This window comes from Synechococcus sp. W60.1, assembly GCF_047461575.1.
GTDB lineage: Bacteria > Cyanobacteriota > Cyanobacteriia > Thermostichales > Thermostichaceae > Thermostichus.
On the sequence record NZ_JANSHL010000005.1, the window covers coordinates 57,672 to 168,402 of the forward strand.

The window sequence follows — 110,731 nt, forward strand, 5'->3', positions numbered from 1 at the left end:
TCCCACCTATGCCGAGTTTGAGGAGTTCTACACCCGCCCGCGCAACACCCTCGAGGATTACCTGGAGCTGCACACGCTGGTGGAACAGGTGCAGACCCTGGAAACCCTGCCCTATTTTATCTACCGCCTGCTGCGGGGAGCCTACGTCTTTGAGGATCTGGCCTACCTGGAGATTCGCTACACCCCCTACCTACGCACGGATCCCAGCCTGGATGAGGGGGAGCGCCTCAAGCAGATGCGCCAGGTGATCGAGACGGTAGGACAAGCCAGTCAACAGCGAGAGTATCCCATCGTCACCACCCAGATCGTCTGTTTGCATTCACGCCTGCCCAGCCACATCAACCGGGCTATGGTGGAAGCTGCCGCTGAGTCGGAGTATGTGTGTGCCATCGACCTGGCCGGGGGAGACAAGCCCTACGGCGAACGGATGGACGAGTGGATTGAGCTGTTCAAGTATGCGCTGGCCCGCGGCCTGAAAACCACTGCCCACCTGTACGAAACTTTGGATGGCTGCTACCCGCAGTTACTGCCCTATGTCTCGCGGATCGGCCACGGCATTCAGATCCCCCTCCACTATCCAGAATTGCTGCCGGAGCTGGCACGGCGAGGACAATGCCTAGAAGTTTGTCCCACCACCTATCTAAAAACGGGAACCCTGCCCAGTTTGGAGCCCCTCAAGATTGTCTTTGACCGCTGCTTTGACGCGGGGGTGGATATTGCCATCTGCACTGACAACGCCGGCTTGCACAATGTACGCCTGCCGTTTGAGTACGAAAACCTGCTAACCCACGACATTATCGATTTCGAGCAGCTCAAACACTGCCAGGAAGCAGCCTTTCGTCACGCTTTTGCCTGGCCCTACAAGGGGCGTCCGGCCTCATTGTTGTCGGAGTTGCAGCAGGGGGTATCTGCTTCTTTGGTGGCTCTCTGACCGCCTCAGCGGGATGGAGTCCTTGTTTTTCATCCCGACTTCTCGAAAACAGGGAAGGGATCCACAGCAGAGCCGGGGGCAATTTTCGCAAGGGAAATAACGGCTTGGATCCCTTGCCCAGAGCGATGCTGAGCGGCATCCGAGGGTGGATGAAGCCCAACAGAATCCAATGCTGAGTCTACTGAGCCAAGCATGAAGGTCTATATCAGTGCCGATATTGAAGGGATCGCCGGCATCAGCCATTGGGATGAGGCCACCATCGGCCAGCCGGGTTACGAGGCATTCCGAGAGCAGATGACCCGAGCAGTGATCGCGGCTTGTGAGGGATCCCTGGCTGCCGGAGCCACGCAGATCACAGTCAAAGATGCCCATGACTCCGGGCGGAACCTCATCCCCGAACGGTTGCCGGAGCCGGTGCAACTCATCCGCGGCTGGAGCGGCCACCCCTACTGTATGGTGCAAGAGCTGGATCGCAGTTACAATGCCCTGATCTTGATCGGCTATCATGCCCGCGCCGGTTCTGCTGCCAACCCCCTCGCCCACACCTACACCACCGAAGTTAGCCAAATCCGGCTGAACGGCCAGGCCATCGCCGAGTTTCACCTGGTCAGCCTCACGGCTGCCTATGAGGGAGTCCCAGTTGTGTTTGTAGCCGGAGATGCGGAGGTGTGTGCCGCAGCGAAAGCTTATGACGCCCACATCGAGACGGTGGTCACCCACAAAGGGATAGGCCAGTCGGTCATTACGCCACATCCGCAGCAGGTTCTACAGGCCATCCGCCAAGGTGTAGAGGGATCCCTGAGGCGGCTGTCGGCCTACCGTCCTCGCCCACTGCCGGATCACTTTCAATTGGAAGTGGACTACAAGAATCCCGCTCGGGCCTACCGCAAGTCTTTTTATCCCGGCTGCCAGTGGATTGCCGATTCCACGGTTCGGCTGGAAGTTTCCGAGTGGTTTGAGGTGTTGCGGGCTTTGGAGTTTATCGTGCTCACCTAGCCAGGGATCCAAGCGGCATCTGGATGAGGCGAGCAGCAGCTTCCCTGAGGCTGGTCTCGGAAAGGTCAGACAGCTCAATCCGGGCCCGAAGGCGATTGAAGTTTTGCTGCAGCCCGTGTCGATAGGTGGGGTCGTAGTGCTGCTCCAGCAACTCCTGCACAAACTGCGGCCAGTCTTGGGCGTCGATCAGCTCAAACCAACGCTGCAGGCGGGCCTGGCCAAGACGGGACTTCAGAGGCAGCAATTTCCCCTTTAGCGCTTGGGGGTGAGCAATCCAGTGGGGATAGTGGGCGATTAACCCCTTCACCCGCTCCTCTAGAGGCAACTGCACTTCGACACAGTCGGCTTGGGTAAGGGCTTGCCAAAGGGCAGGCGGCAGATGGAGCTGGCCCACTTTGGCACTCTCAGCCTCCACCCAGACTGGCTTGGCGGGATCCCACTGGAGAAAAACCTGCACCAGTTGACTTTCAAAGCTCTTCTGGCTGGGCTGCGGCACCCCCCACTCGGCCCCCAGGAGGGATCCCCGGTGACAGGCCAGCTTTTCCAGATCGAGAACTTGGGATCCCTGTTGGCGCAGATAGTCAAGCAACTGGGTTTTGCCACTCCCTGTTGACCCGCAGAGCACTCGGTAGGTAAATTCCTGGGGCAAGATCTGCAGCTGTCGGCGCACCCAGGCCCGGTAGGTTTTGTAGCCACCTTGCAAAACCGTAACCTGCCAGCCCACCTGGGACAACACCAATGCCAAGCTGGCAGAGCGCTGCCCTCCCCGCCAGCAGTAGATTAGGGGTCGGTAATCGCGATCTTTATCGGCAAAATGGGTTTGCAAGTGGCGACTGATGTTCTGGGCCACCAAGCTTGCCCCTCGTTTGCGGGCTGTAAAGGGATCCACCTGCTTGTAGAGCGTGCCCACCTCCGCCCGTTCTGTATCGTAGAGTACAGGCAAGTTGATGGCTCCCGGCCAATGATCCTCTGCGAACTCTGCCGGAGAGCGCACATCGATAATTTCGCTGTAGGTGTGCAGCCAGGGCTCTGCAGTGAAGTGAATCGGAGGAGACACAAACCTGTGGATGGAAATGGCAAGCTAGCGCAATCTTGAACAGTTTCTAGCTTAGCCAACGCTGCTGCTCAAGGAAGCCCAGGGCTAACCCTAGCCTATCCCCTCGCAGGTGGACTTCTCGCTTTTCCAGAAGTTTAGGCAAGGTCTCTGGAACATGCAGGATGCCATTTGCCGCTCTCAAAAAAGTTATAGAGGTTTTCAGGCTCTCCAGGTGCCACCTCAGATAGAAAGGTGAGCTCGGACTTTTTCTTCGTCCATTTGGTCAGTCGGCCCCTCCATGATAAGGGATCCATTTTCCATAAGATAAAAGTAATCGGCCAGACTTTGGGCAAACTCAAAATACTGCTCCACCAGCAACACCGAAACGCCCCGCTCCTTTTGAATACGGGTGATGGCTTCTTCAATCTCGATGATGATGGAGGGTTGGATCCCTTCTGTAGGCTCATCCAGGAGCAAAAGTTTGGGCTCTGCCACCAAAGCTCTGGCGATGGCCAGTTGCTGCTGCTGCCCACCGCTCAAATCCCCACCCAGCCGTTTAAGAAAAGAACGCAGAATTGGGAATAGGTCATAGACAAACTCAGGTATGATCCGTTCTCTGTCCGGTGCCGCTTCTAGCCCCACCAGCAGGTTTTCCTCAACCGTTAGGCGGGGAAATATCTCTCGACCTTGGGGCACATAGCCGATACCGGCACGGGCTCGCCAATTGGGAGGGTAATGGTTGATAGGACGGCCCTCAAAAGCAATTTTGCCTGTGCAGTCTTTCAGAAGCCCCATCAGGGCTTTAAGCGTGGTGGTTTTGCCCATGCCATTGCGGCCCAGAAGGCAGACCGCTTGGCCGGGAAAGATCTTAAAAGAGAGATCCTTTACAATTAAACTCTGACCATAGTAAACCCTCAAGTTGGAGACCTCCAGGAGAGGCCCGGATCCATCTCGGGATAAGTTTTGTGTTGCGGTCGCGTTTTCCGTATTCATAGGCCTGCGCATGAGTCGACTAGATACAGAACTATAGCCTCTTTGCTTAGTTTTTCCCCTTGTGGGATCCGAGATAGACCTCAATCACTCGCGGGTCGTTTTTCACATCCTCAAAGGTACCTTCGCACAGCACCGAGCCTTGGTGTAAAACGGTAACCTTGCGGGCAATTTGTCGGACAAACACCATGTCATGTTCGATCACCAAAATGGTGTGGCTTTGGGCTAAGGATTGAATTAACTCTCCTGTAGCTTCTGTTTCTTTGTCCGTCATCCCGGCCACGCATTCATCCAGCAGCAGCAAATCCGGATCTTGAGCAATCACCATGCCGATCTCCAGCCATTGCTTTTCTCCGTGGGAAAGCAGCCCTGCCGGAACCCGATCCTTACGGCTGAGGCCAATGGTTTCCAAAAGAGCATCCGTTTCTTGTCGCAGATGCTTTTTGCCAAGTAGGGTGGAAAAAACCCTTTTGTCAGGGTTGAGGGATAGCTCCAAGTTTTCTCGCACGCTCAAGTTTTGATAGACCCGCGGCGTCTGAAACTTGCGCCCAACACCCAAAATCGAGATCTCGTGTTCCTTGAGCTTGGCCAGATCCTTTCCTTTGAACAGCACCCATCCTCGAGTAGGCTTAACCTTGCCCGTCAGCACATCGAGAAACGTAGTCTTGCCTGCCCCATTGGGGCCGATGACCACCCGCAGCTCCCCTTCCTCCAGAGAGAAGTTCAGCCTGTCCAAAGCCTTGAAGCCATCAAAGCTGACGGTGAGATCCTGAGTTTGTAAAATTTGTCGGGTGGCGGTGGGAGCTGCAGTGAGCATAGGGATCACATCCAAGAACGGAAAGGCCAAAGGTCAAACCGGATTCTCAACCCATCAAATAAACCCATCAAATAGGAGAGGAAACTTGGCATCGCTGGCTCACCCATGGGATCCTCTTACCTTAAACTTATATCTTGCACATAACTGACATCCTCAAGAGAAAGCCAGATTTAGGCTGGAGAAGTATTTGCCAAACGCCTGCGCCAAAGCTGGACAGTGACCCAAAGCTGCCTGCCTTGGGTGCGCACCCAACCCACCAGTCCATCCGGCAACACCAGCACCACCAGCAGGAACAATCCCCCTTGGAAAAACAACCAAATTTCGGGAAAATTTTCGCTCAGCAAGCTCTTGGCAAAGTTAACCAACAGAGCCCCCAGCACCGCCCCCACCAAACTGGCCCGACCGCCCACCGCCACCCAGATTACCATCTCAATGGAAAAGGGAACGGCCATCGCATTGGGAGAGATGATCCCAGTTTGCAAGGTAAACAAAGCTCCGGCAACACCCGCCAGGGCAGCAGACACGGCAAACACCAGAACTTTAAAGCCGGTGGGATCGTAGCCGGAAAAACGAACCCGTGGCTCGTCATCTCGAATGGCTACCAGGATCCGACCGAATAAGCCGCTGGTGAGCCAACGACAGAGAAGGTAAGCCAAAACCACCGCCAGAACTGTAGTGACATAGACAGCAAAGCGCATTTCGGACGAGTTGACATCTAGGCCAAACAAAGTCTGGAAGTTGGTCAGGCCGTTGGTGCCGTTGATTAAGCGCTGTTGGCCGTTGAAGAAGTTAAAGAAAATAATCGTGGTGGCCTGAGTTAGAATGGAGAAATAAACCCCTCGAATGCGATTTCTCACCACCAAATATCCCAGGGCTGCTGCCACCAAAGCCGGGATCAAGACAACAGCAACAACCGTGAACGGAAAAGAATAAAAGGGGTACCAAAACCAGGGCAATTCCGTTACCCCATAGAGGCTGAAAAACTCCGGTATCTGACCTTCCGGCAATTGCAACTTCAGGTGCATCCCCAGAGCGTAGCCCCCCAAGGCAAAGAACACCCCATGTCCCAGGCTAAGCATGCCGGTATAGCCCCAGATGAGGTCGATCCCCAAAGCCACAATGCTGAGAGCCAGAAACCGTCCCAGTAGGTTTAACCGAAAGCTGGACAATACAGTGGGGACTCCAAAGATCAAGGTCAGGGCTACGAGAAGAAGGATCCCTGCTTCCCACAAGAGCTTGCGAGAAGGATTGGGATCCCGACCGGCAGCGGGAACGGCCACTTCATGGTCAGCACGGGGGGGATGAACCAGTTTCATGGGCTGTGTGAGGGAGTAGAAGATGGGGGATCTAACCAGAAAGATTCGCTCAAGAGAGCCGATAGCGTCAGTTCCACAGGCAACTGGCTAGGGATCCTTGAGTCAGGGTATTCCAACTGAACCGTCTCCGCCGTCTCTTGCAACAGTTCTGGCAGGTTTTCCAACAGCACTTGGCTCAAACTGGGGGAGTCTCGCAGGTTACGCTGGAGCTGCCGCCATTGCTCGCGAACGATCAATTCCCATCCTCGATAGTTCTCGGGCTGGGGTGGATAGCATCGCTTGAGCAGGTGCTGCAGCAGAATCTCTGCTCGGTTGAGGATCTCTCGTTTTTCGGAGCGGCCCAAGCTCTCTACCTCGTCAATGAGATGGTTCAGATCCAGATGGTCAAAGTCTCGCTTCTTGAGACGCTCTGCCGTATCCAGGATCCAGAGGTAGAAATCCCGATCGTAAAGACCGATGGCGGGGTCTGACTCCAGGGCTTGAGACATGGGATCCCTCAGCAAACGAAACGGCTTCCTTAGGCATCCACCATACGACCTTTTTCGGGGAAAAGGCCACGGGGTCGCACCTGCAGAAAGGCCACGATCAAAGCAAAGACCATTACTTTGGCCATGCTGGTGGTGGCAAAAAAGTTGAGGGTATCGGTCAGGATGGGTACGTTGGGAAAGATCAAAGCCAGCGTCCCTGAACCGATGACAAAGTTGGCAACTCCGATCCCAAGTGCTGCCACAATGCTGCCCAAGAGCTTACCAACACCCCCCACGACGACCACCATAAAGGTATCCACGATGTAGTTCTGGCCGGTGTTCGGCCCCACGGATCCCAGCAGGCTGACCGCCACGCCGGCTACTCCCGCCAGACCCGAACCGATGGCAAAGGTAAGGGCATCCACCTTTTGCGTGGGGATCCCTACACAGGCGCTCATGGCCCGATTTTGGGTAACCGCCCGGATGCGCAGCCCCCAGCGGGTGCGTTGCAAGAAGAAGTACAGCCCCAGGATGCAGAGGATGGTGAGGGCGATGATAAACAGGCGGGTATTGGGCAAAAACAGGTTGCCCACCGGGATCCCACCCCCCAGCCACCGGGGAGCCGTCACGTCTTTGTTCTGGGCGCCGAACCAAGGCTGGGTAACCGCCAAAGCATAGGTTTGCGCCAGCACCCGCCCCCCCACCGATGCAATGGCCGTGGAGAGCACCAACAGCAGCGCCAGCGTCCACCCCTTGAGACGCGGCCAATCCGCCCGCCTGGACAAAAGCCACCAGCCGCCGAAAAAGAGCACCGCGAAGGCCCCCAAGCGGAAAGCCAGCACCCAATTGACGCTGCGCACAAACTGCTGCAGGATCAGGCTCACGCCCCAGGTGGCCAGAAGGGTTTCCAGCGGTCGGCCATACAAAAAGCGGATCACCCCCCGCTCCAAGGCCAGCCCTACCAGAGCAGTGACGGCAAAGGCTGCCACCAAAGCCGGGAAGATATACAGATCCCGCCAGGGATCCCCCAGTGGCCGGAAAGCATTTTGCACGACGAAGGTGGTGTAGGCCCCCAACATCATCAGCTCCCCATGGGCCATGTTGATGACCCCCATGAGGCCGAAAACAATAGCCAAGCCCAGAGCGGCTATCAGCAAGACGGTGCCGATGCTAAGGCCGTTAAACAAGCTATCCAAGAGCAAGGTCATCGGCAGGGGATCCTCCTTCCAACTAAACTAGGGAGGCTAACCGAGCATCTAGGCGGGATCCCCGACCCTATCCAAACGGCAAGGGATCCCAGCTCTGGCCAGGACTAGCTGACTTTGTAGCGACCGCCCTTGGCCGGATCTGACCAATCGCAGGCAAAGCCCTTGGTCTCTGCCACAAACTGGTTCCAGGGCTGTGGTTCCACGGCATCCGTAGAAAAGATGACATCAAACAAGCCATCGGAGCGCACCTGGCCGATCCGCACATATTTGGTCAGGTGGTGGTTGGTGTTCATGGTTACCAAGCCTTCAGGGGCATCGAAGGTCTGGCCGTAGGCTGCCTGCCGCACGGCGTCGATCTCCACCGTTCCCGCTTTTTCTGCCGCCTGCTTCCAGATGTAAACCATGATGTAGGCGGCTTCCATCGGGTCGTTGGTGACGCGGTTTTGGCCGTATTCTGCCTTGAAAGCTTCCACAAACTTCTTGTTGGCAGGCGTATCCACCGTCATAAAGTAGTTCCAGGCGGCGAAGTGCCCTTCCAAGAATTCGGGGCCGATGGCCTGTACCTCTTCTTCAGCAATGCTGACGGACATGGAAGGATAGCGATCTGGCCCCAGCCCTGCCCCTTTCAACTGTTTGAAAAAGGCCACGTTGCTGTCGCCGTTCAAGCTGTTGTAGATCACACCGCCATTGGGAAGAGCGGCCCGGATCTTGCTGATGATGGGGGTAACTTCTGTGTTGCCCAAAGGCAGATAGTCTTCACCCACCACTTTGCCCCCCAGGGCTTCCAACTGGGCCTTGATGATGGTGTTGGCCGTGCGGGGGAACACATAGTCGGATCCCACCAGGAAGAACTCTTTGCCCTTGTTCTTGAGCAGCCATTCCACCGAAGGCTCGATCTGCTGGTTGGGGGCAGCGCCGGTGTAGAAGATGTTTTTGGAGCACTCTTGTCCTTCGTACTGCACGGGATACCAGAGCAGGTGCTGCTTGGATTCAAACACCGGCAACACGGCTTTGCGACTGGCCGAAGTCCAGCAGCCGAATACCGTTGCCACCTTGTCCACATCGATCAATTTGGTGGCTTTCTCCGCAAAGGTTGGCCAATCGGAAGCGCCATCCTCGATAATCGGCTCGATCTGCTTGCCCAAAACCCCACCGGCGGCATTGATCTCTTTGATGGCCAGCTTTTCCGCATCCACCACGCTGGTTTCCGAAATGGCCATGGTGCCGCTGAGGGAGTGCAAAATGCCAACGCGAATGGTCTCTCCCTGGGCGTAGGCGGGCACAGACCGCTTCACCCAGATCTGCGGCCCCAGGGCCGCCCCGGCTCCAGCCAGAGCGCCCATTTTCAGCACTTGACGACGATTAAATTGAGCCATCGGTGATCTCCGAAACGAAGTGAGTGCAAAGGGTGTTAAGAAGTACAGTTGCAGCAGCCCGGCCAACAGAGGGAAGCACTTAGCTCATCACCTCGCCCATGTGTTAAATTTGCCCAACTGCAGTCGGCTGAGGCTTTCACCGAATGCCTTCCCAACATCAACAGAGGAAAAGGATAATCCTGCAGTCGAGAAAGCGTCGTGCGTCCCTGTTGCCTTAACGTGTTCCATCAAACCCATTCGGCCCGGAGAGAATTGTATCGCGGGATACCTTTTCCCAGAATCCGAGCCCTTTCCCCGCAGGCTGCAGGCAGAGGCAGGGATCCCTTGCTCCCGGCATAATAGGGGTTCTGGGGTGGAGAATTAACAGCCTATGGTGCAGCAGGCCGGCTATGGATCTTGGCGATCCCCGATTACCGCTGACCTAGTGGTGACGGGATCCCTGCGCTTGGGACAGATGGTTTGGGATCAGGGGGATCTCTACTGGACGGAGGGCCGCCCGCAAGAAAAAGGGCGCAATGTGTTGATGCGGCGCTCTGCCGACGGGATCCTGGTGGAGCTGACACCGGCACCTTTCAATGTGCGGACACGGGTGCATGAGTATGGGGGTGGAGCTTATTGGGTGTCGGCAGGGGTAGTGTATTTTTGCAACTTCGCTGACCAACGGCTCTACCGCCTGCTGCCGGGTTCAGATCCCCAGCCCCTGACGGAAGCAGGCCCCTATCGCTACGCCGACGGGGTGGTGGATCGGGCGCGTGGACGCATCCTCTGTGTGCGGGAGGATCACAGCCGCCAGGGAGAGCCGGAAAACAGCCTTGTCTCGATTGACTTAGCAAGTGGATCCCAGCAGATTTTGGCTTCTGGGCACGACTTCTACGCCAGCCCGCGCCTCAGTCCAGACGGCCAGACCTTGGTATGGCTGACCTGGGATCACCCCCAAATGCCCTGGGACGGCACAGAGCTGTGGCGGTCTGAGGTGAACCCTGACGGCAGCTTGGGAGAACCTCAAAAGCTAGCCGGTGGCCCTGCCGAGTCGATCTTCCAGCCCCAGTGGTCACCGGAGGGGGATCTCTACTTTGTTTCCGATTGCAGCGGCTGGTGGAACCTCTATCGCTGGGATCCCCAGGGCCCCATTCCCCTCTGCCCTATGGAAGCGGAGTTTGGAGAGCCGCAGTGGGTGTTTGGCCTGAGCACCTACGGCTTCTGTGGCGATGGGCGCATCCTGGCCTGTTATGAACAAGACGGGCTGTCTCATCTGGCTTATCTGGATCTCCATTCAGGACAGTTGGCAGGGATCCCCTTGCCCTACACCCAGATCAGCGGTTTGCAGGTGAGTGGGGAAAAAGCCGCTTTCCTGGCCGGATCCCCGACGGAAGCCACTGCCTTGGTCTGCCTAGACTTACCCTCCAGCCAAGTGGAGGTGGTGGCCCGTTCCAGCAGCGTGGCGGTGGATCCCGACTATCTGTCGATCCCAGAGCCCATTGTTTTTCCCACCGGTGGCGGCAAGGAAGTGGCCTACGCCTTCTTCTATCCCCCCAAAAACCGAGACTTTGTTGCCCCTGCTGGCGAAAAGCCACCCCTGCTGGTGAAAAGCCACGGCGGGCCCACCGGGGCGACGGCAGCCGTGCTCAACCTGGGGATCCAATACTGGACCAGTCGGGGGATTGCCGTTTTGGATGTGAACTACCGGGGCAGCAGCGGCTACGGACGTGCCTATCGGGATGCTCTCAAAGGCCGGTGGGGCCTGGTAGATGTGGAAGATTGCATCGCCGGATCCCAATTTTTGGCAGAACAGGGCAAGGTGGATGGGGAACGGCTGCTCATTCAAGGGGGCAGCGCTGGCGGCTATACCACGTTGGCGGCCTTGACCTTCCACGCCGTCTTCCGAGCAGGTGCCAGCTACTACGGGGTGAGCGATCTAGAAGCCCTGGCCCAGGAGACCCACAAGTTCGAGTCTCGCTACTTGGACAGCCTCATTGGCCCCTACCCAGAGCGGCGGGATCTCTACCGGGAGCGTTCCCCCATTCATCACCTGGAGGGCCTCAATTGTCCGGTTATCTTCTTCCAAGGGTTGGAAGACGCCATCGTGCCCCCCAATCAGGCGGAGAGGATGGTGGCAGCCCTACGGGCCAAAGGGATCCCGGTGGCCTATGTGCCCTTCGAGGGAGAGCAACACGGCTTTCGCCAGGCGGCCAACATCAAACGGGCTTTGGAGGCAGAGCTTTACTTTTATGCCCAGGTGTTGGGGTTTCCGCTGGCAGAACCTCTTGAGCCGGTTCGGATCGAAAACCTAGACACCTGATGATGACTGCTCAATGGGTCGAATTAATGGCTGTGGGCCAACAGGTTGGGCTCGAAGACAGCCATCTCCAACCGAAACGGGATCCCCATGTGGGCCAGCCAGTCCTGCAGCGGATCATCGGCCAGCGCCAGGATCTGCCCTTGGGGGGAAACGTGGGCCGGACGGTGCCAGTTGCCCAGTTGATGAATCACTTGGCCCATCTGGATGGGGTTTTCAGGTTGAATCAAGAGCACCGGTTCGGGTTGGGCTCTGACCCGAATGTGTCGCTGCGCATCCGCATAGAGCAGATCCCCATCGTGAAGATGGGTGCCGCGGGGCAGCATCAGCTGGATCTCGGTGCCCCAGTCGCTCACCAGCCGTTGCCGGGATCGCTGGCGGTCGTGCCAAGTGAGGGCAACCACTTCCAAGTGGCCGGGGATCCCCTCTGGCGGCTCGTCCAGCAGTTGCGTCACCGTAATGGCCGCGGGATCCTCTCCTGCAGCATGGGGATCTTCGCTCATGCCAGAGACTCCAGATATTGGCTGAGGTCTTCTTGAAGGCGAGAGAACTCCACTTCGGTGGAAAGGCGCAGCACCTTGGTTTTCAGAGTCACCAGCACCTTGGCTGCGTGGGGGCCAGCCCAGATGTTGGGGTTGCAGAACATCTCCAAGCTGAAATCTTCAGTAGGGTAACGAAACTCAACCGGCTCCTGAGGCTGCTGTCGGGAACGGATCTTGAGTCGCTCCAAGAGGATTTGCAGAGCCTTGTGCCATTGTTGTGCCGCCTCAGGCGAAAGGGAGAAACTGGCCGAGCCGGTTGCGAAGTTGAGGGCAAACTGAGGAAAATGGGTAGTCATGGAGGCCCGTACCGTTCGCGAAGCGTCCTTTGGAGGGCAGCATTGGACAACAACAGTATCTTACGTCAGCTCTTGCTAATGGGCGTGGGCACAACCACTCTGCTGGCAGAACAGTTGAGAAAGGCTGCCGACGACTTGGTGCAGAAGGGGCAGCTCAACCCAGAAGAGGCATCCAATGTCATCAACAACCTGCTCAACCAGGTGAAGGCCGAGCAGAGTAACTTTGAATCCTACGTTCAGCGGCAGGTGCGCAACGTCCTGCAGGATCTGGGCGTGCCCCGCCAATCGGAAATGGACGAGCTGCGCGGGCGGCTGGATCGGCTGGAGCGGCAGGTGCGCAATTTGGAAAATCAGGTTTACCGTCGGTAGCCGAGCTGAGCCTTCCCCTTTTGCCGGCTTTCCTTTGCCGTTGGGCAGGGTTTTGCCGAACGTTGCGATACCCTGAAGTCCTCTCTGGGAGAATTCATCAAGTTCCCATGTCAAGCGAAGTTTTGACCGTCACAGGCCGAGGGATCCCCCTGCTGGGCAACGACATCGACACCGATCGGATTATCCCGGCCCGCTTTTTGAAGTGCGTCACCTTCGACGGCTTGGGCCAGCACGTGTTTGCCGACGACCGCGCCCAGGATCCCGGCCAACACCCCTTCGATCAACCCCAGTACCAGGGAGCCCAGATCCTCGTGGTCAATGCCAATTTTGGCTGTGGCTCCAGCCGGGAGCATGCCCCCCAAGCGCTGGCCAAATGGGGGATCCGCGCCCTCATTGGCGAAAGCTTTGCCGAGATCTTCTTCGGCAACTGCTTGGCTCTAGGGATCCCTTGTGTTACGGCACCCCCGGCTGTGATTCAAGCCCTGCAGAAGGCGGTGGCGGAAAATCCCCAGCTCCAGTTGACGCTGGATCTGCCCAACAAACAGGTGCGCTGGGAGGCAAATACCGCTGCTGTGGAGATCCCCCAGGGAGCCTGGCAAATGCTGGTGCAGGGCACCTGGGACGCCACAGGACAACTGCTGGCCGCCCAAGCCCAGATTCAGCAAGTAGCCGCTTCTTTACCCTACGTGCGTTGGCAGCGAGCCCGTTGAGCAATCCTCTCCCCCCTGATACCCATACATGGCTGGGCAGTGCTGACCCAGATTTTCTGGATTTGGCGATCCGGGAGATAGAAGCTGCGGATCCAGAGGCTGCCGTGCAGCGGCTAAAGGAAGCACCTGGCTTGGTATGGGTGTGCAGCCAACGCTCATTTGCCGACCTGGCTGGGGCTTGGCAAGCTGACCCGCCCATTTTTTTGCGCCACATCTGCCCCATTCACCAAGAACGGCGGCTATCTGGGGGATCCCCAGTTGAATTGCGCCTTGATGGGGAAATGTTGGCAGCCATTGACCCCACCCTCAGCTTTTCGGTTCAGACGCGCCTGTTTGGAGGGCCGGCTCTCAAGCCCTTCCAGGTCAATGAAACCTTGGCCGAACAGGTGATGGCAGCGGTGGGATCCCCCCTGGAGGTCAAAGACCCACAGCAGGTGATCTCGGTGGTGATCCTGGCTCAACCGATGGGCATTCGCGCTTGGCTGGGCCTATCCTTGGCTGCCCAGAACCTCTCCAACTGGGCCGGTGGGATCCATCGCTTTCGGCGGGATCCAGAGCAAATCAGCCGCTCCGAGTTTAAGCTGCTGGAGGCCATCCAGGTGTTTCAGATTCCCTTGGTGCCAGGGGGACAGGCTCTGGATCTGGGGGCAGCACCGGGGGGATGGTCGCGCATTTTGCGCCTATATGGCCAGCAGGTCACAGCAGTGGATCCGGGGGACTTGCACGAGCGCCTCAGCCAAGATCCGGGGATCTGCCACCATCGCCTCAGCGCCCAAGCCTACCTGGCCCGTGGCCCAGGCCGGTTTCACCTCATCCTCAACGACATGCGCATGGATGGCCCGGCTTCCGCCCACCTGATGGTGGCTTTTGCTCCCCATCTGGAGCCACAGGGGAGAGCTGTGATGACCCTGAAGCTACCCCACCAACACCGCCTGCGGGTGCTGCGGCAAAGTCTGGAGATTTTGGGTAGTGCCTTCCCCCTGGTGAGAGCCCGCCACCTGTTTCACAATCGCAGCGAAGTCACCCTCTACTTGCAACAGGGGATCCCTGCCCCTCAATCTGCCGTTTCCACCACCTGAATCTCCCGACGGAGCACCATTTCGCGAATGGACTCCAGCAAGCCCATCTCCTCAGGGGAGATTTTGCCGTCGGCCCGGATGGCGCTGACGATTTGATCCACCTCTGTGCGGGTGAGCTTTTTGTCTTCCAGCGCTCGATCCACCAGCGCTTGCAATTGCGAAAACTCCATAAGGCTCCTCTGCGCTTGAACAGGTCTTGTCGCCTCATCTCCTCATCCAAGCTACCCGCCCTGACCCAAATCTCCTGCAAGCGCAAGATTCTCTTCAGGTATCCTAAAGAAAACGTGAAACCCACCGAGAGGAAGACATCATGGCTGGCCCGGATCCCAGGAGCACTGCGCACGATTGCGCCACCCTCTGTCGAGATGGCTGTGTCTTGGGAGAGGACTGCCCCCACCGAGAGGCGGCTCGCCAAGCCGTGGCCTTTGTCATGAGCACCGACTGGGAGACCTTGATGCGGATTGCCGAATCCAAGAACCTACCCAAAAGCTCCCCTCAGGAAGAGATGGATCCCCTGCAGTTTTTGGAGAATTACCGCTTGGGCGGGTAAGCCCCAACCAGTCTCCCTAAGGACAAGGGATCCCTGCTGAGGATCCAGGGGTTTTGAGCCATACTGAGTTAGGTGGGATCCCTGGATTCTATGGTTTGGCCTTGGATCATCATCGGGTTAGTCCTAATTTCTGCCGAATTGTTTTTGCCAGAATTGGTTGCCGGCTCGGTGGGGCTGGCGGCGCTCTTGGCGGGGCTTTTGGCTTATTTGGGGCTGCCGATCTGGGTACAATTTGCCAGCTGGATTGGGGCATCGGTGGTGTTGATTATCCTCAGCCGCCGTCTGGTGCCCCATGGATCGGTTCAGGTAGAGGAATCTCGCGAGGCGCGGGCAATCACCCCCATTCCCCCAGGCGAACGGGGGCGGGTTTCTTATCTGGGTTCCACCTGGAACGCCAAGTGCAGCATTCCCAACCTGGAAATCCAAGCCGGGCAGGAGCTCTACGTGGTGGAGCGACAGGGGAATACCCTCATTGTCATGCCGGCCAAGATGCTCAAGTCCTGACCTGGACAAATGTTTGTTTCCCTTGTTGCCTTGAGGGAGGGATCCCTGCTTGGGTGTGCATCAGAGGCGGGGATCTGGCATAATCACAAAAGCTAAGCCGGGATGTAGCGCAGCTTGGTAGCGCATCTGCTTTGGGAGCAGAGGGCCGCAGGTTCAAATCCTGTCATCCCGATCCTGACTGCGACGGGAATTGAGCCGTTTACGCTATTGACCGAGAGTTTCCCACCTATCCAGAGCCCCGCAGCCAAAACCCGCATCTATCGGCAGGGGTGCAGTCTTTGTCTTGAAGGCGCAAGAAGCAAACTCTTCGATTCTTCGATGCCATGAAAGAAATGGGCGGATCAGGCAGCCAAGCGGGATCCCTCGTAGCCAGGCCAAGGAGAAGCAAGCACAAAAAAGGCAGGGTTAACTTGCCCCTGCCGAGAAGATCGAGAGTTGAGAGCTTGCTCTCGTTGTCGTAATCGTTGCATCAAGGCGCGGTTCCGTTTGTCCAGTTGGCGCTTGCGTGCCGATCCCCCACGACCGCGACGGTTTCTGCCCTGATGGCGAGGAGATTCATGAGATTTCAACAGCATGGGATTCCCCTGATAAACTAAACAGTCCTGCCTGATTCTAAACGAAACCTCAGCAACTGGCCACAAGACTGGCGGCGCAAGCTGCGGCATTTGCGGCTGGGGATAGGCCGTCTTTGTCAATTTATTCGCATCATTCGGCATGGAGGACTCCTTGGGACAGCCAGTCTTTTAGGCGGTGGGTAGCCCGGCAGTCATCCTCGTTGTAGATAAGCGAGTGCTCCAAATATCTGCGCTCCCGAGTTTCCAGCCATTGACTATACCAATAAATGGACTGGGCGCCATTGGCATCCGGCAGACGCCACTGAAACCCCAACCAGCGGGCGATGTTTTTCAGGGAATAGCTCTCGATCGGCAGCACCACCGAGCGTTGCACCCAGGCCTGTAAATCCACAAAGCGCTGCAACAACTGGCGCACTTGTCGGGGATCCGTGCGGTACTGCTCCCCCAGCCGTCGGCAGGTCTGCACTTCAAAGCCGTGAAAGTGGTAGATGGGAGCGTCAGGATAGCGTTGTGCCAGTTGCAAGAATTGCTCCCAAGCTTGCCTTTCTTCCTGCGGGTCGGCGGCCAGGCAACTGTGATAGCTTGTAACCTTTTTCCCCTCGGCTTGCTCCACCACCAGCAGGCCCAGCAGATAGGCGACGTTGTGGCGGGGATCCGCCTCGATATCGAAGTACAGCTCTACAGGTGTGGTGGGCAGGGTTTGCGGGGGGGATTGAATCCAGAGGGGCTGCCGGCTGAGGGTGGCACGGGCTTGCAGCTGCAGTTGCAGGGCCACGCCGGATCCCAACTTGGGAATGGCTTGCAACCTATCCAACTGAGCGTTGGCCAGGGCTTCAATCGAGTGGATCCCCGCCTCTTGCAAAAGGGGATAGCGGGATCCCGTTACGCCCGGCAGCAGGCTGAGGGGTTGAGCGGCGGCGTTCAACTGGCGACAATGCTCCCGCCAGTGGCAAAGATGACAGCGGCTGCGGGCCATGAACACCTGCGGTGGTTCCGGCTGGTTGAGGGAGTGCAGATACTCCTGCAGCAATTGCCGCACCTGTGCTCGTCGGCGGCTCAGGTGGACGGGGTGCCACTTCCCATCTTTCAGGATCAAAATGCCCCGCTTGGGAACGTTTCCCTGCAGGGATCCGAGCAACTCTGCCTGCAAAGCCAGCAACAATTCGTATTCCGGTTTGGGGCGTTTGCCGATACGAATATGAACCGGCAGGTAAGAGGATCGGGCGGCGTGGCGACTTCTGCCAACGAGAGCGGGATCCCGAATCAGCAGATCCAGGGAGCTGCTCACCCAAACTGAACGTCTCTCTGGAACAGCTTCAGGCGGCAACGCAAGAGCGGGCACCATCTCGCAGTCTTCTGGGGCAGGGATGGGATCCCTTGGAGAGGAGGAGTGAGGGACAGGTTCAGAAGCAAGCTGCAACAGCTCTGCCTCAGCAGTACAGTTGAGATCTTCCTGCGGTTGCCAAAACAGCTCTGCGGCAATCCGTCCGCCGTAGATCCGCTCCGCCCCGTCGGCCATGGCTGCCAAGAGAGCTTCATTGCCCGGCGCAACCCGTTCTCCGGGGAATTGCTCAAACACAGCGGCTGCCAGGGCTTGGCGATCCCGCCGCCATTGCTCCAGCAGGTTGTCCGGCGGCAGCTTGGCCTCTTGAGGGCCAAAGCGATCCAGGTAAGGCAAGCGTCGGCAGCGAAAAAAAGCAAGCAGCTCCTCAGCCTCAACAGAACCCTGTCCTGCTGCTGCAACCTGGCACTCCAACGGTGGAAAACCTCAGCTCTGCTGCCATTGTGGCACGCCCCCAGGTTGCCCTCTGATCCTTCAAGACTTGGGATCCTGAGTGGGCAGGAGATGGGCAATAATGCGCTCAATCGTCTCAGATTGGCGACGAGCTGTATCGGCTTGCTGTTGACATATTGCCTTTAACTCTCCCAGCCAAGTGCTCTGCTCCTGGGATATCAGCACCTGTTGTTGAACAACAGCTTTCAAATGGGTTAGGTCATCCTTGACGAAGCTGACGGTCTCGGCCAGGGTCAACACAGCCCCAACCAGGCGATCCAGCCGGAAGTCAATTTGGTCGAACCGGTCTTTGCTCTGCATTTTCCTTACATTGGTTAGTAGAGGTTATCGGTAGGCGCTGAAGGGAAGTCACTTCACCAAGAAAAAGCCCCAAGCCGAACAGTCAGCCCGCTCAAGCTTGTGTCTTTATTGTTACCCATACGTACAGATACAGCACTAGCTATTTAGTGCGACTTCCCCTATCTGCTGTTACGATCATGCCCTGCCCTGCGGACGTAACTCACCCTTCAGGTGCAATGTATACTATTTTGCAGAGCTTGGAGAAAAACCACAGGGAACGAGATCACAGCCACGGAAGACTTGAAGGGATAGCATAAACTACTGCCAAGGGCAGGGATCCCTGATAAGACCTGCAGCTTGCTGACACGGCTGGCGTATGCTGGAGAATAAAGATTTCTTTACACTTTACCGGAGCGGACTGTGACAGCTCTTTCGACGGCCCCAACCTTGCCCCAAACCAAGACGGTGGCGGTGGAAATGCAGGGGGTGTGGAAGCGCTTTGGGCAGCAGGTTGCCGTTCAAGATTTGAGCCTGCAGATCCCCCAGGGGGAAGTGTTTGCCCTGTTGGGGCCCAACGGCGCCGGCAAATCCACCACCATCCGCATGCTTACTAGCCTTACCCGACCCAGCCAGGGATCCATCCAGGTGGGGGGCTACGATGTGGTGCGGGATCCCGTGTCGGTGCGGCGGCAGATTGGGGTAGTGTTGCAGCCCATCACCCTAGAGGCAGAGCTGACCGTTTGGGAAAGCCTGGAGTTTCATGCCCGCATGCACCACATTTCCAACCCAGAGCGGCAACGGCGCATCGATGAATGGCTGGAGTATGTGCGGCTGGCGGATCGCCGGCAAGACAAAGTGAAAACCCTCTCAGGGGGAATGAAACGACGCTTGCAGGTGGCCAGGGCGTTACTGCATCGCCCCCAGATTTTGTTTTTGGACGAGCCCACCGTCGGGTTGGATCCCCAGGCGCGGCGGCTGTTGTGGGAGATCTTGCGGGATCTCAATCGGCAGGGCATGACCTTGCTGATTACCACCCACTACATGGAGGAGGCAGAAGAGCTGTGCGACCGCATCGGCATCATGGATGGGGGAAGGTTGATCGAGTTGGGCAGCACCGAGCAATTGCGGGCCAAGTATGGAGAGGCCCTGCTGGTGCGATCCTGTCCTGGCCGGGAGGTGGAGTACACCTTTTTCCCCAGCTTGGCGGAAGCTCAGCGGCAGTTGGAAGCTGAACCTGACAAAACCGGCCTCATGGTGCGCCCGGCCAACTTAGAAGACATTTTTGTGCGTTTGACAGGCCGCCGCTTGGATTAACGGGCCCTCACCCCTGGCCCCTCTCCCAACGTGAAGAGGGGAGAGTTATTTGGGGGTTAAGGTTTTTCCTCTCCCCATCCCTCCTTCGGAGCGGGGGGCTCAAACTTGTAGCCAACTCCACGCACAGTGCGGATCAACTCCGGTTGGCTGGTATCAGTCTCTAGTTTCTTGCGAATTTGGCCAATGTGGACATCGACCACCCGTTCATCTCCCTCGTGGTTAAAATCCCACACCTCTTGAATCAGCTCAGCCCGTCGCCAAACCCGCCCCGGATGTCGAGCCATAGCATAGAGCAAATCGAACTCCAGTGCTGTTAAGTTGATCAGGCGCTGCTCGCGGATGACTGCTCGGGTTTCCGGGTCGATTACCAAAGAGGCAAAGGTCAAGACCGGTGCGCTGGCAACTTCGGTCTTCATGCGTTGCCGCCGCAGAATGGCTTGCACTCGCGCCTGTAACTCCGGCAGGCTGAAGGGCTTGGTCAGGTAATCATCTGCCCCCAACTGGAATCCGTGCAACTTATCAGCAGGGCTGACGCGGCTGGTCAACATCAACACGTACACGCCGGTCTCTTTTTGCATTTGCTGGCAGAGATCGTAGCCGCTCACATCCGGCAAGTTCAGATCCAAAATTACCAAGGCCGGCTGAAAAGCGCGCAACTGCTGTAAGCCCTCGGCCCCCGTCATCGCCACCTCAACCGAATACCCCTGCCGCTGCAAGTACCGCTGCAGTAGAGCACAAATGCTGGGATCATCATCGATGATGAGGATGCGTGACATGGCAGCTTGGCACTCTCGAAGTCAGCAGGAGACAAGGTTGCAGGGCGTTGGGGTGTGGGGATCCCTTCGGCAGTCCATAGGCAACCATCACATAGAAGCAATAGGCCCTCAGCTCGCCAGGTGGGAGGGGAAAAAGAGCCTTATCAACAGGGCAGGCTTGACCCCAACCTCGGCTGGAAAGGGCAACAAACGCAGGTGATTCATGAGTTATTGAACACCTAAATCTTATTTCAAGTCTTTACGTGTGGGGTCGCGCGGGGAGTTTATCCTTGCCGAGGCCGCCCTCCTGTGCGTAAATCAACGGAGGCTTATCCAAGAATCTTGGGCATTATCTTACTGAGTTGCCTGAATGGCAGAGGAAATCCGTCAAGCAGATCCTTGCACCTGGAGTTAATCTGGAAGCCGTGGCGCTTCCGTTCCTGTCTCGAGGTCTGGCCTTAGTGTGGGCGGTTTATCCTGGAGGCCTATGTACACCAATCCCGATGAAGTCTTCCGCAAAGATGTCTGGTTGGCCCTCTTCACGTGGGGGATCCTGGAGCTGGCTTGTTTCGTGATTATCCCATTCACCGGAGCCTACGCATTCTCGCAAGTGGCGGCTTGGCTGTGGCCCTCTTTGGTTTTGGGGCCGGTGGGGGCGGTGGTGGTGGCTTTTTGTTCTAAAGTGGTGCTGGCTGCCAACAACATCCCGGATCCCAGGAGAAAACAAGCCCAGCGGCAAGTGGCTCAGGTGGTCAGTCTTTTTGGCTTTCTGGGCTTGGCATTGCCCCTCCTTCTGGCAGGATGGGTATTTGGCCGAGAGATTTTGACGACCGACTGGCAGAATAAGTTCACCAACACCAATAAGTAGAAGCTAATCTCCGACGCCCTTGCCCTCTGGGGTCGCGTCGCCCCGTCAGCGTTGCGGTTCCTCTGCACAGGCCTAGCAAGAGCGCTGCGGAACACGATACATTGGGATGCAATCACGTCAGCGTTGCGCAGCAGTCGTGCTCTGGCTTTCGTAAATCCCCGGTTTTGACGGGGATCCCATCTTCTCTGCGGATTCTTGCCTGCAGCATTGCGGGAAGGTATTTCGGATGGCTAACTACCCGATGCGAGGCCGTTCTTCTCCTGCTTCTGGCGGTTTTCCCTTGGGCACCTTGGTGGTGGTGAGTGTCTCGGTTGGGGCTCTGGCCGCCTTGGCTTGGCAGTTGTGGCAGCTCGTCGCCCCCATGTTGGCCCCCCCTGCCCCGCCTCAATTTCCGCAGGCGGTGCGCTTGGATCCCTTGCCCAGCCCGGCAAGTTTTCCCTCTCCCTTGCCTGGCCCTGCTGCAGGCACTGTTGACCCTGAGGGATTTCCCCCCGGCAGCCGTGGGCGGGTGATCGAGCCCATTGGCCTGGCCATCCGCAGCCAGCCCTCTGTTGATGGAGCCTACCAAGGGGGAATTGTAGTGGGGGAAACGGTGACGGTGTTGGAGTACAGCGCCGATGGCCGTTGGCAGCGGGTGCGGCGGGAGCTGAACGGACAAGAGGGCTGGGTGCGCGCCGGCAATTTGGGCCCTGTGGATGGTGTTTCAGCCTCAACTTCTCCAGCTCCCACGGTTGAACCCAACCCTGAATCAACTCCTTTGCCGACTCGACCCCCCACGGCAGCAGTGGTTTCCCCAGGTGAGCGGGGACGGGTGATCGAGCCCATTGGCCTGGCGCTGCGGGCCACTCCAGAGCGGGAGGGAACCTACATTGGTGGTGTGCCCATGAACGAGGTGGTGACGGTGCTGGGCCTCAGCGAAGATGGTCGTTGGCAGCGCATTCGCCGTCAGAATGGGCAGGAAGGTTGGGTGCGGGCGGGGAATCTGGCGCAGGAGTAGCCCTTGCCATAGGCATAGCCCTACAGATGCCCTGGTGGGGGATTGTAACACCAGGGAAGCCTGTGTTTCGCTAGAGCAGTGCCGTTTGCGTCATCGGGACCGAGTCCTTGGCAGGGGAACTGGTGAAACACACTCCATTTCGGCTTGGTGCTTCAACAAGGGATCCCTGGGGCAAGGGGTTAGCTTTACCCTTTCTGGCCCTTGGGTTGGCCTTCTCTCTAGGCGCCTGCCGACCGGCTTCTAACGCTGGAGCGGAAAAGGTCAGGCAGGAAGCACCCCTAGCCCAAGCAAAGGCAGAGATGGGTACTCTGGAGTTTTGGGCCAACGGCGAGGACTTCATTCGGGAGGGGTTTGTCTCCAAAGACGGCTGGGAACTGAGCTTTGAGCACGTGTACGTGACGCTGGCGGACATAACCGCCTACCAAACCGATCCGCCCTTTGATCCGGAAGGAAATGCAGATTTGCTGGCACGGGCATTGGTCAGCCTCTCCGGCCCCATCACGGTTGATTTGATCACGGCTCCCCCGGCGGAGCGGGCCTTACTGGGATCCCTAGAGGCACCCCCTGGCCACTACAACGCCCTGGGGTGGCGGCTGGTGCCAGCACTGGAGGGGCCGGCAAAGGGCTATTCCCTCTGGATCGAAGGCCAAGCCCGACCGACAAAGGAAGGGGCTGGGGAGATGCCGTTTGTGCTCAAGTTCAGCCCTGAGGTGGCCTTCACCTGCGGAGAGTATGTGGGGGAGGAGCGCAAAGGCTTTGTGCGCGTCGGCCAGGTGGCAGATCTGGAGGTCACCTTCCATTTCGACCACCTGTTTGGAGATGGAAGCTTGCCCCCCAACGACAGCCTCAATCAAGCAGCTCTGGGGTTTGCCCCTTTGGTGAAGTTGGATCCTGTCTCCCTGGAGCAGCGGCTGGCCGCGTCAGCGGCGCGGAGCACTGGGGGGGGATCCGACCTTCTGGAAGTGGACTGGGGGGATCTGCAGGAGGGATCCCCTGCGGCTAAGGCCGTATTGGAGATCCTGCACCACTTGGGCCATGTGGGGGAAGGCCACTGCCGCGCTGCCTCTGGCCCTGCCCAGACAGAGTCTTCGCCCTGAAGTCTTGGCTTTTCTAAGACCGGTCGCCTGCAGAGCGTAGAGATTGTCGTCTGTCCTCAGCTAACCAATGAACCGAGTCTGGCCAAAACTTTGGATCCCTTCCTGCCGACTGAGCCTGATTGCGGCGTCGCGTCAGCGATGCGGAGCACGGTTGAGCTTGCTGGCTTTCGGCCTGCTCCTGTCTGCTCCCGCTTGGGGCCACGGGGTGGAGGCCTCTTGGCGGGCAGTTCCCGCTTTTGAGATCCAGGCCCGCTACGATTCTGGCGAACCGATGCGTTCTGCGCAGGTAACGGTATTTGCGCCAACGGATCCCACTACCCCTTGGCAGGAGGGACAGACGGATGCGCGGGGACGATTTCTGCTGCAGCCGGATCCCAACCTGACGGGCCTCTGGCAGGTGCGGATTCGCCAGGCGGGGCATGGGGTGTTGGTCAACGTGCCGGTGGGTGAGGAGTTCCCTCAGACAGAAGGGATCCCCAGCGCTTCCCCACCCTTTGGGCCTTTGCAGCGGGGGGTTATGGCCGCCTGTGTCATTTGGGGCTGTCTGGGCACAGCTCTGTTCTTCTCCAGGCCCCGTCAATCTGGTTACGCAGCGGTGGAGAGCCCACCGGTTTCGGGATCTCCAGGGTCAGGAATCTCAGGCTCCCAGGCTGGCTCCTCTGCTCTGGAGTAGGGCTGACCATGCACATCAGCGATGGCATTTTGCCAGCACCGCTTTGGCTAGGGGGTTATGGCATCACCGTCCTGATCACCAGCTACAGCTTGCGGCTTCTCCGTCGCGCCGGCGTTGCCGAGCAATGTCCTTGGTGGGAACGGGATCCCCGCCATCAGTTGCCCAAAGCGGCTTTGCTCACGGCTGTCTTTTTTGTGGCCTCTTCGATTCACCTGCCCTTTCCCCCGGCCAGCCTGCATCTGGTGCTGAACGGGTTGATGGGTCTGATGTTGGGGGCTTTGGCCTATCCGGCGATTGTAGTGGGCTTGTTTTTTCAGGCGGTGGCCTTTGGCCATGGGGGCCTGACCACATTGGGCATCAACGCCGCCATTATGGGGATCCCGGCGCTCCTGGCCGGTGGGATTTTTCGGGCAGGCCGTCGGGTGATGGGGGCCGGAGTGTCTGCCTTCTTGGCGGGAGCGGTTGGGGTGGGTCTAGCAGTGCTGTTGTTTTACGGGGTGGTCATGGCTGCTGTGGTTGACGCTGGCAGCGGGATCCTCTCCACAGAAGCCGGTCGCCTGGCTCTTGGGAGCTTGGTGGTGGCCCACATCCCCCTGATGGTGGTGGAGGGGTTGTTCGCCAGTTGGGTGGTGCTGTTTTTGCAGCGGGTACAACCGGCGCTGCTGGGAGAGTATGGCAAGAGATGAAGCCGGCTCAGGGATCCCTTGCTGCTGGCGCGGTCAACAATCCCATCCTCACCCCTCCAAACCCCTTTCCTGGCTGCACCGGTGGCAACCTCTGCCCAAGGTGCTGGGCCTGATGGCGCTGATGGCGGCTTTCGCCTCGGTGAGGTGCCTGGCCCTCTTGCCGCTCATCTGGGCGCTGGTGGCTGGACTGTGGAGCCTGTCGGGATTGCCTTGGAGCCTCGGGCTGAGGCGGCTGGCAGCCCCAGGGCTGTTGGTGGCAGGGTTGATGGGGATCCTACCCTTCTGGGCGGGGGAAACCATCCTGTGGCGCTGGGGATCCCTGGCTTTGCGCTGGGAGGGGCTGGAGATGGCGCTCCGCATGGGGGGGAGGGGGCTGGCCCTGTTCGCTCTCACCATGCTGCTGCTGGAGACCACTCCCACGTCGGAACTGTTGGCAGCGTTGCGGCAACTGGGGATCCCAGATCTGCTTTTGGAACTGGCCTGGCTCACCCAGCGCTATCTGCAAGAGATGGCTGCTCAGTGGGAGCAGATGCAACGGGCAGCCCGGTTGAGGGGTTGGCGACCGCGGGGATCCCTGTGGCGTCCTGGGCCGTCTCTAAGACAAGATCTGCCCTTTCTGGCCGCTTCGGTGGGCACCCTGTTGGTTCGCAGCTACGAGCGCTCGCAGAGGGTTTATCAGGCTTTGCGCCTGCGGGGCTATGGACAAGCGCCTCTGTTTCCGACGGCGGCTGGCGGGGATCCCTACAGTTGGGCGGCCACCGCGTTGGCCGTGGCTACGGCTCTATTGCTCCGCAACGCTGATGCGGCCCTCAACTAGAATAGATAAGCCTCTGGCAAGCTGCCCCCTTTTTGATGCTCAGTCCATGAATGGGTTAGAAGCGACCGTCTCCAGTTTCCCATCCGTTTCAGCGGTGCAGCGTACAAAGGCGTCGGTTGCCGTTTTACACCTGGGCTGCGAGAAAAACCGGGTGGACACCGAGCACATGCTGGGCCTGCTGGCCCAAGCGGGCTACCGGGTGGATGGGGACGAAGAGAGCGCTAACTATGTGATTGTCAACACCTGTAGCTTCATCGAGGCAGCGCGACGGGAGTCGGTCAGCACCCTGATGGAGTTGGCAGTACAGGGCAAGAAAATCGTTATTGCCGGCTGCTTGGCGCAACACTTCCAAGAGGAGCTGCTGCAGGAGATCCCAGAGGCCGTGGCCTTGGTAGGTACCGGCGACTACCACCAGATCGTCCAGGTGATCGAGCGGGTGGAGCGGGGAGAGCGGGTCAATGCCGTTACTTCCAGCTTGGATTACATTGCCGACGAGACCGTACCTCGCTATCGCACCACCCATGCGCCTGTGGCCTACTTACGGGTAGCCGAGGGCTGTAACTACCGCTGCTCCTTCTGCATCATTCCCCACTTGCGGGGCAACCAACGCTCCCGCTCCATCGAGTCGATCCTACGGGAAGCAGAACAACTGGCCGAAGAGGGGGTGCAGGAGCTGATTTTAATTTCCCAGATCACCACCCACTACGGGATCGATCTCTACGGGGAGCCGCGGCTGGCAGATCTCATTCGCGCCCTGGGCAAGATCCCCATCCCCTGGATCCGCATGCTCTACGCCTACCCCACCGGCATCACGCCTGCAGTGGTGGAGGCCATCCAAGAAACTCCCAATTTCTTGCCTTACCTGGATTTGCCCCTACAGCACAGCCATCCTGAGATCCTCAAGGCCATGAATCGCCCCTGGCAAGGGCAGGTCAACGACCGGGTGATCGAGCGGCTGCGCCAGGCGTTGCCCAATGCCGTGCTGCGCACCAGCTTTATCGTCGGCTTTCCTGGGGAGACGGAGGAGCACTTCCAGCATCTACTAGACTTTGTCCAGCGCCATCAGTTTGACCATGTGGGGGTGTTTACCTTTTCTCCCGAAGAGGGCACCCCTGCCTACCACCTCCCCCATCAGGTTCCAGAGGCTGTCAAACAAGAGCGCCGCGCCCGTCTAATGCAACTGCAGCAAGGCATTGCCTTCCGCCGCAACCGCGAGCAGGTGGGCCGAGTGGTACCTGTACTTTTGGAGCAGGAAAACCCCAGAACCGGCGAGTGGATTGGCCGCTCCCCTCGCTTTGCCCCCGAAGTGGACGGGGTGGTGTACGTGCGTGGGGAGGGCTCTCTGGGATCCCTGGTGCCGGTGCAGATCACCCACGCCGAGCCCTATGATCTCTTCGGTCGGGTGGTGGCAGCGCCGGAGGGTTTTAGCTGGAGCGGGCGGTAGCGGTGCAAAGCACTTTGGTAGGATCTTCATCCACGGGAGAGGAGCTGGGAATGACTACCCTTGGCGGCAGCGGGACCAAGTCTTTAGATGAGCTGAAACAGGCGGCAGCCCGGGCTGCAGTTCAAAAGGTGCAGTCGGGAATGGTGGTGGGGCTGGGCACGGGATCCACAGCCGCCTTTGCTGTCAGCGCCCTAGCAGAGCGGATGCAAAGCGAGGGTCTGCAGATCCTCGGTGTGCCCACCTCCGAGCGCACGGCTGAACAGGCCCGCTCCCTGGGGATCCCGCTGGCTACCCTAGAAGAGCAGCCGCGCCTGGATCTGGCCATCGATGGGGCCGACGAGATTGAAGTGGGATCCCTGAACCTGATCAAAGGGGCAGGAGGGGCCCTGTTGCGGGAAAAATTGGTGGAGGCCAGCGCTGCCGAGCTGATCATCATCGCCGATGCCTCTAAAAAAGTCCCGCAGTTGGGCATTCGCTTCCCGGTGCCGGTAGAGGTGGTGCGCTTTGGCTGGAAAACCACCTTGGCGCGGGTAGAGGCTCTGGGGTGCACAGCCACCTTACGGCGGAATGCCAACGGGGATCCCTACCTGACGGATGAGCAGCACTACATCCTCGATTGCCAATTCGGCCCTATGGCGGATCCCGCTAAGATTGCCGATCAACTCAAGGGGACGGTGGGGGTTGTGGAGCATGGCCTGTTCATCGGTATGGCCAAAGAGGCAATCATCGCCCTCCCGACTGGGATCGAAACGCTGCAACCCAGCTGACAACTTCCTATACCCAGTCGTGTATTGGCGTTGCCCAGGAACTGGGTTTACAGCTTTTTCCGACTTCATGGGAGTTCCGTAGCCAAGCGGGAGCCTTCCCACGCAAGAGATTGATTGACACTGGCTGTGGTAAACAACGCTGAAAAAAGCTGTACAGCTATCCCCAACTCCCCTCTCCCCCTGGGAGAGGGGCTGGGGGTGAGGGGGAGCGCTTGGGAAATGTCTCAATCGGGTCTGAAATGACCATAGACGAAGAGGCTGTAGGCGAATTGGAGTTTCTGCCCGATGCTGACCTTACGAACTGTGGCTGACCTGCTGCAAACTCCCCTGCAGGGGGATCCCCATTTGTTGGGTCTTCCCGTCCAAGCCATTTGCACCGACAGCCGCCAACTCCAGCCAGGCTCAGTCTTCGTGGCGCTGCGGGGGGAACGGTTTGATGGACACGACTTCATTCCGCAAGCTTTGGCCGGAGGGGCCATTGCCGTCATCAGCCAGCGTCCGGTGGCCGGGCCCCATTTTCAAGTCTCAGATACCCTAGCTGCCTACCAGCGCATCGCCAGAGGCTGGCGGGAGCAGTTTCCCCCCCCCATACTGGCCATCACGGGCTCAGCAGGCAAAACCACCACCAAGGAAATGTTGGCGGCTGCCCTATCCCGCTACGGCACAGTTCTCAAAACTGAAGCCAACCACAACAACGACATCGGGGTTGCTCAAACACTGCTCCAGATGCAACCGGAGCATCAGTTTGTGGTTCTGGAAATGGCCATGCGAGGCCCCGGAGAAATTCGCCGCCTGGCTCAGATGGCTCAGCCCACCCACGCCTTGATCACCCATATCGGCACCGCCCACATCGGCAGACTGGGATCCCGCGCGGCCATTGCTGCTGCCAAGTGCGAGCTGCTGCAGGAGCTAGGGCAGGGGGTGGCTCTGCTGAATGGAGAAGATCCCTTGCTGTTGTCTACCGCCGCCAGCCTGTGGTCGGGACAAACCCTTACCTATGGTCTGGATCGGGGGGACTTACGGGGAGAATGGGATCCCCAAGCCCAAACGGTAACTGTGGAGGGCCTAACGCTGCCGGTGCCCTTGCCGGGAAGACACCATGCCCTCAACTGGATGGGAGTGCTGGCTGCTCTGTGCAGCTTGGGGCTGGATTGGGAGCGGCTCCGAGAACCCATTGCTTTGCCTACCTCTCTGGAGGGGCGCAACCGCCATCTCAAGCTGGCAGGAGATGTGGAAATCTGGGACGAAACCTACAACGCCTCGCCGGAAGCGATGATCGCGGCTCTGCACCTATTGGCTCAAACCCCGGGGAAACGGCGCTGGGCCATTCTCGGCCCGATGCGGGAGTTGGGAGAGCATGCGCCTCAGCTCTATGCAGAGGTGGGTCGGGCGGCTGCCCCTCTGGGGCTGGATCGGATCTTGCTCTTGGATCCGGAAGGGGAGATGCAACCGCTGCTCGACCAAAAACCGGCAGCCCAGGCAGAACGCTGCGAGGAGGTATCCGAACTGCTGGAAGTCTTGCTGCATCAGGTACAAGCCGGGGATCGGCTGCTGTTCAAGGCAGCGCGAGCTGTTGAGCTGGATCGGGTGCTGCGCCGCTTTTTGCAGGAGTGGCAGGCATAGGCTAAACTGAGGGATATATCGATGGAAAGCCCGCGTCCCTCGGTTGAGAGGAGATCAATCCAAGCCGAGCTCATTCCTCGTCGATAACTGCCCTTTTTCCGTACGGCATGTACTACCACAATCCCTCTCTGCGCGAAGAGCCCCGCGATCAGCCGCCAACGGTGGTGCCCTCTCCTAGCAGCCTCTCCATTCTTGACTGGTTGCGCAAAGAGGGCCGGTTGATCGAGCAGCCCATTGAGGTCCCTGAGATGATTTTGGAAGAAGACATCGACGATATCGACGATTTGATCGGGGACGACTACGACGAAGACTTCGAGCCGGAAGAAGAGTAAGCACAACTGCCAGGATTATTACGAGCTCGTTAACTCATTTATCCCTTTGCTCGGCACCGTGAGGGTGTTATTTTTTGTGCTGCCGCTGGATAGACAGCTCGAGCAAACAAAACAGTACAGTCGTTTCAGGTTAGAGTGAGACGCCTGAGCTACCAAGAAAAGTCTTCCAGCCCCGCGCATTCAACGCTTCAGGTGTGGGTGCAGCGTTTTAGTTTGAATCAGAATGACTATAGATGCAGACAAACGTAACTGATCCCTCAGCCTCAAGGGATCCTTTTTCAGCCTGTTTTGGATTGCTCACCACCACCCTGCGATGATTGTTGCAAATCTAACCTTAGTGGAAGATACCCCCGCAGCCTTTGTAAGAAAGCATCTTGGGGCAGTAGAAACATCTTTTTCGGGGACTTTTTTCGATTTCTCACTTACCATGCAGTGCCCGGCAAAGTTCTCTCTACCTCTTTGGAAGCTGGGGAAGTGGTTACGGTCGAAGGATCTCCTGTGGAAATCTCTTTGGCTGATGGTGTCAAGGTCAACGATGCTAATGTGTGACAGCCGACATTGAAGCTTCCAACGGTGTCATCCACGTGATCGACAAGGTGATCTTGCCTCCACAAGGGTGACCTACCAACGCCATGGATTCTAGGCCCTTCAGGGTCTAGCCCTCTGGCAGCCCCTGCTCTGGTGGCGGGGGTTTTGTATTGGGATCCCCAGCTATTCCGTTCTTTGGGCAAGGGATCCCCAATTTCATAGGTCGATGCCAACGCTGGAAGCGTAGATTGCCTCCACCGATACAGCGGACACCCGTTGAGGACGCACGATCATGTACTCATTGTCCATTTGCTTGGGCAAGGTGATGAACTCTTCGCCGCCCACCATGAGGTTGTTGATCAGCTCGGTGTATTCTCTGGCTTCTTTGACCCGTACCTGCATGGTTTGTCCACCTTCCAGCATGATGTGGACAAGATATCCGTCAGGTTTTCTGGCCATGGATGCTCCTGCTGGGTGAACCGAAGGGTATTCCTACGAACATTATTCCCCCTTTCGAGACCCCTAACCAACCCCTGACTCTTCCGTGAAATCTGGAATTGAGCTGCGCCAAACCGAATTCCAAGCCGTAGCATAGTGAAAGTGAAATGTGCCCATTTTAATCTTCCTCGCGCTCCATGCCCCATTTGCCTGATGTTTCTGCCGCCCACCGTGAGCTGGAGTGGAACGGAGTTCCTTCCACGCCGACAAACGACGCCCAACCCCTAAGCCGCCCTACTGTGAAGGATCCCATCACCGCCCGTTCCGACATCATCGCCGTCGGGGGAGCAGAGGACAAGGAAAATGAGCGCCACATCCTTTGGGAATTCTTCCGCCGAGCGGGGGGAAAGTCTGCCCACATCACCATCGTGCCCGCGGCTTCTGGGATCCCGGCGGTGCTGGGGGAGATCTACGCCAACATTTTTCAGCAGATGGGGGCAGCCAGCCTCCAAGTTCTGGATATCCGCAGCCCGATGGAGGCGAGGGATCCCGATAACGTCGAGAAAATTCGCTTCTCCACCGGCATCTACTTCACGGGTGGGGATCAGGAGCGGCTGGCAGAGGTGCTGGCCCACAGCGAGCTGATGGAGGCCATTCGACAGCAGTGGCAGCGGGGGCAGACGGTAATTGCCGGAACCAGCGCCGGAGCTTCTGCGTTGGGGCAGCAGATGATCTCCCGCGGCTACAGCGGAGAACCGCCCACGCCGGCAATTGTAACGGTGAAGACAGGCCTGGGCCTTTTGCCTCGCGTCATCATCGATCAACATTTCCATCAGCGCAATCGCCTGGTGCGGCTGGTCACGGCGGTGGCCCACTATCCCCAATGTTTGGGTATCGGCATTGATGAGAATACGGCGGTGGTGATCCAGGCCAACGATGTGATGGAGGTGATCGGCTTGGGGACGGTGACGATTGTGGACGGGACGCAACTGTACTCGACCGTTCAGGAGGCGGCGGCGGATGAGTATTTTCGGCTGCACAATGCCCGCATTCACTTTTTGCCGCCGGGATCCCGATTCGATCTCAACACCTTGTCTCCACTCTGACTGCTGAAATGTGACTGCTGAAAACTTTGTCCTGCCAAGGCGGCTGGACTGGCGCAACCTCAACACCCTCTGGGGATCCCTGTTGGCCGAAACCTTGAGTCGGCTGGGTTGCCGTTTGGCGGTGGTGTGTCCGGGATCCCGCTCAGCCCCTCTTACCTACGCCCTGGCCCAGCACCCCGACATCGAGGCAATTCCCGTGCTGGATGAGCGGTCGGCAGCCTTTTTTGCTCTGGGGTTGGCCCAGCAAACCCGGCAGCCCATCCCCCTGGTGTGTACTTCTGGCAGTGCTGGCGCTCACTTTTTCCCAGCTCTCATCGAGGCGGCAGAAAGTGGCTGGCCGCTTTTGGTTTTGACGGCGGATCGGCCCCCGGAGCTGCGCCACTGCCGCGCCGGCCAAGCGATTGACCAGGTGAAGCTCTACGGCCATTACCCCAACTGGCAGGCGGAGTTGGCCCTGCCCAGCGCGGATCCAGAAGCCCTGGCCTACCTGCGCCAGACCCTGGTTCACGCCTGGGAGCGCACCCTTTACCCTTTTCCCGGCCCGGTGCATTTAAATGTGCCTTTCCGGGATCCCTTGGCTCCCATTGCCGATGGCAGCACTGCGCCGCTGCTCCATCTACAGGAAGATCCGGAGTTCGAGAAGACCTTTTTTCGTGGGGTTGCTCCTCCATGCACCGGCTCTTCCTTGCAGGCGGTGCGGAGCCCTTTTCAGACGGAGACGGTTTCTTTTTGGCAGGAGTGGCGCAGCTGTGAGCGGGGGGTGATCTTGGCGGGGCCGGCTCAACCGCTGGATCCCCAGCGTTATGTGGAGGCAGTGGCCCGTTTGGCGACAGCTTTGGGCTGGCCGGTGCTGGCGGAGGGGCTTTCTCCCCTGCGCAACTACGCTTCCCTCAACCCCTATCTCATCACCACCTACGACCTCATCCTGCAGCGGGATCGGCCCCAGCTTTGGCCGCAGCAAGTCATCCAACTGGGATCCCTGCCCACCAGCAAAGCGCTGCGGCAAACCCTGGCCAAGGTTGCTCCCCGCGTTTGGCGGTTGGATCCCCGTCCCGACAATGGGGATCCCCTGCACAACCCCACCACCCATTTGCCTTTTGCCGTAGAGGAGTGGGTCGCCGGGATCCCAGAAGCACCGGCCAAGCAAACAACTTTTCTGCAGGGCTGGCTGACAGCGGAAGCGCAAATCCGGACCGCCTTAGACCAGGCTATGGCTGACCTGCCGGAGTGGTTTGAGGGTAGGATAGCCTGGTGGCTGGCCCGCCACCTGCCGCCAGAGACGCCGCTATTCATTGCCAACAGCACGCCGGTGCGGGATGTGGAGTGGTTTTGGCCCCCCAACGACCGCCGCATCCGTCCCTACTTCAATCGCGGCACCAACGGCATCGATGGCCTTCTCTCTACCGCCTTCGGGGTGGCCCACCGGCAGCGCCCGACGGTGTTGCTAACCGGGGATCTGGCCTTTTTGCACGACTGCGGCGGCCTGCGGCTTGGCCCTCACCTGCAGGGATCCCTGACCATTCTCCTCATCAACAACCAGGGGGGTGGGATTTTCGAGCTGCTGCCCATTGCTGAAGTGGGCCGTCAAGGGCCAGATCCGCCCTTTGAGCCCTACTTTGCTACTCCCCAGTCGGTGGATCTTGCCCTCCTCTGCCAAGCCCACGGCATTCCCCACCGGCGGGTGGAAAGCTGGCAGGAGCTGGCCCAAGCTTTGGATCCCTTGCCTGCCCAAGGGGTGCGGGTGTTGGAGATCCTTACGGATCGCAAGGCCGATGCTCGGCGGCGGCGGCAGTGGTTTCAGCAGGGGTCTGAGCGGTCATCCAGGCGGTAACCCGATCCCAGATCTGCTCCGGCAGATCCTCGACCTCGCAGTCCAGCCACTGGATCCCTGGCAGGGCCCGGAACCAGGTCATCTGCCGCTTGGCAAATTGGCGGGTGCGCCGCACAATCAGGGGCTGCAGCTCGGCTTCCGGGATCCGCCCCTCCAGGTAAGCGCCGATCTCCGCATAGCCCAAGGTCTGCAAGAGGGGTAAGTCTGGCCCGTAGCGCTCCCGCAGGGTTTTCACCTCCTCGATCCACCCCCGCTCCATCATCTCCGCCGTGCGCCGGGCAATGCGTTGTTCCAAACGGGGCATTGGGCAGCGCAGCCCCAGGATCAAGATGGGGTAATGGGGGGGATGAGCCCGCCTTAGGCTGGAAGCCGGCTTCCCAGTGGCGTAAACGATCTCCAAAGCCCTCAGCGTGCGCACCGCGTCATGGGGATGAATGTGCTGGGCGGCAACGGGATCCAACTGCTGCAGCCAGGCGTAGCGGATCTCAGGGGGCCAAGTTTCCAGTTGTCTTCTCAGTTGGGGCTGCGGAGGTACCGCAGGGATCCCCAGGCCGGAGGTTACCGACTGGATGTAGAGACCGGTGCCCCCCACCAAGATGGGAGTCTGTCCCTGCCGATGGGCCTCGGCGATGCGGGCTTGGGCCGCCTGCTGAAACTCGGCCACCGTGTAGGTGTGGCGGGGATCCACAAAGTCAATCAGCTCGTGGGGCCAGAGAGCCCGCTCAGCAGGGGTGGGCTTGGCCGTGCCGATGTCAAACTCGCGGTAGACCTGGCGGGAGTCCGCATTCAACAACGGGGATCCCAGCCGTTGGGCCAAAAGCAGTGCCTGTCGAGATTTCCCGGTGGCCGTGGGGCCGGCAATGACGATCACTCCCGGCCATCCTGGCCGGTCGGAAGCTGCTGCAGCGGGAATGCCATTCTCGAGGGTAATGCGCATTCGCTACCCAAACCATCGGCAGGGCAGACTGGCAAGCAACTTTCCTCAGAGACCAGATTAAGATTCTCGAAGAACCTTGTCTCTTTGGGTTAGGATCGGCTACTTACTACCCTGCTTTTTTGCTGTGCTGATCTCATCCTACATTCCTGCTTCGACGGTTTTGAGGGGCAATGGGCCACAGCCGCAGCCAGTGGCGCAGTTTTTACCTCTCCGGCTAGAGCTGTTCGCAAGGCGCGGCCTCAGCCAGATTGGACGGGCAATTGGAACAGGGTTGCTGATGGCTATGCTCATAGGTGTCCCTTGCCCGGCGCTGGGGGAAACCTTGGTGCTCAAGCAGGGAGAAGTGCGCACTCTGCCCCTGCTGCAAACCCGGGCCCGGCTGCCCTTGCAAATGGAAATGCTCTATCTGGGCATGGTCGAGGAGCGCTTCTTGAGCTACGCCCGCGCCAACAATTGGGAGACCATTTCCAGCGACCGGGAGGATCCCCGCTGGAGCCGCTGGCAACTGCGTCCTGGGGGGGAGGCTCTTTATCTGCCCGATTCTCCCCCGTCCCAGAATTCCTCGGAGCCGCCCATCTACGCCCGTGGGTTTTATGTGCAAGCCTATTTTGTCGGCGGGCGCCTGGCGGGGATGCACCTGATTCGCAACCCTGAAGAGCCGGGCTTCAACTTGACAGCCCTGCAAAGGGTGATCCGCGCCTGGTTTCCCGATAATCGCCTGATGTTGTATTACCAAGTGTTGCCAGAGGATCCCGAGCAGCAGGTGCTGGGCGCCTATCTGGGCACCATTCCTCCCCCCTACCTTGCCGATATTCGGCGCAACCGCGTGCCTTTTTGTCAGACTTTTCTCAGCCCCACTTCGCCGCAGCCGATCATCCCACCCTCCGTCGATGGGCCTCCCCATTGCCTGGGCACAACTGCCGTCAACAGCGGGACGGGGCCTTACGCTGCCCAGAAAGAGGCTGCTGCTTTGCGCTAAAGGCACGTGAGGAGTTGGCTCAGCGCAGCGCTGGGGTCAAGCCGGATTTCAGTAAGGGAGCAGTTTCCTTCAAAATGAACTGTCACCTTAAACTGTCACCAGCTCGGGACGGCGGCTGTTGCGAATGCTGCGAATGGCTTCTGCATAGTCTTTGGCCTTGAACACTGCCGAACCGGCCACAATGGCATTGGCTCCTGCTTCAATCACCTGCCAAGCGTTGCTGGCTTTGATGCCGCCATCCACCTCGATCCAGGGATCCAGGCCGCGCTCATCACACATGGCCCGTAACTGGCGAATTTTGGGCACCACTGCTGGAATAAAGCTCTGGCCGCCAAAGCCGGGGTTGACACTCATGATCAACACCAGATCCACCAGATCCAGCACGTATTGGATCAGCTCCAAAGGGCTGGCCGGATTGAGCACCACGCCCGCTTGCTTGCCCAGATCCTTGATTTGGCTGAGGGTGCGGTGCAGGTGAATGGTGGAGCTGGACTCTGCGTGCACGGAAATAATGTCGGCCCCTGCCTTGGCAAAATCCGCCACATAGTTCTCCGGCTCTACAATCATCAGGTGGACGTCCAGGGGCTTGGCCGTCACCGGGCGCAGGGCTTCCACCACCAACGGGCCGATGGTGATGTTGGGCACAAAGCGGCCATCCATCACATCCACATGGATCCAGTCGGCCCCCGCCTCATCCACTGCCCGTACTTCCTCCCCCAACCGGCTGAAATCGGCTGAAAGGATGGAAGGGGCGATCACAATCGGCTTTTGCCCAGAGGTCGCTGACGGCTGCACCATGGTGAGTCCTGGGGATTGAAAACAGAGAAACGGAGAAACCTGCTCCTCTATGGTACGGGGTTTGATCCCCTTTGCAAAGCGTCATATCCCCTCTCAGCTTGGCACTCAAGGCTCCAGGGGGGACGTGGACTCTGGCGACAGGATCCCGTTCGCGTTGGCGGAACGGAGTCCTTTCAAGCTCGCATCGCCGGGCCACAGACCCTGCAAGACTTGGGCAACACGGTGCCAGGGATCTAGCCGTTCCGTTCGCGTTGGCGGGACGGAGCCCTTGCTGCTTTGAGGCTCTGGAGAAGACTGCTCAGAGGGGGCGGGATCCCTTTCCTCCAGCCTCAGGGAAAGCTGCTGCAACTGCATGTAGATGCTGTTCACGGCCAGCATGGCCAAGACCGTGCCAAAAAACTTGGTGCGGGATCCCATGGGCCAACCCCTGTGCGAAAACAAAGATACGGTTGTCGCGGGTGCGCTAGCTCCACCTTAGCTTACGGGTTTGGCTTGCCGTTCGGAGAAAATATTGATGTTCGCGTCGGCCTTGCAAAGCCCCACGGTCAAGATTTCCCAACAAGACAATGACTGCCCCCCAAAAGCCAACCTATCATCACCTGCACACCGCCCTTTGGGTGAGCGATCTGGCCAGAGCCGAACATTTTTACGGAACGGTGCTTGGGATCCCCAAGGTGGAACGGTTGCCGTTTGACTTTCCCGGCGCTTGGTATCAAGTGGGTTCCTCCCAAATTCATTTAATCGTGGCCGAGGAGCCGATGGATCCACGGCAGCGAAGCGGAACGGGATCCTCAAAGTGGGGGCGTAATCCCCATGTGGCGCTGGGGGTAGATGACTTGGAAGCGGTGAAGGCTCGCCTGCGGCAGGAAGGGTATGAGGTGCAACCGAGCGCTTCCGGGCGAGCGGCAGTGTTCGTCCGGGATCCCGACGGGAATGTGATAGAGCTCAGCTCCATTAGCCCAACCTAGCCATGAGCCCTCTCCCCCCAGCAATACCGCCCGTTGCCACCGCGCTGCCTACCGATAGGGATCCCTGTTGCCGGTTCGACCCGGCCATCAGCTTGGTTAGTTCCGCGCAGATGCAGCGCCTTGAGGGGCAGATCTTCTCTGCCGGCATGCCCGTTGCCGCTCTGATGGAGAAGGTGGGGCTGGCCGTTGTTGCTCAGTTGCAGAAGGATTTTCCGCAAGCCCAGCGCATTGGCATCCTCTGCGGGACAGGGCACAACGGTGGCGATGGGTTGGTGGTCGGGCGGGAGCTATGGCTGGCCCAAAAGTCGGTGAAGGTGTGGCTGGGCAAGCCAGAACTCAAGCCCCTAACGACAGACCACGCCCGCTATCTCAAGGCGCTGGGGGCAGAGTTTGTGGAGAGTCTTGAAGAGCTGGCCGATTGCGATTTGCTCATCGATGCCCTGTTTGGGATCGGTCTGAACCGGCCTTTGGGGGAGCCTTGGGCGGGGGCGGTGGGGTGGGCCAATGGCAGTGGGATCCCCATCCTCAGCCTGGATTTGCCGTCTGGCCTCAACGACCAAACCGGGGAAGTCTGGGGCTGCTGCATTCGCGCCAGCCATACCTATACCCTTGGCCTTTGGAAACGGGGGTTGTGGCAGGAAGCGGCTCTGCCTTGGGTGGGACGGCTGCGCCGCATCGAGTTCGGGATCCCCCCTTGGGCCTACCCAGAGGTGGAGGTTCCCCGGTTGTTGCTGCGGCCTTGGCAGCACTTTCCCGCGGATCCCCCTTTGGATACCCACAAATACCGCCAGGGATCCCTGCTAGGGGTGGCAGGCTCGGCGGCCTATGCCGGGGCGGCCCTGTTGGCGGGGCTGGGATCCCGCGCCAGTGGGGTGGGTATGGTGACGATGGCGGTGCCGGCGGAGTTGAAAGGAGTGATCCACAGCGCCCTGCCGGAAGTCTTGGTCTATGCCTGGGAGGGGATCCCCGCTTTGCCCCAGGTGGCCGAGAAACCCTTTCAGGCGGTGGCCGTGGGGCCGGGCTTGGGAGAAACCCGCTTACCGCTGCTGGAACTCCTGCTGCGGGATTGGGCCGGGATCCCCTGGGTTATCGATGCCGATGGCCTCAATGCTCTGGCGGAGATGGGGGTAGAGCGCCTGCCAGAAAACGGGATCCAAGCCATTCTCACCCCCCACCTGGGGGAATTTCGGCGGCTCTTTCCAGGGATCCCGCTTGGGGATCGCATCGAGGCAGCCCAAAGGGCGGCAGCCCAGAGTGGAGCAGTGGTGGTTTTGAAAGGGGCGCGGACGGTGATCGCCTCTCCGACTGGGGAATGCTGGGTGAACCCGGAGAGCACACCGGCTTTGGCCCGCGGTGGCAGCGGCGATGTCTTGACTGGCCTGATTGGTGGCCTGGTGGCCCGCCGAACGGCCCAAGTGGGTCGGCCCTTGGAGATTGCTGAGCTGCTCAGTTGCGCCTGTGCCGGGGTGTGGTGGCATGCCCAAGCGGCTATCCAGCTGGCGCGGGAACGCGGTCTAACAGGGGTGGATCCGGCCCACCTGGCGGAGCACCTGCCCAAGGCGCTGCAGAGCCTGCGGGAGCAAGGGTGAAGGAAGGAGCTGCAAAACCCAGCCTAGGGTTTCAGGAACCCCAGGGCCAACCCCAAGAAAATGAACAGGCCAAAGCCAATCCGATAGACGATGAACAGCCAGGTGCTGCTGCGCTGCAAAAACTGAATCAGCCAATCGATAGAGAGATAGGAAAAGACAAAAGCAGAAAGAGTGCCCAACCCCTGCGACAGCAGCGCCTCTGCCCTGAACTCAGAGATCAACTCTTCTACCCCCGCCAAAAAGAGCGCCGGGATCCCCAGCAAGAAGGAGTAGCGAGCGGCAGCCGGGCGTTGCAAATGGAGAAACAGCCCTGCCGTCAGCGTCGAGCCGGAGCGCGACACCCCAGGGATCAGGGACAAAGCTTGGGCCAGCCCCACCCAGATCCCATCCCCAATGCCCAAGCTGTGAAGGTCTCGCTGGCGTTTGCCCGTTTGCTCTGCCCAGCCCAACAACAAAGCCAAGCCAATGGCTGCAGTGGCGATCACCCACAACTGGCGGGGTGGGGATCCCCAAATGGCCTTGATGGCCCACCCCACTACCACAATCGGCACCGTTCCCACCAAGATCCCGACCGACAGCCGCCAAGGCTCCTGCTGGAAATCTCGTTCTCGCCAGGCTTTCCAGGAGCCCAGGAGCAACTGGCGCAGGTCAGAGGCAAAGTAGATCAGCACCGCCCCCAAACTGCCCAACTGGATCACCGCCGTAAACGAAGCTCCCGCATCCGGCCACCCCACCAAAGCCGGAAACACCCGCAGATGGGCCGTGCTGCTAATGGGCAGAAATTCGGTGATCCCTTGCACCATGCCCAAAATTAGAGCCTGCCACCAATTGGGATACCAAGTGTCAGCAAGCAACAAGGTAAACACTCCCCCACCCAAACTTGCCGGATTTGCACAATCCCCATTCTTAGAAAAACTCAGAACTCCGGCTTTTTCCAGCAGCCCATACCACGGCGAACAAACACTTGCAGAGGGATCCCACCCCAACTGGCCGGGAACTTGGGTGTCGCTGTCCCAGACCCGCAAAAGGGCTGTGCCTATAGGATCGCCGCAAAGATCAACAGTAGGTCAGATCATCGGGTCAATAGATCAGAAGCCAATCCGCTCTGGGTCTTCAATGGTAATCAGCCAGTTGCCCACATTCCGGAAGAGGGGGTTGGGTTCCGTACCCCGTACCCGCGCCTCCACACGGTAGATACCGGCAGATGAAGGGTTGCGCACGTTGGAGAGCACCAGACGGATCTCCTGACCGGCAGCAATGGGTTGACGGGCCACCACCTCTAGAGAGCGAAACTCCTCGTTCCAGTACACTTGATCCAGCTCTACAGGCCGGCCTTCTACCTCCAGGCGGACACTTTCCGGATCGATGCGGCCATCGAAATTCCTGTCCCCGTTGATCTGCACTTCTGCCACCGCCACATTCTGGGGGGGAATGGTCAGGCGATAGCGATCCAAACGACTGCGAACCCCGCCAAAATCGAGCCGGTAGCTAAGAACAGGCACCCCCTCACTGCCGGTGATCACCAAACCCGACTGCGCCTCTGCAGAATGGGGCACCATCAGGGATCCCAGGCTCCCCATCACCAGAACCGCCAAGGCCAGCCTCATGCCTCGCCGGGCAAGGCCAAGTTCCTGCGAACATTTCCCTGCTCTCATCACTGCTCTCAACACCCAAACCTCCGCTGGTTGAAACACCTCAGCACCTTCAAAGCTCACTAGCGCGGCCTGTAGACAGCCTGACCGATGGCAAGCAAGGCCGACGCCTCGCCGTCCATTGTAGAGGATGGGATCCCCTCTACCGAGAGAGCTTAAGGCTTATCGAGGTGCGGAAGTGCGTAGTTCGTCCAGGATCCCAGACAAAAACTTTGGGCCGCCACACCCACGGTGCAGCTCCCACGCAACGCTGATTGCGACCACAAGGTGACCTTCGGTGGATTGGCCCTCGCCCTTCTACGGCTTCACTTGAGGAAACTCAGCACCCCCACCCCGATCACCATCAGCACCCAGAGCAGGGATCCCACCAAAATCACATTCTTGGCCCGGCTCCAGTCGCTGGCTGAGCTGTAGAGCACTGGCACCGCCACCACCAAGAGCAAGCTGTAAAGCACCAACACCAACAAAGCAATTTGGAAAACGAGCATCATCTTGCGGATCCCTCACAAAAGTCTTGTCTTGGATAAAAGCTCCCGGTAACACCGGATGGCAGCAGGATAAATAGGATGACGCTCTGACTATACCAAAATAGGATCCCTCCCAAGGCCAGATCCGTTGAGGCGGCTGATGGATTCATCTAGACACAGGCTGGAGGCGGAAGGGGTTAAAGTCGGTTGCCACATCGAAGTAGTCTTCTTGTTCTTGCTGCTTTAGCCAGCCGGTAATGGCATAGGTCAGGGGCGTGAACGCCGCCTCAACGGCACACTTGAACACATAGTTGGAGAGTATTAAGCTGCCCAGGCCAGGGAACACCCCCCAGAAGGCCAAGGTGACAAACAGTCCAGTATCCACCGCTTGGCCCACCAGGGTAGAGCCGATGGTGCGTGTCCACAGCCACCGTCCCCGCGTCCACACCTTCATGCGGGCCAGTACATAGGCGTTGGCAAAGCTGCCTCCCCAATAGGCGATTAAGCTGGCCAGCACAAGGCGGGGCGTCAGGCCCAGAATCTGGTCGTAGGCTTCTTGATAGGGCCAGTCGGGGGCGGCCGGCAGGGATCCCACGATCATGAATGTCACCGACATGAGGGCCGCCGAGAGAAATCCCAGCCAGATCACCCGTCGCGAGCGGGCATAGCCATAGACTTCGGTGAGGATGTCGCCAAAGATATAGCTGAGGGGGAAGAGAATGGTGCCCCCGTCAAAGGTAAAGGGCCCCAGAAGAACGATCTTGGTCGAGGCAATGTTGGAAATCAGCAGCACGGCCACAAATAGAGCCGTCACCGCATCTAGGTGTCGATAAGCTCGCTCAAAAACCCTCTCAGACATCAGGATCCTCCTAGAAGTTTACGGATCTGTCGCAGCTCCTTGACGATCAAGGCCAAACCCTGGGCATGTCGCTCCACTTCGCCGGCGAGCTTGCTGATCTGGGCCTCCAGATTGCTGCTGCGGGATTCCTGACGCGCCAGGCATTGGTTGATCCCAGAAAGCCGCGCCACCACCTCCCGCTGGATCAAGTTTTCCGTACCTTGAATCAGCAGCGTCTCGATGGCGGTGAGCCGGTTCAGAATCAGTTGGGTGTTGGTTTCGGATCCCGGCTCCGGTGCAGCGGCAGGGGCAACCTGGAGGACCTTTTGGATAAGAGCCAAAAGGGCATCTGCCTCAAACGGTTTCTCGATGAAATCAAAATCGACAAAGGGCTCAGGAATGCGGGCAGTCACCTGTTCCTTCAGCCCCGACATCATGATGATAGGAGTATTTTTCAGACTGTCTTCGCGGCGGATGGCCTGCAAGGTGTCGTAGCCATCCATCTTGGGCATGACAAAATCCAGCAGGATCAGGTCGGGGTGATGTTTTTTGGCCGCTTCCAAACCTGTCAAGCCGTCTTTGGCCTCCAGCACTTGGAACTGATCGGCCAAGATGCTGGCCACCATCTTGCGAATCATGATGCTATCGTCAATGACCAACACCGTCTTGGTTGTCATGCTGAGGCGCTCCCTCTTCCCATTATCAAATCAACCTGATCAGCCCCTTCCTCCAGCTCATAGGGCAATCGGGGACATCCTTTTGAGGACACCACTAGAGTACTCCCCTGCTTGGCCAGATGGGGTGTGCTCAGGGATCCAATTCCGCCAGGTTTTCCCCGCGCCCAGCGGCTGCCGGCCCGGCGTGGCCGCCTTGCTATAATTAAGTGTAAACAAACGTTAAGCCTTCATTCTTCATTCGCACCTTGCAGGGTTATGAGCCTACAACTAAGTCCTGAGCTGTCGCTGCCGATCCCATCTCCAGTCGGAGAAGCTGCCTACCGCGCTTTTCAGTGGGGCAAAAACATCTTCGGCTTTGCCCACAAAGCGCTCTCCACCCAAGCTTCAGATCTGATGCTCTCCGTGCTCAGGGATCTGCAAAGCTTCTCCTCCGGGAGGACCCCGCCGCCGCGGGCCAAGGTGCGGGTGAGCGCTGACACGCTACAGGTGTTGCGGGCCCGTTACGAACAACTCCTGCAAGCGGACTGGCAAGATGCTGAGGCAGGGTACTACCCTCACGCGCTCCTGTTCGACAACCCCTGGCTGGACTTTGCCCGCTATTACCCACAGGTGTGGTTGGATTTGCCGCAAATTACTCGGCGGGTTCACAGCAAGCGTTACCAAGAGTTTTCTCAAGACATCTCCACCGAGGGCTATCCGAAATACTACCTGCAAAATTTCCATTACCAAACCAACGGCTACCTGAGCGACAGCTCGGCTGAGCTTTATGACCTGCAGGTGGAGCTGCTGTTTGGGGGCACAGCGGACGCGATGCGCCGTCGGGTGATTCGCCTGCTCAAAGATGCCTTGGATCCCACCTTGGTCAGCCCCCACATCCTCGATGTAGCTTGTGGCACGGGGCGGATGCTGCGCCTACTGCGGGGATCCCTGCCCAAAGCAGCTTTGTATGGCCTGGATCTTTCTCCTGCCTATCTGCGCAAGGCCAACCGACTCTTGCAGGAGCTGCCGGGGGAACTGCCCCAGCTTATCCGCGCCAACGCCGAGGCCATGCCCTATGCCGACGCCACCTTCGATGCCGTTATCAGCGTTTTTCTCTTTCACGAGCTGCCCGGCCCAGCTCGGCAGAACGTTATCCACGAGATAAGTCGGGTGGTGAAGCCAGGGGGCGTGGTGGTCATCTGCGACTCAGTGCAACTGCTGGATTCGCCAGAGCTGAAGGAGACGATGGAAGCCTTTATGCAAACCTTCCACGAACCCTACTACCGCGACTATATCCACGACGATTTGGGGGCGCGCCTGCAGCAGGCAGGCTGTGCGGTGTTGCGCCGAGAAACTCACTATGTCAGCACCTACACCCTAGCCCGTAAAGGTTGAGCGCCCCTTCCACAAGCTTAAGAGAAGGAGTAAGTCGGCGGCCACTTGTCCAGAGGGTGTATAGTAGTTTTAGACACGAAACCTTGGATAAGAAGACGGGTCACTAACTGGATAACCCTTGGGTGCAAGTCCGTCTAAGATCTTTTTCTTGTGCTTAGGCTCATGTCTCACCCTCATGGATCCCTCCGCGCCGGCATTACTGCTCTCAAGCAGGAGCGCTACCTGGAGGCGATCAACCTTCTCGAGTCGTTCTGCTACTGCTGTTCCATCCAAGAGAGACAGGAGCACCGCCTGAGCGAGCGCAATGGCTCGAGGGCAAATCCGGAAGAATGCGTTTTGGCTCGTGTGGCTCTGATTATGGCTTATCAGGGCAGCGGCGACTTGGAGCGGTCAACCGCCCTCTGCCAAGAGCTGTTGGAGCAGAAGGAAACTCCTGAGTCCGCTCCTTGGGCTCGGGAATGGGCAGCTCAGGCTCTACCGACCCTCAAGCAGGCTTTAGAACACTCCATGCCCCCTGAGGAAGTGATGGCGCGGCTGCCCGTTCTCCAGCAGTTGGAAGACTGTCAGCCCCTGTGTAGCTCCCGCGATCCGGCCCCGCACCTGCTCAAATCTGCCCATCTCTAAAGGATAGAGCCAGAGCTCGCAGCGGAAGCCGTGGACGCCCGACTCTGGCCTTTACTCTTGCATAGTTTCACAGCTTGATAGTTTCACAGCGACCTAGCGATCTTAGTCTTATGTCTGCAGCCGAACTGGCCACCTATCATTTTGTCGTTGCCAGCCTGTCCTTCTTGCGTTCTGAGCCCCTGGAAGAGGTGTTGGAGGAGCGTCGTCGATACTGCGAGGAGCACCATCACCCTGTCGATTTCTTCTGGGTGCCGCAGCCGGCCTTCATGGAGGCTCCAGAGTTAAAGCCCCTGCGGGACAAGTTGAAGGAGCCCCTGGGGGCAGTGGTATCCACCAACGCGGATTTTATTCGTTGGCTGAGCCTGCGCTTAACCTTTGTAGAGAAGGGCAGCTTTGTGGCTCCCAGCGAGTCGATCCCGGATCCCTTGCGCTCTCTATCTGCCGCAGAAGGATAAGCCTGCCGATTCCCAAGATTTGAATGGGTGGATTCGAGGACAGGCCAAGATAAGATCGGGGCACCTTGTTTCTGCTTTCGTCTGCTGACGTCCGTTGGGGCATCGACGTCGGGGAAATGGGCAGGTCACCTGGGGAGCATCATGACTTGGGAGCAACGATGGGATTGGCCACAAGGAGGGGCAGGGATCTGCCACCCCAGTTCCCCTCTCTGGGATCTACCTGCATCAACGCCAAGTTGGGGACTGAAGTCAGAAGCTCTCTCGCCTGAGCCGACAGCAAGCTCCACCCTCAGCTTGCTGGAGCCTTCTTCCGGGGATCCCTTGCCAGAGCCACCCCCTGAGGATCCCGAAAAGGGGCAAAAAGCAGAGAAGGAAGATCAAGGTCTGTCTGAGCCGGGCCTGAGCAACTTTGTAACCGTGCTGCGCCGGCGCAATTTCCTGCTGCTGTGGATGGGGCAGGTGTGTTCGCAGTTGGCGGACAAGGTGTTGTTGGTGCTGCTGATTGGGTTGGTTGCCCGCGAATTTCAGCCGGAAGGGGCTTCCATCAGCGGTCAGGTTTCGGCCATCATGCTGGCTTTTACGCTGCCGGCGATGCTACTGGGCAGCCTGGCGGGGGTGTTTGTGGATCGCTGGCTAAAAAAAGGAGTGTTGGTGCTCTCCAACCTGGCGCGTGGGATCCTAGTGCTGCTGTTGCCGCCGCTGCTCTGGCTCACTGCCGGGCGCGACCTTTGGCCGGGGATCCCCTTGGGGTTTGCGGGGCTGTTGCTGGTGAGCTTTGCCGTCTCGGTTCTGACCCAGTTTTTTGCTCCTGCCGAGCAGGCGACTTTGCCCCTGATCCTGCCGAAGCGAGAGCTGCTGGCGGCCAACTCCCTGTACACCACCACGATGATGGCTTCGCTGATCGTCGGGTTTGCCGTGGGGGAGCCGCTGTTAACCCTGGCAGATCGTTGGGTACGCTATTGGTTGCCGGGCTGGGAAGTGGGGCCGGAGCTGTTGGTGGGGGGAGCCTACCTCTTGGCGGGATCCCTGCTGTTGCTGCTACAACCCCATGAGAAGCTAGAGCCCCGGCGTTGGAAAGTCCCCCACCTCTGGGAAGATCTCCGCTTGGGCCTGCAATATGTCAGCCAGATGCCCCTGATCCGAGCTGCCTTGGTGCAGGTGGTGGTGCTCTACTCGCTGTTTGCGGCGCTGGCAGTGTTGGCGGTGCGCATGGCCGAAGTGATGGCAGAGCTGAAGCCGGATCAGTTCGGGGTGTTGTTGGCCGCTGCTGGCCTAGGCATGGGGATCGGCGCCTTTTGGGTGGGCCATACGGGCCGACGGGTGAGCCGCCGCGCCTGGGTTGGCCTGGGATCCCTGCTGCTCTGTGGGGCTCTGGCAGCCCTCTCCTGGACGACCCACTGGTTGCTGCCCAGCTTGGGCTGGATTGCCCTGTTGGGCTGTGGCGGGGCTTTGGTGGCGGTGCCGATGCAAACCTTGATCCAAGAGGAAACGCCTGACCATCTGCGAGGCAAGATCTTTGGGCTCCAGAACAACGCCGCCAACATTGCCCTCAGTTTGCCGCTGGTGTTCACGGGATTGGCAGAAGCCCGCCTTGGCCTTCCCTGGATGTTTGTGGCCCTGTCTGTTCTGGCGGGGCTGGCGGGGCTGTACACCTGGAGCCTATTGGGCAGAGAGGTCTCGTAAATCCTGCCGCAGCGCGAGGTTGGATATCCTCTTCCGAGGGGACGGGCCAAGGCAGGAGCTAACTCTGCTACTCTTGTAGAGGCTTGAGCATCGAGACTCCCTTTGCAGCTCAGCGTTTCAGCTCCGCGGGGATCCGCCCATGCACATCGCCTGGATAGGCAAAAAGACACCTTTCTGTGGCAACGTCACCTATAGCCGCGAGATGACCAACGGCCTTTTGGATCGAGGGCATCAAGTGAGCTTTTTTCACTTCACCAACGAGGGCCAACCGCCCGCCCTGGATCCTGGAGGTGAAGGCTGGAGGGCGGAGCTGGATCGTCGAGACGTTTCCCTCCCCTGTCTGTACAAGTCGCAGATTTACACGATCCCGGCCCCCAACGCCAAGCGGTTGCTCACCCAGGCCCTCAAGGAATTGCAGCCGGATCTGGTGCATGCCTCCTTGACCATTTCTCCCATCGACTTTGTGTTGCCGGAGATCTGCGCTGAGCTCAACCAGCCGCTGGTGGCTACTTTCCACCCTGCCTTCGACCGACGGCGGCGCAACATCGCCTCTCGCACCCAATACTTGGCCTACCAGCTCTACGCACCGTGTTTGGCCAACTATCACCGCACCATCGTCTTCTCGGAAACGCAGCGGGAGATCTTGGTCAAGCTGGGGGTGCGCCCCCAACAGGTGGTGGTCATTCCCAATGGTGTGGATGTGGACAAGTATGCGCCTGGGCCCTCCACCCTCAAACAGCGGTTGGGACTGGAGCGGATCTTCGTCTATCAGGGGCGGGTTTCGCCGGAGAAAAACCTGGAGGCCCTGCTCAAGGCTTGGAAACACTCCCAAATGGGGGAGAAGTGTGGTCTGCTGATCGTGGGGGATGGGCCGCTGCTCAACACCCTCAAGCCCTTCTACACCCTTCAACATGGGATCCACTGGCTGGGCTATATTGCCGACGAGCAGCAGCGCATCGAGATCTTGCGAGGAGCCGATGTGTTTATTTTGCCCTCTTTAATCGAGGGGCTCTCTTTGTCCCTGTTGGAGGCGATGGCCTGTGGGCTGGCAGCAGTGGCCACCGATGTGGGTGCCGATGGCGAGGTTTTGGCCGATGGAGCCGGGATCCTGCTGGATCCGACACGGGTGACGGCGGAGCTGCAAACGCTGTTGCCTTTGCTGCGGGATCAACGGGAGTTTACCCAACTGCTGGGGATGAAGGCCCGCCAGCGGGTGCTGGAGCGCTATACCCTCAGCCACAACCTCAGCCAGGTGGAACAGCTCTACCGAGAGCTGTGCCAGGGATCCCGTCAGCATCGCTGGGTGTGAGGGATAAGTGTGATGAAGCTTGTGATATTTTTGCTAAGCTGTTTCGTTACGTTTCCAAGGGATTAACGCCAGTCTTCCCGATGGATGATCACAGCCCCCAAAAGGCCGTTTTAGGGCAGCCCCCTGCCGGGCTGTCAGATTCTTTGTGGTCAGAGTCCTTGCTGGCCCAGGATTCGGGCAAAAATCCCCTCCCCCCCAATGCTCCGTCGCTGTCGCCCACGGACAATTCGGGGGACTTGCGCTCAGCTCAGACCGGCCAGGATGAGGATCCCACCTCTTCAGGTGCCGTTGCGTCCGATGATAGAGAGCTGCCGGAGGTCAAGCCGGCCATTGTGCCTGCCCCTGCAATGCCGGATCGGGTGGCAGAACTGGAGAGAGAACACCATCGGATGCAGTATCTGCTGGCGTGGCTGGCTTTTGCTCTGCGCTCTTTTAACAACTTGAACCAGATCCTGGAGCTGACGGCTTTTGTGGCCAGCCAACTGACCGATGCCGAAGGCGGAGCCCTGGTTTTGTTCAATCCCAACGGCACCATCCAGTTGGATCAACTGCATTGCTCTGATCTCAATCACCGCGAGCAGATTCGGGCTGAGATGGAGCAAATTACCCAGACCCTCTCGGCTCAAGAGCCCATTCTCAAAACGGAGGGATCCCTGTCTGTTAAGATCCCTGCCCTTGAACACCTCTTGGACGAACGGTTCCGCCAGAGCTTGGGGCCGGATGTACGCCTTTTCGGCACGCCGCTGCTGATTCGCAACTCTGTCCAGGGTCGCTTGTACGTCTTCAGCCGTCAGCCTGGCTACCACTGGGATGAACGTCGCCAACAACTGTTGCGCTTGGTCGCCGATCAGGCAGGGGTGGCCATCGAAAATGACCGCTTGACGGCAGCCTTGCGCCGCAAGATGGCCCTGGAAAAAGAAATGGAGATTGGCTCTTACATCCAGACCCAACTGCTACCTCGGGAGTGCCCTCAAGTCAAGGGGATTCGCTTGGCAGCCCGTTGCCGGGTGGCCAGCAAAGTGGGGGGCGACTACTATGACTTCATCAAGATTCCCGGCGAACGCCTGGAAACATCCGACTCATCTGAAGAAACGGCAGGCTTTCGCTTGGCCATCGTCATTGGGGATGTGATGGGCAAAGGGGTGCCCGCCGGCCTGTTGATGACCATGACCCGCGCCATGGTGCGGGCGGAGGCCCTCAACTGCCATTCGCCGGCCCGTGTTCTGCAACATCTGAACCGGGCCATGTACAGTGACCTGGAAAACTCCAATCGCTTCATCAGCCTGTTTTATTCGGAGTACGATCCCCGCTCCCATCGCCTCTGCTTCAGCAACGCGGCCCACAACCCCACCCTGTGGTGGCAGGCCCGCACCCGAGAAATTCAACCCCTGGACACAGAGGGGGCGCTGATCGGCTTGGAAGAAAACAGCCACTACTCGGAAAGCTGCGTGCAACTGCAACCCGGGGATGTGGTGGTGTACTACACCGATGGCTACACGGAGACAGCCAACACCCGCGGCGAGCGCTTGGAAACCTCTGGGCTGATGGACGCCATCCAGTATGCTGCCTGTCGCTACGACTCCCCCGAAGACATCTTGGAGAGCTTGTTTGAGCAGATGGATGCCTTCCGAGGCCGCCGGGGATCCCATCCTCTTCCCCTGTGGCTGCCTGCGGATCCAGAGCTCCTGTTGCAGGATGAAATTTCCCTGCGGCCTGAGCCCGTGGACGATACAACGCTGGTGGTGTTGAAGGTGTTGCCGGACTCTGAGCCAGCCTAGCCACAGAAGGCTTAAACTCAGGGTAAGCTCTAGCTAGTGGAGCTACAGGGTTGGCTGCACTCTTTCCCGATTATCTGCACTTGAGGCGTAACCATGAACTTCTCTTCTTCTGGGTCTGAGACCGCTTCGGTTTACTTGCCGGCCCCCACGGCTTTCCAGACGGAAATGATTGTCGGGCAGGTGTTCCGACAGGATGTGCTGGGCGATATCCGCAAGGGTTGGAATGGCTTTGTGGAATCGGGCCAAATTTGGGCGCTTTTGATAGGGATCGTGGCGGGCTACATGCTCAAGAGCATCACCAGCTCCCACTAGAGCCTTGTCGCCATTGCTCTAGCTGGATCCAGTTGGCCTGAGCCGGCGGGGTTTTGGCCGTCGGTATTTGGTTTTTGTGCTTTTTCTTCTGCAGCGGGGTCTTTCTTCCCATTCTCCCAGTTCCCAGCCGATGTCTGAGCCGACGGTAACTTCCACCCCTCGCCCCTGGAGCCAACGCTTCGAGGGATCCCTGCACCCTGCCATTGCCCGCTTCAACGCCAGTATCGGCTTCGACATCCGCCTGCTGCCCTACGATGTGGCCGGATCCCTGGCTCATGTGCAGATGTTGGCCGCTTGTGGCATCCTGACCCAGCAAGAGGCCGACCAGATCCGGTGGGGATTGGAGCAGATCCAACAGGAAGCGGCTGCCGGCACCTTCCGGCCCGATCCAGAGGCAGAGGATGTCCACTACGCCGTCGAGCGTCGTTTGGTGGCTTTGGTGGGGGAAGTGGGAAAAAAACTGCATACCGGGCGCTCCCGCAACGACCAAGTGGCCACCAATCTGCGCCTCTATCTGCGAGATCAGATCGATCACCTTCGTCAAGCCCTCTGGGAGCTGCGCGGAGTTTTGTTGGACTTGGCCGAGCGGCATCTGGAGACAATCCTGCCCGGCTACACCCATCTGCAACGGGCTCAGCCGATTAGCTTAGCCCACCACCTCTTGGCCTATGAAGAAATGCTCTGGCGAGACTGGCAACGGCTGGGGCGGGTGCGGGAAGAGGCGAATGTCTGTCCTCTCGGATCCGGAGCTTTGGCCGGCACTTCCCTGCCCATCGATCGGCAGCTCACCGCCCATCTGTTGGGATTTGAGCGGATCAGCGCCAACAGCTTGGATGCCGTCAGCGACCGGGACTACCTGGTGGAGTTCCACGCTGCCGCCAGCTTGATTTTGGTGCATCTCAGCCGCCTCTCGGAAGAGATGATCCTCTGGGCTTCCCAGGAGTTCGGCTTTGTCACCCTCACCGATGCCTGTGCCACCGGCTCCAGCCTCATGCCCCAGAAGAAAAATCCCGATGTGCCGGAGCTGGTGCGCGGCAAGGCGGGGCGGGTGTTTGGCCATCTCCAGGCTTTGTTGGTCACCTTGAAGGGGCTGCCGCTGGCCTACAACAAAGATCTCCAAGAAGACAAAGAGGGACTATTCGACACGGTCGATACCCTGAAAGCCTGCCTAGAGGCGATGACCCTTCTGCTGCGGGAAGGGATCCAATTTCAACCTGAGCGCATGGCGGCTGCTGTGCAGGAAGATTTCTCCAACGCCACCGATGTGGCCGACTACTTGGTGCGCAAAGGGATCCCCTTTCGCACAGCCCATGATTTGGTGGGGCAGATTGTGCGCATTTGTTTGGCAGAGGGGATCCTGCTGCGAGATCTGCCCTTGGAGCGCTGGAAAACCTTCCACCCGGCCTTTGAGGCGGACATTTTGACGGCCATTGAGCCCCGCCAGGTGGTGGCCACGCGGCTCAGCGCCGGGGGAACGGGCTTTGCTGTGGTGCGAGAAGCCCTGCAACGGGCCCAGGCCCGCCACCAGCAGCCAGAGCCATCGGAAGAAACTCCACAAACTTAAACTGAACTCAAGGAGAGTTTGCAATTCTTGGGTTCTTCTCGCCAGTGTGTGCCATCCTGAGGTTCTCAGCCATCCAACGCAACTCCCAGCCTGTTGGCCTCTTCCCTGGGTATCGTTCCATGTTGGATAACCTCACCGCCCACGTCCTCGAAAATGCGGCCAAGCGTCGCTGGCGGGAACGCGCCTACAGCCGATTTTTGCAAGATTGGCGACGGCAAGTGGTGCTGCTGCGCCGTCAACGGGCCGGCGAATTTGGCCCACCCCTGGGGGATCCCTCTTGTGTTTTCAGTGCCCACTCGGCTTGGTTGCGCTGTGCCGTCCATCCCCAAGGGCCGTGCCAGGGTTGCCCCCACTATGCCCCCGTCACCCCTCCAAAGCCAGAGCCACCTCTGGGTTCACTCGATGGACGGGTCTGACCGCGCCACACTGGTGGCCGAACATTTTCAGCAGCGGCGGCCTCTGCGGAACGGCCTGCCCGTTGCGCCCCAATGGCATCCGCTGTAGCTAAGTTGAGGGATCCCCGGCCAATTTGTGCCAGAATAAAAGGACGGTAATTCCATCGGCAAAGGCGAGATTCATGGCCCTCTACCTCTCGGCAGACCACCTTCACAGCATCCGCCAGCACGGCGAACAAGCCTTTCCCCACGAGAGCTGCGGCATTTTAATTGGGGAAATCCGGGGATCCGACAAGATCATCCACGAGCTTTGGTCGGTGACCAACACCTGGGATCAAGCGGAAAACCCTCTGGCAGACGGGGAATCCAGCCGCCGCCGCTTTTTGATCGATCCGGCGGATTTCAAGCGGGCCAACGACCATGCGGTGCGCAAAGGGCTGGGGATCCTGGGCACCTATCATTCCCATCCCAACCATGCGGCCATTCCCTCCGAGTTTGATCGGCAGCATGCTTTTCCTTGGGGCTTTTCCTGTGTGATCGTCAGTGTGCGCGAGGGCAAGGCAGAAGAGGTGGTGAGCTGGGTTTTGGATGAGCAGGAGCAGCCCCAACGGGAGCCGATGCAGATGCTGGAAGACATTCGCATCCCCCCGCTCCCAGCTTTGGCAAGCTAGAGTCGTTTGGGCTTTGCCGCTGTTTGAGGCTGAAGTTCACGGCTAAGTTCAGTTGGGATCCTTGAAAGCTGGGATGGGTACCACCGGAAAAAGCGGTAGTCTAGTGCTGAACCTTGTCTGTAACATAGCTGAATCCTCAAAGTCAGTAGACAGCCCCAGCAAGATCGACAAACGGATAGGTCAGCCCAGATCCTCTGGATCCTCAAAAGTCTCCAGTAGATACCCAAGATCTCTCCCCGAACTCCCATGGCAACCAAAGTTCTGATCCCCTCTCCCCTGCGCCCCTACACCGACAACCTGGAAGCTGTCGAGATCGAGGGCAGCAATGTTGGCGAAGTGATGGGCAACCTCATCGCCCGCTATGGCGAGCTGAAGCGCCACCTCTACACCGAGGATGGGAAGCTGCGCAATTTTGTCAATGTCTACCTCAACGACGAGGATGTGCGCACATTGCCCCAAGGCAACAACACCCCCGTGGGAGAACAAGCCGTCATCAGCATCGTTCCCGCTATTGCTGGAGGGTTGTGAGCATGTTGAACCTGGATACCAGCCAAGTCAGCCTCTCCCGCGAAGAGATGGAGCGGTTTTCTCGGCATTTGATCCTGCCCGAGGTGGGCCTAGAAGGACAGAAGCGGCTGAAAGCCGGAAAGGTGCTGTGCATTGGCACAGGCGGCCTTGGCTCGCCCCTGTTGCTGTACTTGGCGGCAGCCGGCGTGGGGCGGATCGGCATTGTCGATTTTGACGTGGTGGATGTGTCCAACCTGCAGCGGCAGGTGATCCACGGCACCTCCTGGGTGGGCAAGCCGAAGGTGGAATCGGCCAAGAACCGCATCCTGGAGATCAACCCCCACTGTCAAGTGGATGTTTACAACACCGCCCTGAAGGCCCACAACGCACTGGAGCTGTTTGCCAACTATGACGTGATTGTGGATGGCACCGATAACTTCCCCACCCGTTACCTGGTGAACGATGCCTGTGTGTTGACGGGCAAGCCCAATGTCTACGGCTCGATCTTCCGCTTCGAGGGACAAGCGACGGTCTTCAACTACGAAGATGGGCCCAACTACCGGGATCTCTACCCCGAGCCGCCCCCACCAGGACTGGTGCCCTCCTGCGCCGAAGGGGGAGTGTTGGGGATCCTCCCCGGCATCATCGGTGTTATTCAAGCTACCGAAACCGTGAAGATCCTGCTGGGCGTGGGCACAACCCTAAGTGGGCGGCTGCTGCTTTACGATGCCCTGAACATGAGCTTCCGGGAGCTGAAGCTGCGCAAAAACCCCGCCACTCCTCCCATCACCCAGCTTATCGACTATGAGCAGTTCTGCGGGATCCCGCCAGCCCAAGCCACAGAACAAGCTGGCCAGACAGAGATCCCCGAGATCACTGTGGCCGAGCTGAAAGCGCGGATGGATGCTCACCAAGACTTTGTGTTGGTCGATGTGCGCAACCCAAATGAGTGGGAGATAGGCCGGATCCCTGGTGCTCACCTGATCCCCCTGCCCCAAATTGAAAACGGCGACGGGGTGGAGCAGGTGCGTCGCCTCCTTAACGGCTCAGAGCTGATCGTCCACTGCAAGAGTGGGGCACGCTCGGCCAAAGCCCTGAAGATCCTACAAGCTGCTGGGATCCAAGGAAAAAACCTGCGCGGGGGGATCCTCGCCTGGGCAGAGGCTTACGATCCCTCGATTCCCAAGTACTGACCCTGTCTCAGGATCCCTAGCTGTTGCCCAGTTTGCTTTAGCTAGACCGCCGGGAAGCCCCGCCCTCTATTAGTGGATAGTGGTTAGTAGCTAGTGACTAGCCGGGGTGAGGGTCGGGAGGAGAGGCGGGAGCATGGTGTTTTGTCCTCATTGGTGCTGTAATCAAGGTGGCAGGGTTTTATGCACTGCCGCTATAAACATCAAGTACAGAGCGGTGGGGCATCCCGTCCTTTTCGCGCCAGCGGGACGGAGTCCTTAAGCTCAGGAAATGTCCTTAACTGGAGTCACTGTTCGCGTCAGCGGGACGGAGTCCTTGAAGCCCGCACCCTCTCGCTTTAGCGGCACGGATTGCTTCGCGTAGCATGAGTGCGGGAGTATGTCACCATAGATCCGGTAGATCCGGTGCGCAGGGCCGGTTGCGCCAGATTCTCCCTTTTTCCATGAGTGCCATCCCGCAGGCCGAGACAGAAACGATCTTCCACTCCATCCCCGAAGCCCTCGAAGACCTCAAGTGTGGTCGCATGGTCATCGTGGTCGATGACGAAAACCGAGAAAACGAAGGGGATCTGGTCTGTGCTGCCCAGTTTGCCACGCCCCAAGCTATCAACTTCATGGCCACCTACGGGCGGGGCCTTATCTGCCTGGCCATGCAGGGATCCCGCCTCGATGAGCTGAAGATCCCGCTGATGGTGGGGCAGAACACCGACAGCAACCAAACTGCCTTCACCGTCAGCATTGATGCTGGGCCAGAGGCTGGAGTTTCCACCGGCATTTCCGCTGCCGATCGCTCTCGCACCATTCAGGCGGCCATTCACCCGCACACGCGACCGGAAGATCTGCGCCGGCCTGGGCATGTCTTTCCGCTGCGGGCACGGGAGGGCGGAGTACTCAAACGGGCTGGCCATACGGAAGCAGCGGTGGATCTGGCGATGTTGGCCGGGCTGTATCCGGCAGGGGTGATTTGCGAGATCCAAAACCCGGATGGCTCCATGGCCCGCCTGCCCCAGTTGATCGAATATGCCCGTCAGCACGATTTGAAGATCATCACCATCGCCCACCTCATCGAGTACCGCTTGCGCACCGAACAACTGGTTCACCGAGAGGCTGCCGCCACCCTGCCAACGGAGTTTGGCCAGTTTCGGGTTTACGGCTACCGCGATAGCCTCAACCAAGTCGAGCACCTGGCCCTGGTGAAAGGGGATCCGACCCAATTTGCCGCTGAGCCCGTCCTGGTGCGCGTCCATGTGGAGTGTCCCCTAGGGGATGCGCTGGGATCCCTGCGCTGCGATTGTCGCCGCCAATTGACAGCGGCCCTGAAGATGATCGGCCACCAGGGCAAGGGGGTGCTGGTGTACCTGCGCCGGCAAGAGCAGGAGCTGAGTCTCATCGAGCAAATCAAGTCCTACGCCCGGCAAGATCTGGGACTTTCTGAAACCGCGCCACCGGTGGCGATGGACTTGCGCGATTACGGCATCGGCGCCCAGATCCTACGGGATGTAGGGGTGCGCAAAATGCGCCTGATCAGCAACACCTCTCGCCACATCAGCGGCTTGAAAGGATTTGGCCTGGAAGTGGCCGAGCGCGTGCCCCTGCTGGTGGAAGAGCCGGATCTCAATTTGCATGTGGAGCCGTCCTGTTCCCTGAAACTGTTGCTGCACGACGCTGGCGCAACCGATTCCGGCTCAAGCCTGTAGCGCGTTGTAGGGCCGAGGGCTATGGTGGAACAAAGACTGGGGTGCAGCCGGCTCGCCATCCACCACATAAGCCTTGGATCCCCAGCCCCAGAAAGACCAGAAAGGACGTTCGGGCCCCGATGGAGCCGTCATTGCTATGCGACGCTTCCGCGCTGGTGACAGGGGTGCGGAGCACTGGCGCGCTGGCGAGACGGAGTCCCTGGCTGTGGGGCTCAACAGTTGCTTCGGCAAGACGGGAATGTCGGATCCCACCTGCGACCACACTTCATAGCCCTGAGGGCGCACCACCACCAGGCTGATCAGGGATCCGTGATCCATGTCGTAGCGGCAACTGGCGATGGCCTCTTGCAGCTGAGAAAAGCCCCGGTTGAAGACGTAAAAATGGTCTTGGAAGCGGATGGCCTCCCAGAAACCTTCCCGTGTAACCGCCACATAGTCGTGATTGGCGGAGGCGTAGTCGAGGATCACCATGCGTGTAAAGACTGATCAGCGATGAATCAAAATGAGAGAGCTTTTACCGTATTTTCACTTAAGCACGATCTTGGGCAGCCTGTCATCCGCAAAATGGCTCACCTGCAACAAGGCTTAATGCGTTTCTTTACTCTGCAAACCGCTGCCGCCCGCCTCTCTATCCCCTCCGGCTCCAGGGATCCCACCCAATTCCCGTCTCAGCTCGGCCATAGCCGCTTCTCCGATGTGAGGGGCGGCACAGACCAAGTTGGGTGTACGGATCAAGTCGGCTCGGGCTTGGCGCACCAAGGCGCGCAGGGTAGGGTAGCTGGCCTCATCGCAGATGAGGGTATGGGCGCGGCGGATCACAGCTCCCACCCGTTCAGCATCGAAAATCACTGCCGTCAGCACCAGCAGGTCTCCCCGCAAACTGTGGACGATCACCTCGGCAACCTCCAGCAGGGCAGTGCTGATGCTCACCAGCCCCAGACAGGCGTGGGAAGGCAACTGGCGGATCAGGGCAATTTCACGGGCGTAGTCAGACACCTCCACCGTCAGAACACGGGCCCCTCGCGGCTGGGCAATGGCCTCGACGGCGCTGAGAAAATAGTGCAGCGTCACCACAGTGCCGGAATGGATCTGATCCAGAACGGTGGCCAGCTCCTCCAGGGGCACCAACTGGACCCGGATGCCCAAAGTCTGCTGGATTTGCTGGGCCATCAGTTGTCCTGTACCCAAATCCCGGTTGGGCACACACACCAGCACTTGGGCACTGCAGCGCAATCGCCAATCGATCTCCGCTAGCAGCAGATCCCGCACCTGCTCCAAAGAAAACCCCTGCTGCAGCAGCTGGTCGATGCCCTGGCGCACCTGCTCCAGGACCTGTCGGGATCGATCCAGGTTTTCCCCCAGGCCGCGAGAGTAGTTAACCACCTGGCGGGCGGAGCGGCTCACGTAAATGCCAGATCCAGCGCGGGTTTCCACCAGGCCCATAGCCTCGAGTTGGTGGTAAACCTTGTGGATGGTATTGCGGTGCAGGCCTGTTTGCATAGCCAATTGACGGGTGCTGGGCAGGCGGCAGCCGGGAGGAAACTGCCCACAGGCAATGGCGAAGCAGAGCAAATTAAAGAGCTGCACGGAGCCAGGGATCCCACTCTCCGGCTGGATGGAAATGCGCATCATGGCCCGTTTTTCTCCCTTTGACAACGCCGTTGCGAGCCCGTTTCTGGGCTACGTAAGAATCCCTCGACTTCAGCTAGAAATCGCAGGAGCCCCGCACTGTACCCGTAGGGTCAGTGCCGGGAGGAATGCGGAAGTTATGATAGAACCATGACCCAAGTCCTGACCGTCCCCTGCAAGCTCAAGGTGTCCCAGTCGCAAGCCGCCAAATTGGACGCGACTTTGGAGGCTTTTGGCCAAGCCTTGAATTGGGTCAACCAGAACACGCCGGAGAAAGTCGCCAACGCCGTTAAGCTCCAGTCTCTGTGCTACCGCGAAATCCGCGCCCGGTTCGACTTGTCCAGTAACTTGGCAAGGACTACGTCCCGCTTACGCGATCAGCAGGTCTGCAGACGGCTGGCCGGCGCCCGTAAAGTTGCTCAACAGAAAAACCGCCCCGTCAAAGCGTTCAAAGGGGGCTTCGCTACCTACGACGCTCGTATCTTTTCGTTCCGCGAGAAAGACTGGTCGGTGTCGCTGACCACGGTGGAGGGTCGGGAGCGCTTTGAGCTGGCGATTGGCCGCTACCAGAGAGAACGGCTGGCGGGCTCCAATCCCAAATCTGCCACTCTGGTCAAGCGTAAAGACGGCTCCTACTCCATTCAAATCTGTGTGGAAGCGGAGCCATCCCCACCGCAACGCACGGGTAGAGTGCTGGGGGTGGACTTGGGAAGGACAGATATTGCCCATACGTCAGAGGGTGATAACTGGAATGGACAGCAGTTGAACCGAATCCGAGACCACTACTCCAAGCTGAGGGCGGCACTCCAACGTAAAGCCAGTAAGGGCACACGCAGTTCGCGGCGCAGATGCCGTCAACTGCTGCAACGGCTGTCTGGCAAGGAGAGGCGCTTTCAAGTGTGGGTCAATCATCGCATCTCCAAAGCCATTGTCTCTAGGGCAAAAGCTACCAACAGCGCTATCGCCCTGGAAGACCTGACAGGGATCCGGGAAAGAGTCAATCAACAACCCCGCAGCAAAGCCGAACGGCGCAGGGCCAACAGTTGGGCGTTTTATCAACTCCGTCAATTTTTGGAGTACAAGGCGAGGGTTGCAGGGGTTTCTCTGATTCTTGTGCCGCCCGCCTACACGTCGCAGGCCTGCCACAAGTGTTTACACATCCATCCCGATCCTGCGCAATCCTACCGCAGTGGAAAGAAGTTTAAGTGTGGACACTGTGGATGGGAAGGGGATGCGGATTTGAATGGTGCGAATGTGATTGCGCTTTTGGGGGCTGCCGTAAACCAGCCTAGAGGTTCGGGCCTGTTTTGTTCTCTGGTAGAGCAGAGCAGGCTCAGGGCTACTGAAAGCCCGCTCCGTACCGCTTTAGCGGTCGGAGTCGGGTAGTTTACATAAGTCAATCCGAATGTGCTCCGGGCGCAAAGCAAACAGGGCCGCTTCTCCCACGCATCGTTCCGCCAGGGATCCCTCGATCAAGTTGGTTTGGCCGATAAAACCGGCTACAAACCGGGTGGCAGGTCGCTCGTAGAGCTCTGCCGGGGATCCCACCTGTTCGATGCGCCCGCGATTGAACACGGCAATACGATCGCTCATGGTCAGGGCCTCTTCTTGGTCGTGGGTGACGTACAAAAAGGTGAGACCAAGGCGGTGTTGTAGGGCCTTGAGTTCAAACTGCATCTGTTGGCGCAACTTCAAATCCAGCGCCCCCAAAGGTTCATCCAGCAAGAGCACCTGCGGTCGGCCAACCAAAGCCCGCACCAAGGCCACCCGTTGCCGTTGTCCCCCTGAAAGTTGGCTGGGTTTACGGGATCCCAGATCGGGCAGTTGTACCAGCTCTAGCGCCTCTTGCACTCGCTTTTGGCGCTCCTTCGGCGGTATGCCGCAGATCATCAAGCTGTAGCCAACGTTCTCCGCCACCGTCATGTGGGGGAAGAGAGCATAGTCCTGAAACACCGTGTTCACAGACCGTCGGTAGGGCGGCAGACCCAAAACATTCTGGCCGTTCAATTCGATCTGCCCCTCATCCGGACGCTCAAAGCCCGCGATCATCCGCAAACAGGTGGTTTTGCCCGAACCCGACGGCCCCAACAACGTAAAAAACTCCCCCTGCTGCACCTCCAAATCCACCCCGTCCACCGCTTGGATCCCGGAAAAGTTGCGGCTGACCCTCCGCAAACGAATGGCAGGTGGGGATCCCTCCTCTCTCCCGGCTTGGGATTTGGCGGAGCTGACATCAGAGGCGAGGACAGATTCGGCAATCATAGCGACAGGGTCAGCCAATGAACCCATTATGAGGGATCCATTTACAGAGGTTGACAGGTCTCAGCAAGGCAGGAAAGGTTCCAGGCCAAGAGCAGAGGTGGTGTGCGAGGGTGAAAGCTCGCCGGAAACCCACCCGACCGGTCGCGAAAGCGGGCCGGAGGCCTTTCGCGAAAGCGGGCCGGAGACCTTGTTTCTGGATGGGATCCCTTGACCACTGGGGATCTGAGTCCCACCCTTGTTACAGAAATTTAGAATCGTTACAATAAGTTAGAATCTTTGCTCATCTTTGCATTGCAGGTTTTATCCTATGGCACTCACTCAGCAGTTTCCCGTGCTGCTTGCCTCGGCTTTGCGTCACGACAGCGTGGCCCCGCGCTGGTCTCAGGTGGCGTGGACCGTTTTGCGGGTGGTGGCAGGGCTATTCATGATTCACAACGGCCTTGACAAACTGGCAGATATCGAAGGATTTGCGACGGCTTATGTAGAAGTGATCGGGTTGCCCTTCCCGATCTTTTTTGCTTATGTAGCCGCCTATACCGAGCTGATTGCAGCCCCCATGGTGGCGCTGGGTTTGTTGACCCGCGGGGCAGCGTTGGGTTTGTTCGCCACGATGGCAGTGGCCATGTTCCATCACATTAAGGTGGCCGGCTTTAGCGTTCCCTATCTGGAGCTATCCGCCATCTACGCAGCGATCTTCCTGGCCTTTGCGGTGAATGGGGGGGGCTGGTTCTCTGTGGATCAGCTCTTGGTGAATGCAATCGAGTCGTGGCTGAACCGCGCCAGCCGGGAAAAGTTGGAGAGCTTGCAGTCTTCGCTGCAGGCCACGGAACGGGTAATTGCGCTGGGCGAGGAAGAGGCCGAGGCCGCCAAGACCACCGGATCCTGAGCTTTGGTGGCCATTCCCGATAGCGGCGAGGCTGCTCCTCTCTCCCTCTGAGAGAGAGGTTAGCAGTGAGAGTCATCCTGCTAAATGCGGCTGGCGGCCCGCTCCATCAGGCGTTGGTGGGTGGAGCGCACAGGCTCTCCTGGCTTGGGTTGCCGCTGCACGTAGGTGCCATCAGGGCGCAACTCCCAGGCTTGACGGTTGTCCGTCAGGCAGATGTCCAAGATCGCCTTGAGCTCCCGCTGCAACGCGGGATCCTCCACAGGGGTAACCACCTCAACGCGCCGATCCAGGTTGCGGGTCATGTAGTCGGCACTGCCGATGAAGTACTCTTCCTGGCCGTTGTTATAGAAGTAAAAGATGCGCGAGTGTTCGAGAAAGCGCCCGATGATGCTGATGACGCGGATGCGTTCGCTTAGGCCGGGGATCCCCGGCTTGAGGCAGCACATGCCGCGCACAATGAGGTCGATCTCCACCCCGGCTTGGCTGGCCTCGTAGAGCAGCCGGATCATTTCCGGGTCGGTGAGAGAGTTGATCTTGACGATGATACGCCCCTGGCCCCCCGCTTGGGCATGGCGCATCTCGCGGCGGATCAGGGCTTCCATGCCTTGGCGTAGGGTTCTGGGGGCCACCAAGAGCTTGCGGAATTGCCGTTGCCGTGAGTAGCCCGTCAGTAGGTTGAACAATTCCGTAACATCGTTGCAGAGGGTCTCATCGCAAGTGAACAGCCCTAGGTCGGTATAGATACGGGCGGTTTTGGGGTTGTAGTTGCCGGTACCGATGTGGACGTAGCGGCGCAGGGATCCCTCCTCTTCCCGCACCACCAAAGCCAGTTTGCAGTGGATTTTCAGCCCCGGCAGGCCGTAGGCCACGTGGACCCCGGCTTTCTCCAGCTTTTTGGCCCAGAGGATGTTGTTTTCTTCGTCGAAACGGGCTTTGAGCTCCACCAGAGCGGCCACCTGCTTGCCGTTTTCGGCGGCATGAATGAGGGATTTCACCACCGTCGAGTCGCCGGAGGTGCGGTAGAGGGTTTGCTTAATGGTGAGCACTTGGGGATCGTTGGCGGCCTCCTCCAAAAACCGTTCCACGCTGGCGGCAAAAGAATCGTAGGGGTGATGCACCAACAGATCCCCTTCCCGGATGACGGCAAAGATATCCACCGGCTCATCGCTGACCGAGGCAGTGCGCAGGCGGGGCGGGGTGACCGGCCCCCAAGGGGGATCCTTCAAATCGGGCCGATTCAGGCTGAGAAACGCCATCCCCCCCCCCATACTCAAGAGGCCATCCACTTCGTACACCGAGTCACTGCTGAGGCGCATCTCTTCGCTGAGCCGTTGTCGGATGGCTGCCGGAGTTTGGCTGGCAATCTCCATGCGCACCACTGAGCCGAAGCGGCGCTTGCGCAGCTCTTCTTGAATGGCAGCCAGCAGATCGTCGGCCTCGTCCTCTTGGATTTCCAGATCGGCATCCCGGGTGATGCGGAAGGGGTAGTACTCCAGCACCTGCATGCCGACAAACAGCGCTTCCAGATGGTGGGCAATCACCTGATCCAGCGGCACAAAGCTCACCCCATCCCGCAGCGGCACAAAGCGGGGCAAGGTATTGGGCACCTTCACGCGGGCAAAGTGTTCCTTGCCAGTCTCTGGATCCCGCACCACCACCGCCAAGCTGAGGCTGAGGTTGGAGATGTAGGGAAAAGGATGGCCTGGATCCACCGCCAAGGGGGTGAGCACTGGAAACAAACGCCTCTCAAAGTAGTCCCGCAGCTCCTGTCGTTCCGACTCGGCCAGCTCGGAAAAATCGCGGATGTGAATGCCCTGTTCCGCCAGCTTGGGCACCAGTTCCTGCCGGAAGCAAGTGTGCAATTTTCGAATCAGGGGGCGCAGGTGGCTCGAGATCTGCTGCAACTGCTGCTGCGGTGTAAGGCCATCCGGGGTTAGCACCAACACGCCCGTTTCCAACTGACGACGGATCACCGCCACCCGCACCATGAAAAATTCGTCCAGGTTGCTCTCAAAGATGGCCAGAAACTTCAGCCGCTCCAGCAGAGGTGTGCGCTCATCCAGGGCCTCGTGCAAAACCCGGGCATTGAATTCAATCCAGCTCAGCTCCCGGTTGAAATACTGCTCCGGCAGAGCATAGCCCTCTTGGATGGGTGTAGTCCGGATCCCTGGTTGTCCGGCATCAGGGGGGCAGCCCGTCGTGTCGGGGTTGCAGGGTGGCCAGGAAGGGTCAGTTTCCTTGGGACGCGGAGTCATGACGACAGAGGGCTGGGTTATCTCAAACACGTCAACAACAGCTGGAGCCGACCCAATCCTATCCTGCGGGGTTCTGCTTGGGCGAAGGAGAAGTGCCCAAGACGGGCTTGGGCGGACGTTCAGGCAACAATCCTTGAGAGCGCGTCAGAAGAATGACCTGGAGCAGGATCCCGATCAACAAAATGCGCAAAGGGCCAGCCCGGGTGGCCCACTGGGGCGGCAAACGGTTGGTGAGCCACTCGCTGCCCGACCACACCCCCCAAATTACCAGCGCTCCCAGCAAGGCGCCGCGATTGTTGCCACTGCCCCCCGCGATCAGCATTACCCAAACGATAAAGGTGGCAAACTCCGGTTGAAAGGCTTCTGGGCTGATGAAATTGACAAAATGGGCGTAGAGGGCCCCCGCCAACCCCATGAGCATGGATCCCAGCACAAACGCTTGCAGGCGAAACTGGAGCACATCTTTGCCGGCAGCCAGGGTTGCCGGTTCATCCTCGCGAATGGCCCGCAACACCCGCCCCCAAGGGGAGCGATAGGCCCGCTCCGTGGCCCAGTAGACCGCCGCCAAGATCAACAGCACCAAGCCCAAGTAGAGAAGAGTATCCTGACCTGGGATCCAGCCGCGAAAGGGTCGTGGAATGCGGGTAATTCCCCGTACGCCATTGGTCAGCCAGCCCTCATTTCTCAGGATTTGGCTGATGATCTCAGCAATGCCGATGGTGGCGATGGCCAAGTAGTCGGAACGCAGCTTCAGGGTAATCAACCCGATCAAAAAGGCAATCGCCCCGGCGACAGCCACAGCTATGGCAAAACCCACCCAAAAGGGCAGATTGAAGCCGCCCAAATGCTCGGCGCTTGGGGGTGTGGTTACAATGGCGCTGGCATAGGCTCCCACGGCAAAAAAAGCCCCCACCCCGATGTTGAACATGCCGGCGTAGCCCCACTGGATATTGAGGCCCAGCACCAGCACGCCGTAGATCCCCACCAAAATCAAAAAGAAAATGCCGTAGCTCAACATCAGACATCCCCCCCACCCGGGGATCCCAGCAATCCCGTGGGTCGGAAGATCAGCAGCAGTACCAAAATGGCGAAGGCCACCCCGGTTTTATAGGCAGGGTTGATCACCAAGGTCGAGAATTCTTCCGCCAGGCCGATCACCACTCCTCCGGCAATAGCCCCGTAAGGGCGACCGATGCCGCCGAGAATGGCCGCTGCAAAAATGGGCAACAATAGCCGCCAGCCCATGGTGGGGTGCAGCCGGGTATCCATACCCAGGAACACACCTGCTGCACAGGCCAAAGCTGCGCCGATGGCCCAAGTCCAGAGAACGATTCGCTCCGTATCAATGCCGGTAACCTTGGCCAGCTCAAAATTGTCGGCCATGGCCCGCATCGCTTTGCCCACCCGCGTGCGTTGTAAGAAGAGATGCAGGGTCACCACCAACAGGGCTGTTCCCACCAGGATCACTGCCCAATCGGGCTTGATGCGCAGCTCTCCAAGCCGCCACGGCAACTGGATCCCGCTGCGGTACACCTGATTGTTGGGCCCCCAGATGATCTGCACCAGGCTGCGCAGAATCAGGGCGGTGCCAAAAGAAGAAATGAGCAAGATCACCGGGGCCTCCCGGCGCAGGCGGCGATAGATGAGCTGGTCGATCCCAACTGCACAAAGTACCGTGGCCAAGGCTGCCGGGAGCAGGCTGACCCCAACTGGCCAACCCAACCCAACAAATGTCAGGCCGAAGTAGGCCCCCAGGGTCATCAGATCCCCGTGGGCAAAGTTGGCAAAGCGCAAAATGCCAAAGGTCAGCGACACCCCAATTGCTCCCAGGGCGTAGATGCTGCCCAAGACGAGGCCGTAAATGAAAAGTTGCAACAGTTGGGTCACGCTTGCCCCCGAAAACCCCTTGCCCTGATAATGCCACGGGTTTGCCGAGAGCGGGATCCGGCTCAGCGCAGCGGAAGGATACGGCTGATCGCGCCAGCGGGACGGAGTCCTAAGAAAGCTAGGGTAGGGGAGAGCGCCCACAAGGAAGAAGATCCATGCAGTCCAGGTCTTTGTCTGTCCTCCGTTTCCTGGCCGTTTTGGCCCTGCTGAGCGCGGGCTGTGGCGGGCCGGAGTGGGATCCCGATGCGCCTTCCGAGCCCATCTCCACCCCCCAGTTGATCTACGAAGACATCACCCTCACCCAAGCCAGGCCCGACGGCGGCATTCTTTGGCGCTTACAGGCTCGCCTGGCCGAATACGAGCCCCCCTCCGAAGGCAGCGCCACTCCTGTGCAGTTGGGATCCGCCCATTTGCAGGCCGTTGAGGGAGAATTTTTCGACGAAGACAACCGCGCCATCCGCACCCGCGCCGAGCAAGGCTCTGCCTACCCCGGCGAACGACGTCTGGAATTGAGGGGTCAAGTCGAGGTGGAATCGGAGCGGGATAATCTGCGTCTGCAGGCCCAGCGGGTGGAATGGCTGCCGGAACAGCGCCTCCTCCAAGCTGAGGGCCAGGTGAAAGTGGAGCTGTTGGAGGGCCAGGGATCCCTGTGGGGGGATCGGCTGCTCGTTGATTTTGGCCAAGCCCAGATGCAGTTGGAGAACCTGGATCCCACTCAGCCTGTGCGGGCAGAGTACCGGGATCCGGATCTGGAGCTGGCCGCCAGCCGTTTTCTGTGGCAATTTGGCGTCGGGGAAGTGCAGGCAGTAGGGGCTGTAGAGGTGTATGCCCCCCTACAAGCCTTGCGCCTCAGCGGTGGTCAGTTGCGTGCTCCCCTGCCCTTTGCCGAGCTGCGCTTGCTGGACAATGTGAAGGCCAAAGCCGAGCAGACAGGGCAAGAGCTGGAAGCCCAAGAGATTCGCTGGCGCATCGGCTCCACCCAGTTGCAAGCCCGAGGCAACGTGCGCTACCGCCAGCCCGGCCAGGCTCTGACCGTTAGGGGCAACCAAGGGATCCTGGATTGGCAGGCCAACACCGCTCGGATCCAGGGCAACAGCCAAACCCAGCTCACTTTGCCCTAAGGGGGGCTGGGGGGAAGCAGAAAGCTGGCCGAGAGCATGGCAGGATAGGGATACTTTAAGAAACGTATCAGGTGGGTTGTGGTGAGTTTTAAGGACTCCGTCTCGCTGACGCAAACAGGATGTTTCCCCGCTAGGGCTGGCGCTGCTGCAGAACGCCCCAACATCCTGCTGATCGTGCTGGATACCCAGCGGGCAGATCGTCTCTCCTGCTACTGGTCGGAAGCGGAGCGTGCCCGCCAACTGCCCACCAGCCCCAACCTGGATCGGCTGGCTGCCGAATCCACCCTCTTCGAGCGGGCCATCGCCCCTGCCCAATGGACCATCCCCTCCCACGCTTCCCTCTTTACGGGGGAATATCCCAGCACCCACCAGACTGTCCAAGCAGATCTGGAGCTGAGCCCCGCCCTGCCCACCCTGGCAGAGCTGTTGCAGCTGAGCGGCTATACCACTGTGGGCTTTTGCAACAACCCTCTGGTAGGGATCCTGAAAAACGGCCTGCGGCGCGGCTTCGAAACCTTTTACAACTACGGCGGCGCTCTGCCCACCCGCCCCCCCGAGGGCAACCCCTTGCCTGCCCCCCTAAACCGCTGGCTGGCCGCCTACACCCAATTTTGGCGGCGGCTCTCCTATCCGGTGCAAAACGCCTTTGCCCGCTCCGACGCCCTCTTCCAGCTGGCGCTGCACCCCTGGTTTGCCTCCCTCTGGACCCGCTTGGTGAACTTCAAGGGCAACACCGCCGCCTCGATTGCGGACTTAAATCGCTACTTGCACCAGATGGCCCGCCGCCGGTCGGATCCCGGAGCACGGCCCTTCTTTTGCTTTGTCAACCTGATGGAGCCCCACCTGCCCTACTGGCCGCCGGAGCCCTTTGTGCAGACATTTGCCCCCTATTTCAAAAGCAATCGCGAGGCCCGCGACTTTCTGCGCCAATACAACGCCCAACCCTACCGCTGGATGGCGCCCCTGCCGGAACCCCTCTCCCCGCTGCAAGCGCAGGTGCTTCGGGATATCTACGATGCAGAGGTGGCCTACCAAGATCATCTGCTGGGATCCGTCTTCGACACCCTGCGCCACACCGGCCTGGAGCAGAATACGCTGGTGGCCATCGTCGCCGATCACGGCGAAGGCCTGGGAGAACACGACTTCGTCGGCCACGCCTTTGTGGTCTACGAAGAGCTGATCCGCGTGCCCCTCATCCTGCGCTATCCCGGCCACTTCCCGGCAGGAAAACGCATTGCCACCCCCGTTTCCACCCGCCGCCTCTTCCATACCCTCCTGGAAGCTGCCGGCTTTAGCCCCAACCTTTCCCCCAACGGTGCCCCCTGTGTCAGCCTCAAGCTCCGCCGCGAGGTCGCCCGCCTCAGCTTGGCCCGCACCTTGGCAGGGGAAGATCCCGAGCAGGGAACAGTGCTCAGCGAAGCCTTCCCGCCCCACCTCCTCATTCGGGCTATGGAAAGCCGTAACGACAGCCTGCTGCGGGCGCGTGCCTGTTACGACATCCGCCGTGCCTTCTATGAGGGGATGACCAAGCTCATCCAAACGGGGGATCGTCCCAGCCTCTACAACTTGGAGCAGGATCCGGCGGAGCTGCGGGATCTGCTCTGGGTCGGCGACGGGGATCCTGTCTCCTCTCTCCCTGATGCTGATCCGCAACGCTGTCACGACGGATCGGCGGGGGAAGCCGGCTGGGGATCCCTTTCCCCCCAGGCTTGGCTGGCTCGCCTGCAGCAGGGGCTGAGAACGTGGGTGAGCTGGGCAGAGTCCCGGCGGCCTAGCACGGCTCCTCGCAAGGTGAATGTGGAAAGCGATGCCGACTTGGTGCGGCAGATGCAAGAGCTGGGCTACTTGGAGTAGGCAGGGATCCCGCTATTCCAGCCCTCCTTCCTCCTCCCTGTGATCCCGCACATAGCCGTTTAGATCGTAGTCATCCATGTCATCCATCTCCTCCGGATCCGCCGTTGGCCAATCCTCATTTTGCCCGCCGATAATCACGCGGCTGAGGCCAATGTATTCCAGGCTGAGGGTGCGCAGGGCGTTGATCAACACATCCAGCGCCATCGCATCGGCGGTGCCCAGATCAAACCAGCAGCGGGCCCAGTTGTCCTTCTCTTCCAGGGATCCCATGTTGTGCATTAGGGAAGGCAAGGGCTCCGATTCGTTGGGATACTCCAGATAGCTCAGATCCACCTCGGCCTCTTGGGCCACCAGACGCTCGGCGTTAAATCCGCCCAGCTTGCCCAACACGTACCACGACTCCAGCACCTCGTTGAGGTACTCCAGCTCAGCTTCGACCGGCGGCTCGGCAAACTCAAACCAGATCCACAGATTTCCCGGATCGCACTCGCGAAACTCCACTTGCATGGACAGTTCCTCTGCAAGGCCTACGGCCCGCTGACGCGATGGGGCCCAGCTTCTGATCTTAATCTGGCTCTGCTCACCCATTGGTGCAACGCCCAAAGCTCCTGCACTTTTGTGCCATGCGAATCCCTCCAGCAACAAATCTTGCCGTCAGGGTGGCCGCTTGGAACCACGGGATCCCTCCTGCCGAGGCCATCGGCGGTTAGGACGGACATGGCGCAGGCGGTTGCCGGGAAGTCCGTGGCAGCCAGACGGCCCCAAAGCATCCTATACTGTTGCGGCTGTCCTAATCACGCTGTCCGAATCACGAGGAACCTGCCGCTTATGTCTGAGCTTCTCCCTTTGCCTTCCCTCCAAGACCGGGTGGCTGTGGTCACCGGAGCCAGCCGGGGCATTGGCCGGGCGATTGCCCTGCACCTGGGGGCCATTGGAGCAAAAGTGGCGATCAACTACGCCCGCTCCGCTGCCGAAGCCGAGTCCCTGGTGGAGGAGATCGCGGCCCTGGGGGGAGAAGGGATCCCTGTGGCCGCCGATGTGTCTTGCCCAGAGGCGGTGGAGAGCCTGTTTGCCCAGGTGATGGAGCGGTGGGGTCGGGTGGATGTGCTGGTGAACAATGCCGGCATGGCCCGCGACACCCTGCTGCTGCGCATGAAGCCAGAAGATTGGCAGGCGGTGCTGGATCTCAACCTGACGGGGGTCTTTCTCTGCCTGAAGGCAGCCGCCAAGATCATGGTGAAGCAGCGCCAGGGGCGCATCATCAACATCACCTCGGTGGTGGGCTTGGTGGGCAATGCCGGCCAGGCCAACTACAGCGCCGCCAAAGCAGGGGTGGTGGGCCTCACCAAGACAGCAGCTCGCGAGCTGGCCAGCCGCAACATCACCGTCAACGCCGTGGCACCGGGGTTCATCACCACCCAAATGACCGAAAAACTGGATCCTGGCCCGATTTTGGCGCAGATCCCCCTGGGGCGACTGGGATCCCCGGCAGAAGTGGCGGGGCTGGTGCGTTTTTTGGCGGCAGATCCGGCGGCGGCCTACATCACGGGACAGGTTTTTGCCATCGATGGTGGCATGGTGATGAGCTAGGCACTCTACCACGCCAGGGCTAGGCCATCGGCACGGGGTTCGGAAGCCGCAATGAAGTGATCCCCATCCCGCAAGAGGATCTGTCCCCGGCCAAAAAGACCGCAATCCTCTTCTGCGTCCACCACCTGCACTGCATGGCCGCGGGCGGAGAGTTCGCGCACCACCTGGGGCGGCACCGTGCTCTCCAGCGCCACCTGCGGGATCCCCTGATCCCACAGCACTCGCCAGCGGGGCGCATCCAGAGCCGCCTGGGGGTTCAGGCCGTAATCCACCAAATTCACCACCACCTGCACATGGCCTTGGGGCTGCATTGCCCCCCCCATGACACCAAAAGGGCCGAGGGGGATCCCTTCTCTGGATAGAAAAGCGGGGATGATCGTGTGGTAGGGGCGCTTGCGGGGGCCCACCTGGTTGGGATGGCCGGGCTCCAGGGTGAAACCCGTGCCGCGGTTGTGGAGAGCAATGCCCGTGCCCGGAACCAGCAGACCACTGCCGAAGCCATCGAAATTCGACTGAATCAAAGACACCATCAACTCACCATCAGCTGCAGCCAGGTAAACCGTTCCCCCCTCCGGCAGCCCTGGCTGGGCCAGGGGGATCGCCTCCCTCCCGATCAACTGCCGCCGCCGCTGTGCATAAGCCTTATCCAGCATCTGGGCAGGACTGACCCGCACATACTCCGGATCCGCCACCTGTCGGCTCACATCGGCAAAGGCCAGCTTCATTGCCTCAATCTGCAGGTGATAGCGCTCGCCGGCATCGTAGGAGATCCGACCCAGCTCAAAACCCTCCAAAAGGTTGAGCGCCATCAAAGCGGCAATGCCCTGCCCGTTGGGGGGGATCTCCCAGACGGTGTAGCCCCGGTAATCCGTATGGATGGGTTCCACCCAATCGGCCTGGTGCTGGGCCAAGTCGGCGGGGGACAGGAAGCCGCCCGTGGCCTCCGAGAAAGCCAGCAACTTCTCCGCCAGCTCCCCCCGGTAAAAACTCTCACCCCCGCTGTGGGCAATGGCCTTCAGGGTTTGGGCATGCAGGGGGCTGCTCCAGCGCTCCCCAGCCCGTGGGGCACGCCCTTGGGGAAAGAAAACGGCCTTGAAGGCCTCGTGGCGGGGATCTGGCAGGGGCAAATAGATGGACTCCGCCGCCTGCCACAGTTGGGCCACCCGGGGAGAGACCGGAAATCCCTCTTGCGCCAGACGAAGGGCAGGCACAAACAGACGCTCGAACGGCAGCTTTCCCCAGCGCCGGTGCAAGGTCTGCCAAGCGGAAACTGCCCCCGGCACCGTCACCGCTAACCAATCGTAGGGGGGGATCCACCCATGGTCCCGGTACCGCTCCGGCGTCAGGGCGGCTGGGCTGCGACCGGAAGCATTCAACCCGTACAGCTGACCCTCCTCCCCCCCCTCCCACACCAGAGCAAAGGCATCGCCGCCAATGCCATTGGAGGTTGGCTCCACCACCGTCAAAGCCACCGCCATTGCCACGGCTGCATCCACAGCATTGCCGCCCACCCAGAACATCTCCATGCCCGCCATTGCCGCCAAAGGTTGGCTGGTGGCCACGGATCCCTGTCTGCCCATCACCACCCGTCGCCGCGAAGCAAACGGATAGCGATCCAGGGCCTGCCGCAAAAAAGTGGGTGCTGGCATATCGCTACGCGACGCTCTCGCGAATGGGCTGGGCTCCCTACACAGGCAGGTTATCGCTACGCGACGCTCTCGCGAACAGGAGTGCGGCCAACTCCGCAAAGCTGTCCACCACCACATCTGCCCCGGCGTGGCGCAGTTCCTCGGCGGTGAAAGCCGTGGTGAGGCCCACCGCAAAACAGCCAGCCCCCTTAGCGGCGCGGATCCCATGGGTAGAATCTTCAATCACCCAACACAACGCCGGATCCAACCCCACAGCGGCAGCCGTTTTCAGGTAAGGCTCTGGGTCGGGCTTGGCCCGCTGAATGTCTTCGGCGGTAATCACCGCGTCAAACCAGCGGTGCAGGTCGAAGCGCTGGAAAATCTGCGCTTGATCCCGGCGGATGGCCGAAGTGGTGACGGCCAGGGCAGAAAAGCGCTGGCGGCTGGCCGCCAAAAACTCCAGCACCCCCGGCACCAGGGGTACCTCTGCCAGCAGCTCGCCAAAAGCCTTGGCCTTTTCCTCGATCAAGCGCTGCACCAGCAGGGGCCGTTCTGCAGGTGGGGTGTCCGTCTGGTGTTGGACAAGGTACTCGAACATGTCGCGGTCGGTGCGCCCCTTGAACTGCAGGGAGATGGGGGCCAAGTCCAGGGATAGGTGGCAGCGTTGCAGGGCAATGGCCCCGGCGCGGGCATGGATTGGTTCCGAATCCACAATCACCCCGTCCATATCGAAGAGCAAGCCGGCAGTCACGTCAGCCTTCCCCTGTTGTAGGCACAGCACTTTGGATTGCATAGACATTATCGCTACGCGACGCTTTCGCGAATGGGCAAGCACGGGACAGGGATCCTCTTAACAACCCTACTGCCCCGTCTCCATCCCCCACCCGCAGAAGCGGCTGGTGATCTGCCAGATGGGATCCAACACATCCGTCAGGGCGTGGTCACTCTCCACCGCCACCAGTTGGGCCCAGGGGCGACGGGCCACATAGTCTCGACTGGCTTGAATGGGGATGGTGTCGTCTTGGATCCCGTGCACAATTAGGGTGGGCACAGGCCGTCGTAACCCCCCATCCGGGTAGCGCTGGGCATCGGCGACAAAGCCGTACTCCAAAGGGAGAGGGCGGCCTTCTCCGTAGTGAAACACCATGAGTTGTCCGGTTCGCTGCCAAGTCTCCACCGCCTCTGCCCCCAGCCGCGGCAGCCAATGGCCTAAAAAGCCAAAAGCCGGCGCCAAGAGCACCAAGCGCTGCACGCAAGGTTGTCGTTCGGCAACCCAAGCAGCCACCAGGCCCCCCAAGCTAGAGCCGATGAGGGTGACAGGGGGGTAGTTCATCTCGGCAAGCTGGCTGGAAACCTGCTGGATCTGGCGGGTCAAGGTGAGCTGGGCAAAATTGTCCTGGTTCAGATCAGGCACCTGAACAGGGATCCCCACCTGCTGCAGCCGCTGCCGAAAGAAAGTTGCCTTGGCCGACTGCGGCCCAGAGCCGAATCCATGCAGGTAAATCGCCAACACGGAAAGGGATCCCTATGGCCCTGTGGCTGCCGAGAGCCAGCCCGCCCCCAACACCACGCTGATGGAGAGGAAAAGGGTCGCTACCGTCCAGGTGATGCGGTTGAGGTTTTGCTCAGCACTCTTGGAGCTGGAGAACAGCTGGGCCTGCCCGCCAATGCCCGCCAACCCATCCCCCTTAGGGCTGTGCAGCAGCACCAAGATCACCAGCAAGATGGCCGAAGCCGACCAGAGAAACTCGAAAAACACTTCCATCGCAGCGGATCCCTGTAGGGCAAGTTGCTAAGGCCATTATCGCTTGGAACCGCATCTTAGCGCACCCTGTCTCGGCATCGCTCCCATTTCAGAATCAAGTTGGCAGGTGCAGACCCACCCATCTTCTGTGGCATCCTCCCGGCGCTCGTCCTGCGGACAGAGCACAGGCTTCCCTTCCCGTCAGCAGGACGGAGTCCTTACCTCGCGGCTGGGCATTCCTGCCCCCTGCCACTTGCCTGGGTCTACAACCCCCGACAAAACGATTGGACAGGTGGCTTCCCTTCCCCAGCCTCCCTGGCTACTGCCAGCTCGCAAAACAACCTCTAATCCACCCAGCACAGTTCCCAAGGCTGAGGCTGGGTCCCGATGCACCCGGTACCGGCATTCAGGGCACTGAGGCCCCCCGACAGCCCAGCTGTTGCTGACTGTCCCCCAGCACTTGCGACCGATTTGGCTCCTCCCTTTGAGGTCAACCTTGGCAAGGTCCACCTCACCCTTCCAGCAAACCCACTCCAGAAGACATAGAACCTGTCCCCAGGCAGCCTCGACGCAATCCTTCAGGTCACTAGACGGGGAGAGAAGCTGGCGGACGAAGATATCGAGAAGATATCGATGGATATCGATCTTGCTTGAGAATCTGAACTGGCTGGGCTAAGCTATCTCTTCTGGAGGTGTTGTTTTGCTCCAGTTGTTTTGCCCCAAAAGGCGACCCCAAACGGGGCCGCCCAGTCTTTATCCAGCCCCTATGGAGATTTCCAGAGGATCCCCACCTCACCTACAAGGGCAAACAGTATTCACCTCAGTAGCTTACGCCCCGGTAGGTCAGGGGCTGATGAGGGTGAGGCATCGCTTTCTTGCTGGTGTGATGCGCCCAGAAGGTTTGACCGCGATACTGAGCCTGCAACTCCTCATCGCTGAGCTGAGTATGCGCAGGAACGTAGTCAAAGGTGTTGCCACGGAAAGAGAGTTTCATATATCGCCTCCATCAACGAAGGGTTGAGTTTGTTGTCGTTGGGCCCTACGCCACGGAAAGAGTGGCGCGATTCAGTTGAGGCGCGTTCCTTCGGGAAGACCCCTACTTCCGTCTCTGCACAGCTCCAAGCCACTGGTGAGCCAACTGCAGAGGTGAACGATTTATCCTATGTCTGTATCATAACTTACGGTTTTGCAGGTTTTTTGGGGGATTTATAGAAATTTAATCCGGCCATACCCGCAAAAGGGATCCCTTGCCGTCGGCTCTTCCGCGGCTTCTCGGGCCTGACTGGGCAATCACCTATGCACTTTTCGGAATAGATTGCCGCAACCGGTTCCGGGCCCAGGGCACCAATCCCGTATTCGGCCAGTCTCCGCAAAATTCTGATTTCTTCTATTTCACCGCCTGCGCAAGTGCCTGCAGCCCTGCTCGCAGACGTTCCTCGATGTCGGCCTCTAGCTGTAGTGTTCCGGCAGCGTCCAACTGAATTTGAGAACTCAGGATATAAACCCCTCTCAGGATGTGGGTTGCCCCCATCACCGCCAGCACAGGTTTCATCGCAAAGTCGATGGACAGCAGATGGGCCAGGGTTCCCCCGGTGGCAATGGGGAGAATCACTTTACCGGTAAAGGCGTCTTGATCCAGCAAATCCAGCAGTGCCTTCAACACACCTGGATAGGAGGCTTTGTAAACGGGAGCAGAGATGACGATCCCGGTAGCTTGGGCCACCTTTTGCTGAATTGCCTTGAGTTGAGGGCTATCGAACTTGGCCAGTGCCAGATCCTCTGGGGGCAAATCCCGCACCGAAACAAACTGAGTGGTCAATCCCAGATCGGACAGGATCCCGGCAGCGTGATGTAAAACGGCTCCTGAGCGAGAAGGAGTGCTGGGACTACCGGAGAGCAGGAGGATGCTGGACATAGGCCGCAGACAGAATACTGCCTCAGTTGTACCAGGGATCCCACGTGAAAGATGATTAACCCACTCTCGCCCTGCCCCAGCATGCACGATAGCTTTGTCTCTCGACGTCATTCCCTGCTGGTCAAATTGCGGGCAAAATATGCCCCCCGACTCCCCACCTACTCAAGGGGTCGGGAACGTGATAGGTTAGATTCAGCAAGGGTTTCAGCTTGCTAAACTTGAGATTGATTTACGCGGGCGTAGTTCAGTGGTAGAACGCTAGCTTCCCAAGCTGGATGTCGTGAGTTCGAGTCTCATCGCCCGCTTTCCCCAACCAACCGGCAAAACCCGCTTTCCGCAAGCATTCCCGGGCTTGGCCTAGTCCGGGAAATCAATGAGCTCAAGGTAAAAAGGGGTAGTTCGGGGTCAGTAAGATCTCCTTGGCCAGTGCCCAGTTAGGCAATGAAGCATGCAACTTTACGAGTACGACTTCTATGCCTGGACGCAAAAGCAAGCCGCACTGCTGAAATCGGGGCAGTGGGATCAACTGGATATCACCAACTTGGTGGAGGAAATCGAGGCTTTGGGCAGGCAAGAACGCCGGGAATTGCTGCACCGGCTGGGGATCCTGGTAGGGCATTTGCTGAAGTGGCAATTGCAACCCCACCTGCGAGGCAAAAGTTGGCGGGCAACGATTACTGAACAACGCCGCCAGATCCAGCGATTGCTCAAAGACAGTCCCAGCCTCAAGCCCGATCTTTCGGCAGCCCTGCAAGAGGCTCACCAGGACGGGATCCTGTTGGTGGTGAGAGAAACACCATTGTCTGAAGCAGATCTGCCTGCCCAGTGTCCCTACACATTTGAGCAGGTGATGGATCCCGACTTTTATCCTGGCAAGGAAGATCCCCAGTGATCTGCTCAGCCCCCGGAACCAGAACCAGGGAGGGAGGGATCCCGACCCCGGTGGGTCTCCACCTGGCTGTCCACTACCCGTCGCAGCACTCCGTTGACGAAAGCGGCGGCCTCAGGATCCCCGTATTTTTTGGCCAATTCTACAGCTTCGTTGATGGCAACCTTCACGGGGCTGCTGGCCAGTATTTCCATCTCCACCACCGCCAGGCGCAGGATATCTCGTTCGATCCGACCAACCCGCTGCAATTGCCAACCCACCAAAGCCTTTTGCAAACGAGCATCAATCGCCTCCTTGTGGGTTCGCAGGGCAGTTAACAGTTGCAAAGCGTAGGCGCGCACTTCTTGGGATTGGGCAATGTACAACAGTTCCGGCATGGACAGGGCAACGCCCACCCGGTTGACTGCTCTTTGGGACAACTGGACAACCTCATCCAAGATGTGGCGGACGCTGTGCAGCCGCTGTTCCAGGTGTTCTAAGGCTTGGCCGGCGTTGCCGAGGGCCACTTGCACCTGCTGGATTAGCTCCAGCAATTCCCCCCGTAAGGCATTGGGGTCAGGAACGTCCGCCTCCTTCAGAGTGATTTCCAGGCGCTGCAGGTGTCGTTGGGCCTGCTGAAGGCGGAGGGTGACGGAGCGGGATCCACCCTCTTCCTTGGGATCCGAATCGGCCAACAATAGAGGATCGCTCTCGTGCAACAAACGGTCGCTGCGCTGGATTTCCGCCGCCGCTGTGGAGAGGGTTTCATGGGTCTCTTCACTCAGGGCGCGGATGGCTGCCAGCAGCAAGTCCTCCAGTTGTTTTTCGCTCAGTTTGGCCGCCGTGGCTGGCAGTTGATTGACCCCCAGCAGGGCCAGTTCGCGGGCAATACGCCGAGGTTGCATTGCAGAATATCCATAGCTTCTGAAAGACTGCCCCATTGCCGCAAGGCGGCGCGCAAGCGCTATCGGGCTTAGCCATGCTAGCAGGTTGCCAATCCATGAAGAACGAGAGACTCACCCGGTCAACCGGCCCTAAAACTGCGACTTAACACCCGAAACACCAAAGATGAACTCTGCTCTGTGCCAAAGCGAGATTGGCTGGATACCGAGAGGGTGAGCCGTCGTTTGCTGCGGGTGATGCCCACATACAGCAGCCGCAGCCGCTCCGCTGCCAAGTCCAAAAAGGCTTGCTTGGTGGCCGAGTCGGCCTGCAGATCCCAACAGCTTTTGGGGCTGAGCTGTCGCAACTGAGCCAGGGCCTCTGCCTGCATATCCACTTCATCCAAAAACTTCAGCCCCAGAGTTCGCTCCCCGTACTGGGTGGGAAACTCGTAGGCCGACACTTGGGGGATGAAGACCTGATCCCATTCCAGCCCCTTGGCGCGATGCAGAGTCGTGACAGTGATGCTGCCCGGCTCGGGGTCGAAGGCGAAGATCTCCGAAGGCAAGTTGTTGAGGCGGTGATCCAGAATCACTTGAAATTCTTGGGCGATCTCCTGCCAATCGGTTTCGGCCAGGGATCCCAGCACCTGCTCCAGCTGATCGATTACATAGCGACCCACAAACAGCTCTTCCGGCTTGCGGTAGAGGCTTTGAACGATCACATTCAGCACCTCCGGCCAAGGGGAGCGCCCGGCCCGGAGCCAACCGGCAAGGGTGCGCAGCAGCCTGCCCAAGTTCTGCCAAGGCGGGCCATCGGGCAGAGCGGGAGCCTCACCAAAGTTGGGAAATAGCAGCCGCTCCGGCAGAGAGGCGCGGATCCAGCTCAACATCGGTCCCAGTTCAGCACGTGGAATCCCCGCCCAATCCGCCAAGCAATCCACAGCAGCAGCCAAGCGAGTGGGGGCAGTGGGCTGGGCAAACCAGTCGATGATTCCCTTGAGCTGCAACAACACCCGCCGCTGACTGGGACTGCCCCGCAGCAGGTCGATCACCCGCTCCGCTCCCATTTCCTGGAGATAGCTGAGGGCCTTGCCCCCCATTTCGTTGGTGGTGACCAGAATGGCCACCGTTTGGCCGGGAAAAGCTTGGGTGGCTGCAATGGCCTGCCGCGCTACCTGTTGCAGCTCCTCCTCCGGGGATCCGACAACCCGCAGAAAGTCCACACCACCCTCGCTGGCCGGGGGGTTTTGGCCACCGGCGGTGGCCAGTTGAATGGGCTGGGGGGCCAGAGCGGTGCGCAAAGCCGGGATGGGGTGCTGCTGATTCACCCACTCCACCAGGTGGTTGGCCAAAGCGATGATCTGGGGGGCGCTGCGGCTGGATTCATCCAAGAGCACCACCTGAGGACTGGCCTGGCAAAAGGCGCGAAACAGCCGCGGCTCGGCGCTGGTAAAGGTGCCCATGATGCTCTGGTTGGGATCCCCCACCCGCACCAGGTTGCCGGTGCGTTGGCTGAGCAGCCGCAGCAGCTCTTCCTGCAGGGGGGAACTGTCTTGGGCCTCATCCTCGAACAGGTAGTCGTACCAGTTCTGCACCTGCTCCCGCAGCTCTGGACTGCCCTCGATCAAATCCACTGCTTGCCAGCCCAGGTCGTCGTAGTCTAACTTGCCCAGGCGACGCAATTCCGCTTGATAACCGGCGTAGATGGGAGCAGCCCAGCCCAGATAGCCCTCGCTGGGGATCACTTCTGGCCCCAGGCGCAGATTCTTGGCCCTGCTGATGACCACCTGCACCATCTGCTGGAAACTGCGCCGGAACTGGGCTCGGTTTTGGGCGATCTTTTGCGGGTTGTTGTCGCCGGGGATCAGCGGCTCCCAAAGCTGAGTATGGCGGACGAGCCAAGCGCGGCACAGGCGGCTGAGCAACCGCTCCTGTTCGTATCCCTCCAAAATAGACAGCTCCTCCCAACGGCTGGGGGCCTCCCGCAACACCCGCAACGACAAAGAATGCAGGGTAAAGGCCTGGGTAAAGCGATCCGGATACCCCGCCCGTTGCAAACGTTGATTGATGCGGCTGATCAAGTTGCCCCGCGCCGAACGCATGTAGGTGAACACCCCGATGCGCTCCGGTGGGATCCCCCGATTGAGAATTAAATCGGCGATCAACAGCTCCAGAATAAAGGTCTTGCCGCTCCCCGGAACGGCGGCGATCCCCAGCGGCCCCGATTGGTAGGCCAACGCCTGTTGCTGCGCCGGACGCAGGGTGACCTCAGGAAAGGGAGAAGAAGCCAGACCCAGCATGGGATCCCTGCCTAGCTGAGGATGAAGGTCTCGATGGCTGCCGCCACCCCGTCTTCTGCCACAGGAGGGGCAATCCAATCGGCATGGGGCAAGAGAGCTGGCGAGGCATTTCCCATCGCCACCCCGATCCCCGCATACCGCAGCATCTCAATGTCGTTGTCGCCATCGCCAATGGCCATCACCTGCTCCGCCGACAACCCCAGCATTTCCTCGGCCAAAAAACGAACGGCATTGCCCTTGTTCACCGCCGGATGGGTAGCCTCGAGAAAAATCGGCTCTGAACGGGTGAGGTAGAGCTGGTCAGGGGAATACCGCCGCCGCAGGGATCCCTGCAATTCCTGCAGGAACTCGGTATCCTCAGAAACAGCCAGGATCTTGGTGGGGCTTCGTCCGTATTGGGCGGAAGAGAACATCTGGAACGGCACCTGAGAGCGCTCAGCATAGGCCTGACTGAGAGGGCTCAGCTCCCGTAAGTAGAGCTGGTCATCGATGTAGAGGTGAACCCCCACCGGCTGATCCTGCAACGCTTGCAACAACTCCTCGGCCAGCGGCCAGTCCAGGCTCCAGTGCTTTAGGGTCTTTTGGCTATCGGGATCCCGAATTAAAGCCCCCTGGTAGCTGCATAGGGGCATATCGGCCCCAATCGCGTAGTGGAACCGCTCGGCAGAACGATGCATGCGACCCGTAGCGATGGCTACTCGCACCCCTGCTGCTTTGGCCTTCTGAATGGCCTCCCGAACCGGCTCTGAAACCTGGTTGGAAGGCCCGGCAATCGTGCCATCGATATCCACCACCAACAGCCGAATCTGGGCACGGGGTGGAGAAGATGCCCGCTCTCTTTCCTCGGCTTGGACGTTAGCCTGAGTTTGCATTGCTGTTGTTTGCCCTCCTCCTGGCAACCTTCCAGACCGTAGCATGGCTCTGCCTCGATTGGTTGACGGTCATTGGCCGGCTCAGTACACAAAGAATCAACACAGAAGAATTGAACAAGTGAGATGGCCGGGTGGGGGATCGGTTTCCGCCCCTATTCCCGCCAACGAGAAAGCGTAGAATTAAGAAAGACTAGCCCCGTGATGGACGAAAACATTGTGATCATGCTGAAACGAATCGGTCGCGTCTGCCGGCCTCTGCTGGCCATTGCCCTGGCCTTGACCTTGGCCCTGGCTCCCATAGGCGCTGTTTGGGCACGCAGTGGCGGTCGCATTGGCGGCGGATCTTTCCGGTCTCCGACGTTCTCTGCCCCCCGCTCGATTGGCCCGCACTACTCAGCTCCTGTCTACCCCAGCTATGGAGGCGGCTTTGGTTTTCCGCTGCTGGTGCCCTTTTTCTGGGGAGGGGGGGGTGGCGGCCTGCTGACGCTGCTGCTCTTGGTTGGGGCAGGTAGCTTTTTGGTGCAGACGCTGCGCTCGGGGATCAGATCCGAAGAAGGGGACGATAGCATTGGGGTTCGCGATCCCCAGGTAACTGTTGCGCAGGTAAAAGTGGGACTGCTGGCCAGCGCCCGGCAACTGCAGAAAGACATGAACGCCCTGGCTCTGGAGGCGGATACTCAGTCGCCAGAAGGGCTGAGCCAACTGTTGCAAGAGGTCACCCTTGGCTTGATGCGCTACAGCGACTACTGGGCCTATGGCCATGCCCAAGCGGAGAAGCTGCCCCTCTCCCGCGCCGAATCCCTGTTCTATCAAGCCTCTTTACAAGAACGGAGCAAGTTCAGCGTCGAAAGCCTCAGCAACCGCAACAACCAGATCCAACAAGTCTCCCAAGCGGCGCTGCAGCGATCTGCTGCTGGGATCCCAGATGTTGGCGAGTACCTGCTGGTAACTCTACTGGTTGCGTATCGTGGTAACTTGGGTACACTACCTGTAGTTAACTCCATGGCGGATCTGCGGCAGTGCCTGTTGCAGCTGGCTTCGATTCCGGCAGATCGGATTGTGGCCATCGAAGTGCTGTGGACGCCGCAGTTGGAGGGAGACACCCTGTCGGCAGAGGCGCTGTTGACCGAGTACCCGGAAATGCGGCTCCTTTGAGAGCCTTTGGGCGATAGACGGCAACTGTTGGCTGAGTGTCTCAACTCCTCGGGATCCCCGCCGCTCAGGCTAGGGAGGTTGTATGTCCGGGTTAGATGCTTCAGCGGGCAGAGGCCGTCGTTCGCCTTGGGCATGGTCTGGCCAAGTCAAGCAGGCAGATTCTCTGTTGGATGAGCTGTTCGAGGATTTGGAGAACAGCTTGGAAGAGGGGCTGTCAGAAGCCGGCGAATATCCTTACCTCGGCACACGGCCCCCACTGCCTTCCCGGCGCTTCTCTGCTGCCGGAGGATTACTGCTGGGTATGGCTTTGGCCGCTACCTTGGTGGCAGGGCTGGCTTTTTGGATGACCCTGCGCCCGCGGGCGGTGGTTTTTTCGCAGGCCACTCGGGATCCCTTGGCTGAGGCACCCAATTCTTCCCATTCCGATGCTCACCAGGAGCCCTTGCTTCCCACTGCTGCTGATGTGGATGAAAACCCCAAAGCTCCACCTGAGGATTCTGCAAAGGCTGTCTTGGTCGAACCGGCAAAACCGCCGACTGTTGCCGCTCCTCTTGCTTCAAGAGGGGCTGGTCTTCCCTCTCCCCCCAGGGTACCTGCGCCTCCGGTGCCAGCGCGGATCCCACCCCAGCCTCTGCCGCAGATGAAGCTGGTGGGATTGATCCACGATCCAGGTGCCCCCAAGGCTCTGATTTTGATCGACAACGTAGTACGTCAGGTGGCTGTTGGCCATGCGGTGAAAGCAGAGTGGCGGGTTACCTCCATCAGCCCCTACGGTGTGAGGGTGAGCAATGGCGCTCAAAGCGTCACCTTGCAGTTGGGGCTGTCGCAGCGGATCTGAATCACCTGGATAGGGATCCCTGCTGGGTTGAGCAGCGCCTGGAGGGTGGGAGATTGGATTGAAGGAGAAGGGGCAGATGAAATTCGCCAAGCTGGGGCGAATGAGCCGCTGCAGAGTGGGAGTGGGCTTAGTTCTGGGATACCTCTGTCTCGGGCTGTTGGCTTGTCGCAGTACACCCCCCCTCTCAGAATCCCCCTCTGGGATCCCGGCGGCCTATGCTAGCCGCCCGCAACTGCAAGGGAAGGCAGTGGTGGAGATGGAGGTGCAAACTGCTGAGGGGGTAGGCAAGGTGATCTTGGCGATCCACGGGGAAGCGGCACCCCTGACCGGCGGCCAGTTCGTGGATTTGGTTCAGCGGGGCTTTTACAATGGCCTCACCTTCCATCGGGTGGAAAAGGATCCGCAGCCTTTTGTGGTGCAGGGTGGGGATCCCCGTGGTGACGGCACAGGGGGTGCAACAGAGCCGGGGAGCAACCGCCTGCGCACCATCCCCCTGGAAATTCAGCTGCGTGGGGAACCCTACCCCCGCTACAACACCTTGATCCAGGATCCCGCTGCTCTGAGTAAGTTGCTCTTGCCCCATCGTTTGGGGGCGGTGGCCATGGCCCGTTCTAGCCCACTTGACTCAGCCTCTTCCCAGTTTTACATCACCCTCTCTGCTCTGCCGATTTTGGACGGGCGCTATGCCGTGTTCGGCTACGTCACCGAGGGGATGGAGTGGGTGGAGCGCATCCAGGTGGGAGATGTGATCCGCTCGGCGCGGGTGTTGGAAGGAGCGGACTTGCTTAGGGTGCCGGGATCCCAACCGGAAAGAGCAGATCAGATGGAGGATCCCGGCAGTTTATGATGGGCAGCAACTCTGCTGCTGGTTTGGTTGTTGTGGCTCTGGCTTTTGCCTTGAGGAAGGGCAAGTTTTGCCCTCGTCCCCTCCGCCAACACCTGGGCACCCTTTCATGCAAGAAGACGCTTTTTCCCCCCTTGAGCCCCTAGACGAGCTGCCACCTCACTCACCGCCGGAGGTGGATGTGGAGCTGATGCTGCAGCAGTTGCAGGATCCGGATCCTTATTTGCGGATGCAGGCGGCCCGCGCCTTCTGTGAGATCGAAGAACCCCGCGCCGTTAAACCCCTGCTGGCCCTAGTCCGGGATCCCTGCCCGTTGGTGCGGGTGGGAGCGGCCTATGCCCTAGGTCGGAATCCGGATCCCGCTGAGGTGGAGGTGCTGATCGAGGGCTTGCGCTGGGATTGGAACGGCTATGTGCGCAAAGGCTTGGTGTGGGCGTTGGGCAATGCCAAGGATCCGCGGGCGTACCCGGTGTTGCTGGAAGTGTTGGCCGGGGATATCGCGGCAGTGCGATTGTGGGCTGCCAGTGCCCTCGGACAATTGGCTCAGGCGCAGGCGTTGCCCGGCCCGGCATTGCATGAGGTGGTCGCAGCTCTCTGCCGGGGCTTGGCTCAAGATCCAATCGCAGCGGTACGCGGCAACTGTGCCTGGAGCTTAGGGATCCTGGGGCAACAGGTGAAACTGGCTCTCGAGGATCCCATTGTTTACACGATGCTAACAAGGCAATTGCTGACCAGCGCCAGTCGCGATCCCGATTGGGGGGTGCGGGATGACGCGCGGCTTGCCCTACAAAAGTTGGCGGATCCCGATTTGCTGGAGCAACTGGATAACCTCAGCTGATCGTTATAGTCATTTTTAAACTAGATTGAGACACTCCCCAAGCATTCCACGCTGCTGCCCCTACTCCCAGCCTCGCTGCCAGAGGGAGAGGGGAGCTAGACGAAAATGTTTCATTCCCGTTTAACGAACCAGATCGAGTGTCACCGAACCAGATCGAGGAGCCAAGCAAAGTAGAAGCGGCTGCGAATGGTTTGTCGCTGCTGCACTTTCCAGCCCCATTCGGTTAATTGGCTCACCAAGGTCGCCTCTCGGTGTTGATAGGCGCGGGTGGTTTTGCTGGGGCCGGGGAAGAACTCTCCCACTTTCTTCAGCAGCGTCAGCCAGGGGGTTTTGGGGGCAAAACTGAAGATCAGGCGGGACCGAGCCAGGCGGGTCAGGTGCTTTAGCATGCGCAGGGCCTCGGCTTCAGGGTAGTGGATCATCACATCGAGGCAGATGACGACATCGTATTCCCCCGTCAATTCCTCCAGATCCGAGACCCAAAAGTGTGGGTTGTCTGTGGATCCCAACTCCATTTGCTGGCGGCGGCGTGCTTCGTTCACCATTTGTTCCGAGATGTCGCTGGCGAACACCTGTGCCCCCCTGGCGGCCAAGGGCAAGCTGAGGCTGCCCACCCCGCATCCGGCATCACAAATGCGTAAACCGGAGGGATCCCCCAACCACTGCAACACCGTCTCTACCGTGCGGGCATGGCCAAGGCGGATGTCTTTTTGGACGAAATTGACTTCTTCTTCACCATAAATGCGCCGCCAGCGCTCGAAGCCAACGGAGTTGAAGTAATCGCGGACAATGGTTTTCTCTTGCATAGAACTTCCAGCTAGGGATCCGGCGAGAGAAAAGAGGAACGCCCTGCTCTGTCGAGACCCGGCATTTCTTCGCCCATGCGCATCTCATTCTACCCCGAGCCCCCGTAGCCCTCTGCACGGTTGCTCTAGGATTGTATTAGAATTAGCCTGCACACCTTGGATGCTGCACCATGACCGAAGCTGAGATTGCCCGAGCGTTGCAGGCTCGGTTGGCTGCCCCGGTCAAAATCGCGGTCAAACGCCGCCAAGGTCATCTGCATGTTCTTCTGAATCGATCCTCCTCGGCCCGAGTGGACTACCCCCATCTCATGGAACGGGTGCAGGCGGAGCTCAGAGTGTTGGGCTTGCCCGGCTTAGAGCAGGTCACGGTGTACGGGCGTGAGTCGGGACATTCTGAATACGAGTGGGAGCAAACGGCCCCCTTGTTGAACCCGCTGCTGGCCTCAGAAGAAACCACAGTTCTGTTGGAAAAAAAAGGCGACTTCTTGTTGCAGGATCTAACAGTTGTTGCCCCAGATTCGGTCAACTCAAAGCCTGAACCCGCGCCAGAGAATCCTGTCGGGAAAACCGACAAAGGCCGCGGATCCCGCATCTCCTGGGTGTGGCTGGGGGGAGCTGTACTGATTGTCGGAGCTGGGGTAGTTCTTTTGCTGGTTGCCCTTCTCTGAGAGAGCAAAAACCTGGGGTAGAGGCTCTTGTCTTAGGAAAAGCCTCAGGGAGCGTTGCCGAGGGTCGCCGATGGACTTTGAGAACGCCGGGATCCGGTCAATTGGGCTTTTTGCAAGGCATCCTGCAGCATTCGCTCCACCAACTCGGTGAACGTCCACCCCAGAGCTGCCGCCGCATCGGGACAGAGGGAAGTGGGGGTCATGCCGGGCAGTGTATTCACCTCCAACACCCAAGGATTTTCCTCGGGATCCACCCGCAGATCCACCCGCGCCAAGCCTTCGCACCCCAACACCCGATAGGCCCCTAGACCTGCTGCCTCACAGCGGGCCAACCCTGCCGGGCTGAGGGAACAGGGGATCAAATGCCGCGAGCCACCGGGTGCGTACTTGGCTTCGTAGTCGTAGAAGTCGCCTTGGGCGGGGATGATCTCAATGGCCGGAAGAACTTGGCCGGACAAGATCGAGAGGGTGATCTCCTTTCCGGGAACATAGCGCTCCAGAAAAATCCGCGACGAGACTGAGCGGGCCAACTCCAGCCCCTGAGCAAATGACCTCTCATCCCGGACAATGCTGATGCCCACCGTCGAGCCGTTGTTGCTGGGCTTAATCACCAGTGGGGATCCCAACTCTGCCGCACAGTCAGCCCAAGTGAGGGGGCTTTGGTCGTCCCAAACCTGCCAATCGGGGGTAGGGATCCCCGCGGCGCGAAAGATCTGCTTGGAGACCAGCTTATCCATGGCCAGAGCACTGGCCAGCGGCCCGGATCCCTGGTAGGGCAGGCCCAGCCAGTCCAGCATTCCCTGTACCACCCCATCCTCGCCACCAGGGCCATGCAAGGCAATCCAAACGAAGTCGCAGCCGGCTTGCCGTTCCTGCCAAAGGCGCAGAGGCAGATCCTCATCTGGGTCGATTACCTTGACCCGATGGCCCAGGTCCTCCAAAGCCCGTTTGCAGGCTTTACCCGTTACCCAAGAGACTTGACGTTCTGCCGAACGCCCCCCCGCCAAGACAACAATGTTCATGGCCTAACCCCAAAGCACTCCCCACCCTCAACAACCGGCACCAAGATACCAGCATACCTTCACCCTACCCTACGAAGGGGGCCGTCGGCGGCGCAAGAACTCGGGAATATCTAAGCCTCCAGACATCGGCGGCTCAGGCTCCGGAGGCTGTCGAGGCGGCAGCCCAGAGCCCGTGGGAGTGGGCTTAGGAACCCCCGACTTGTTGGAGGCAGAAACTTTGGTTGCAGCAGGGATGGCGGCTGGACGGGCTTTCTCTTGGAAACCGGTGGCGATGACCGTGATGCGCACTTCCCCCTGCATGCGCTCGTCTTGGACGGTGCCGAAGATGATGTTGGCCTCGGGATCCACTGCCTCGGCGATGATCTCGGCAGCCACCGTGACCTCATGCAAGGACAAATCCGGCCCACCGGTAATGTTGAAGAGGACACCTTTAGCCCCTTCGATGGAGGTTTCCAAAAGCGGCGAAGATACAGCGGTAATGGCGGCTTCGCGGGCGCGGGACTTGCCGGATCCCATGCCAATTCCCATCAAGGCAGAGCCGGCATCGGCCATCACGCTGCGCACATCGGCAAAATCCACATTGATCATGCCGGGAATGAGAATGATATCCGAGATGCCCTGCACCCCCTGCCGCAGCACGTCATCCGCAACGCGAAAAGCCTCTTGGACAGGGGTTTGCTCGGAGATCACCGAAAGCAACTTGTCATTGGGAATTACAATCAGGGTATCAACTGCCTCCCGCAGCGCTTGGATCCCTTCCTCGGCCTGCTTGCTGCGGCGTTTGCCCTCAAAGGAAAAAGGCCGTGTCACCACTCCCACCGTCAGGGCACCACTGGCTTTGGCAATTTGGGCGATGACGGGTGCTCCACCCGTGCCCGTGCCTCCCCCCATGCCGGCGGCAATGAAGACCAGATCTGCCCCTTTGATGGCTGCCGATATTTCTTCGCTGGATTCCTCTGCAGCTTTCTGGCCAATGGCCGGGTTACCACCTGCACCCAAGCCTCGAGTCAGCTTCTGCCCAATTTGCAAGCGGTTCACTGCCGAGGACTGGGCAAGGGCCTGCGCATCGGTGTTGACGCTCCAAAACTCGACGCCCACAAGGTTGCTGGCCGCCATCCGACTGACCGCGTTGCCACCCCCACCCCCCACGCCTACTACCTTAATCTTTGCGGCATTGCTCGGCATGATCTCCTCTGGACGATCCGCCGCTCTGGTCTGAGATCCGTTCCTCTCATACTCGGCATGAGAGCCTTCTCCCCTGTGGCGCTCATTCCAATGGGAAGGCGCAGACTGGGCTGAACCCAACCCTTGCCCAGGATTGGGAGGATGGATGTCTGACCAATTGGATGGCATGTCAGCTCTCACAATAACTTAAATTCTGGCAAATATCGAATATGCTAGCTGATTTAATATAGAGCAACTCCCTCCAGATGCCAACGCTGCCGACGTTTGTGAATCTTCCCGCTGAATACGGCCCTCCTAAAGACGCCTGTCGGCAGAATCTCAGGTAGCCTTTCTTGCCTAGAGGCATTTCTCTCTGAACTTGTCTCGAAGCTTTTGTGTGTAAGAATAGGTGTTCTCGAATACTTAGACCCTTGCAGGGGAAGAAGGGTCCAAAGGGAGGTTTCGGCACAAGAGTCTGGCCCTAGTTAAGGCCCAGTTAAGGCGAAGAGTCCCCTATCCAGCCAAAGGCTGATAGAGCGCCACTTTGTAGAACTGAGGCTTTGGCATCCTGTAGAGATTCAGGGATCCGGACTTGCATTCAGCTAGAAATTGCAGGAGCCCCGCACTGTACCCGTAGGGTCGATGTCGGGAGGAATGCTATAATAATGCTGCGGACACCAGAAACGGTTGTTTAAGGCACTGGTAACGGTCGATTGGGGGTGCTGTAAACCACCCCAGAGGCTCGTGGTTGGCTTGCCAACTGCAGGGCTACTAAAAGCCCGCTCCGTACCGCCTAGCGGTTGATGTCGGGTAGTTTACACCAGCTCTAGGTGGATCTCCGCTTTTAGCCGTTGGGGGAGGGAAATTTTGAATACATCTCCCTGATTCATTTCGTGGGCATCTTCCATGCTGGCCAGGGCTTCCACCACTTCTTCGGAGTTGGCGGTTAGCACCACAACGGGGCGCTCGCAGGCAATGGGGAAATCGTGCCACGTGCCGAGGTGCAGCAGCAGCCCATGCCCGGCAGGGAATCGCAGGGCTTGTACTTTGTCGAGATCGGGAGCTGCTTTGGGATGGTTGGGAGGAGCCATCACCATGATGAACGGCTCTTGCCCCAGGCCGACAAACAACTGGGTCATACGCATGTGGCGCTCCAGCCAGAGCACAGGTGGATATCCGGGCAGGATCTTAGCCGTACGGATAACGGCTCTGCCGGTGTATTGAAAGTCGATGTTCTGTCCTTCCAGGACACGCCCCTGATAAAAGGGGATCCCCAGCCCAGGATTGGCCACATCGTCCCCTATAAGTTGGCCGAAGGGTTGCACATTTTCTGGGGTGGCATCCACAATCGGCACCCGGACAACGGTGGTGGCAGTTGCAGTCGTGCTCATGGTTTGCATCCTCGCTCTTGATTGGACTGGGGTCAATTGGATTGGAGTCAGGCTTTCTATCTTAATTGTCTTACTGAGAGCAATAGGTAAAGAAACGGTTTTCCCGGTAACGGTCTATACATCTTTGATTCTTATTTAATTCTTAACTTTTAATTCTTAACTTTGTTCTTCTCGAGGGCTTTGCGGGTTAAACCACCGCTCGATGATGTGGCGAATTTGCCGGGCGGCAGTGCCATCGCCAAAGGGGTTTTGGGCTTGGGCCATGCGGGCATAGGCTTGTGGGTCTGTGAGCAATTCTCGGGCTGCCTTCAGGATCTTTTCGGGGTGTGTGCCTACCAGGCGGGCGGTGCCGGCAGCAATCGCTTCAGGACGTTCGGTGGTCTGCCGCAGCACCAGCACCGGTTTGCCCAGGGCAGGGGCCTCTTCTTGAATGCCGCCGGAGTCGCTGAGGATGAGGGTACAGCGCTGCATGGCGCTCACCCAGAGGGGATAGTCCAGAGGCTCAGTGAGAAAAGCCCGCTCATGGGATCCCAACAGGGCTTGCAGGGGATCCCGCACCAAGGGGTTGGGATGGAGGGGCAAAAGAAGGGCGGTATCGGGAAACTCGGCCAAGATCTGCAGCAGAGCCTTGCCGATGGCGGTTAGGGGATCCCCCCAATTTTCCCGCCGGTGCACGGTAACCAACAGGACACGGTAGCGCTGCCAGTCCAGCCCGGGAATGGGGCAGGGGATCCCTTGGGAGGCCACTTGCAGTAGGGCGTCGATGACAGTGTTGCCGGTGCAATGGATGGATCCCACCACGTGGCTTCGCTTCAGGTTGTCAACGGCTTGGGGGGTAGGGGCAAAGTGCAGGCTGGCCAACTGAGAGATCAGGCGGCGATTGGCCTCTTCGGGGAAAGGATTGTAGAGATCATCGGTGCGCAGTCCGGCTTCCACATGCCCAACCGGGATCCGGTGGTAAAAAGCTGCCAAGGCAGCCGCAAAGGCGGTGGTGGTATCTCCCTGCACCAAAACCAGTTGAGGATGTTGCTCTTGAAAGTAGAGTTCTAGGCCCCGCAAGGTGGCTTCGGTGATGTCCGTCAAGCTTTGGCGGGGGCGCATGATCGCCAGATCCCGATCCGCTTGCAGACCGAATAGCCGCATCACCTGATCCACCATTTCCCGGTGTTGTCCGGTCAAGATCAGCTCGGTGCGCAGATGGGGACTGGCACGCAGAGCTTGGATCACCGGGGCCAGCTTAATGGCTTCGGGCCGTGTGCCCAAGATCACGGCAACGAGGGGAAGAGAGGCCATAAGCTCAAGGACATCGGCACCTGTAGGAGATGGGAAGCGCAGCTCATTGAAGCAAGGCCACCAACAAACCACTAACAAAAACCACTAACAAAACAGAGGCGGCGAAGGGCGTGGGTTGCTCAAGGTCGCAAGCCACCGAGATGTAGACTCTGCTGAGTCAGGCTGAGGGCAATGTCGAGACGAGAGGAACCACAAGGGGGCTATTGCTGCTCACCCCGATCTTACCCCTCCAGCTGCCCCACCAATTTTTCACCGGATGAGCTGGACAGGAAGGGTGGTATCGGGGATTGGCTTTTTGGCCGGGGGCGTGATTCCTTGAGGAAGGAGCCAGCGTCCGTGGCCTGAACACTGCCGCCACCATCTGGTGTGCAGCCGCGGTGGGAGCCTTTGCCGGATCGGGGTACATTCCCCAAGCTGCCATTGGGGCCGCAGCTGTGTTGATCTCCAACGTTGTGCTGCGTCCGCTGGGCTACCGCATCAACCAGCAGCCCCTAAAGGGCACAGAACTGGAACTGGTCTATGAGTGTTCATTTGTCTGCAAAAGCCAAGCAGAGGCCCACATCCGCGCCTTGCTCCTGCAGGGTATAGCTCCCACCCATCTCAAACTGCGTGCCCTCTACAGCGAAGACCTGGAGGACAAGCCTGATCTGGTCAAAGTCGAAGCAGAGCTGGTCACCCAGACCCGCGACGACCAAGCCCTGGAACTTGTCGTCAGCCGCCTCAGCCTAGAGCCAGGCGTGATCACTGCCCGATGGCGGATCATCAGAACAGGAATTTGGCTGATCCCTCATCCTGCCAACTCCCAACCGGTCAGCAACGCAAACACCAGAAATAAGCCGCCCCCCACCCAATGCACGGCGCGTTCAGAGATGTGAGCTGCTAAAAAACGACCTCCCACCACCGCCAGCCCCACCATCAGTCCATGGCCAAGGGTAGCCCCTGCCCAGACGCTCAATCCCGGGTGGGTAGCCGCCAAGGAGACGGTGGCAATCTGGGTTTTATCCCCCAACTCGGCCAAGGCTGTCAAGCTAAAGGCTTCCCACACCACAGCCCAAGCACCACTGCGGCCAGCCCCTTTTTCTTCTGCCTGCTCCACCAGCCTGAGGGCTTCTTCCTCTTCTTCTTTTTCCTGCTGGGGAGTCATCTTGTAAGCTTGCCAGAACATTCTTAGCCCAAAAGCCGCAAAAACCCCAGCCGATAACACTCTCACGCCCAGGGGTGGCAGCAGCTTGAAAAGCACCTTCCCGGCCACCACCGCCAGCAAGGTCATCACGGCCAAAGCCAGCCACGTTCCCAAGAAAACCCAGCGGCGCGGGTGTCGCATAGCCAGAATCAGGGGGGTAAAAAAGGTTTTATCCCCAAACTCCGCTACCGTAACCAACAGCAAACTTGACGCAAAACCAGCCCACATCGTTTAGCCTCCAACCTCTCTTGTGTGTGGAATCGGTTCACACCTAGAGGTGAAGGCTGGGAAAGTCAGACGGACTCACCAAGCTCACCTCTGCGTGAACTCAGTGAAAGTCTCGTCACCAAAGCAGCCTGCCGGGCTTGCTTTGTCTCTTGCACCGGGCTGTTTTTAGCCAGTATGTCGATGCAGAGGGCGGTAAGCCGCCTGACTACTCCCTTTCCGTCTGAATGGTAGCATGCTGAGCTCCCAGTGGGAGTAGTTCATTTCCGATGGGATCCCCCAAGACTTGCTGTGCCTTGGCCGATATCAGTGCCGCGCATCGCTTACCAGAGGATTGTGAAGGAGCGGCAGGCTATTATGATCACGGTTGAGGAGAAAATCAGGGGAAAACCACGTGGATGCAAAGTTAGTCTTGGTGGGGGTTGCTCTTGTCCTCTCTCTGGCAAGTTTCTACTTCGGCACCCGCAACGGCTTTTACGACACCGACAAGTATCACGGCAATGGCTCTGCTCATTAGAGCCGGGCGCTGGTGATTTTTTTATGGATCCCTTGCCCAGAAGGGCTTCCCTCCAGAATACAGGCAACGTCGGCGAGGGCTGGGTGCGGCAATATCTCTGTCAGCAGGGCTGGCAGATCCTGGCCCAGCGGTGGCGCTGCCCTTGGGGCGAGCTGGATCTGGTTGCCCACAAAGCTGATGTGCTGATTTTCGTAGAGGTGAAAACCCGTAGCCCCGGTAGCTGGGATCGAGGCGGGCTTTTGGCGGTTGGGATCCCCAAGCAGCGACGCTTGATCCGGGCTGCCCAAGCCTTCTTGAGCCAGCATCCCCACCTCTCCGAGTTGTCCTGCCGTTTTGATGTTGCGCTGATAGAACGTCGGGCCTCCAGGGAAGGGGTAAGCTACGCTTTGGTTGATTACCTGCCAGCGGCTTTTGAGATTTGTTGAAGCAAACTTATCTCACTTGTCAAGGCCATCTGCACCAGTACAATTGCCGTTTTGCCGCTATTGCCAAACGCTCAGTTTGTCTTTTTGGCTCTGCCCAATGCTGCCATCATCCAACAATTTCGGCAACTGCCAAATAAGCTCCAAAGTGCGAGATGGCATCGATGCTTCTTGAAATGCTTAACCCAAAGATTTCCGGTTTTTAACTGATTTTTAACTGTCTCTTGAGTTGCATTTCTGTTGATCAGCATCGCTGTGCCGAGCCGATCTTAACAGCTCTACGATGCAGATCTCAGACAGGATAGGCAAGATTTGCATCGAGACTGTCAGTAGAAAGAATCTTTACAGACAAAATATTGTTTATCCTGAGAAGAGGGGTTTGTGTTTTTGAGGATTGGGCCTATGTATGCGGAGCAACCCAAGGGGGGATCCTCCAGCAGCTGGAAGCGCCGTCAGTTGAAGCTGGCCAACGTCGCTGCTGGGTTTGCCTCGGCAGTACAGCCGATCTTTGCCCAAACCATCATCACCGATAGCGAAGGATTGGAAGCCGGCCCCGTCACCATTCCCACCCCAGATGGCGAGATCCCTGGCTATCGTGCCAAGCCGACCGGCTCTGGCCCTTTTCCACTGGTTTTGGTGGTGCAAGAGATCTTTGGTGTACACGAGCACATTCAAGACATTTGTCGCCGCTTGGGGAAGTTGGGCTATGTGGCAGTGGCTCCCGAGCTGTTTTTCCGGCAGGGGGATGTTTCTCAGCTGCAGAGCCTTGAGGAGATTCGCGCCATCGTCTCCCAGGTGCCCGATGCTCAGGTGATGTCGGATTTGGATGCGGCGGTGGATTGGGCAATTGGCAACTCAGGTGCGGATCCAGAGCGGGTGGGCATTACTGGCTTTTGCTGGGGTGGTCGAATCACTTGGTTGTACGCGGCTCACCGACCCGGCTTGAAGGCGGGTGTTGCCTGGTACGGTCGTTTGGTGGGAGAGTCCACACTCTTAACCCCAAGGCATCCGCTGGATGTGGCAGCCAGCCTGAAGGCACCTGTGTTGGGTTTGTATGGTGGTGCAGATACCAGCATTCCCTTGGAAACGGTGGAGCAAATGAAGTCAGCTCTGGAAGCTTGCGGAGATCCATCGCAGTTGATCATCTACCCGGATGCTCCCCACGCCTTTTTTGCCGATTATCGCCCCACCTATCGCCCAGAAGCGGCTGGTGACGCTTGGGAACGGTTGCAGGCTTGGTTTCGAGAACACGGCTTGGCCCAGGGATCCCGGTCTCAATGATGGGATCTCATCTGTTCCCGTCGGCAGGACGGAGTCTTTTTTTGACTGCGCCGAAGGCAGAGCTTGGGGCAAGCTGGTATATTCCTAGCCATCTCAGGGAAACAGCATGGAAGCGCATGAGTTCTGGGCCCGTACCGACAGCCAAGGTCAACTGATCTTGCCCATGAAGGCGCAGGAACAATTGCCCAAAAATCGAGTTGTGCGGGTGCTGGTGTTGGTAGATGAGCAGGAGCTGGCTCCAGCAGAGGTAGCGGATCCTTCACAGGAGCAGTTGCCTACTGCCTCGCCAGATGAGGAGCATCTTTGGTATGGAGCTCCCACCGTTCCCTACGATGGCATTTAGCGCATGGGATCTTGGCCGGACAACCGCCAGCGATTTAGGCGTGAGAGGGTTTCTGCATCCAAGTAGGCATCAATGCCCCGCTTGCTCGATAGCCGTTTTGGTTGGACGCGCCGGATCTGCTGCTGGGCCTGCTGCACTTCATCCCACAGTTGTTCTGCCGAGACCCATTCGGCGTTGTAGCCGCCAATCACCAACTGCTGGACACGATCGGAGGTAGCCACCCGTACCCGACACCCATCCCTCTGCAACTGGGCACACAGCCGTTCAATACAACTGTCGGCGGTCTCGCCATAGGAGGTATACAGGATCTCGATACCCGAAGGGGAGCGCTCTTGCCGGGCTGGAGTGGGTTGGGCGTAGGCATCGTACACCACGGTCGCCTGGTAGCCCCGGAAGGCCACATAGTTGGCCAAAGATTCCACCAAGCGCAGACGGGCCAATTCCATCAGGGAGCGACGCGCTAACTGGCTCAGGGTGGGCCAAGCTCCGATGATGTTGTAGCCATCAACCAAGAGGAAAGTGGGAGAGGAGGCTTGCATGGATGGCGGTGGATCCCTTGTCCGGGATCACACTTCTTAATCTTAATCTTTATCTTATTTTTAATCTTAGTACCCAGCCTTAAAGGTTACCCCACTACTCCGAATGCTCCGATACTTTCCCGGTTGTGAGCAGATCACGGTCTGCGCTGAATCCAATAGGTGGTGAACAGTTCGCCACTGGCCTGTTTCTGAATTTTGCCCCCCAAGGCTGCGATGCGCCGCTCCCACTCCGTTAGGGGGGTGAAAATCGGTTCGGTGCCTTTGAATAGCTCGATGAGGCCCCATTGTTCCGCCCACACCGAGTCGGGATTGACCACTTCAATAATCACAGGTGCAGCCGGTCGCAACACTCGCATCAACTCTGCCCAAACCGCGTCGAAGTACTCAATCGGGTAGTAGTACAAAAATCCGGTGGCAATGGCCAGATCAAATTGCTCCGACTCGTAGTTTTCCAAATGGTGGGCGGATCCCTGTTGCATTGACTTGAACAGCTTGGAGTTAAGCTGGGGTGCCCGCGAGCGAATAAAGCGCACAATCTCACCGCTCAGCTCATGGCCGTAAAAGTAGGCTTGCCAATCGTTCCAGGGATAGGTCAGGAAGCTTACCCCACAGCCCAAATCCAAACAGGCTTCCCGTTTTTTGGGGGCACGCAGTTGCCAAAAGGGGATCCCGAGGCGCTCTTGCAGGTGATCCCGCTGCTGGGCTTGCCAAAAAGGCAGTTGCTCCAGGTCTGGGGGAAGTTGCCAACCTGGCCGACCCAGTTGAATTTCCAGCTCCCGATTGAAGCGAGCAGCCACAGAGGCAAGGTAGGGATCCCAGCGTTCCCCAGTTTGTGGTAACTCCATCTGTTGATGGCTTTGTCGTGGATGGTTGTGGACTTAACTTGCACTTAACCTACACTACCAGGACTCTCGGCCCGTAGGCTCCCGGCTGCAGGGATCCATTTACCCAGCTGTGGCTGCCGAGGATGGTGCCTGCTGGAATCTGAGCTTGGGATCCCAGCCGGGTGTGGGCGCCAATGTAGCAGGGGGCGTGCAGTTGAGCGCTGGGATGGATCTCAGCCGTTTTGTGCACCCATATCCCCGGCGCCTGTTGCTGCACATCTTCCAGGGGAAAATCCGTCATTCGACCCAGGAGAATGTCCAGTTGGCCGTGGTAATAGCTGGCTGGCGTGCCCAGATCCCGCCAGTAGCCTGTGTGGAGATAAGCTTGCAGCCGGTGCCCTTGCCTGAGCAAATCGGGGAAGACACGCCGCTCGAAGCTGAGGGGATCCCCACTGGGGTAGTCTTTAAAAATGGCCGGATCCAAGACATAGGTGCCGGCGTTGATCGTGTCGGTGATGAGGGTGAGGGCTTCTGCAGGGGTGGGTTTTTCCCGAAAAGATTGGATCTGGCCCCCTTCCCCAACTTCCACCAGGCCATAGGCGGTGATATCTTCCACGCGGGCGAGGGTGAGGGTGGCAATGGCCTTGCTCTGCACATGACATTGCATCAACGCCTGCAAATCCAGATCCGTGAGGATGTCGGCATTGAAAACCACCAAGGGATCCCCGGTGAAATAGGGCTGAGCCAGCACCAAAGCTCCTGCCGTATCCAAAGGCGTCTCTTCGGGAATGTAGCGGAGCTTCACCCCCAAAGCAGCGCCATCTCCCAGAGCAGCCTCAATTTGTTGGCCCAGATAACCCACGCTGAGCAAAATATCTGTCAGGCCGGCTCGGCGGCAGCGCCCGATCAGCCATTCCAAAAAGGGCACATCCAGGAGGGGCAACAAAGGCTTGGGTTGCAAAAAGGTAAAGGGCCGTAAGCGAGTTCCTTTCCCACCCGCCAAGATCACCGCTTGCATAACCACCCTCAGCCCCGTTCTCTTCCAAAGATATTGACATCCTCTCCGCCCAGTTGCTAGGGGGGATCCATTGGGTCGAGCCAAATGTTTTCTGCTACCCAGAACGTCGATTCTCCGTTGCCCACAGAGGGATACGGATTGCCCCCCCGGGCAACACAGCACGAGTCTTGATCGCAAGTCTCAGGGGATGCCTTTCTGGAGGAGATATTTCAATCTCAATTGGGATTCATAAGCTCAATCCTGAGACAGTTGATTTGCCTTTTTTAGAGCATGTTTGGAGAATTGCGACCCGCTCGCCCCAGTCGGGAATAGCCACCCAAAGCGGCAGTGTCAGGTGATACTACCTTGCAACGGGAATTGTGACAGCCTTGGATAGCTTGGATGGATTCCAATGGGTTTGCGCTTCACCTTCATCTGAGGTTTCGCCGATGTCTGTTTCTCGACGCCGATCCCTACAAGCCCTTTTCTTGACCCTGGCCGGATGCTGGGCTTTAAGTGCACACCAGGGATCCCTGCTGGCCCAAAGCAGAGACCTGTTGGCTCAAATTCAAGAGCGCGGGGTACTCCGGGTTTCCACCGACTCCAATTACCGTCCTCAGAGCTACCGCAACCCTGACGGCACTTGGGAAGGATTTGATGTGGATGTGGCGCGCGAGATCGCCAAGCGCTTGGGGGTAAAGGCTGAGTTTTTGGATATCAACTTCGATGTCATCACCGCCGGATCTTGGAATGGCCGCTGGGATGTCAATGTCGGCTCCATGACCGTAACTGCCGAACGCCAGAAAGCTCTGCTGTTTACCATTCCCTACTACTACACCCCCGCCAGCTTCGTGGTCCACCAAGCCTCGACCTTGACAGATATCGCCGCTTTGGAAGGAAAGCGAGTTGGGGTGGGCACCGCCACCACCTATCAAGCCTACCTGGAGGGCAACCTCACTCTGGAAGGAGAGACCATCCAAGTTCCGGCCCCGCGGGTGGACATTCGCATCTACGACACCGATAGCCTGGCTCTGCAGGATTTGGCACTGGGGGATGGCACCCGCCTGGATGCAGTCTTGACAGCTTTGCCGACGGCTGAAAACGCCATTCGGGAAGGACTGCCCCTGAAAACTCTGGGGGATCCGGTCTACTATGAAGCCTTGGCTGTGGCCTTGGATCGCTCCAGCCCTGCCCCTTCCGAGAGCTTGCAAGCCAAAATTAACGAAATCTTAGAATCCATGCATGCGGACGGCACGCTAACAGCCCTCTCGAAGCGGTATTACGGCATTGATCTGACGAAAAAAGCTGAGTGAGCAAAGACTCTATCCCACTGGAGCAGCCCATTTACCCACCGCCCCGGATTCGAAAAGGGATCCCGTTCCCGGTGGCCCAGGGGTTGTGGTTGGTTTTGTGGCTGCTGTTGTTGGTGTTCACCTTCAGCGGGGTACAGTTGGAGTTGGCCGGGATCTCCATCCGTACCTTGCGTCTCAACGGCAACTTTGTGCGCGAGTGGTGGTGGTTCATCTCGCAAGGGGTGGGCACTACTTTTCAACTGTCCTTGGTCTCCATCCTCTGCGCTACCACGTTGGCCTTTTTGTCGGCACTGGCGGGCCTCTCCCAGATTGCCCCTCTGAGCAGCCTCTCTGCTCTCTATGTCTCGCTGATGCGGGGCACACCTCTATTCCTACAGTTTTTGTTTATCTACCAGGCTTTGCCGCAACTGGGTCTGGTGTTCGGCTCGTTTACTTCGGCGGTGCTGGCCTTGAGCCTGAACTATGGCGCCTACATGAGCGAGATCTTCCGGGCCGGGATCCAAGCCATTCCCGTCGGGCAGCGGGAAGCTGCCTATGCCCTGGGGCTTAAGCCCTGGCAAACCCTGTGGTGCATCATTTTGCCGCAAGCTTTCCGAATTGTCCTACCCGACATTGGCAATCAATTCATCGCCATGCAGAAAGACACTGCCCTGGCCAGCGCCATTGCTTTGCAGGAGTTGATGGGCCGGGCTCGACAGGCAGGTTTGCCGCGCCAACATTTTTTTGAGGCTTTGGTGGTGGCAGCGCTGTGGTACTGGCTGCTGACGTTAATCTTGTCATTTTTCCAGGGACGCTTGGAACGGTACCTGGCCCGCTAGAGGAGCCTGACTCTAATCCGGCCATTACTTTGGTGTCTGCTTGCATACGTTTGTGGTTGCCCACAAAGACCGGCTGTGCCGTTCGCGATAGCAGGGGGCTCCAAAAACAGCCAGAAAGCTGGGGGACATCATCCTGCACTGACCTGCCGCAGTGGGTGAAAGAGGATCCCTGCCACCTCAAGCGGAACGCCATTCAAGAGGCAGGGTTGGCCTTTCGAGAGAGCAAAGACCCGAAGTTTCGCAGCGTCAGCTAGAAATCGCAGGAGCCCCGCACTGTACCCGTAGGGTCAGTGTCGGGAGGAATGCGGAAGTTATGATAGAACCATGACCCAAGTCCTGACCGTCTCCTGCAAGCTCAAGGCGTCCCAGTCGCAAGCCGCCAAATTGGACGCGACAATGGATGCCTTTGTGCAGGCGTTGAACTGGGTCAACCAAAACACACCAGAAAAAGTAGTCAACGCAGTCAAACTCCAATCCCTTTGCTATTACCAGATTCGCGCTCGGTTTGGCTTGTCCAGTAATCTGGCCCAGCAGGTCTGCAGACGGGTGGCAGGCGCTCGCAAAGTGGCGAGACAGCGCAACCGTCCAGTTAAAGAGTTCAAGCGTAGGTTCGTTACCTACGATGCACGTATCTTCTCGTTTCGCGAGAAAGACTGGACAGTGTCGCTTGCCACGGTTGATGGAAGAGAACGCTTTGAGCTAGCCATTGGCAACTACCAGAGGGGAATGCTGGCTGGCTCTAACCCCAAATCGGCCACCCTAGTCCAGCGGAAGGACGGCTCCTACTCCATCCAGATTTGTGTCGAGGCAGAGCCCCCCAAGCAACAGAACACCGACAAGGTGATTGGTGTTGACCTGGGACGGCGAGACATTGCACATACCTCCGAAGGAGACAACTGGAATGGACAGCAGCTGAACAAAGTCCGAGATCACTACTGTCGGTTAAGAGCGTCTCTTCAGCGCAAGGCCAGTAAGGGCACCCGCAGTTGCAGGCGGCGATGCCGTCAACTGCTGCAACGGCTGTCTGGCAAAGAGAGACGCTTTCAAGCTTGGGTGAACCACAACATCTCTAAGAGCATCGTTAAAACAGCTCAATCTCTTTCTGCCTGCATTGCAATTGAGGACTTAAGCGGCATTCGAGAACGCACCAATCAACACCCCCGCAGTCGTGAGGAGCGGCGGCGTAGCAATAGCTGGGCGTTCTACCAGCTGCGGCGGTTTATCGAATACAAGGCTGTGAGGGCGGGTGTCAAAGTGGTAGCTGTCCCTGCGGCCTATACCTTGCAGATCTGCCACAAGTGCCTGCATATTCATCCCGACTCCGCTCAATCCTATCGCAAGGGTAAGCAGTTCAAATGCGGGCACTGCGGTTGGGAAGGGGATGCGGATTTTAACGGTGCGAAGGTGATTGCGCTTTTGGGGGCTGTCGTAAACCAGCCTAGAGGTTCGGGCCTGTTTTGTTCTCTGGTGGAGCAGAGCAGGCTCAGGGCTACTGAAAGCCCGCTCCGTACCGCTTTAGCGGTCGGAGTCGGGTAGTTTACAGATCAGAGCTTTGCGGGATACTGCCATTCTGTTTGGCAACGAGCAGGATGCAATCGCTGCAGCCCTGGGCAACAGTGTATGGCTTCGCCATGCAAGCCATAGCCATTCCAAACTGGATTGAGACACTCCCCAAGCGTTCCGCGCTGCTTCCGCGACCACTCCCAGGGGAAGAGGGAAGTTAGGAAGCGATGCAACTTAAAGCTGTTCGTCAGCTGCTGCTGGAGAGGCTGCTGGGGCCGGCCATAATGGGAAAACGCCATCCTGGCTGTGGCGGAATCCTTTGCGAGAGCTTGCCTGCATCCATGCTGGAACACGACATTGTCATCATCGGGGGAGGGCTGGCCGGTTGCCGAGCGGCTTTGGTGGTTATGCGACGGGATCCCAGCCTCGACCTGGCCTTGGTGTCCAAAACCCATCCCATTCGCAGCCACTCGGTAGCAGCCCAAGGGGGCATTGCCGCCGCCTTACAAAATGTTGATCCGCAAGATTCCTGGGAGGCTCATGCCTTCGATACCGTCAAGGGATCCGACTACCTAGCGGATCAAGATGCGGTGGAGATTCTAGCCCGGGAAGCCCCTGAGGTGATCATTGACCTGGAACACCTGGGGGTCTTGTTCTCCCGCCTGCCGGATGGCCGCATTGCCCAGCGGGCCTTTGGGGGACACAGCCACCCGCGCACCTGCTATGCCGCCGACAAAACTGGGCAAGCCATTTTACACGAGTTGGTGAGCAACCTCAAGCGCTTTGGGGTCAAACTCTACAGCGAATGGTATGTGCTGGATCTGATCCTGGCAGAAAACCAAGTCCAGGGCGTGGTGATGTTGGAGCAGGCCAGCGGACGGCTGGAAGTGCTGCGGGCCAAGGCGGTTATGTTGGCTACAGGCGGCTATGGGCGCATCTACAACTCCACTTCCAACGACTTTGCTTCCACCGGCGATGGCATGGCAATGGTGGCGCGGGCCGGCCTGCCTCTGCAGGATATGGAGTTTGTGCAGTTTCATCCCACGGGCCTGTATCCGGTGGGGGTGTTGATCTCAGAGGCAGTGCGCGGAGAGGGGGCCTATCTGATCAATGGGAAGGGGGAGCGCTTCATGGCCGCCTATGCCCCCAGCCAGATGGAATTGGCTCCACGGGACATCACCTCGCGGGCGATTGTTACGGAGGTGCGGGCCGGGCGCGGTATTGACGGCAAAGATTTTGTCTACTTAGACCTGCGGCATCTGGGGGCAGAAAAGATCCACACTCGGCTGCCCTTCTGTTGGGAGGAGGCCCATCGCCACTTGGGCATCGATGCGGTTGTCGATCCCATTCCAGTGCGACCGACGGTGCACTACTGCATGGGCGGGATCCCGGTGACGGTGGAGGGGCAGGTACTGCGGGATGCCCAAACCCGTGTGGAAGGGCTGTTCGCTGCCGGTGAAACGGCCTGTGTTTCGGTGCATGGGGCTAACCGGCTGGGCAGCAACTCTCTCCTGGAGTGCGTTGTTTTCGGGCGGCGCACAGGGGCAGCCATGGTAGAGGCCGTCAGAGGTCGAGCCTTGCCGAAAGTGGACGAGGGATCCCTACTCAAACAGGCCGCCAGCCGGATTGCCGGGCTCCTGGAACGATCAGGGAAGAGCCGCATTGATCAGGTGCGGCGGCAATTTCAAGATTGCATGACCGAGCATTGTGGGGTCTACCGCACCGAATCGGTTCTCCAAGAGGGGATCCAAAAATGGCAGCAGATCCGCCAGCGTTACGAGCAGGATTTGCGCTTGGACGATCGGGGCAAGGTGTGGAACACCGAGCTGATCGAAGCGCTGGAGCTGGACAACCTCATGACGGTGGGGGCTTTGATCCTCGCCAGCGCCCTGGAACGGCGGGAAAGCCGTGGCTCCCACGCGCGGGAAGATTACCCCCAACGGGACGATCAACGGTTTTTACAACACACCTTGGCTGCCTTTCGCGAGGGATCCCCTCAGATCAGCTATCGCCCCGTGGTGATCACCCGGTTTCCCCCTCAGGAGCGAAAATACTAACTTTCCAGAGGCCTCCCAGGCCGATTAGGATTGCTCTATCGTTCCCGTTAGCAGGATGGAGCCCCTTTCAAAATTATCCAATATCTAGGGATTCTATCTTCGCCAGCTTGAAATCTCGTCTACTGCCGGAGGGCCAGCCATGCAAGAAACCCTGGAGAAAGCAGCCGTCGCCCTGCAAGCGGAGCTGAATCTGGAGCCTTTTTGGATGCCCTTTACGGCCAATCGGCAATTTAAAGCCAACCCGCGCCTGTTGGTTGCCGCCCGAGACATGTACTACACCAGCCACGATGGACGCCAAATCCTAGATGGGACTGCCGGGCTGTGGTGTGTGAATGCTGGCCACTGTCGTCCCCCGATTGTGGAAGCAATCCAACAGCAGGTGGCCCAACTGGACTACGCCCCAGCTTTTCAAATGGGCCATCCCAAAGCCTTTCAACTGGCAGAGCAGCTCATCCAGCTCACTCCTGCCGGACTGGATCACGTTTTTTTCACCAACTCTGGCTCTGAGGCGGTGGATACGGCCCTGAAAATGGCCATCGCCTACCATCGCTTACGCGGACAGGGATCCCGGCAGCGGCTGATTGGCCGAGAACGGGGCTACCACGGCGTTGGCTTTGGGGGCATCTCGGTCGGGGGCATCTCCAACAACCGCAAGTTTTTCGGCAGCCTCATTCCCGGAGTGGATCACCTGCCCCACACCCACAACCTGGAGCAAAACGCCTTTAGCCGCGGCCTGCCTCGCTGGGGATCCCACTTGGCAGAAGACTTGGAGCGGATCGTCGCTCTCCACGATGCCACCACGATTGCAGCGGTGATCGTAGAGCCGGTTGCCGGTTCAACGGGGGTGTTGCTGCCGCCGGTGGGCTATTTGGAAAAGCTGCGGGCCATTTGCGACAAATACGGCATTCTGCTCATCTTCGATGAGGTGATCACCGGCTTTGGGCGTCTGGGATCCCCTTTTGCGGCCAATTACTTTGGGGTGGTGCCGGATCTGATTTGCTGTGCCAAGGGCCTCACCAATGGCACCATCCCGATGGGCGCAGTGATCGTCAAGCAAGAGATCTACAGCGCCTTCATGGAGGCTGCTGGTTCCGCTGATGACCTGCACCGTCCAGGGGACAACAGCAGGACGCTGTCCTGGAGCCCCATCGAGTTTTTCCACGGCTACACCTACTCCGGCCACCCAGTTGCCAGTGCCGCCGGCTTGGCTACCCTGAACCTGTATCGAGAAGAAGGCTTGTTCGAGCGGGCTGCCAACCTCGCTCCCCTCTGGGAGGAGGCTCTCCATTCCCTACGGGGCTTGCCTCATGTCATCGATGTGCGCAACCTCGGCTTGGTGGGGGCAATTGAATTGGAAGGGATCCCTGGCCGACCGACAGCGCGGGCTTTTGAAGCTTTTTTGCGCTGCTACGAACGTGGGGTATTGATTCGCACTACAGGTGATACCATTGCCCTTTCCCCGCCTTTGATCATCGAGGAAGCCCATATTGAACACCTGATCGCCACCCTGAAGCGAGTTCTTCAAGAGCTACCTTAGTCCTGAATCGACAAGAGAGACTGCCTGAGGGAGTTAGAAGCTTCTGGGGCTGGGCGTCGGCGAAGGACTGGGAGAGGGACTGGGTCTGGGCGAAGGGGATACCGAGGGAAAGGGATTGGGGGTGCCGGTCGGCGTTGGCGAGGGGGAGGGACTGGGCGCAGGCAACACCCGTAAAGGAGCTTTGGCCGAAGCAATTCGGCCCTGGGTATCCGCCACCATTGCCGTCACCTCATAATCCCCGGTGGGAGCAGAAGTGGGAATGGTGATGGGGATGGTGCCAATGCAGGCTCTGCTGTTGGGCTGACAGCCGACGGCAGCGGCAGTGAAATCAAAGGTGAGGGTGAGGGGGCTTTGTCGGATTTCCACCCGGAAGCTGATGCCGGCCCCCAAACCTGCAGGAGTCGTCACGGCCACCAGCACGTTGAAGGGTACCGTCTGTCGCGCGTCCGTCAGGGCCACCACGGCAATCGAAGGCGGCTCTGCTGCAAAGGAAGCAGTGGGAGAGGGGCTGGGAGTGGGGAAAGGATTCAAGAGGGGAGTGGGGGTCGGGGTAGGCAGAGGGGTGGGCGGCGGCGTAGGGACAGGACTGGGGATGAGGAAAGGAGTGGGCGTTGGAGCCACCACCGCTATCGGCGTGATGGTAACCGCAGGCTGTTCGCCGGCATCTTCTTGGCAAGCCACAAGTGACAACGACAGAAGAGCGGCTACACTGGCCCTTATTACAGAGGAGGCTGCTAACGTCCAGCTCTGACGGAACCTATGGGGCTGCTGTCTCATGGGGTTTGACTCCTCACAACACAAAGCTTTGGGATCCTGCCGGTTCTGGGAGAGCCGAGCCTTGGTGGTGTCCAACTCAAAAACTCGGCCAGGCTGCTTCTCAGCCACAGCAGCGCTTACACGCTGCTAACACTATAGATAGAGTCTTAGCTTTTTGCAAACCCCACCTGTGGACTCCCCCTTTGGGGGTGAAGCCAGATAGAGGGGAATGACCTGGGCCGAGTTAGACTGGTAAGCGTGACAGCAAGACGAGGATCCATGGCAGCAAGGGCGGGAGCAGAACCATCTTCTGGCTGTGGAGAAGCAGAGGGGCAGACTGCCGTTGGCGTTGATGCCCTGTACCCCTCAGAAAACATCAGCGGGGCGGGGTATGCCCGGGAAGAGCTGCAAGAGGCTTGCGGGGTCTTTGGCATCCTGGCTCCAGGAGAGGAGGTGGCCAAGCTGGCCTACTTTGGCCTATTTGCCTTGCAGCATCGCGGCCAAGAATCGGCAGGGATCGCCACTTTTGAGGGATCCTTTTGCCGGGTTCACAAGGCGATGGGCTTGGTCTCCCAGGTCTTCGATGAAGTGAACTTGGCCCAACTGACCGGGGATCTGGCGGTTGGTCACACCCGCTACTCCACCACTGGATCCAGCCGCGTGGCCAATGCTCAGCCGGTGATCGTGGAGACTCGCCTGGGGCCGCTGGCTCTGGCCCACAACGGCAATTTGGTCAATGCGGAAGAGCTGCGGAAGGAACTGGAGGCCGCCGACCGGCACCTAACCAGCAGCACCGACTCCGAGTGTATTGCCCACGCCATTGCCCAGGCGGTGAACCAAGGTCAAGATTGGATCGCGGCCACTTGCCAAGCTTTGCGCCGCTGTCAGGGGGCTTTTAGTCTGGTGATCGGCACGCCAGAGGGCCTGATCGGGGCACGGGATCCCTATGGGGTGCGTCCGCTGGTGTTGGGGCTTTTGAGCAGCAACCCCGCTCTGGATGAGCTGCTGCAGTCAGAGATGCTGGAGATCATCTGCAGCGACGGCACCCTCAGCCACCCCGAGGCCGAGCCGCTGCATTACGTGTTGGCTTCAGAAACCTGTGCTTTGGATATCATTGGGGCCGACCCTCTGCGGCAGGTGGAGCCGGGAGAGTTGGTGTGGATCAGCCGTCAGGGGCTGCAATCGGTGCGCTGGGCGGAGGCCACCCCCAAGTTGTGCATCTTCGAGATGATCTACTTCGCCCGCCCAGACAGTTGGATGCACGGGGAAAGCCTCTACTCCTACCGGGTGCGGCTGGGAGAACAACTGGCCAAGGAGGCTCCGGCAGAGGCCGACTGGGTGATCTCCGTTCCCGATTCCGGCACGCCGGCGGCCATTGGCTATGCTCGCCAGTCGGGGATCCCTTACACCGAAGGGCTGATCAAAAATCGCTACGTGGGCCGCACCTTTATTCAGCCCACCCAATCCATGCGGGAGCGGGGCATTCGCATGAAGCTCAACCCCCTGGAGGACGTGCTGCGGGGGAAGCGGATCGTGATTGTGGACGACTCAATTGTGCGGGGCACCACCAGCCAGAAAATCGTCAAGGCCCTGCGCCAGGCGGGGGCTACCCAGGTCCACATGCGCATTTCCAGCCCCCCGGTCACCCATCCTTGCTTCTACGGCATCGATACCGATAGCCAGGATCAGTTGATTGCTGCCCAGCATTCCGTAGAGGAAATTGCCGAGAAGATTGGAGTGGATTCTCTGGCCTACTTGAGCTGGGAAGGCATGCTGGCGGCCACGGGCCGGGATCCCAATTCGTTCTGCTCCGCTTGCTTTACCGGCCACTACCCCATCCCCATCCCAGAAGGGCTGAAGCGCTCCAAGCTGGCCCTGGAACTGGTGGCTACCGGCAAGAGCCGCTAGGCTGCTCAGGGATCCCCGCTAGACTGAGAAGAAGAATTGCTTGGGGCAAGCCATGACTTTTCGCCTACGCCAATTGGGGGATCCCATCCTGACGCAAGTGGCCGAGCCGGTGACGGAGTTCAAAACGCCGGCCTTGCAGGATCTTATAGAAGGTATGCTGGCTACCCTGAAAGAGGCGCAGGGGGTGGGCTTGGCTGCTCCTCAGGTGGGATCCCTGCTCCAAGTGCTGATCGTGGCCTCTCGTCCCAATCCCCGCTACCCGGAAGCGCCGCAAATGCAGCCTCTGGTGATGGTTAACCCCCGTCTGCTGGCTTGCAGTTCTGAACAGGTGCTGGGTTGGGAAGGCTGCTTGAGTGTGCCCAATTGCCGTGGTCTGGTGGCCCGCGCCCGCGAAGTGGAGGTGGAGTATTACACTCCAGAAGGCGTTCAGCAAAGGGTGGTCTGGCAGGATTTCCCGGCGCGGATCTTTCAGCACGAATACGATCACCTGATGGGTCGGGTGTTCCTGCAGCGGCAGCCTCGGCAACTGCTTACCGAAGCCCAGTACCAAGCACAGATTTTGGGTCAGCCCGCCTGAGGGATCCCACCATGCCCTACATGGTTATCTACGACGGCCTCTGCAACCTCTGTGCCACCGGCGTTCAGCTCTTGGAGCAACTGGATCGCGGACGGCAGTTTTGCTATGCCCCCATGCAAGATGCTTCTACCCTGGCCCAATGGGGGATCCCACCGGAGCAGGTGGAGCTGGGGATGATTCTCATCGATCTGAAGCACCCAGAGCGCCGCTGGCAGGGATCCGCTGCCATTGAACAAATTGCCGCCCTTTTGCCGAGCGGGGAGGTGTGGCTGGCTCTGTACCGCAACTTTCCTGGCTTGAAGGTTCTGGGGGATCGAGGCTACGAACAGATCCGGGATCACCGCTACGAGTGGTTTGGCCGCCGCAACACCTTGTATTTGTCTGCCTACCCTGCTTGTGTTGCCTGCCGGGATCCCTTGGCCGAGGCTGAGGGAAAAGCTGCAGCACCAGCCGCCGGCAAGGCAGAAGCAAGCCGATAGCCAAAATGGAAGTTCCCTCTTCCTCAGCTCGCTATCTTGGATCAGGGAATTTGAAAAAGGATTGAATTCCTGTATCAAAGGTTAACCTTTCTAAGGGAATTCCCTGAACTGGTCTTGACCCTCTCTAAGCCCATAGCAAGAATAGGAACAAAGCAGCCAAAGGGGGGATGAGGCGTGCCTACAGTTACTGATAAAGATCTGGGCAATATCGATTGCAGTTTAGAGATCCTCCAGCCGGTTTTGAGAGGCAAGGATCCCAGAAGCGCAAACGGCGCCATCAAATGTTTTAGCCATTACAACGGAAAAGGCAGAGAGCTTCTCCTCCAAACCCTAAACCAACCTCTGGATTGGGAAAAGCAGTTTGCTCTCTGGACAACCCTAATGGATTCGGGTGATCCCCAACTTATCCAAATCGCGAAAGCCTATCCGGTTACCCTTCGTCCGGTGGGAGATCTGGGGGCAAAATTGGAGGCTGGCGAGCGAGATTTCCGCTGGGCGGATTTGAGAAAGGCCAACCTCAGTCAGCGAGATCTGAGTGGGGCAGACTTGAGAGGAGCAAACCTAAACCGCGCGAGACTGAGCCAGGTGAATCTCAGCCATGCCAACCTGAGCGGAGCCAATCTAACTCAAGCAGACCTCAGCGGGGCCGATCTGAACGGAGCCAACCTGAGCGGAGCCAACCTCCTGGGCACCAACCTCATCGGCGCCAGCTTGCTGGGGGCCAACCTAACGGACGCCAACTTGAGGTGGGTTGTCATTTCTCCCAAAACGCAGATGGATCCCAAGTGGCACCTGGTGTGGACAATCATCAACGGCGTTGCCCAGGGGGAAAGCCTAGCCCAAGCCGACTTGAGCGGAGCCAACTTGGAGCGGGCCGACCTGAGGGGAAGAGACCTGACGCGAGCAAATCTCAGAGGGGCGAGGCTGGCCGCGGCCAACTTGAGAGGAGCCAACCTCAGCCAAGCCAACCTCAGCGAGGCCAACTTGGAGGGGGCCGACTTGACTCAGGCCAACCTGCGGGGAGCCAAGCTGGAGCTGGCGAACCTGCGCAGAGTTCTCGTCTCTTCTGAGACACAGCTGGATCCCAAGTGGCGCTTGGTGTGGGAGCTCGTCAACGGCCGTGCTCAGGAAAAAAAACTGAACCACGTTGACTTGAGCAGGGCTATTCTAGAGCGGGCCGACCTGAGGGGAAGAGACCTGACGCGAGCAAATCTCAAAGGGGCGAGGCTGGCCGCGGCCAACTTGAGAGGAGCCAACCTCAGCCAAGCCAACCTCAGCGAGGCCAACTTGGAGGGGGCCGACTTGACTCAGGCCAACCTGCGGGGAGCCAAGCTGGAGCTGGCGAACCTGCGCAGAGTTCTCGTCTCTTCTGAGACACAGCTGGATCCCAAGTGGCGCTTGGTGTGGGAGCTCGTCAACGGCCGTGCTCAGGCAAGAAACCTGATCTATGCCGACCTGAGCAGGGCCAATTTGAGCCAGGCTGACTTGAGCGGAGTCAAGCTTACAGGGGCGAGCTTGGTGGAGGCTGACCTGAGAGGAACTAACCTCAGCGGGGCAAATTTGAGGTGGGCAGAGTTGGGCAAAGCCAATCTGAGTCAGGCGGACTTGAGAGGCGCCAACCTCAGCCAGACCAATCTGAATAAGGCAAACCTGGAGGGAACCAACCTCTGTGGAGCCAGCCTGATCAAGGCTGAACTGGTCAGGGCCAAACTGGTGGGGGCCAAATTGGTCGGCGCCAAGCTCATTGGAGCCAACTTGAGCAAGGCCAGCTTAGTTGGCACCGACCTGAGGGAGGCTAACCTCATCGGCACCAACCTCAGCGAGGCCAAGCTGGGCAGGTCGGGTTTGAACTTGCTTGATGTCAATGCTCCCAGCCCTCTGCGCTACCTGAGCCAAACGGACTTGAGCGGGGCAGATCTGAGGAAAGCCAACCTGAGCCGGGCAGACCTTAGCCAAGTCAAGCTCATCGGAGCTAACCTAAGCCGAGCTTCCCTAAGCAGAGCCGATCTCAGCGGGGCTGACCTGAGCGCAGCTAGCCTCAACAAGGCCAAGCTAGGAGAAGCCAACCTAACCCAGACCAAGCTGGGCAGAGCCAAGTTACGTAACGCTTACCTCAGCGGTGCCGACCTCAGCGGGGCCAACCTGAGGGGGGCAGATCTGAAATTGGCCAACCTGCGACGCTCTATTCTTTCTCCAGAAACTCAGCTCGATGCCAAGTGGCATCTTGTGTGGGAACTGGTCAATGGTCGGCCCGACAACAGAAACCTGGAGGGAGCCGACTTAAGCGGAGCTAACTTGAACTGGATCGACTTGGGCGGAGTCAAGCTGGTCGGCGCCAATTTAAGCGGGGCCAACCTTATTGGAGCCAATCTCAGCGGGGCCGATCTCAGCCGAGCCAATCTCAGCGGGGCCGATCTCAGTTGGGCTGACCTGAGCTATGCCAACTTGGAAGGCTCCAACCTGGATCATGCCACTGTAGAAGGCGCAAACCTCAAAGGCGCAAGACTTGATTTTCAGTGGAAGTTGACCTGGCTCTCCCTTTGGTTCAAAAGTTTGGCGAGCGTCTGGTTTGGTTACCGCGATGTCCCTCGCCTGCTTCCTCCTGCTACCTCGGATCCCCACCGGCATCCTCTAGCCAAGGGAAACTAATGGTTGGCTCCCTCAATTTCTTTGGTTAGGGCCACGCGGCTTTGTGCCCTAGCAAAACTTTTCAAGCCAAGAGGACTGCTCTAGGATAAAGCATGTTCTTCTGAGGAGAATCCCCACAGTGTCGCACTTCACCAGCATCAAGGTTCAGTTCAAAAATAAAGAGATCCTGAAAGGCGCTTTGGTTGCCCAAGGTCACGAGGTCTTGGAAAACACTTATGTCCGGGGGTATGGAGGGAACCGTGTCCAGGCAGATCTGGTGGTTAGGCGCAGCAACGGCTACGACATTGGCTTTCGCCAACGGGGGGACAGCCTGGAGATGATTGCCGACTTTTGGGGAACGGGAGTCAGCGCTGAGGCTTTCTTAGCGCCAATCCGCCAAGCCTATACCCGCGAGCAGCTTCTTGCGACGGCCGCGGAGAAGGGATTTACGGTAGAGTCGGAATCTGTGGATGAAAAAGGGCAGATCAGGATTGTGTTGGGGCGCTGGGCTTGAGGAGGCATTATGGCGGAATATCAACAGGTTGAATACATCATCGACAAAGATGGCAACGTGATTGAGCGCGTGCTCAATGTCAAAGGCAAGGGCTGCCTTGAACTAACTGAGGAAATAGAAAGGGCATTGGGCACAGTTCAAAAAAGGGAACTGTTGCCTGAATATGACCAGGTACCAGTCATAGAAGAAGATGTCCAGCGTCAGGTGGAGCGTCTATGAATGCCCCAAACCCCTTTCTTGATCCCCTGTCTAGTTTAACCAAAGGGATCCAAAAGACTCTGGCTAGGATTCCATTTTGGAGTCGTAACTCTGAAATGAAAAGTCATGATGCCCTGCTGCGCAATCTCATGCAGGCTGCCGGTATCTCAACCTGGCGAGAGCTTCGACAAAAGGCCAAACTGAGTCGAGGAGCCCTAAATGCCCTGAGAACTGGACAGGCCGAAAAGCTGAAGTTAGCCGATCTCAATCGAGCGGCCAGCATTTTGCAAGTACCCTTGCCGAACCTTATTCAGGATTTTAGCGGAATTGAGCTAGCATCGGAGTCTGTAGAAACGGCTCAGGAATTGCAGCGGCTGCACAAACAGCTAGAACAGCAGGAAGGGCAATTGCGCCATCAAATCCGCGCCGAACTGGTGGAAAAGCTCAAGCCTCTTTTGGTGCAATATCCTACCCTGCAGCAGGTTGTGCAGAGGCGACCGGATTACCCCGCGCAGCAAGTCTTGGC

113 protein-coding genes, 2 tRNA genes, 3 pseudogenes and 1 riboswitch (2 of these 119 only partly in view) are annotated in these 110,731 nt (G+C 58.9%); of the genes and pseudogenes, 69 read left to right on the forward strand and 49 right to left on the reverse strand.

What is annotated here, in order from left to right:
• Together NW805_RS06550 and NW805_RS06555 are read left to right on the forward strand one after the other, a co-directional pair.
• Positions 1 to 931 carry the 3' portion of an adenosine deaminase gene (locus tag NW805_RS06550; RefSeq protein WP_414331640.1) on the forward strand. It extends 104 nt beyond the left edge of the window, so only the last 931 of its 1,035 coding nucleotides appear in the window; its start codon lies beyond the left edge, outside the window; the stop codon is at positions 929 to 931.
• Between the two features lie 192 nt (positions 932 to 1,123).
• Positions 1,124 to 1,927, forward strand: a complete 804-nt coding sequence (locus tag NW805_RS06555) for a M55 family metallopeptidase (RefSeq protein ID WP_414422030.1) — start codon at positions 1,124 to 1,126, stop codon at positions 1,925 to 1,927.
• Here the strand turns inward: NW805_RS06555 and mnmH are convergent.
• The 7 genes from mnmH to urtA all read right to left on the reverse strand — a co-directional run bounded on the left by mnmH (position 1,920) and on the right by urtA (position 9,137).
• Entirely contained in the window at positions 1,920 to 2,984 is a 1,065-nt protein-coding gene (mnmH, locus tag NW805_RS06560) for a tRNA 2-selenouridine(34) synthase MnmH (protein ID WP_414422031.1), read from the reverse strand. The two genes, NW805_RS06555 and mnmH, sit on opposite strands and share 8 nt — an antisense overlap.
• A 219-nt stretch (positions 2,985 to 3,203) precedes the next feature.
• Positions 3,204 to 3,956, reverse strand: coding sequence for an urea ABC transporter ATP-binding subunit UrtE (gene urtE / locus NW805_RS06565; protein ID WP_414382687.1), 753 nt, complete (start codon positions 3,954 to 3,956; stop codon positions 3,204 to 3,206).
• Between the two features lie 46 nt (positions 3,957 to 4,002).
• Complete coding sequence (gene urtD / locus NW805_RS06570) at positions 4,003 to 4,770, reverse strand: urea ABC transporter ATP-binding protein UrtD (RefSeq protein WP_414422032.1); 768 nt, start codon at positions 4,768 to 4,770, stop codon at positions 4,003 to 4,005.
• A 170-nt stretch (positions 4,771 to 4,940) separates the two neighbouring features.
• Complete coding sequence (gene urtC, locus NW805_RS06575; protein WP_414422033.1) at positions 4,941 to 6,086, reverse strand: urea ABC transporter permease subunit UrtC; 1,146 nt, start codon at positions 6,084 to 6,086, stop codon at positions 4,941 to 4,943.
• Positions 6,083 to 6,574, reverse strand: a complete 492-nt coding sequence (locus NW805_RS06580; RefSeq protein WP_414422034.1) for a DUF29 domain-containing protein — start codon at positions 6,572 to 6,574, stop codon at positions 6,083 to 6,085. The genes urtC and NW805_RS06580 overlap by 4 nt, the downstream gene beginning before the upstream one ends.
• Positions 6,575 to 6,603: 29 nt before the next feature.
• The gene (gene urtB, locus NW805_RS06585) at positions 6,604 to 7,761 is read right to left on the reverse strand and encodes an urea ABC transporter permease subunit UrtB (protein WP_414422035.1); all 1,158 of its coding nucleotides are present in this window, start codon (positions 7,759 to 7,761) and stop codon (positions 6,604 to 6,606) included.
• 104 nt (positions 7,762 to 7,865) lie between these two features.
• On the reverse strand, positions 7,866 to 9,137 hold the full coding sequence (urtA, locus tag NW805_RS06590; RefSeq protein WP_414422036.1) for an urea ABC transporter substrate-binding protein: 1,272 nt from the start codon (positions 9,135 to 9,137) through the stop codon (positions 7,866 to 7,868).
• A gap of 370 nt (positions 9,138 to 9,507) precedes the next feature.
• Between urtA and NW805_RS06595 the strand changes: the two genes are divergently transcribed.
• Complete coding sequence (locus NW805_RS06595) at positions 9,508 to 11,436, forward strand: S9 family peptidase (RefSeq protein WP_414422037.1); 1,929 nt, start codon at positions 9,508 to 9,510, stop codon at positions 11,434 to 11,436.
• A 23-nt stretch (positions 11,437 to 11,459) separates the two neighbouring features.
• Here NW805_RS06595 and NW805_RS06600 read toward each other — a convergent pair whose 3' ends face one another.
• The gene (locus tag NW805_RS06600) at positions 11,460 to 11,936 is read right to left on the reverse strand and encodes an urease accessory protein UreE (protein WP_414422038.1); all 477 of its coding nucleotides are present in this window, start codon (positions 11,934 to 11,936) and stop codon (positions 11,460 to 11,462) included.
• Positions 11,933 to 12,271 (reverse strand): hypothetical protein, encoded by a 339-nt coding sequence (locus NW805_RS06605; protein ID WP_414422039.1) that lies wholly within the window; start codon positions 12,269 to 12,271, stop codon positions 11,933 to 11,935. Before NW805_RS06605 ends, NW805_RS06600 begins: the two co-directional genes overlap by 4 nt.
• 42 nt (positions 12,272 to 12,313) lie before the next feature.
• On the opposite strand from NW805_RS06605, the gene NW805_RS06610 reads away from it, so the two are divergent.
• The 3 genes from NW805_RS06610 (at position 12,314) to NW805_RS06620 (ending at position 14,429) form a co-directional block, all read left to right on the forward strand.
• Positions 12,314 to 12,640, forward strand: coding sequence for a phasin family protein (locus NW805_RS06610; protein WP_011433607.1), 327 nt, complete (start codon positions 12,314 to 12,316; stop codon positions 12,638 to 12,640).
• A 107-nt stretch (positions 12,641 to 12,747) separates the two neighbouring features.
• Complete coding sequence (leuD, locus tag NW805_RS06615) at positions 12,748 to 13,350, forward strand: 3-isopropylmalate dehydratase small subunit (protein ID WP_414342404.1); 603 nt, start codon at positions 12,748 to 12,750, stop codon at positions 13,348 to 13,350.
• Complete coding sequence (locus NW805_RS06620) at positions 13,347 to 14,429, forward strand: SAM-dependent methyltransferase (protein ID WP_414422040.1); 1,083 nt, start codon at positions 13,347 to 13,349, stop codon at positions 14,427 to 14,429. Before leuD ends, NW805_RS06620 begins: the two co-directional genes overlap by 4 nt.
• Here the strand turns inward: NW805_RS06620 and NW805_RS06625 are convergent.
• Positions 14,405 to 14,599 carry a hypothetical protein gene (locus tag NW805_RS06625; RefSeq protein WP_414342406.1) on the reverse strand — a complete coding sequence of 65 codons (195 nt, stop codon included), beginning with the start codon at positions 14,597 to 14,599 and terminating at the stop codon, positions 14,405 to 14,407. The two genes, NW805_RS06620 and NW805_RS06625, sit on opposite strands and share 25 nt — an antisense overlap.
• Before the next feature lie 140 nt (positions 14,600 to 14,739).
• Between NW805_RS06625 and NW805_RS06630 the strand changes: the two genes are divergently transcribed.
• The 3 genes from NW805_RS06630 (at position 14,740) to NW805_RS06640 (ending at position 15,655) form a co-directional block, all read left to right on the forward strand.
• On the forward strand, positions 14,740 to 14,979 hold the full coding sequence (locus NW805_RS06630) for a hypothetical protein (protein ID WP_011433611.1): 240 nt from the start codon (positions 14,740 to 14,742) through the stop codon (positions 14,977 to 14,979).
• 90 nt (positions 14,980 to 15,069) lie between these two features.
• On the forward strand, positions 15,070 to 15,483 hold the full coding sequence (locus NW805_RS06635) for an NfeD family protein (RefSeq protein ID WP_414346738.1): 414 nt from the start codon (positions 15,070 to 15,072) through the stop codon (positions 15,481 to 15,483).
• Positions 15,484 to 15,581: 98 nt separating this feature from the next.
• Positions 15,582 to 15,655, forward strand: a tRNA-Pro gene (locus tag NW805_RS06640).
• Between the two features lie 169 nt (positions 15,656 to 15,824).
• Here the strand turns inward: NW805_RS06640 and NW805_RS06645 are convergent.
• The 3 genes from NW805_RS06645 to NW805_RS06655 all read right to left on the reverse strand — a co-directional run bounded on the left by NW805_RS06645 (position 15,825) and on the right by NW805_RS06655 (position 18,153).
• Positions 15,825 to 16,058 (reverse strand): hypothetical protein, encoded by a 234-nt coding sequence (locus NW805_RS06645; RefSeq protein WP_041436636.1) that lies wholly within the window; start codon positions 16,056 to 16,058, stop codon positions 15,825 to 15,827.
• Positions 16,059 to 16,188: 130 nt separating this feature from the next.
• On the reverse strand, positions 16,189 to 17,814 hold the full coding sequence (locus NW805_RS06650; RefSeq protein WP_414422041.1) for a TM0106 family RecB-like putative nuclease: 1,626 nt from the start codon (positions 17,812 to 17,814) through the stop codon (positions 16,189 to 16,191).
• A gap of 60 nt (positions 17,815 to 17,874) precedes the next feature.
• Positions 17,875 to 18,153, reverse strand: a complete 279-nt coding sequence (locus NW805_RS06655) for a hypothetical protein (protein WP_414422042.1) — start codon at positions 18,151 to 18,153, stop codon at positions 17,875 to 17,877.
• Between the two features lie 444 nt (positions 18,154 to 18,597).
• Between NW805_RS06655 and NW805_RS06660 the strand changes: the two genes are divergently transcribed.
• A complete protein-coding gene (locus NW805_RS06660; protein ID WP_414389980.1) occupies positions 18,598 to 19,446 on the forward strand; it encodes an ABC transporter ATP-binding protein in 849 nt (282 codons plus the stop codon).
• A 56-nt stretch (positions 19,447 to 19,502) separates the two neighbouring features.
• Here NW805_RS06660 and NW805_RS06665 read toward each other — a convergent pair whose 3' ends face one another.
• The gene (locus NW805_RS06665) at positions 19,503 to 20,222 is read right to left on the reverse strand and encodes a response regulator transcription factor (RefSeq protein WP_011433617.1); all 720 of its coding nucleotides are present in this window, start codon (positions 20,220 to 20,222) and stop codon (positions 19,503 to 19,505) included.
• Positions 20,223 to 20,688: 466 nt separating this feature from the next.
• On the opposite strand from NW805_RS06665, the gene NW805_RS06670 reads away from it, so the two are divergent.
• The 11 genes and pseudogenes from NW805_RS06670 (at position 20,689) to NW805_RS06720 (ending at position 30,125) form a co-directional block, all read left to right on the forward strand.
• A complete protein-coding gene (locus NW805_RS06670) occupies positions 20,689 to 21,069 on the forward strand; it encodes a hypothetical protein (protein ID WP_011433618.1) in 381 nt (126 codons plus the stop codon).
• A gap of 226 nt (positions 21,070 to 21,295) precedes the next feature.
• On the forward strand, positions 21,296 to 22,066 hold the full coding sequence (locus tag NW805_RS06675) for an SH3 domain-containing protein (protein ID WP_414422043.1): 771 nt from the start codon (positions 21,296 to 21,298) through the stop codon (positions 22,064 to 22,066).
• Positions 22,067 to 22,365: 299 nt separating this feature from the next.
• Positions 22,366 to 23,163 (forward strand): hypothetical protein, encoded by a 798-nt coding sequence (locus NW805_RS06680; RefSeq protein ID WP_414342415.1) that lies wholly within the window; start codon positions 22,366 to 22,368, stop codon positions 23,161 to 23,163.
• 151 nt (positions 23,164 to 23,314) lie between these two features.
• The gene (locus tag NW805_RS06685) at positions 23,315 to 23,836 is read left to right on the forward strand and encodes a hypothetical protein (protein WP_414342416.1); all 522 of its coding nucleotides are present in this window, start codon (positions 23,315 to 23,317) and stop codon (positions 23,834 to 23,836) included.
• 8 nt (positions 23,837 to 23,844) lie between these two features.
• A complete protein-coding gene (gene cbiM, locus NW805_RS06690; RefSeq protein WP_414422044.1) occupies positions 23,845 to 24,522 on the forward strand; it encodes a cobalt transporter CbiM in 678 nt (225 codons plus the stop codon).
• Complete coding sequence (gene cbiQ, locus NW805_RS06695; RefSeq protein WP_414422045.1) at positions 24,509 to 25,339, forward strand: cobalt ECF transporter T component CbiQ; 831 nt, start codon at positions 24,509 to 24,511, stop codon at positions 25,337 to 25,339. The genes cbiM and cbiQ overlap by 14 nt, the downstream gene beginning before the upstream one ends.
• 46 nt (positions 25,340 to 25,385) lie before the next feature.
• Complete coding sequence (gene rimO / locus NW805_RS06700) at positions 25,386 to 26,783, forward strand: 30S ribosomal protein S12 methylthiotransferase RimO (protein WP_414422046.1); 1,398 nt, start codon at positions 25,386 to 25,388, stop codon at positions 26,781 to 26,783.
• A 50-nt stretch (positions 26,784 to 26,833) separates the two neighbouring features.
• A complete protein-coding gene (rpiA, locus tag NW805_RS06705; protein WP_414422047.1) occupies positions 26,834 to 27,550 on the forward strand; it encodes a ribose 5-phosphate isomerase A in 717 nt (238 codons plus the stop codon).
• Positions 27,551 to 27,835: 285 nt separating this feature from the next.
• On the forward strand, positions 27,836 to 29,173 hold the full coding sequence (locus NW805_RS06710; protein WP_414422048.1) for a UDP-N-acetylmuramoyl-tripeptide--D-alanyl-D-alanine ligase: 1,338 nt from the start codon (positions 27,836 to 27,838) through the stop codon (positions 29,171 to 29,173).
• 107 nt (positions 29,174 to 29,280) lie between these two features.
• The gene (locus tag NW805_RS06715) at positions 29,281 to 29,505 is read left to right on the forward strand and encodes a DUF3134 family protein (protein WP_011433626.1); all 225 of its coding nucleotides are present in this window, start codon (positions 29,281 to 29,283) and stop codon (positions 29,503 to 29,505) included.
• Between the two features lie 288 nt (positions 29,506 to 29,793).
• Positions 29,794 to 30,125 (forward strand): annotated as a pseudogene (locus NW805_RS06720) (fasciclin domain-containing protein).
• 124 nt (positions 30,126 to 30,249) lie between these two features.
• Here the strand turns inward: NW805_RS06720 and NW805_RS06725 are convergent.
• Positions 30,250 to 30,492 carry a hypothetical protein gene (locus NW805_RS06725; RefSeq protein ID WP_414357385.1) on the reverse strand — a complete coding sequence of 81 codons (243 nt, stop codon included), beginning with the start codon at positions 30,490 to 30,492 and terminating at the stop codon, positions 30,250 to 30,252.
• 176 nt (positions 30,493 to 30,668) lie between these two features.
• Between NW805_RS06725 and NW805_RS06730 the strand changes: the two genes are divergently transcribed.
• The gene (locus NW805_RS06730) at positions 30,669 to 31,577 is read left to right on the forward strand and encodes a cyanophycinase (protein ID WP_414357386.1); all 909 of its coding nucleotides are present in this window, start codon (positions 30,669 to 30,671) and stop codon (positions 31,575 to 31,577) included.
• Between the two features lie 10 nt (positions 31,578 to 31,587).
• Positions 31,588 to 33,408, forward strand: a complete 1,821-nt coding sequence (menD, locus tag NW805_RS06735) for a 2-succinyl-5-enolpyruvyl-6-hydroxy-3-cyclohexene-1-carboxylic-acid synthase (protein ID WP_414422049.1) — start codon at positions 31,588 to 31,590, stop codon at positions 33,406 to 33,408.
• On the opposite strand, the gene miaA is transcribed toward menD, so the two are convergent.
• Positions 33,332 to 34,345 (reverse strand): tRNA (adenosine(37)-N6)-dimethylallyltransferase MiaA, encoded by a 1,014-nt coding sequence (miaA, locus tag NW805_RS06740; protein WP_414422050.1) that lies wholly within the window; start codon positions 34,343 to 34,345, stop codon positions 33,332 to 33,334. The two genes, menD and miaA, sit on opposite strands and share 77 nt — an antisense overlap.
• Positions 34,346 to 34,622: 277 nt before the next feature.
• Between miaA and NW805_RS06745 the strand changes: the two genes are divergently transcribed.
• Complete coding sequence (locus tag NW805_RS06745) at positions 34,623 to 35,324, forward strand: hypothetical protein (protein WP_414422051.1); 702 nt, start codon at positions 34,623 to 34,625, stop codon at positions 35,322 to 35,324.
• 87 nt (positions 35,325 to 35,411) lie between these two features.
• Here the strand turns inward: NW805_RS06745 and rpe are convergent, their stop codons facing one another.
• Both rpe and NW805_RS06755 read right to left on the reverse strand, forming a co-directional pair.
• The gene (gene rpe / locus NW805_RS06750; RefSeq protein ID WP_011433633.1) at positions 35,412 to 36,122 is read right to left on the reverse strand and encodes a ribulose-phosphate 3-epimerase; all 711 of its coding nucleotides are present in this window, start codon (positions 36,120 to 36,122) and stop codon (positions 35,412 to 35,414) included.
• A gap of 105 nt (positions 36,123 to 36,227) precedes the next feature.
• Entirely contained in the window at positions 36,228 to 36,539 is a 312-nt protein-coding gene (locus NW805_RS06755) for a hypothetical protein (RefSeq protein ID WP_414383965.1), read from the reverse strand.
• A gap of 149 nt (positions 36,540 to 36,688) precedes the next feature.
• Between NW805_RS06755 and NW805_RS06760 the strand changes: the two genes are divergently transcribed.
• Positions 36,689 to 37,090 (forward strand): VOC family protein, encoded by a 402-nt coding sequence (locus tag NW805_RS06760; protein WP_414383963.1) that lies wholly within the window; start codon positions 36,689 to 36,691, stop codon positions 37,088 to 37,090.
• A gap of 2 nt (positions 37,091 to 37,092) precedes the next feature.
• On the forward strand, positions 37,093 to 38,679 hold the full coding sequence (locus tag NW805_RS06765) for an NAD(P)H-hydrate dehydratase (RefSeq protein WP_414422052.1): 1,587 nt from the start codon (positions 37,093 to 37,095) through the stop codon (positions 38,677 to 38,679).
• Positions 38,680 to 38,702: 23 nt separating this feature from the next.
• Here NW805_RS06765 and NW805_RS06770 read toward each other — a convergent pair whose 3' ends face one another.
• From NW805_RS06770 to NW805_RS06790, 5 genes are all read right to left on the reverse strand, one after another.
• Positions 38,703 to 39,536 carry an undecaprenyl-diphosphate phosphatase gene (locus NW805_RS06770; protein ID WP_414422053.1) on the reverse strand — a complete coding sequence of 278 codons (834 nt, stop codon included), beginning with the start codon at positions 39,534 to 39,536 and terminating at the stop codon, positions 38,703 to 38,705.
• A gap of 231 nt (positions 39,537 to 39,767) precedes the next feature.
• Entirely contained in the window at positions 39,768 to 40,286 is a 519-nt protein-coding gene (locus NW805_RS06775; RefSeq protein WP_414418090.1) for a DUF2808 domain-containing protein, read from the reverse strand.
• 350 nt (positions 40,287 to 40,636) lie between these two features.
• On the reverse strand, positions 40,637 to 40,822 hold the full coding sequence (psbZ, locus tag NW805_RS06780) for a photosystem II reaction center protein PsbZ (protein WP_011433643.1): 186 nt from the start codon (positions 40,820 to 40,822) through the stop codon (positions 40,637 to 40,639).
• Between the two features lie 142 nt (positions 40,823 to 40,964).
• Positions 40,965 to 41,657 (reverse strand): queuosine precursor transporter, encoded by a 693-nt coding sequence (locus NW805_RS06785; protein WP_414329328.1) that lies wholly within the window; start codon positions 41,655 to 41,657, stop codon positions 40,965 to 40,967.
• Positions 41,657 to 42,313, reverse strand: a complete 657-nt coding sequence (locus tag NW805_RS06790; protein WP_414422054.1) for a response regulator — start codon at positions 42,311 to 42,313, stop codon at positions 41,657 to 41,659. Before NW805_RS06790 ends, NW805_RS06785 begins: the two co-directional genes overlap by 1 nt.
• Positions 42,314 to 42,568: 255 nt before the next feature.
• On the opposite strand from NW805_RS06790, the gene NW805_RS06795 reads away from it, so the two are divergent.
• From NW805_RS06795 to ribB, 13 genes and pseudogenes are all read left to right on the forward strand, one after another.
• Positions 42,569 to 43,687 (forward strand): class I SAM-dependent methyltransferase, encoded by a 1,119-nt coding sequence (locus NW805_RS06795; protein WP_414383955.1) that lies wholly within the window; start codon positions 42,569 to 42,571, stop codon positions 43,685 to 43,687.
• 162 nt (positions 43,688 to 43,849) lie between these two features.
• Positions 43,850 to 44,311, forward strand: coding sequence for a hypothetical protein (locus NW805_RS06800; protein WP_414422055.1), 462 nt, complete (start codon positions 43,850 to 43,852; stop codon positions 44,309 to 44,311).
• 110 nt (positions 44,312 to 44,421) lie between these two features.
• On the forward strand, positions 44,422 to 44,766 hold the full coding sequence (locus tag NW805_RS06805; RefSeq protein WP_414383951.1) for an MgPME-cyclase complex family protein: 345 nt from the start codon (positions 44,422 to 44,424) through the stop codon (positions 44,764 to 44,766).
• Positions 44,767 to 45,060: 294 nt separating this feature from the next.
• Positions 45,061 to 46,449: an MFS transporter gene (locus NW805_RS06810; RefSeq protein ID WP_414422056.1), complete on the forward strand. Its 1,389-nt coding sequence runs from the start codon at positions 45,061 to 45,063 to the stop codon at positions 46,447 to 46,449.
• A 139-nt stretch (positions 46,450 to 46,588) separates the two neighbouring features.
• The gene (locus NW805_RS06815; protein WP_414342439.1) at positions 46,589 to 47,758 is read left to right on the forward strand and encodes a glycosyltransferase family 4 protein; all 1,170 of its coding nucleotides are present in this window, start codon (positions 46,589 to 46,591) and stop codon (positions 47,756 to 47,758) included.
• Positions 47,759 to 47,838: 80 nt separating this feature from the next.
• A complete protein-coding gene (locus NW805_RS06820) occupies positions 47,839 to 49,536 on the forward strand; it encodes a PP2C family protein-serine/threonine phosphatase (protein WP_414422057.1) in 1,698 nt (565 codons plus the stop codon).
• A 93-nt stretch (positions 49,537 to 49,629) separates the two neighbouring features.
• Complete coding sequence (locus tag NW805_RS06825; RefSeq protein WP_414349808.1) at positions 49,630 to 49,848, forward strand: hypothetical protein; 219 nt, start codon at positions 49,630 to 49,632, stop codon at positions 49,846 to 49,848.
• Between the two features lie 130 nt (positions 49,849 to 49,978).
• Entirely contained in the window at positions 49,979 to 51,412 is a 1,434-nt protein-coding gene (gene argH / locus NW805_RS06830) for an argininosuccinate lyase (RefSeq protein WP_414422058.1), read from the forward strand.
• 119 nt (positions 51,413 to 51,531) lie between these two features.
• Positions 51,532 to 51,828, forward strand: a complete 297-nt coding sequence (locus tag NW805_RS06835; protein ID WP_414329336.1) for a DUF6464 family protein — start codon at positions 51,532 to 51,534, stop codon at positions 51,826 to 51,828.
• A gap of 161 nt (positions 51,829 to 51,989) precedes the next feature.
• The gene (locus tag NW805_RS06840; protein ID WP_011433657.1) at positions 51,990 to 52,478 is read left to right on the forward strand and encodes a M67 family metallopeptidase; all 489 of its coding nucleotides are present in this window, start codon (positions 51,990 to 51,992) and stop codon (positions 52,476 to 52,478) included.
• Positions 52,479 to 52,724: 246 nt separating this feature from the next.
• Positions 52,725 to 53,006 carry a MoaD/ThiS family protein gene (locus NW805_RS06845; RefSeq protein ID WP_011433658.1) on the forward strand — a complete coding sequence of 94 codons (282 nt, stop codon included), beginning with the start codon at positions 52,725 to 52,727 and terminating at the stop codon, positions 53,004 to 53,006.
• Positions 53,007 to 53,008: 2 nt separating this feature from the next.
• Positions 53,009 to 54,178, forward strand: coding sequence for a molybdopterin-synthase adenylyltransferase MoeB (gene moeB / locus NW805_RS06850; protein WP_011433659.1), 1,170 nt, complete (start codon positions 53,009 to 53,011; stop codon positions 54,176 to 54,178).
• Between the two features lie 473 nt (positions 54,179 to 54,651).
• A pseudogene (gene ribB, locus NW805_RS06855) lies at positions 54,652 to 55,800 on the forward strand (3,4-dihydroxy-2-butanone-4-phosphate synthase); the annotation flags it as partial.
• A gap of 60 nt (positions 55,801 to 55,860) precedes the next feature.
• Here the strand turns inward: ribB and NW805_RS06860 are convergent.
• Both NW805_RS06860 and NW805_RS06865 read right to left on the reverse strand, forming a co-directional pair.
• Positions 55,861 to 56,343: a hypothetical protein gene (locus tag NW805_RS06860; protein ID WP_414329339.1), complete on the reverse strand. Its 483-nt coding sequence runs from the start codon at positions 56,341 to 56,343 to the stop codon at positions 55,861 to 55,863.
• A gap of 114 nt (positions 56,344 to 56,457) precedes the next feature.
• A complete protein-coding gene (locus tag NW805_RS06865) occupies positions 56,458 to 57,504 on the reverse strand; it encodes a GntR family transcriptional regulator (protein ID WP_414383455.1) in 1,047 nt (348 codons plus the stop codon).
• A gap of 147 nt (positions 57,505 to 57,651) precedes the next feature.
• Here NW805_RS06865 and NW805_RS06870 point away from each other — a divergent pair, with 147 nt between their 5' ends.
• Positions 57,652 to 58,887: an RNA-guided endonuclease InsQ/TnpB family protein gene (locus NW805_RS06870; RefSeq protein ID WP_414422059.1), complete on the forward strand. Its 1,236-nt coding sequence runs from the start codon at positions 57,652 to 57,654 to the stop codon at positions 58,885 to 58,887.
• Here the strand turns inward: NW805_RS06870 and NW805_RS06875 are convergent.
• Positions 58,867 to 59,763: an ABC transporter ATP-binding protein gene (locus NW805_RS06875; RefSeq protein ID WP_414422060.1), complete on the reverse strand. Its 897-nt coding sequence runs from the start codon at positions 59,761 to 59,763 to the stop codon at positions 58,867 to 58,869. The two genes, NW805_RS06870 and NW805_RS06875, sit on opposite strands and share 21 nt — an antisense overlap.
• A gap of 307 nt (positions 59,764 to 60,070) precedes the next feature.
• Between NW805_RS06875 and NW805_RS06880 the strand changes: the two genes are divergently transcribed.
• The gene (locus tag NW805_RS06880; protein WP_414383449.1) at positions 60,071 to 60,649 is read left to right on the forward strand and encodes a DoxX family protein; all 579 of its coding nucleotides are present in this window, start codon (positions 60,071 to 60,073) and stop codon (positions 60,647 to 60,649) included.
• Between the two features lie 80 nt (positions 60,650 to 60,729).
• On the opposite strand, the gene ppk1 is transcribed toward NW805_RS06880, so the two are convergent.
• Genes ppk1 through NW805_RS06895 form a run of 3 tightly spaced genes read right to left on the reverse strand, consistent with a single transcriptional unit; the run spans position 60,730 to position 64,791 of the window.
• On the reverse strand, positions 60,730 to 62,904 hold the full coding sequence (ppk1, locus tag NW805_RS06885; protein WP_414422089.1) for a polyphosphate kinase 1: 2,175 nt from the start codon (positions 62,902 to 62,904) through the stop codon (positions 60,730 to 60,732).
• Positions 62,905 to 62,962: 58 nt separating this feature from the next.
• Positions 62,963 to 63,922 carry a branched-chain amino acid ABC transporter permease gene (locus tag NW805_RS06890; protein WP_414388245.1) on the reverse strand — a complete coding sequence of 320 codons (960 nt, stop codon included), beginning with the start codon at positions 63,920 to 63,922 and terminating at the stop codon, positions 62,963 to 62,965.
• Positions 63,922 to 64,791 carry a branched-chain amino acid ABC transporter permease gene (locus tag NW805_RS06895; RefSeq protein ID WP_414422061.1) on the reverse strand — a complete coding sequence of 290 codons (870 nt, stop codon included), beginning with the start codon at positions 64,789 to 64,791 and terminating at the stop codon, positions 63,922 to 63,924. Before NW805_RS06895 ends, NW805_RS06890 begins: the two co-directional genes overlap by 1 nt.
• A 170-nt stretch (positions 64,792 to 64,961) precedes the next feature.
• Between NW805_RS06895 and lptC the strand changes: the two genes are divergently transcribed.
• Both lptC and NW805_RS06905 read left to right on the forward strand, forming a co-directional pair.
• Positions 64,962 to 65,912, forward strand: a complete 951-nt coding sequence (gene lptC / locus NW805_RS06900; RefSeq protein ID WP_414422062.1) for an LPS export ABC transporter periplasmic protein LptC — start codon at positions 64,962 to 64,964, stop codon at positions 65,910 to 65,912.
• A gap of 81 nt (positions 65,913 to 65,993) precedes the next feature.
• Positions 65,994 to 67,766 (forward strand): sulfatase, encoded by a 1,773-nt coding sequence (locus NW805_RS06905; protein ID WP_414422063.1) that lies wholly within the window; start codon positions 65,994 to 65,996, stop codon positions 67,764 to 67,766.
• Positions 67,767 to 67,778: 12 nt separating this feature from the next.
• Here NW805_RS06905 and NW805_RS06910 read toward each other — a convergent pair whose 3' ends face one another.
• Positions 67,779 to 68,273: a DUF3531 family protein gene (locus NW805_RS06910; protein WP_414331319.1), complete on the reverse strand. Its 495-nt coding sequence runs from the start codon at positions 68,271 to 68,273 to the stop codon at positions 67,779 to 67,781.
• Positions 68,274 to 68,594: 321 nt separating this feature from the next.
• Between NW805_RS06910 and fabG the strand changes: the two genes are divergently transcribed.
• Entirely contained in the window at positions 68,595 to 69,356 is a 762-nt protein-coding gene (fabG, locus tag NW805_RS06915) for a 3-oxoacyl-[acyl-carrier-protein] reductase (RefSeq protein ID WP_011433672.1), read from the forward strand.
• 5 nt (positions 69,357 to 69,361) lie between these two features.
• On the opposite strand, the gene NW805_RS06920 is transcribed toward fabG, so the two are convergent.
• From NW805_RS06920 to ssuE, 6 genes are all read right to left on the reverse strand, one after another.
• Positions 69,362 to 71,005: a gamma-glutamyltransferase family protein gene (locus NW805_RS06920; RefSeq protein WP_414422064.1), complete on the reverse strand. Its 1,644-nt coding sequence runs from the start codon at positions 71,003 to 71,005 to the stop codon at positions 69,362 to 69,364.
• Between the two features lie 37 nt (positions 71,006 to 71,042).
• A complete protein-coding gene (locus tag NW805_RS06925) occupies positions 71,043 to 71,777 on the reverse strand; it encodes an HAD family hydrolase (RefSeq protein WP_414343669.1) in 735 nt (244 codons plus the stop codon).
• A 66-nt stretch (positions 71,778 to 71,843) separates the two neighbouring features.
• Positions 71,844 to 72,497 (reverse strand): YqiA/YcfP family alpha/beta fold hydrolase, encoded by a 654-nt coding sequence (locus NW805_RS06930; RefSeq protein ID WP_414343667.1) that lies wholly within the window; start codon positions 72,495 to 72,497, stop codon positions 71,844 to 71,846.
• A gap of 12 nt (positions 72,498 to 72,509) precedes the next feature.
• The gene (secG, locus tag NW805_RS06935; RefSeq protein WP_414422065.1) at positions 72,510 to 72,749 is read right to left on the reverse strand and encodes a preprotein translocase subunit SecG; all 240 of its coding nucleotides are present in this window, start codon (positions 72,747 to 72,749) and stop codon (positions 72,510 to 72,512) included.
• A 799-nt stretch (positions 72,750 to 73,548) separates the two neighbouring features.
• On the reverse strand, positions 73,549 to 73,722 hold the full coding sequence (locus tag NW805_RS06940; protein WP_414374634.1) for a DUF4278 domain-containing protein: 174 nt from the start codon (positions 73,720 to 73,722) through the stop codon (positions 73,549 to 73,551).
• A gap of 79 nt (positions 73,723 to 73,801) precedes the next feature.
• Positions 73,802 to 73,883, reverse strand: a riboswitch (Glutamine riboswitch).
• Positions 73,884 to 74,115: 232 nt separating this feature from the next.
• On the reverse strand, positions 74,116 to 74,643 hold the full coding sequence (gene ssuE / locus NW805_RS06945) for an NADPH-dependent FMN reductase (RefSeq protein ID WP_414422066.1): 528 nt from the start codon (positions 74,641 to 74,643) through the stop codon (positions 74,116 to 74,118).
• A gap of 233 nt (positions 74,644 to 74,876) precedes the next feature.
• On the opposite strand from ssuE, the gene NW805_RS06950 reads away from it, so the two are divergent.
• A tRNA-Gly gene (locus NW805_RS06950) sits at positions 74,877 to 74,948 on the forward strand.
• A gap of 143 nt (positions 74,949 to 75,091) precedes the next feature.
• Positions 75,092 to 75,535 (forward strand): DUF29 domain-containing protein, encoded by a 444-nt coding sequence (locus tag NW805_RS06955; protein ID WP_414422067.1) that lies wholly within the window; start codon positions 75,092 to 75,094, stop codon positions 75,533 to 75,535.
• A 5-nt stretch (positions 75,536 to 75,540) separates the two neighbouring features.
• On the opposite strand, the gene nusB is transcribed toward NW805_RS06955, so the two are convergent.
• From nusB to NW805_RS06970, 3 genes are all read right to left on the reverse strand, one after another.
• On the reverse strand, positions 75,541 to 76,416 hold the full coding sequence (gene nusB, locus NW805_RS06960) for a transcription antitermination factor NusB (protein ID WP_414422068.1): 876 nt from the start codon (positions 76,414 to 76,416) through the stop codon (positions 75,541 to 75,543).
• A gap of 119 nt (positions 76,417 to 76,535) precedes the next feature.
• Positions 76,536 to 78,695 (reverse strand): ATP-dependent helicase, encoded by a 2,160-nt coding sequence (locus tag NW805_RS06965; protein ID WP_414422069.1) that lies wholly within the window; start codon positions 78,693 to 78,695, stop codon positions 76,536 to 76,538.
• Positions 78,696 to 78,706: 11 nt separating this feature from the next.
• Positions 78,707 to 79,567 carry a Cof-type HAD-IIB family hydrolase gene (locus tag NW805_RS06970; protein ID WP_414330353.1) on the reverse strand — a complete coding sequence of 287 codons (861 nt, stop codon included), beginning with the start codon at positions 79,565 to 79,567 and terminating at the stop codon, positions 78,707 to 78,709.
• A gap of 222 nt (positions 79,568 to 79,789) precedes the next feature.
• Between NW805_RS06970 and NW805_RS06975 the strand changes: the two genes are divergently transcribed.
• The 4 genes from NW805_RS06975 (at position 79,790) to NW805_RS06990 (ending at position 83,242) form a co-directional block, all read left to right on the forward strand.
• Entirely contained in the window at positions 79,790 to 80,722 is a 933-nt protein-coding gene (locus NW805_RS06975) for a DUF1517 domain-containing protein (RefSeq protein WP_041437464.1), read from the forward strand.
• A gap of 82 nt (positions 80,723 to 80,804) precedes the next feature.
• Positions 80,805 to 81,560 carry a hypothetical protein gene (locus tag NW805_RS06980; protein ID WP_414330350.1) on the forward strand — a complete coding sequence of 252 codons (756 nt, stop codon included), beginning with the start codon at positions 80,805 to 80,807 and terminating at the stop codon, positions 81,558 to 81,560.
• A gap of 76 nt (positions 81,561 to 81,636) precedes the next feature.
• On the forward strand, positions 81,637 to 82,407 hold the full coding sequence (locus NW805_RS06985; RefSeq protein ID WP_011433685.1) for a peptidylprolyl isomerase: 771 nt from the start codon (positions 81,637 to 81,639) through the stop codon (positions 82,405 to 82,407).
• 106 nt (positions 82,408 to 82,513) lie between these two features.
• Positions 82,514 to 83,242 carry a HEAT repeat domain-containing protein gene (locus NW805_RS06990; protein ID WP_414422070.1) on the forward strand — a complete coding sequence of 243 codons (729 nt, stop codon included), beginning with the start codon at positions 82,514 to 82,516 and terminating at the stop codon, positions 83,240 to 83,242.
• Between the two features lie 140 nt (positions 83,243 to 83,382).
• Here NW805_RS06990 and bchM read toward each other — a convergent pair whose 3' ends face one another.
• Entirely contained in the window at positions 83,383 to 84,048 is a 666-nt protein-coding gene (gene bchM, locus NW805_RS06995; protein ID WP_414330343.1) for a magnesium protoporphyrin IX methyltransferase, read from the reverse strand.
• 170 nt (positions 84,049 to 84,218) lie between these two features.
• Between bchM and NW805_RS07000 the strand changes: the two genes are divergently transcribed.
• On the forward strand, positions 84,219 to 84,716 hold the full coding sequence (locus NW805_RS07000) for a hypothetical protein (protein WP_414422071.1): 498 nt from the start codon (positions 84,219 to 84,221) through the stop codon (positions 84,714 to 84,716).
• Positions 84,717 to 84,760: 44 nt separating this feature from the next.
• On the opposite strand, the gene NW805_RS07005 is transcribed toward NW805_RS07000, so the two are convergent.
• The 4 genes from NW805_RS07005 to wecB all read right to left on the reverse strand — a co-directional run bounded on the left by NW805_RS07005 (position 84,761) and on the right by wecB (position 89,586).
• Positions 84,761 to 85,738, reverse strand: a complete 978-nt coding sequence (locus tag NW805_RS07005) for a D-alanine--D-alanine ligase family protein (protein ID WP_414422072.1) — start codon at positions 85,736 to 85,738, stop codon at positions 84,761 to 84,763.
• Between the two features lie 69 nt (positions 85,739 to 85,807).
• The gene (ftsZ, locus tag NW805_RS07010; RefSeq protein WP_414417158.1) at positions 85,808 to 86,923 is read right to left on the reverse strand and encodes a cell division protein FtsZ; all 1,116 of its coding nucleotides are present in this window, start codon (positions 86,921 to 86,923) and stop codon (positions 85,808 to 85,810) included.
• A gap of 794 nt (positions 86,924 to 87,717) precedes the next feature.
• A complete protein-coding gene (locus NW805_RS07015; protein ID WP_041437468.1) occupies positions 87,718 to 88,293 on the reverse strand; it encodes an ureidoglycolate lyase in 576 nt (191 codons plus the stop codon).
• Positions 88,294 to 88,449: 156 nt separating this feature from the next.
• Positions 88,450 to 89,586 carry a non-hydrolyzing UDP-N-acetylglucosamine 2-epimerase gene (gene wecB / locus NW805_RS07020; RefSeq protein ID WP_414343264.1) on the reverse strand — a complete coding sequence of 379 codons (1,137 nt, stop codon included), beginning with the start codon at positions 89,584 to 89,586 and terminating at the stop codon, positions 88,450 to 88,452.
• A 377-nt stretch (positions 89,587 to 89,963) separates the two neighbouring features.
• On the opposite strand from wecB, the gene NW805_RS07025 reads away from it, so the two are divergent.
• Positions 89,964 to 90,461 (forward strand): hypothetical protein, encoded by a 498-nt coding sequence (locus NW805_RS07025; RefSeq protein ID WP_414422073.1) that lies wholly within the window; start codon positions 89,964 to 89,966, stop codon positions 90,459 to 90,461.
• Here the strand turns inward: NW805_RS07025 and NW805_RS07030 are convergent.
• Complete coding sequence (locus NW805_RS07030; RefSeq protein WP_414422074.1) at positions 90,374 to 90,973, reverse strand: TMEM165/GDT1 family protein; 600 nt, start codon at positions 90,971 to 90,973, stop codon at positions 90,374 to 90,376. The two genes, NW805_RS07025 and NW805_RS07030, sit on opposite strands and share 88 nt — an antisense overlap.
• 415 nt (positions 90,974 to 91,388) lie before the next feature.
• Here NW805_RS07030 and NW805_RS07035 point away from each other — a divergent pair, with 415 nt between their 5' ends.
• From NW805_RS07035 to NW805_RS07050, 4 genes are all read left to right on the forward strand, one after another.
• Entirely contained in the window at positions 91,389 to 91,511 is a 123-nt protein-coding gene (locus NW805_RS07035) for a hypothetical protein (RefSeq protein WP_011429573.1), read from the forward strand.
• Between the two features lie 23 nt (positions 91,512 to 91,534).
• Positions 91,535 to 91,936, forward strand: a complete 402-nt coding sequence (locus NW805_RS07040) for a YraN family protein (RefSeq protein ID WP_011433700.1) — start codon at positions 91,535 to 91,537, stop codon at positions 91,934 to 91,936.
• 399 nt (positions 91,937 to 92,335) lie between these two features.
• Positions 92,336 to 93,214, forward strand: a complete 879-nt coding sequence (locus NW805_RS07045) for a dienelactone hydrolase family protein (RefSeq protein WP_414383579.1) — start codon at positions 92,336 to 92,338, stop codon at positions 93,212 to 93,214.
• Between the two features lie 106 nt (positions 93,215 to 93,320).
• Positions 93,321 to 93,557, forward strand: a complete 237-nt coding sequence (locus NW805_RS07050) for a hypothetical protein (protein WP_414422075.1) — start codon at positions 93,321 to 93,323, stop codon at positions 93,555 to 93,557.
• On the opposite strand, the gene NW805_RS07055 is transcribed toward NW805_RS07050, so the two are convergent.
• From NW805_RS07055 to NW805_RS07065, 3 genes are all read right to left on the reverse strand, one after another.
• The gene (locus tag NW805_RS07055; protein ID WP_414422076.1) at positions 93,554 to 94,096 is read right to left on the reverse strand and encodes an NYN domain-containing protein; all 543 of its coding nucleotides are present in this window, start codon (positions 94,094 to 94,096) and stop codon (positions 93,554 to 93,556) included. The genes NW805_RS07050 and NW805_RS07055 overlap by 4 nt on opposite strands.
• A 134-nt stretch (positions 94,097 to 94,230) precedes the next feature.
• The gene (locus NW805_RS07060) at positions 94,231 to 94,941 is read right to left on the reverse strand and encodes a class I SAM-dependent methyltransferase (protein WP_414383573.1); all 711 of its coding nucleotides are present in this window, start codon (positions 94,939 to 94,941) and stop codon (positions 94,231 to 94,233) included.
• Between the two features lie 49 nt (positions 94,942 to 94,990).
• Entirely contained in the window at positions 94,991 to 95,938 is a 948-nt protein-coding gene (locus NW805_RS07065; RefSeq protein ID WP_414422077.1) for a sugar phosphate nucleotidyltransferase, read from the reverse strand.
• A gap of 428 nt (positions 95,939 to 96,366) precedes the next feature.
• Here NW805_RS07065 and NW805_RS07070 point away from each other — a divergent pair, with 428 nt between their 5' ends.
• The 6 genes and pseudogenes from NW805_RS07070 (at position 96,367) to NW805_RS07095 (ending at position 103,145) form a co-directional block, all read left to right on the forward strand.
• Complete coding sequence (locus NW805_RS07070) at positions 96,367 to 97,230, forward strand: ABC transporter substrate-binding protein (RefSeq protein ID WP_414422078.1); 864 nt, start codon at positions 96,367 to 96,369, stop codon at positions 97,228 to 97,230.
• The gene (locus NW805_RS07075) at positions 97,227 to 98,048 is read left to right on the forward strand and encodes an amino acid ABC transporter permease (protein WP_414422079.1); all 822 of its coding nucleotides are present in this window, start codon (positions 97,227 to 97,229) and stop codon (positions 98,046 to 98,048) included. The genes NW805_RS07070 and NW805_RS07075 overlap by 4 nt, the downstream gene beginning before the upstream one ends.
• Before the next feature lie 94 nt (positions 98,049 to 98,142).
• A pseudogene (locus NW805_RS07080) lies at positions 98,143 to 98,296 on the forward strand (RNA-guided endonuclease TnpB family protein); the annotation flags it as partial.
• 76 nt (positions 98,297 to 98,372) lie between these two features.
• Positions 98,373 to 99,584, forward strand: a complete 1,212-nt coding sequence (locus NW805_RS07085) for an RNA-guided endonuclease InsQ/TnpB family protein (protein WP_414422080.1) — start codon at positions 98,373 to 98,375, stop codon at positions 99,582 to 99,584.
• A 308-nt stretch (positions 99,585 to 99,892) separates the two neighbouring features.
• Complete coding sequence (locus tag NW805_RS07090) at positions 99,893 to 101,608, forward strand: succinate dehydrogenase/fumarate reductase flavoprotein subunit (RefSeq protein ID WP_414422090.1); 1,716 nt, start codon at positions 99,893 to 99,895, stop codon at positions 101,606 to 101,608.
• A 139-nt stretch (positions 101,609 to 101,747) separates the two neighbouring features.
• Positions 101,748 to 103,145 carry an aspartate aminotransferase family protein gene (locus NW805_RS07095; RefSeq protein ID WP_414422081.1) on the forward strand — a complete coding sequence of 466 codons (1,398 nt, stop codon included), beginning with the start codon at positions 101,748 to 101,750 and terminating at the stop codon, positions 103,143 to 103,145.
• A gap of 33 nt (positions 103,146 to 103,178) precedes the next feature.
• Here NW805_RS07095 and NW805_RS07100 read toward each other — a convergent pair whose 3' ends face one another.
• A complete protein-coding gene (locus NW805_RS07100; protein WP_414356998.1) occupies positions 103,179 to 103,826 on the reverse strand; it encodes a hypothetical protein in 648 nt (215 codons plus the stop codon).
• 354 nt (positions 103,827 to 104,180) lie between these two features.
• Between NW805_RS07100 and purF the strand changes: the two genes are divergently transcribed.
• The 7 genes from purF to NW805_RS07135 form a co-directional block, all read left to right on the forward strand.
• Positions 104,181 to 105,809, forward strand: a complete 1,629-nt coding sequence (gene purF, locus NW805_RS07105; protein WP_414413259.1) for an amidophosphoribosyltransferase — start codon at positions 104,181 to 104,183, stop codon at positions 105,807 to 105,809.
• 52 nt (positions 105,810 to 105,861) lie between these two features.
• Positions 105,862 to 106,386, forward strand: a complete 525-nt coding sequence (def, locus tag NW805_RS07110; protein ID WP_011433713.1) for a peptide deformylase — start codon at positions 105,862 to 105,864, stop codon at positions 106,384 to 106,386.
• Between the two features lie 11 nt (positions 106,387 to 106,397).
• Positions 106,398 to 106,865 (forward strand): thiol-disulfide oxidoreductase DCC family protein, encoded by a 468-nt coding sequence (locus tag NW805_RS07115; protein ID WP_414422082.1) that lies wholly within the window; start codon positions 106,398 to 106,400, stop codon positions 106,863 to 106,865.
• 381 nt (positions 106,866 to 107,246) lie between these two features.
• Positions 107,247 to 109,514 carry a pentapeptide repeat-containing protein gene (locus NW805_RS07120; RefSeq protein WP_414422083.1) on the forward strand — a complete coding sequence of 756 codons (2,268 nt, stop codon included), beginning with the start codon at positions 107,247 to 107,249 and terminating at the stop codon, positions 109,512 to 109,514.
• 118 nt (positions 109,515 to 109,632) lie between these two features.
• A complete protein-coding gene (locus NW805_RS07125) occupies positions 109,633 to 110,007 on the forward strand; it encodes a DUF1257 domain-containing protein (protein WP_099812548.1) in 375 nt (124 codons plus the stop codon).
• A 9-nt stretch (positions 110,008 to 110,016) separates the two neighbouring features.
• Positions 110,017 to 110,226: a DUF2997 domain-containing protein gene (locus tag NW805_RS07130; RefSeq protein ID WP_099812547.1), complete on the forward strand. Its 210-nt coding sequence runs from the start codon at positions 110,017 to 110,019 to the stop codon at positions 110,224 to 110,226.
• A gap of 95 nt (positions 110,227 to 110,321) precedes the next feature.
• Positions 110,322 to 110,731 carry the 5' portion of a helix-turn-helix domain-containing protein gene (locus tag NW805_RS07135; protein ID WP_168173627.1) on the forward strand. The gene runs 220 nt beyond the window's last position, so the window shows 410 of its 630 coding nt (coding positions 1–410); its start codon is at positions 110,322 to 110,324; its stop codon lies beyond the right edge, outside the window.

Coding starts and splice junctions, on each gene's coding strand:
- NW805_RS06555 (WP_414422030.1), top strand. CDS start 1,124: ATGAAGGTCTATATCAGTGCCGATATTGAAGGGATCGCCGGCATCAGC.
- urtE (WP_414382687.1), bottom strand. CDS start 3,956: ATGAATACGGAAAACGCGACCGCAACACAAAACTTATCCCGAGATGGA.
- urtD (WP_414422032.1), bottom strand. CDS start 4,770: ATGCTCACTGCAGCTCCCACCGCCACCCGACAAATTTTACAAACTCAG.
- urtC (WP_414422033.1), bottom strand. CDS start 6,086: ATGAAACTGGTTCATCCCCCCCGTGCTGACCATGAAGTGGCCGTTCCC.
- NW805_RS06580 (WP_414422034.1), bottom strand. CDS start 6,574: ATGTCTCAAGCCCTGGAGTCAGACCCCGCCATCGGTCTTTACGATCGG.
- urtB (WP_414422035.1), bottom strand. CDS start 7,761: ATGACCTTGCTCTTGGATAGCTTGTTTAACGGCCTTAGCATCGGCACC.
- urtA (WP_414422036.1), bottom strand. CDS start 9,137: ATGGCTCAATTTAATCGTCGTCAAGTGCTGAAAATGGGCGCTCTGGCT.
- NW805_RS06595 (WP_414422037.1), top strand. CDS start 9,508: ATGGTGCAGCAGGCCGGCTATGGATCTTGGCGATCCCCGATTACCGCT.
- NW805_RS06600 (WP_414422038.1), bottom strand. CDS start 11,936: ATGAGCGAAGATCCCCATGCTGCAGGAGAGGATCCCGCGGCCATTACG.
- NW805_RS06605 (WP_414422039.1), bottom strand. CDS start 12,271: ATGACTACCCATTTTCCTCAGTTTGCCCTCAACTTCGCAACCGGCTCG.
- leuD (WP_414342404.1), top strand. CDS start 12,748: ATGTCAAGCGAAGTTTTGACCGTCACAGGCCGAGGGATCCCCCTGCTG.
- NW805_RS06625 (WP_414342406.1), bottom strand. CDS start 14,599: ATGGAGTTTTCGCAATTGCAAGCGCTGGTGGATCGAGCGCTGGAAGAC.
- NW805_RS06630 (WP_011433611.1), top strand. CDS start 14,740: ATGGCTGGCCCGGATCCCAGGAGCACTGCGCACGATTGCGCCACCCTC.
- NW805_RS06635 (WP_414346738.1), top strand. CDS start 15,070: ATGGTTTGGCCTTGGATCATCATCGGGTTAGTCCTAATTTCTGCCGAA.
- NW805_RS06645 (WP_041436636.1), bottom strand. CDS start 16,058: ATGCTGTTGAAATCTCATGAATCTCCTCGCCATCAGGGCAGAAACCGT.
- NW805_RS06655 (WP_414422042.1), bottom strand. CDS start 18,153: ATGCAGAGCAAAGACCGGTTCGACCAAATTGACTTCCGGCTGGATCGC.
- NW805_RS06665 (WP_011433617.1), bottom strand. CDS start 20,222: ATGTCACGCATCCTCATCATCGATGATGATCCCAGCATTTGTGCTCTA.
- NW805_RS06670 (WP_011433618.1), top strand. CDS start 20,689: ATGTACACCAATCCCGATGAAGTCTTCCGCAAAGATGTCTGGTTGGCC.
- NW805_RS06675 (WP_414422043.1), top strand. CDS start 21,296: ATGGCTAACTACCCGATGCGAGGCCGTTCTTCTCCTGCTTCTGGCGGT.
- NW805_RS06680 (WP_414342415.1), top strand. CDS start 22,366: ATGGGTACTCTGGAGTTTTGGGCCAACGGCGAGGACTTCATTCGGGAG.
- cbiM (WP_414422044.1), top strand. CDS start 23,845: ATGCACATCAGCGATGGCATTTTGCCAGCACCGCTTTGGCTAGGGGGT.
- cbiQ (WP_414422045.1), top strand. CDS start 24,509: ATGGCAAGAGATGAAGCCGGCTCAGGGATCCCTTGCTGCTGGCGCGGT.
- rimO (WP_414422046.1), top strand. CDS start 25,386: ATGAATGGGTTAGAAGCGACCGTCTCCAGTTTCCCATCCGTTTCAGCG.
- rpiA (WP_414422047.1), top strand. CDS start 26,834: ATGACTACCCTTGGCGGCAGCGGGACCAAGTCTTTAGATGAGCTGAAA.
- NW805_RS06710 (WP_414422048.1), top strand. CDS start 27,836: ATGCTGACCTTACGAACTGTGGCTGACCTGCTGCAAACTCCCCTGCAG.
- NW805_RS06715 (WP_011433626.1), top strand. CDS start 29,281: ATGTACTACCACAATCCCTCTCTGCGCGAAGAGCCCCGCGATCAGCCG.
- NW805_RS06725 (WP_414357385.1), bottom strand. CDS start 30,492: ATGGCCAGAAAACCTGACGGATATCTTGTCCACATCATGCTGGAAGGT.
- NW805_RS06730 (WP_414357386.1), top strand. CDS start 30,669: ATGCCCCATTTGCCTGATGTTTCTGCCGCCCACCGTGAGCTGGAGTGG.
- miaA (WP_414422050.1), bottom strand. CDS start 34,345: ATGCGCATTACCCTCGAGAATGGCATTCCCGCTGCAGCAGCTTCCGAC.
- NW805_RS06745 (WP_414422051.1), top strand. CDS start 34,623: ATGGCTATGCTCATAGGTGTCCCTTGCCCGGCGCTGGGGGAAACCTTG.
- rpe (WP_011433633.1), bottom strand. CDS start 36,122: ATGGTGCAGCCGTCAGCGACCTCTGGGCAAAAGCCGATTGTGATCGCC.
- NW805_RS06755 (WP_414383965.1), bottom strand. CDS start 36,539: ATGGGATCCCGCACCAAGTTTTTTGGCACGGTCTTGGCCATGCTGGCC.
- NW805_RS06760 (WP_414383963.1), top strand. CDS start 36,689: ATGACTGCCCCCCAAAAGCCAACCTATCATCACCTGCACACCGCCCTT.
- NW805_RS06765 (WP_414422052.1), top strand. CDS start 37,093: ATGAGCCCTCTCCCCCCAGCAATACCGCCCGTTGCCACCGCGCTGCCT.
- NW805_RS06775 (WP_414418090.1), bottom strand. CDS start 40,286: ATGAGGCTGGCCTTGGCGGTTCTGGTGATGGGGAGCCTGGGATCCCTG.
- psbZ (WP_011433643.1), bottom strand. CDS start 40,822: ATGATGCTCGTTTTCCAAATTGCTTTGTTGGTGTTGGTGCTTTACAGC.
- NW805_RS06785 (WP_414329328.1), bottom strand. CDS start 41,657: ATGTCTGAGAGGGTTTTTGAGCGAGCTTATCGACACCTAGATGCGGTG.
- NW805_RS06790 (WP_414422054.1), bottom strand. CDS start 42,313: ATGACAACCAAGACGGTGTTGGTCATTGACGATAGCATCATGATTCGC.
- NW805_RS06795 (WP_414383955.1), top strand. CDS start 42,569: ATGAGCCTACAACTAAGTCCTGAGCTGTCGCTGCCGATCCCATCTCCA.
- NW805_RS06800 (WP_414422055.1), top strand. CDS start 43,850: ATGTCTCACCCTCATGGATCCCTCCGCGCCGGCATTACTGCTCTCAAG.
- NW805_RS06805 (WP_414383951.1), top strand. CDS start 44,422: ATGTCTGCAGCCGAACTGGCCACCTATCATTTTGTCGTTGCCAGCCTG.
- NW805_RS06815 (WP_414342439.1), top strand. CDS start 46,589: ATGCACATCGCCTGGATAGGCAAAAAGACACCTTTCTGTGGCAACGTC.
- NW805_RS06820 (WP_414422057.1), top strand. CDS start 47,839: ATGGATGATCACAGCCCCCAAAAGGCCGTTTTAGGGCAGCCCCCTGCC.
- NW805_RS06825 (WP_414349808.1), top strand. CDS start 49,630: ATGAACTTCTCTTCTTCTGGGTCTGAGACCGCTTCGGTTTACTTGCCG.
- argH (WP_414422058.1), top strand. CDS start 49,979: ATGTCTGAGCCGACGGTAACTTCCACCCCTCGCCCCTGGAGCCAACGC.
- NW805_RS06835 (WP_414329336.1), top strand. CDS start 51,532: ATGTTGGATAACCTCACCGCCCACGTCCTCGAAAATGCGGCCAAGCGT.
- NW805_RS06840 (WP_011433657.1), top strand. CDS start 51,990: ATGGCCCTCTACCTCTCGGCAGACCACCTTCACAGCATCCGCCAGCAC.
- NW805_RS06845 (WP_011433658.1), top strand. CDS start 52,725: ATGGCAACCAAAGTTCTGATCCCCTCTCCCCTGCGCCCCTACACCGAC.
- moeB (WP_011433659.1), top strand. CDS start 53,009: ATGTTGAACCTGGATACCAGCCAAGTCAGCCTCTCCCGCGAAGAGATG.
- NW805_RS06860 (WP_414329339.1), bottom strand. CDS start 56,343: ATGGTGATCCTCGACTACGCCTCCGCCAATCACGACTATGTGGCGGTT.
- NW805_RS06865 (WP_414383455.1), bottom strand. CDS start 57,504: ATGATGCGCATTTCCATCCAGCCGGAGAGTGGGATCCCTGGCTCCGTG.
- NW805_RS06870 (WP_414422059.1), top strand. CDS start 57,652: ATGACCCAAGTCCTGACCGTCCCCTGCAAGCTCAAGGTGTCCCAGTCG.
- NW805_RS06875 (WP_414422060.1), bottom strand. CDS start 59,763: ATGATTGCCGAATCTGTCCTCGCCTCTGATGTCAGCTCCGCCAAATCC.
- NW805_RS06880 (WP_414383449.1), top strand. CDS start 60,071: ATGGCACTCACTCAGCAGTTTCCCGTGCTGCTTGCCTCGGCTTTGCGT.
- ppk1 (WP_414422089.1), bottom strand. CDS start 62,904: ATGACTCCGCGTCCCAAGGAAACTGACCCTTCCTGGCCACCCTGCAAC.
- NW805_RS06890 (WP_414388245.1), bottom strand. CDS start 63,922: ATGTTGAGCTACGGCATTTTCTTTTTGATTTTGGTGGGGATCTACGGC.
- NW805_RS06910 (WP_414331319.1), bottom strand. CDS start 68,273: ATGCAAGTGGAGTTTCGCGAGTGCGATCCGGGAAATCTGTGGATCTGG.
- fabG (WP_011433672.1), top strand. CDS start 68,595: ATGTCTGAGCTTCTCCCTTTGCCTTCCCTCCAAGACCGGGTGGCTGTG.
- NW805_RS06920 (WP_414422064.1), bottom strand. CDS start 71,005: ATGCCAGCACCCACTTTTTTGCGGCAGGCCCTGGATCGCTATCCGTTT.
- NW805_RS06925 (WP_414343669.1), bottom strand. CDS start 71,777: ATGCAATCCAAAGTGCTGTGCCTACAACAGGGGAAGGCTGACGTGACT.
- secG (WP_414422065.1), bottom strand. CDS start 72,749: ATGGAAGTGTTTTTCGAGTTTCTCTGGTCGGCTTCGGCCATCTTGCTG.
- NW805_RS06940 (WP_414374634.1), bottom strand. CDS start 73,722: ATGAAACTCTCTTTCCGTGGCAACACCTTTGACTACGTTCCTGCGCAT.
- ssuE (WP_414422066.1), bottom strand. CDS start 74,643: ATGTCCAGCATCCTCCTGCTCTCCGGTAGTCCCAGCACTCCTTCTCGC.
- NW805_RS06955 (WP_414422067.1), top strand. CDS start 75,092: ATGCAACTTTACGAGTACGACTTCTATGCCTGGACGCAAAAGCAAGCC.
- nusB (WP_414422068.1), bottom strand. CDS start 76,416: ATGCAACCTCGGCGTATTGCCCGCGAACTGGCCCTGCTGGGGGTCAAT.
- NW805_RS06965 (WP_414422069.1), bottom strand. CDS start 78,695: ATGCTGGGTCTGGCTTCTTCTCCCTTTCCTGAGGTCACCCTGCGTCCG.
- NW805_RS06970 (WP_414330353.1), bottom strand. CDS start 79,567: ATGCAAACTCAGGCTAACGTCCAAGCCGAGGAAAGAGAGCGGGCATCT.
- NW805_RS06975 (WP_041437464.1), top strand. CDS start 79,790: ATGCTGAAACGAATCGGTCGCGTCTGCCGGCCTCTGCTGGCCATTGCC.
- NW805_RS06980 (WP_414330350.1), top strand. CDS start 80,805: ATGTCCGGGTTAGATGCTTCAGCGGGCAGAGGCCGTCGTTCGCCTTGG.
- NW805_RS06985 (WP_011433685.1), top strand. CDS start 81,637: ATGAAATTCGCCAAGCTGGGGCGAATGAGCCGCTGCAGAGTGGGAGTG.
- NW805_RS06990 (WP_414422070.1), top strand. CDS start 82,514: ATGCAAGAAGACGCTTTTTCCCCCCTTGAGCCCCTAGACGAGCTGCCA.
- bchM (WP_414330343.1), bottom strand. CDS start 84,048: ATGCAAGAGAAAACCATTGTCCGCGATTACTTCAACTCCGTTGGCTTC.
- NW805_RS07000 (WP_414422071.1), top strand. CDS start 84,219: ATGACCGAAGCTGAGATTGCCCGAGCGTTGCAGGCTCGGTTGGCTGCC.
- NW805_RS07005 (WP_414422072.1), bottom strand. CDS start 85,738: ATGAACATTGTTGTCTTGGCGGGGGGGCGTTCGGCAGAACGTCAAGTC.
- ftsZ (WP_414417158.1), bottom strand. CDS start 86,923: ATGCCGAGCAATGCCGCAAAGATTAAGGTAGTAGGCGTGGGGGGTGGG.
- NW805_RS07015 (WP_041437468.1), bottom strand. CDS start 88,293: ATGAGCACGACTGCAACTGCCACCACCGTTGTCCGGGTGCCGATTGTG.
- wecB (WP_414343264.1), bottom strand. CDS start 89,586: ATGGCCTCTCTTCCCCTCGTTGCCGTGATCTTGGGCACACGGCCCGAA.
- NW805_RS07040 (WP_011433700.1), top strand. CDS start 91,535: ATGGATCCCTTGCCCAGAAGGGCTTCCCTCCAGAATACAGGCAACGTC.
- NW805_RS07045 (WP_414383579.1), top strand. CDS start 92,336: ATGTATGCGGAGCAACCCAAGGGGGGATCCTCCAGCAGCTGGAAGCGC.
- NW805_RS07050 (WP_414422075.1), top strand. CDS start 93,321: ATGGAAGCGCATGAGTTCTGGGCCCGTACCGACAGCCAAGGTCAACTG.
- NW805_RS07055 (WP_414422076.1), bottom strand. CDS start 94,096: ATGCAAGCCTCCTCTCCCACTTTCCTCTTGGTTGATGGCTACAACATC.
- NW805_RS07060 (WP_414383573.1), bottom strand. CDS start 94,941: ATGGAGTTACCACAAACTGGGGAACGCTGGGATCCCTACCTTGCCTCT.
- NW805_RS07065 (WP_414422077.1), bottom strand. CDS start 95,938: ATGCAAGCGGTGATCTTGGCGGGTGGGAAAGGAACTCGCTTACGGCCC.
- NW805_RS07070 (WP_414422078.1), top strand. CDS start 96,367: ATGTCTGTTTCTCGACGCCGATCCCTACAAGCCCTTTTCTTGACCCTG.
- NW805_RS07085 (WP_414422080.1), top strand. CDS start 98,373: ATGACCCAAGTCCTGACCGTCTCCTGCAAGCTCAAGGCGTCCCAGTCG.
- NW805_RS07090 (WP_414422090.1), top strand. CDS start 99,893: ATGCTGGAACACGACATTGTCATCATCGGGGGAGGGCTGGCCGGTTGC.
- NW805_RS07095 (WP_414422081.1), top strand. CDS start 101,748: ATGCAAGAAACCCTGGAGAAAGCAGCCGTCGCCCTGCAAGCGGAGCTG.
- purF (WP_414413259.1), top strand. CDS start 104,181: ATGGCAGCAAGGGCGGGAGCAGAACCATCTTCTGGCTGTGGAGAAGCA.
- def (WP_011433713.1), top strand. CDS start 105,862: ATGACTTTTCGCCTACGCCAATTGGGGGATCCCATCCTGACGCAAGTG.
- NW805_RS07115 (WP_414422082.1), top strand. CDS start 106,398: ATGCCCTACATGGTTATCTACGACGGCCTCTGCAACCTCTGTGCCACC.
- NW805_RS07120 (WP_414422083.1), top strand. CDS start 107,247: ATGGATTCGGGTGATCCCCAACTTATCCAAATCGCGAAAGCCTATCCG.
- NW805_RS07130 (WP_099812547.1), top strand. CDS start 110,017: ATGGCGGAATATCAACAGGTTGAATACATCATCGACAAAGATGGCAAC.